Source organism: Nonomuraea sp. NPDC050394 (assembly GCF_044459065.1).
Lineage (GTDB): Bacteria > Actinomycetota > Actinomycetes > Streptosporangiales > Streptosporangiaceae > Nonomuraea.
The window spans coordinates 340,242-455,584 of the sequence record NZ_JBITIO010000007.1 but is presented as its reverse complement, the minus strand read 5'-3'; the positions used below and the strand labels follow the sequence as shown (position 1 = coordinate 455,584).

General features: G+C 71.2%; 92 protein-coding genes and 1 pseudogene (2 of these 93 cut by a window edge). 55 read left to right on the top strand and 38 right to left on the bottom strand.

Annotated elements, in window-relative coordinates; translation table 11 throughout:
• The 3 genes from ACIBKY_RS28640 to ACIBKY_RS28630 form a co-directional block, all read left to right on the top strand.
• Window positions 1-526, top strand: the 3' portion of a protein-coding gene (locus ACIBKY_RS28640; RefSeq protein ID WP_397101185.1) for an NAD(P)-dependent oxidoreductase. It extends 455 nt beyond the left edge of the window; the window shows 526 of its 981 coding nt (coding positions 456-981); the start codon falls outside the window, past its left edge; its stop codon occupies window positions 524-526.
• A gap of 130 nt (window positions 527-656) precedes the next feature.
• Window positions 657-2,006 carry an FAD-binding oxidoreductase gene (locus ACIBKY_RS28635; protein ID WP_379609741.1) on the top strand — a complete coding sequence of 450 codons (1,350 nt, stop codon included), beginning with the start codon at window positions 657-659 and terminating at the stop codon, window positions 2,004-2,006.
• Between the two features lie 3 nt (window positions 2,007-2,009).
• Window positions 2,010-3,269, top strand: a complete 1,260-nt coding sequence (locus ACIBKY_RS28630) for a class I SAM-dependent methyltransferase (protein ID WP_397101183.1) — start codon at window positions 2,010-2,012, stop codon at window positions 3,267-3,269.
• A gap of 45 nt (window positions 3,270-3,314) precedes the next feature.
• Here ACIBKY_RS28630 and ACIBKY_RS28625 read toward each other — a convergent pair whose 3' ends face one another.
• Entirely contained in the window at window positions 3,315-3,500 is a 186-nt protein-coding gene (locus ACIBKY_RS28625; protein WP_397101181.1) for a hypothetical protein, read from the bottom strand.
• Between the two features lie 48 nt (window positions 3,501-3,548).
• On the opposite strand from ACIBKY_RS28625, the gene ACIBKY_RS28620 reads away from it, so the two are divergent.
• Window positions 3,549-4,340: an LLM class flavin-dependent oxidoreductase gene (locus ACIBKY_RS28620; protein WP_397101179.1), complete on the top strand. Its 792-nt coding sequence runs from the start codon at window positions 3,549-3,551 to the stop codon at window positions 4,338-4,340.
• Between the two features lie 11 nt (window positions 4,341-4,351).
• Here the strand turns inward: ACIBKY_RS28620 and ACIBKY_RS28615 are convergent, their stop codons facing one another.
• Window positions 4,352-4,900 carry a hypothetical protein gene (locus tag ACIBKY_RS28615; protein ID WP_397101177.1) on the bottom strand — a complete coding sequence of 183 codons (549 nt, stop codon included), beginning with the start codon at window positions 4,898-4,900 and terminating at the stop codon, window positions 4,352-4,354.
• Window positions 4,901-5,005: 105 nt separating this feature from the next.
• Between ACIBKY_RS28615 and ACIBKY_RS28610 the strand changes: the two genes are divergently transcribed.
• The 8 genes and pseudogenes from ACIBKY_RS28610 (at window position 5,006) to ACIBKY_RS28575 (ending at window position 12,524) form a co-directional block, all read left to right on the top strand.
• Window positions 5,006-6,286: an FAD-binding oxidoreductase gene (locus tag ACIBKY_RS28610; RefSeq protein WP_397101175.1), complete on the top strand. Its 1,281-nt coding sequence runs from the start codon at window positions 5,006-5,008 to the stop codon at window positions 6,284-6,286.
• 468 nt (window positions 6,287-6,754) lie between these two features.
• Window positions 6,755-7,270 carry a hypothetical protein gene (locus ACIBKY_RS28605; RefSeq protein WP_397101173.1) on the top strand — a complete coding sequence of 172 codons (516 nt, stop codon included), beginning with the start codon at window positions 6,755-6,757 and terminating at the stop codon, window positions 7,268-7,270.
• A gap of 293 nt (window positions 7,271-7,563) precedes the next feature.
• Window positions 7,564-8,412, top strand: a complete 849-nt coding sequence (locus ACIBKY_RS28600) for a DUF4097 family beta strand repeat-containing protein (protein WP_397101171.1) — start codon at window positions 7,564-7,566, stop codon at window positions 8,410-8,412.
• A 235-nt stretch (window positions 8,413-8,647) separates the two neighbouring features.
• A pseudogene (locus ACIBKY_RS28595) lies at window positions 8,648-8,794 on the top strand (ABC transporter); the annotation flags it as partial.
• A gap of 695 nt (window positions 8,795-9,489) precedes the next feature.
• Entirely contained in the window at window positions 9,490-10,707 is a 1,218-nt protein-coding gene (locus ACIBKY_RS28590; RefSeq protein ID WP_397101169.1) for a helix-turn-helix domain-containing protein, read from the top strand.
• 502 nt (window positions 10,708-11,209) lie between these two features.
• Window positions 11,210-11,536: a hypothetical protein gene (locus tag ACIBKY_RS28585; protein ID WP_397101167.1), complete on the top strand. Its 327-nt coding sequence runs from the start codon at window positions 11,210-11,212 to the stop codon at window positions 11,534-11,536.
• Entirely contained in the window at window positions 11,536-12,057 is a 522-nt protein-coding gene (locus ACIBKY_RS28580) for an ATP-binding protein (protein ID WP_397101165.1), read from the top strand. Before ACIBKY_RS28585 ends, ACIBKY_RS28580 begins: the two co-directional genes overlap by 1 nt.
• Window positions 12,054-12,524, top strand: coding sequence for a hypothetical protein (locus ACIBKY_RS28575; protein WP_397101163.1), 471 nt, complete (start codon window positions 12,054-12,056; stop codon window positions 12,522-12,524). Before ACIBKY_RS28580 ends, ACIBKY_RS28575 begins: the two co-directional genes overlap by 4 nt.
• 1,699 nt (window positions 12,525-14,223) lie before the next feature.
• On the opposite strand, the gene ACIBKY_RS28570 is transcribed toward ACIBKY_RS28575, so the two are convergent.
• On the bottom strand, window positions 14,224-14,625 hold the full coding sequence (locus tag ACIBKY_RS28570; RefSeq protein WP_397101161.1) for a hypothetical protein: 402 nt from the start codon (window positions 14,623-14,625) through the stop codon (window positions 14,224-14,226).
• A gap of 1,476 nt (window positions 14,626-16,101) precedes the next feature.
• On the opposite strand from ACIBKY_RS28570, the gene ACIBKY_RS28565 reads away from it, so the two are divergent.
• The 4 genes from ACIBKY_RS28565 to ACIBKY_RS28550 all read left to right on the top strand — a co-directional run bounded on the left by ACIBKY_RS28565 (window position 16,102) and on the right by ACIBKY_RS28550 (window position 20,703).
• Window positions 16,102-16,557, top strand: a complete 456-nt coding sequence (locus ACIBKY_RS28565; protein ID WP_397101159.1) for a plasmid replication, integration and excision activator — start codon at window positions 16,102-16,104, stop codon at window positions 16,555-16,557.
• Window positions 16,558-17,093: 536 nt separating this feature from the next.
• Window positions 17,094-18,689, top strand: a complete 1,596-nt coding sequence (locus tag ACIBKY_RS28560) for an FtsK/SpoIIIE domain-containing protein (protein ID WP_397101157.1) — start codon at window positions 17,094-17,096, stop codon at window positions 18,687-18,689.
• Complete coding sequence (locus ACIBKY_RS28555) at window positions 18,689-18,880, top strand: hypothetical protein (protein ID WP_397101155.1); 192 nt, start codon at window positions 18,689-18,691, stop codon at window positions 18,878-18,880. Before ACIBKY_RS28560 ends, ACIBKY_RS28555 begins: the two co-directional genes overlap by 1 nt.
• Window positions 18,877-20,703: a replication initiator gene (locus ACIBKY_RS28550; protein WP_397101153.1), complete on the top strand. Its 1,827-nt coding sequence runs from the start codon at window positions 18,877-18,879 to the stop codon at window positions 20,701-20,703. Before ACIBKY_RS28555 ends, ACIBKY_RS28550 begins: the two co-directional genes overlap by 4 nt.
• Before the next feature lie 841 nt (window positions 20,704-21,544).
• On the opposite strand, the gene ACIBKY_RS28545 is transcribed toward ACIBKY_RS28550, so the two are convergent.
• On the bottom strand, window positions 21,545-23,101 hold the full coding sequence (locus tag ACIBKY_RS28545) for a recombinase family protein (protein ID WP_397101151.1): 1,557 nt from the start codon (window positions 23,099-23,101) through the stop codon (window positions 21,545-21,547).
• 66 nt (window positions 23,102-23,167) lie between these two features.
• Between ACIBKY_RS28545 and ACIBKY_RS28540 the strand changes: the two genes are divergently transcribed.
• The 4 genes from ACIBKY_RS28540 to ACIBKY_RS28525 all read left to right on the top strand — a co-directional run bounded on the left by ACIBKY_RS28540 (window position 23,168) and on the right by ACIBKY_RS28525 (window position 26,536).
• The gene (locus ACIBKY_RS28540) at window positions 23,168-23,986 is read left to right on the top strand and encodes an ATP-binding cassette domain-containing protein (RefSeq protein ID WP_397101149.1); all 819 of its coding nucleotides are present in this window, start codon (window positions 23,168-23,170) and stop codon (window positions 23,984-23,986) included.
• Window positions 23,983-24,759, top strand: a complete 777-nt coding sequence (locus tag ACIBKY_RS28535) for an ABC transporter permease (RefSeq protein ID WP_397101147.1) — start codon at window positions 23,983-23,985, stop codon at window positions 24,757-24,759. The genes ACIBKY_RS28540 and ACIBKY_RS28535 overlap by 4 nt, the downstream gene beginning before the upstream one ends.
• A 16-nt stretch (window positions 24,760-24,775) precedes the next feature.
• Window positions 24,776-25,240: a pyridoxamine 5'-phosphate oxidase family protein gene (locus tag ACIBKY_RS28530; protein WP_397101145.1), complete on the top strand. Its 465-nt coding sequence runs from the start codon at window positions 24,776-24,778 to the stop codon at window positions 25,238-25,240.
• Between the two features lie 69 nt (window positions 25,241-25,309).
• Window positions 25,310-26,536 (top strand): serine hydrolase domain-containing protein, encoded by a 1,227-nt coding sequence (locus ACIBKY_RS28525; RefSeq protein WP_397101143.1) that lies wholly within the window; start codon window positions 25,310-25,312, stop codon window positions 26,534-26,536.
• Between the two features lie 248 nt (window positions 26,537-26,784).
• Here ACIBKY_RS28525 and ACIBKY_RS28520 read toward each other — a convergent pair whose 3' ends face one another.
• A complete protein-coding gene (locus tag ACIBKY_RS28520) occupies window positions 26,785-27,231 on the bottom strand; it encodes a MarR family winged helix-turn-helix transcriptional regulator (protein WP_397101141.1) in 447 nt (148 codons plus the stop codon).
• A gap of 96 nt (window positions 27,232-27,327) precedes the next feature.
• On the opposite strand from ACIBKY_RS28520, the gene ACIBKY_RS28515 reads away from it, so the two are divergent.
• Window positions 27,328-28,938 (top strand): DUF885 domain-containing protein, encoded by a 1,611-nt coding sequence (locus ACIBKY_RS28515; RefSeq protein ID WP_397101137.1) that lies wholly within the window; start codon window positions 27,328-27,330, stop codon window positions 28,936-28,938.
• Between the two features lie 56 nt (window positions 28,939-28,994).
• On the opposite strand, the gene ACIBKY_RS28510 is transcribed toward ACIBKY_RS28515, so the two are convergent.
• Complete coding sequence (locus ACIBKY_RS28510; protein ID WP_397101135.1) at window positions 28,995-30,530, bottom strand: long-chain fatty acid--CoA ligase; 1,536 nt, start codon at window positions 30,528-30,530, stop codon at window positions 28,995-28,997.
• A gap of 148 nt (window positions 30,531-30,678) precedes the next feature.
• Between ACIBKY_RS28510 and ACIBKY_RS28505 the strand changes: the two genes are divergently transcribed.
• Window positions 30,679-32,238, top strand: coding sequence for a GMC family oxidoreductase (locus ACIBKY_RS28505; protein ID WP_397101133.1), 1,560 nt, complete (start codon window positions 30,679-30,681; stop codon window positions 32,236-32,238).
• Here ACIBKY_RS28505 and ACIBKY_RS28500 read toward each other — a convergent pair.
• Window positions 32,208-35,612, bottom strand: a complete 3,405-nt coding sequence (locus ACIBKY_RS28500; protein WP_397101131.1) for a helix-turn-helix domain-containing protein — start codon at window positions 35,610-35,612, stop codon at window positions 32,208-32,210. The genes ACIBKY_RS28505 and ACIBKY_RS28500 overlap by 31 nt on opposite strands.
• A gap of 100 nt (window positions 35,613-35,712) precedes the next feature.
• Here ACIBKY_RS28500 and ACIBKY_RS28495 point away from each other — a divergent pair, with 100 nt between their 5' ends.
• The 3 genes from ACIBKY_RS28495 to ACIBKY_RS28485 all read left to right on the top strand — a co-directional run bounded on the left by ACIBKY_RS28495 (window position 35,713) and on the right by ACIBKY_RS28485 (window position 38,737).
• Entirely contained in the window at window positions 35,713-36,069 is a 357-nt protein-coding gene (locus ACIBKY_RS28495; RefSeq protein ID WP_397101129.1) for a hypothetical protein, read from the top strand.
• A 75-nt stretch (window positions 36,070-36,144) separates the two neighbouring features.
• Window positions 36,145-37,398, top strand: a complete 1,254-nt coding sequence (locus ACIBKY_RS28490) for a cytochrome P450 (RefSeq protein WP_397101127.1) — start codon at window positions 36,145-36,147, stop codon at window positions 37,396-37,398.
• 502 nt (window positions 37,399-37,900) lie between these two features.
• Window positions 37,901-38,737 carry an alpha/beta fold hydrolase gene (locus tag ACIBKY_RS28485; protein ID WP_397101125.1) on the top strand — a complete coding sequence of 279 codons (837 nt, stop codon included), beginning with the start codon at window positions 37,901-37,903 and terminating at the stop codon, window positions 38,735-38,737.
• Between the two features lie 10 nt (window positions 38,738-38,747).
• Here the strand turns inward: ACIBKY_RS28485 and ACIBKY_RS28480 are convergent, their stop codons facing one another.
• A complete protein-coding gene (locus ACIBKY_RS28480; protein WP_397101123.1) occupies window positions 38,748-39,953 on the bottom strand; it encodes a beta-ketoacyl-[acyl-carrier-protein] synthase family protein in 1,206 nt (401 codons plus the stop codon).
• 60 nt (window positions 39,954-40,013) lie between these two features.
• Window positions 40,014-41,009 (bottom strand): methyltransferase domain-containing protein, encoded by a 996-nt coding sequence (locus ACIBKY_RS28475; protein WP_397101121.1) that lies wholly within the window; start codon window positions 41,007-41,009, stop codon window positions 40,014-40,016.
• Window positions 41,010-41,237: 228 nt separating this feature from the next.
• Between ACIBKY_RS28475 and ACIBKY_RS28470 the strand changes: the two genes are divergently transcribed.
• Window positions 41,238-42,479, top strand: a complete 1,242-nt coding sequence (locus ACIBKY_RS28470; protein WP_397101119.1) for a cytochrome P450 — start codon at window positions 41,238-41,240, stop codon at window positions 42,477-42,479.
• 3 nt (window positions 42,480-42,482) lie between these two features.
• Here the strand turns inward: ACIBKY_RS28470 and ACIBKY_RS28465 are convergent, their stop codons facing one another.
• Window positions 42,483-44,054 (bottom strand): hypothetical protein, encoded by a 1,572-nt coding sequence (locus tag ACIBKY_RS28465; protein WP_397101117.1) that lies wholly within the window; start codon window positions 44,052-44,054, stop codon window positions 42,483-42,485.
• Between the two features lie 693 nt (window positions 44,055-44,747).
• Here ACIBKY_RS28465 and leuS point away from each other — a divergent pair.
• Window positions 44,748-47,198 carry a leucine--tRNA ligase gene (gene leuS / locus ACIBKY_RS28460; protein WP_397101115.1) on the top strand — a complete coding sequence of 817 codons (2,451 nt, stop codon included), beginning with the start codon at window positions 44,748-44,750 and terminating at the stop codon, window positions 47,196-47,198.
• A 4-nt stretch (window positions 47,199-47,202) separates the two neighbouring features.
• Here the strand turns inward: leuS and ACIBKY_RS28455 are convergent, their stop codons facing one another.
• The gene (locus ACIBKY_RS28455) at window positions 47,203-48,381 is read right to left on the bottom strand and encodes an RNA polymerase sigma factor (RefSeq protein WP_397101113.1); all 1,179 of its coding nucleotides are present in this window, start codon (window positions 48,379-48,381) and stop codon (window positions 47,203-47,205) included.
• A complete protein-coding gene (locus ACIBKY_RS28450; protein WP_397101111.1) occupies window positions 48,374-48,712 on the bottom strand; it encodes a YciI family protein in 339 nt (112 codons plus the stop codon). The genes ACIBKY_RS28455 and ACIBKY_RS28450 overlap by 8 nt, the downstream gene beginning before the upstream one ends.
• Before the next feature lie 97 nt (window positions 48,713-48,809).
• On the opposite strand from ACIBKY_RS28450, the gene ACIBKY_RS28445 reads away from it, so the two are divergent.
• The 3 genes from ACIBKY_RS28445 (at window position 48,810) to ACIBKY_RS28435 (ending at window position 54,455) form a co-directional block, all read left to right on the top strand.
• Window positions 48,810-49,715, top strand: coding sequence for an LLM class flavin-dependent oxidoreductase (locus ACIBKY_RS28445; protein WP_397101109.1), 906 nt, complete (start codon window positions 48,810-48,812; stop codon window positions 49,713-49,715).
• 80 nt (window positions 49,716-49,795) lie between these two features.
• Window positions 49,796-53,383, top strand: a complete 3,588-nt coding sequence (locus tag ACIBKY_RS28440; RefSeq protein WP_397101107.1) for a S8 family peptidase — start codon at window positions 49,796-49,798, stop codon at window positions 53,381-53,383.
• A 109-nt stretch (window positions 53,384-53,492) separates the two neighbouring features.
• Complete coding sequence (locus ACIBKY_RS28435) at window positions 53,493-54,455, top strand: helix-turn-helix domain-containing protein (RefSeq protein WP_397101105.1); 963 nt, start codon at window positions 53,493-53,495, stop codon at window positions 54,453-54,455.
• Window positions 54,456-54,460: 5 nt separating this feature from the next.
• Here ACIBKY_RS28435 and ACIBKY_RS28430 read toward each other — a convergent pair whose 3' ends face one another.
• Window positions 54,461-56,833 carry a discoidin domain-containing protein gene (locus ACIBKY_RS28430; protein ID WP_397101103.1) on the bottom strand — a complete coding sequence of 791 codons (2,373 nt, stop codon included), beginning with the start codon at window positions 56,831-56,833 and terminating at the stop codon, window positions 54,461-54,463.
• Between the two features lie 146 nt (window positions 56,834-56,979).
• On the opposite strand from ACIBKY_RS28430, the gene ACIBKY_RS28425 reads away from it, so the two are divergent.
• Window positions 56,980-60,141, top strand: a complete 3,162-nt coding sequence (locus ACIBKY_RS28425; RefSeq protein ID WP_397101101.1) for a PDZ domain-containing protein — start codon at window positions 56,980-56,982, stop codon at window positions 60,139-60,141.
• Between the two features lie 140 nt (window positions 60,142-60,281).
• Here ACIBKY_RS28425 and ACIBKY_RS28420 read toward each other — a convergent pair whose 3' ends face one another.
• Complete coding sequence (locus ACIBKY_RS28420; protein WP_397101099.1) at window positions 60,282-61,361, bottom strand: MalY/PatB family protein; 1,080 nt, start codon at window positions 61,359-61,361, stop codon at window positions 60,282-60,284.
• A 490-nt stretch (window positions 61,362-61,851) separates the two neighbouring features.
• A complete protein-coding gene (gene lexA, locus ACIBKY_RS28415; protein WP_221341782.1) occupies window positions 61,852-62,559 on the bottom strand; it encodes a transcriptional repressor LexA in 708 nt (235 codons plus the stop codon).
• Window positions 62,560-63,636: 1,077 nt separating this feature from the next.
• Between lexA and ACIBKY_RS28410 the strand changes: the two genes are divergently transcribed.
• The 3 genes from ACIBKY_RS28410 (at window position 63,637) to ACIBKY_RS28400 (ending at window position 67,911) form a co-directional block, all read left to right on the top strand.
• The gene (locus ACIBKY_RS28410) at window positions 63,637-63,963 is read left to right on the top strand and encodes a LysM peptidoglycan-binding domain-containing protein (RefSeq protein WP_397101097.1); all 327 of its coding nucleotides are present in this window, start codon (window positions 63,637-63,639) and stop codon (window positions 63,961-63,963) included.
• A 607-nt stretch (window positions 63,964-64,570) separates the two neighbouring features.
• Window positions 64,571-65,086, top strand: a complete 516-nt coding sequence (gene nrdR / locus ACIBKY_RS28405) for a transcriptional regulator NrdR (protein ID WP_397101095.1) — start codon at window positions 64,571-64,573, stop codon at window positions 65,084-65,086.
• A complete protein-coding gene (locus ACIBKY_RS28400) occupies window positions 65,083-67,911 on the top strand; it encodes a vitamin B12-dependent ribonucleotide reductase (RefSeq protein ID WP_397101093.1) in 2,829 nt (942 codons plus the stop codon). Before nrdR ends, ACIBKY_RS28400 begins: the two co-directional genes overlap by 4 nt.
• 80 nt (window positions 67,912-67,991) lie before the next feature.
• Here ACIBKY_RS28400 and ACIBKY_RS28395 read toward each other — a convergent pair whose 3' ends face one another.
• Window positions 67,992-68,627, bottom strand: a complete 636-nt coding sequence (locus ACIBKY_RS28395; RefSeq protein WP_397101091.1) for a hypothetical protein — start codon at window positions 68,625-68,627, stop codon at window positions 67,992-67,994.
• Window positions 68,628-68,744: 117 nt separating this feature from the next.
• The gene (locus ACIBKY_RS28390) at window positions 68,745-69,287 is read right to left on the bottom strand and encodes a CGNR zinc finger domain-containing protein (RefSeq protein ID WP_397101089.1); all 543 of its coding nucleotides are present in this window, start codon (window positions 69,285-69,287) and stop codon (window positions 68,745-68,747) included.
• A gap of 87 nt (window positions 69,288-69,374) precedes the next feature.
• Between ACIBKY_RS28390 and ACIBKY_RS28385 the strand changes: the two genes are divergently transcribed.
• Window positions 69,375-70,211, top strand: coding sequence for an alpha/beta fold hydrolase (locus tag ACIBKY_RS28385; RefSeq protein ID WP_397101087.1), 837 nt, complete (start codon window positions 69,375-69,377; stop codon window positions 70,209-70,211).
• Here ACIBKY_RS28385 and ACIBKY_RS28380 read toward each other — a convergent pair.
• From ACIBKY_RS28380 to ACIBKY_RS28370, 3 genes are all read right to left on the bottom strand, one after another.
• Window positions 70,183-70,761 (bottom strand): TetR/AcrR family transcriptional regulator, encoded by a 579-nt coding sequence (locus ACIBKY_RS28380; RefSeq protein WP_397101085.1) that lies wholly within the window; start codon window positions 70,759-70,761, stop codon window positions 70,183-70,185. The two genes, ACIBKY_RS28385 and ACIBKY_RS28380, sit on opposite strands and share 29 nt — an antisense overlap.
• Window positions 70,742-71,953 carry an MFS transporter gene (locus tag ACIBKY_RS28375; RefSeq protein WP_397101083.1) on the bottom strand — a complete coding sequence of 404 codons (1,212 nt, stop codon included), beginning with the start codon at window positions 71,951-71,953 and terminating at the stop codon, window positions 70,742-70,744. Before ACIBKY_RS28375 ends, ACIBKY_RS28380 begins: the two co-directional genes overlap by 20 nt.
• Window positions 71,954-72,069: 116 nt before the next feature.
• The gene (locus ACIBKY_RS28370) at window positions 72,070-73,278 is read right to left on the bottom strand and encodes an amidohydrolase (RefSeq protein ID WP_397101081.1); all 1,209 of its coding nucleotides are present in this window, start codon (window positions 73,276-73,278) and stop codon (window positions 72,070-72,072) included.
• Between the two features lie 31 nt (window positions 73,279-73,309).
• Here ACIBKY_RS28370 and ACIBKY_RS28365 point away from each other — a divergent pair, with 31 nt between their 5' ends.
• Window positions 73,310-73,672 (top strand): ester cyclase, encoded by a 363-nt coding sequence (locus ACIBKY_RS28365; protein ID WP_397101079.1) that lies wholly within the window; start codon window positions 73,310-73,312, stop codon window positions 73,670-73,672.
• Here ACIBKY_RS28365 and ACIBKY_RS28360 read toward each other — a convergent pair.
• The 3 genes from ACIBKY_RS28360 to ACIBKY_RS28350 are packed head-to-tail and all read right to left on the bottom strand — an operon-like array spanning window position 73,632 to window position 78,306.
• Window positions 73,632-75,026: an MFS transporter gene (locus tag ACIBKY_RS28360; protein WP_397101077.1), complete on the bottom strand. Its 1,395-nt coding sequence runs from the start codon at window positions 75,024-75,026 to the stop codon at window positions 73,632-73,634. The genes ACIBKY_RS28365 and ACIBKY_RS28360 overlap by 41 nt on opposite strands.
• A gap of 24 nt (window positions 75,027-75,050) precedes the next feature.
• Window positions 75,051-77,822 (bottom strand): BTAD domain-containing putative transcriptional regulator, encoded by a 2,772-nt coding sequence (locus ACIBKY_RS28355; RefSeq protein ID WP_397101075.1) that lies wholly within the window; start codon window positions 77,820-77,822, stop codon window positions 75,051-75,053.
• Between the two features lie 19 nt (window positions 77,823-77,841).
• A complete protein-coding gene (locus tag ACIBKY_RS28350) occupies window positions 77,842-78,306 on the bottom strand; it encodes a PPOX class F420-dependent oxidoreductase (RefSeq protein WP_397101073.1) in 465 nt (154 codons plus the stop codon).
• 153 nt (window positions 78,307-78,459) lie between these two features.
• Here ACIBKY_RS28350 and ACIBKY_RS28345 point away from each other — a divergent pair, with 153 nt between their 5' ends.
• Complete coding sequence (locus ACIBKY_RS28345) at window positions 78,460-79,245, top strand: alpha/beta fold hydrolase (RefSeq protein ID WP_397101071.1); 786 nt, start codon at window positions 78,460-78,462, stop codon at window positions 79,243-79,245.
• On the opposite strand, the gene ACIBKY_RS28340 is transcribed toward ACIBKY_RS28345, so the two are convergent.
• The gene (locus ACIBKY_RS28340) at window positions 79,229-79,834 is read right to left on the bottom strand and encodes a GntR family transcriptional regulator (RefSeq protein ID WP_397101069.1); all 606 of its coding nucleotides are present in this window, start codon (window positions 79,832-79,834) and stop codon (window positions 79,229-79,231) included. The genes ACIBKY_RS28345 and ACIBKY_RS28340 overlap by 17 nt on opposite strands.
• A gap of 71 nt (window positions 79,835-79,905) precedes the next feature.
• Here ACIBKY_RS28340 and aceE point away from each other — a divergent pair, with 71 nt between their 5' ends.
• The 3 genes from aceE to ACIBKY_RS28325 are packed head-to-tail and all read left to right on the top strand — an operon-like array spanning window position 79,906 to window position 84,152.
• Complete coding sequence (gene aceE, locus ACIBKY_RS28335) at window positions 79,906-82,344, top strand: pyruvate dehydrogenase (acetyl-transferring), homodimeric type (protein ID WP_397101067.1); 2,439 nt, start codon at window positions 79,906-79,908, stop codon at window positions 82,342-82,344.
• 52 nt (window positions 82,345-82,396) lie between these two features.
• Complete coding sequence (locus ACIBKY_RS28330; RefSeq protein WP_397101065.1) at window positions 82,397-83,485, top strand: PrsW family glutamic-type intramembrane protease; 1,089 nt, start codon at window positions 82,397-82,399, stop codon at window positions 83,483-83,485.
• 43 nt (window positions 83,486-83,528) lie between these two features.
• Window positions 83,529-84,152, top strand: coding sequence for a pyridoxamine 5'-phosphate oxidase family protein (locus ACIBKY_RS28325; protein WP_397101063.1), 624 nt, complete (start codon window positions 83,529-83,531; stop codon window positions 84,150-84,152).
• Here ACIBKY_RS28325 and ACIBKY_RS28320 read toward each other — a convergent pair whose 3' ends face one another.
• Window positions 84,153-84,323, bottom strand: coding sequence for a hypothetical protein (locus ACIBKY_RS28320; RefSeq protein WP_397101061.1), 171 nt, complete (start codon window positions 84,321-84,323; stop codon window positions 84,153-84,155).
• Between the two features lie 343 nt (window positions 84,324-84,666).
• On the opposite strand from ACIBKY_RS28320, the gene ACIBKY_RS28315 reads away from it, so the two are divergent.
• The 4 genes from ACIBKY_RS28315 (at window position 84,667) to ACIBKY_RS28300 (ending at window position 89,572) form a co-directional block, all read left to right on the top strand.
• Window positions 84,667-85,110 carry a hypothetical protein gene (locus ACIBKY_RS28315; protein WP_397101059.1) on the top strand — a complete coding sequence of 148 codons (444 nt, stop codon included), beginning with the start codon at window positions 84,667-84,669 and terminating at the stop codon, window positions 85,108-85,110.
• A 295-nt stretch (window positions 85,111-85,405) separates the two neighbouring features.
• A complete protein-coding gene (locus tag ACIBKY_RS28310; protein ID WP_397101057.1) occupies window positions 85,406-88,141 on the top strand; it encodes a hypothetical protein in 2,736 nt (911 codons plus the stop codon).
• A 2-nt stretch (window positions 88,142-88,143) separates the two neighbouring features.
• Window positions 88,144-89,244, top strand: a complete 1,101-nt coding sequence (locus ACIBKY_RS28305) for an MFS transporter (RefSeq protein ID WP_397101055.1) — start codon at window positions 88,144-88,146, stop codon at window positions 89,242-89,244.
• Window positions 89,245-89,326: 82 nt separating this feature from the next.
• Entirely contained in the window at window positions 89,327-89,572 is a 246-nt protein-coding gene (locus ACIBKY_RS28300) for a hypothetical protein (protein WP_397101053.1), read from the top strand.
• An 18-nt stretch (window positions 89,573-89,590) separates the two neighbouring features.
• Here the strand turns inward: ACIBKY_RS28300 and ACIBKY_RS28295 are convergent, their stop codons facing one another.
• The 5 genes from ACIBKY_RS28295 to ACIBKY_RS28275 form a co-directional block, all read right to left on the bottom strand.
• Complete coding sequence (locus ACIBKY_RS28295) at window positions 89,591-90,229, bottom strand: response regulator (protein WP_379609464.1); 639 nt, start codon at window positions 90,227-90,229, stop codon at window positions 89,591-89,593.
• Complete coding sequence (locus tag ACIBKY_RS28290) at window positions 90,220-91,317, bottom strand: sensor histidine kinase (RefSeq protein WP_397101050.1); 1,098 nt, start codon at window positions 91,315-91,317, stop codon at window positions 90,220-90,222. The genes ACIBKY_RS28295 and ACIBKY_RS28290 overlap by 10 nt, the downstream gene beginning before the upstream one ends.
• Before the next feature lie 11 nt (window positions 91,318-91,328).
• Window positions 91,329-92,105 (bottom strand): ABC transporter permease, encoded by a 777-nt coding sequence (locus ACIBKY_RS28285; protein ID WP_397101049.1) that lies wholly within the window; start codon window positions 92,103-92,105, stop codon window positions 91,329-91,331.
• Window positions 92,102-92,998, bottom strand: a complete 897-nt coding sequence (locus ACIBKY_RS28280; RefSeq protein ID WP_397101048.1) for an ATP-binding cassette domain-containing protein — start codon at window positions 92,996-92,998, stop codon at window positions 92,102-92,104. The genes ACIBKY_RS28285 and ACIBKY_RS28280 overlap by 4 nt, the downstream gene beginning before the upstream one ends.
• A 64-nt stretch (window positions 92,999-93,062) precedes the next feature.
• A complete protein-coding gene (locus ACIBKY_RS28275; protein ID WP_397101047.1) occupies window positions 93,063-93,764 on the bottom strand; it encodes a sulfotransferase family protein in 702 nt (233 codons plus the stop codon).
• Window positions 93,765-93,945: 181 nt separating this feature from the next.
• Between ACIBKY_RS28275 and ACIBKY_RS28270 the strand changes: the two genes are divergently transcribed.
• Window positions 93,946-94,332, top strand: coding sequence for a hypothetical protein (locus tag ACIBKY_RS28270; RefSeq protein WP_397101046.1), 387 nt, complete (start codon window positions 93,946-93,948; stop codon window positions 94,330-94,332).
• Between the two features lie 288 nt (window positions 94,333-94,620).
• On the top strand, window positions 94,621-95,553 hold the full coding sequence (locus tag ACIBKY_RS28265; RefSeq protein ID WP_397101045.1) for a DMT family transporter: 933 nt from the start codon (window positions 94,621-94,623) through the stop codon (window positions 95,551-95,553).
• A gap of 4 nt (window positions 95,554-95,557) precedes the next feature.
• Here the strand turns inward: ACIBKY_RS28265 and ACIBKY_RS28260 are convergent, their stop codons facing one another.
• Both ACIBKY_RS28260 and ACIBKY_RS28255 read right to left on the bottom strand, forming a co-directional pair.
• Window positions 95,558-96,187, bottom strand: a complete 630-nt coding sequence (locus tag ACIBKY_RS28260; protein WP_397101044.1) for a DoxX family protein — start codon at window positions 96,185-96,187, stop codon at window positions 95,558-95,560.
• A 68-nt stretch (window positions 96,188-96,255) separates the two neighbouring features.
• Window positions 96,256-97,785, bottom strand: a complete 1,530-nt coding sequence (locus tag ACIBKY_RS28255; RefSeq protein ID WP_397101043.1) for an MFS transporter — start codon at window positions 97,783-97,785, stop codon at window positions 96,256-96,258.
• 183 nt (window positions 97,786-97,968) lie between these two features.
• Here ACIBKY_RS28255 and ACIBKY_RS28250 point away from each other — a divergent pair, with 183 nt between their 5' ends.
• The 7 genes from ACIBKY_RS28250 (at window position 97,969) to ACIBKY_RS28220 (ending at window position 108,708) form a co-directional block, all read left to right on the top strand.
• The gene (locus ACIBKY_RS28250) at window positions 97,969-99,681 is read left to right on the top strand and encodes a tetratricopeptide repeat protein (RefSeq protein ID WP_397101042.1); all 1,713 of its coding nucleotides are present in this window, start codon (window positions 97,969-97,971) and stop codon (window positions 99,679-99,681) included.
• Window positions 99,682-99,690: 9 nt separating this feature from the next.
• On the top strand, window positions 99,691-100,584 hold the full coding sequence (locus ACIBKY_RS28245; RefSeq protein ID WP_397101041.1) for a haloalkane dehalogenase: 894 nt from the start codon (window positions 99,691-99,693) through the stop codon (window positions 100,582-100,584).
• 64 nt (window positions 100,585-100,648) lie between these two features.
• Entirely contained in the window at window positions 100,649-102,985 is a 2,337-nt protein-coding gene (locus ACIBKY_RS28240) for an AAA family ATPase (protein WP_397101040.1), read from the top strand.
• Window positions 102,986-103,062: 77 nt separating this feature from the next.
• Window positions 103,063-104,049 carry an ABC transporter permease gene (locus tag ACIBKY_RS28235; RefSeq protein ID WP_397101039.1) on the top strand — a complete coding sequence of 329 codons (987 nt, stop codon included), beginning with the start codon at window positions 103,063-103,065 and terminating at the stop codon, window positions 104,047-104,049.
• Window positions 104,046-104,954 carry an ABC transporter permease gene (locus ACIBKY_RS28230; RefSeq protein ID WP_397101038.1) on the top strand — a complete coding sequence of 303 codons (909 nt, stop codon included), beginning with the start codon at window positions 104,046-104,048 and terminating at the stop codon, window positions 104,952-104,954. Before ACIBKY_RS28235 ends, ACIBKY_RS28230 begins: the two co-directional genes overlap by 4 nt.
• Complete coding sequence (locus ACIBKY_RS28225) at window positions 104,951-107,005, top strand: dipeptide ABC transporter ATP-binding protein (protein WP_397101037.1); 2,055 nt, start codon at window positions 104,951-104,953, stop codon at window positions 107,003-107,005. Before ACIBKY_RS28230 ends, ACIBKY_RS28225 begins: the two co-directional genes overlap by 4 nt.
• Window positions 107,002-108,708: an ABC transporter family substrate-binding protein gene (locus ACIBKY_RS28220; RefSeq protein WP_397101036.1), complete on the top strand. Its 1,707-nt coding sequence runs from the start codon at window positions 107,002-107,004 to the stop codon at window positions 108,706-108,708. The genes ACIBKY_RS28225 and ACIBKY_RS28220 overlap by 4 nt, the downstream gene beginning before the upstream one ends.
• A 3-nt stretch (window positions 108,709-108,711) precedes the next feature.
• Here the strand turns inward: ACIBKY_RS28220 and ACIBKY_RS28215 are convergent, their stop codons facing one another.
• Window positions 108,712-109,434, bottom strand: coding sequence for a hypothetical protein (locus ACIBKY_RS28215; protein WP_379609482.1), 723 nt, complete (start codon window positions 109,432-109,434; stop codon window positions 108,712-108,714).
• Window positions 109,435-109,590: 156 nt separating this feature from the next.
• On the opposite strand from ACIBKY_RS28215, the gene ACIBKY_RS28210 reads away from it, so the two are divergent.
• Both ACIBKY_RS28210 and ACIBKY_RS28205 read left to right on the top strand, forming a co-directional pair.
• A complete protein-coding gene (locus ACIBKY_RS28210; RefSeq protein ID WP_397101035.1) occupies window positions 109,591-110,679 on the top strand; it encodes a winged helix DNA-binding domain-containing protein in 1,089 nt (362 codons plus the stop codon).
• A gap of 10 nt (window positions 110,680-110,689) precedes the next feature.
• Entirely contained in the window at window positions 110,690-111,517 is an 828-nt protein-coding gene (locus ACIBKY_RS28205; RefSeq protein WP_397101034.1) for a PhzF family phenazine biosynthesis protein, read from the top strand.
• Window positions 111,518-111,806: 289 nt separating this feature from the next.
• Here ACIBKY_RS28205 and ACIBKY_RS28200 read toward each other — a convergent pair whose 3' ends face one another.
• The 5 genes in view from ACIBKY_RS28200 to ACIBKY_RS28180 are tightly spaced (at most 13 nt apart) and all read right to left on the bottom strand, a layout consistent with a single transcriptional unit that may run on beyond the window.
• Window positions 111,807-112,670, bottom strand: a complete 864-nt coding sequence (locus tag ACIBKY_RS28200) for a biotin-dependent carboxyltransferase family protein (RefSeq protein WP_397101033.1) — start codon at window positions 112,668-112,670, stop codon at window positions 111,807-111,809.
• The gene (locus tag ACIBKY_RS28195) at window positions 112,667-113,284 is read right to left on the bottom strand and encodes an allophanate hydrolase subunit 1 (protein ID WP_397101032.1); all 618 of its coding nucleotides are present in this window, start codon (window positions 113,282-113,284) and stop codon (window positions 112,667-112,669) included. The genes ACIBKY_RS28200 and ACIBKY_RS28195 overlap by 4 nt, the downstream gene beginning before the upstream one ends.
• 13 nt (window positions 113,285-113,297) lie before the next feature.
• Complete coding sequence (locus ACIBKY_RS28190; protein ID WP_397101031.1) at window positions 113,298-114,053, bottom strand: LamB/YcsF family protein; 756 nt, start codon at window positions 114,051-114,053, stop codon at window positions 113,298-113,300.
• Between the two features lie 11 nt (window positions 114,054-114,064).
• Entirely contained in the window at window positions 114,065-114,823 is a 759-nt protein-coding gene (locus ACIBKY_RS28185; RefSeq protein WP_397101030.1) for a thioesterase family protein, read from the bottom strand.
• A gap of 10 nt (window positions 114,824-114,833) precedes the next feature.
• Window positions 114,834-115,343 carry the 3' end of a hypothetical protein gene (locus tag ACIBKY_RS28180; protein WP_397101327.1) on the bottom strand. The gene runs 1,062 nt beyond the window's last position, so 510 of the gene's 1,572 nt are visible here — the last part of the coding sequence; the start codon falls outside the window, past its right edge; the stop codon is at window positions 114,834-114,836.

Below are 115,343 nucleotides of genomic sequence, written 5' to 3'. Positions count from 1 at the left end.
CGTCGGCCACGGCCCGATCGGCGCGGAGTGCGGCCGGTTGTTCCGCGCGTTCGGCTGCCAGGTGTCCTACTGGACGCGCACCCCCCGCGAGGACCCCGCCTACACGCCGCTGGAGACGGTCGTGGCCGAGTCCGACGTGCTCGTGGTGGTCATCGCGCTGTCGGAGCAGACGCGCGGGCTCATCGACGCGCGGCGGATGAAGCAGGGCGCGCTGCTGGTCAACGCGGCCCGCGGCGAGGTCGTGGACCAGGCCGCGCTGGTCGAGGCGCTCGGCGGGCACCTGGGCGGCGCGGCGCTCGACGTCTTCGCCACCGAGCCGCTGCCCGCGGACGACCCGCTGCTCGGGCTCGACCGCGTCCTGTTGTCGCCGCACATCGCGGGCGTCACGGGGCAGGCGACGGGACGCCTGCTCAAGGCCGTCATGGACAACCTTGAGGCGGCGGTCGACGGGCGGCCACTAGTCAACGTTGTCAACAGGGCCGATGCGATTGTCACCAGGAAGTTTGGTGATTCGCCCGCGGCGTAGGCCCTCGACCTGGCACTGTGAACAGTTTTCGTGTCTTTAACAGACCCCGGTCTGTTCTATGTGTTTGGAGGGAGATACGGTCTTACGGACGATCTCTACCAGCTCCAGGGGGTGTTCCGTGACGACAGACATGTCGACACACCAGAGGGCCGTAGAGCACATCCGGCAGTCGTACGCCGAGATTCCGGGGGACGCCGCGCCCCGCCTGGCCAAGGCCACGTCGAACCTGTTCAGGTTCCGCGACAACGGCAAGACGGCCAAGCTCTCCGCACGTGACCTCGACGAGGTCATCAGCGTGGATCCGGTCACGATGACGGCGGAAGTCCAGGGGATGACGACCTACGAGAACCTCGTGGACGCCACCCTTCCCCACGGGCTCATGCCGTACGTCGTGCCGCAGCTCAAGACGATCACGCTCGGGGGAGCGGTGACGGGTCTGGGCATCGAGTCGACCAGCTTCAAGGACGGTCTGCCGCACGAGTCGGTCGAGGAGCTCGAGATCCTCACCGGCGACGGGCGCATCGTCATCGCCCGCGACGACAACGAGCACCGCGACCTCTTCCGCGCCTTCCCGAACTCCTACGGCACGCTCGGCTACGCGCTGCGCATCCGGATCAAGCTCAAGGCGGTCCAGCCGTACGTGCACCTCACGCACGTGAAGTTCACCGACGCGGACAAGTGCATGCTGGCCATGCAGGAGATCTGCGACACGATGGTGCACGACGGCGAGCAGGTCGACTTCATCGACGGGGTGTTCTTCAGCCCCGACGAGATGTACATCACGCTCGGCCGCTTCGCCGAGCGCGCCCCCTACGTCTCGGACTACACGGGGATGCGCATCTACTACCAGTCCATCCGCAAGCGCAACCGCGACTGGCTGACCGTGCGCGACTACCTGTGGCGCTGGGACACCGACTGGTTCTGGTGCTCGCGCGCGTTCGGCGTGCAGCAGCCGGTCGTCCGCTCGCTCATGCCGCGCCGCTACATGCGCTCCGACGTCTACCGCAGGCTCGTCGCCCTCGATCGCAAGTACGGCTTCACCGCCCGCGTCGACCGGTGGCGCGACCAGCCGGTGCAGGAGTCGGTGATCCAGGACGTGGAGACGCCGGTCGAGCGGGGCGCGGACTTCCTCAGGTTCTTCCACGAGAAGGTCGGCATGACGCCGGTCTGGATGTGCCCGCTCAAGTCGTCGAGCGACTGGCCGCTCTATCCGCTGGAGCAGGGCAAGCTGTATGTCAATTTCGGGTTCTGGGGGCTGGTCCCGTTGCCTCGGGGGCAGTTCGACGGGTACTACAACCGGCTCATCGAGAACTCTGTGCACGAACTGGACGGGCACAAGTCGCTATATTCGACCAGTTTCTATGCCCGTGAGCAGTTCTGGCAGCTGTACAACGGCGATGCTTACTGGCCGGTCAAGCGGGAATACGATCCGAACGGTCGCCTGCTTGACCTGTACGACAAGTGTGTGCGGGGAAGGTAAGTGATGGCGCTCGCAACCATCTTTGAAAAAATCGTCGGTTCCACGTCGAACATCTCGTTCCTGGCCTATGACGGCAGCAAGGCCGGGCCGGACGGGTCGGACGTCACCATCGAGGTGAAGTCACCCATCGCGGTGGCGTACCTGGCTCAAGCTCCGGGGGAGCTGGGTCTGGCGCGTGCCTATGTCTCGGGGCACATCGATGTGCACGGTGACATCTACACCTTGCTCGACCGTATGTGGAACATCACCACCAACGACCTGACTTTTGCCGAAAAAGTGGACGCCGTCCGCTCTTTGGGCATGAAGCCGCTGATGATGCGTGTCCCGCCGCCTCCGCAGGAGATGCGGCAGAGCACGCTGGCCAAGCTCGGCTCCCGGCACGCCAAGCAGCGCGACGCCGAAGCCATCCACCACCACTACGACGTCTCCAACCGCTTCTACGAGTGGGTCCTGGGCCCGTCGATGGCGTACACGTGCGCCGTCTACCCCACCCAGGAATCCACGCTGGAAGAGGCCCAGTTCGCCAAGTTCGACCTGGTGGCCAAGAAGCTCGACCTGAAGCCCGGCATGCGCCTGCTCGACGTCGGCTGCGGCTGGGGCGGCATGGTCATGCACGCCGCCAAGAACTACGGCGTCAAGGCCCTGGGCGTCACCCTGTCGAAGCAGCAGGCCGAATGGGCCCAGGCCGCCATCAAGGAGGCGGGCCTCGAGGACCTGGCGGAAGTCCGCTTCATGGACTACCGCGACGTCCCCGAGGGCGACTTCGACGCCGTCAGCAGCATCGGCCTGACCGAGCACATCGGCGCGGCCAACGTACCGGCCTACTTCTCCTTCCTGTACGGCAAGCTCCGCCCCGGCGGCCGCATCCTGAACCACTGCATCACCCGGCCCACCGGCAAGGAGAAGACGTTCAACAAGGGCGGTTTCATCAACCGCTACGTCTTCCCCGACGGTGAGCTGGAATCGGTGGGCTACCTGGTCAGGCAGATGGAGGACCTCGGCTTCGAGATCCGCCACGAGGAGAACCTGCGCGAGCACTACGCCAAGACGCTGCGCGCCTGGTGCGACAACCTCGACGCCAACTGGGAGGACGCGGTCCAGGAAGTCGGCATGGGCACGGCCCGGGTGTGGGCCCTGTACATGGCCGGCTGCATCGTGGGCTTCGAACGCAACAAGGTCCAGCTGCACCAGGTGCTGGGCGTGAAGCTCGACAAGGAGGGCCGCTCCGGCGTCCCCCTCCGCCCCTCCGTCAACTGGCCGTAGACGTTCCACCTCCGCCGGAGCCCACCCGGGCTCCGGCGGAGCACCTCACGGCGCCACCAGATCGGCGAGCGGGACCGCGACCAGGATCGGCAACTCCAGCTCAAGCCGATCCCGATGCACCCGGTGCAGCCGATACTCCGAGACCACCGCGTCCAGGTGAAACTCCCTGACCTCCGTGATCTCGTATTTCTCGTCGAGCAGAACCGGCGAAAGCGTATTGGCCGGTCCCATCGCCAGCGACTCCGGGAAAGTGTCGGTGGCGGGTGGTTGGGTCGAGGTATGCGTTACGGCATTGACATCGCGATTCTCGGTGATCTCGCGGAGCCGGCGCGCCTGGTCACCCTGGCTCAGGAGGCCGAGGCCGCCGGGTGGGAGGCGGTGCTGGTCTGGGACCACCTGGCCTTCGCCTGGGGCACACCGTCGGCCGATCCGTGGGTGGCGCTGGCCGCCGTGGCCCAGGCGACCTCGCGCGTCAAGCTCGGCACGGCGGTGACGGCCGTGACCCGGCACCGTCCGGAGCGGCTGGCCCAGACCGTGGCGACGCTCGACCGGCTGAGCGGCGGCCGCGTGATCCTGGGCGCCGGGCTGGGCGGGGTGACGGCGGAGTTCACCGCCTTCGGCTCGGCGCGTCCCGGCGGGGCCGTGCTCGACGAGGCGCTCGACGTGCTGGACGCGCTCTGGTCCGGCGACGAGGTACGCCACCGCGGCCCTCACTACACCGTCGACGGCGTACGGCTCGCGCCGCTGCCCCTCCAGCGCCCACGGGTACCGGTGTGGGTAGGCGGCACGGCTCCCGCCGCCCTCCGGCGTGCCGCCCGCTGGGACGGCTGGATCGTCGCGGCCGACGACCAGGAGGGCCGTATGTCGCTCACGCCCGACGCCCTCGCCGCCCAGGTGGGTGAGCTGCGCGGGGGCGACCTCGACGTGGCGGTCATCGGCGTCAGCGAACCGGGCTCGTCGGTACGGGCTTACGCCGAGGCGGGCGCCACCTGGTGGCTCGAACACCTCCACGGCTACCGGGGATCGATGGAACGCCTGGTCGAGCGCGTCAAGGCGGGCCCGCCCGGGTGAACACGAACCGCCTAACCTCGGGTGGCGGGATCGACGCGCTGGAGGAGGCCGTAGATGAAGCGGGCGCGGTAGGTGGCGCCGGAATGCCGGAAGGAGACGGCCCAGTGATGGGGCGCGGCACCCTCCTCCTGGACGGCGTCAGGGAAGCTCGCGCCGACGTCGGCGACGACGCACTCCCACGGGACGAGGCCGGCGAAGCTCAGCGCCCGGTCACCGGACGGCCGGACGAACCACTGGTTCCATACCTCGCCGCCCGGCCCGATCAGCAGCTCGAACTCCAGCCCCGGCCAGTACGGCAGCGCCCACCGCACCACGTCGCAGGTCAGGCTGCCGATCGGCCGTTCGCCCTCGAACGCGGGCCGCCCCAGCGCCATCCGGAACCGGCCCGCCCCCTTCGGCGCCCGGACGGCGTAGGCGGTGCGGGTCCACAGAGTGTGGGCCTCGCGGAGTTCGGCGCGGGTGGCGCCCATGTCGGCGAGCGCGTCCTCGACCCGGGCGGGATTGAGGTCCCGCATGCGGTGCATGAGTGCCAGTTCGAACGCGCGGACTCCGAAGGCCATGCCCCGTACCCTCCCATGTCCGGAAAGAATCTTGGACGTGCGTGTAGAGCGGGCGCCACCGGCTCCGACCTGTCAGCGAGAACAGGGACAGGAAGGGCAACAACGATGACGAACGACACGCAGGCCACCGAGATCGTCCGGCCCGGTGACGAGGGGTACGAGCGGCTCAGCCGTACCTTCGCCAAGGAGGGCGCGCCCGCGCGCGTCGTCCACCCCCGCGACGCCGCGGGGGTGGCCGAGGCCGTCGCGCACGCCGTGCGCGACGGGCTGGTGCTGTCGGTGCGCAGCGGCGGGCACAGCGTGCCCGGCTACGGCACCAACGACGGCGGCGTGGTGATCGACCTGGCGCACCTCAACGGCGTCGAGGTCCTGGACGATGATCTGGTGCGGATCGGCGCCGGGGCCCGGTGGGGTGAGGTCTCGCGGGTGCTGGCGCCGCATGGGCTGGTGATCTCCTCGGGTGACACCGACTCGGTCGGGGTGGGCGGGCTGATGGTCGGGGGCGGGATCGGGTGGCTGGTCCGCAAGTACGGGCTGGCGCTGGATCACCTGGTCGAGGCCGAGGTGGTGACCGCCGCCGGGAAGGTTCTGCGGGCGGCCGCCGACGAGAACGCCGATCTCTTCTGGGCGATCAGGGGCGGTGGCGGCGAGTTCGGGGTGATCACCTCCTTCCTGGTCAGGGCTCGCCGGGAGACGAGCGTGACCTTCGCCCGCGTCGGGTACCCCGCCGACGACGCCGCCGCGGCCCTCAAGGCCTGGCGGGACGTGGTGCGCGAGGCGGGCGAGGAGCTGACGTCGTCGGCGCACCTGTACCCGGCGTTCGGGGAGGAGGCGCCGGCGTCGATCATGATCCTGGCGGCCTACGCGGGCGACGACCCCGCGGTCGTCGAGCCGCTGACCCGGCTGGGCGAGCCGACGTTCCAGGAGATCTCGACCATCCCCTACGCCGAGGTCCTGGAGAGCGCCGAAGTGCCGCCCGGCTGGCGCCCCATGGTCCGCAACCGGTTCGCCCCGGTTCTGACGGATGAGCTGATCGACGCGTGGGTGTCGGCGGACATTCCGCTGATGTTCCGGGAGATCCGGGCGATCGGGGGCGCGATGGGGCGCGGCGACGACACCGCCTTCGCGCACCGGGACAGCGAGGCGATGCTGCTGGGGGTCCTGCTCGGTGCGCCGGCCGATCACCCCGCGCGGCTGCCCGCCTACGACGCGCTGTGGGAGTCGGTGGAGCCGCACGTTTCGGGCGCGTACGCGAACTTCTTCAGTGACCCTCGCCCCGCCGACGTCGCCGCGGTCTACCCGCCCGCGACGCGCGCCCGCCTCGCCGCCATCAAGCAGGCCTATGATCCCGCGCGCGTGTTCTCGCAGAATCTCGCCCGCTTCTGACGTCTCCTCTTTCCGTCGCGGCACACCTTCCCGTTGTGGCACACCTTCCCGTTACGGGACACCTTCCCGTTGCGGCACACCTTCCCGTTACGGCACAGCCGGCAAGACCCCGCCCGCCGACCGTGGCCGGGCCCCGTCCAGGGGAACGGTCGTCCAGCGTGCGGGGCCGGTCGCCGTGACGTCCGCCCCGTGGGCCGGGCACCGCCCACTTCGGACCCGGAGCCGAAACGTAAAACGCGCGGCCGGAACGCGTCCTCGGCAGGTCGGCGCCACTCCCGCTCACCCCCGGCCGCCTGGCACCGCCGTCGCTCTGGCCCCGAGCCACGACAGGCTTCCGCCGGCTGGGCGTGCCGATCTCCTCGTACCTGGAGCCGTGGCAGGATTGCCTGACCTGGCATTTCCTTGAGTGGTGCCATTGTGGTGCCATTGGTGCTTGAACTGGTGCCATGGACATGTCATAGTGGTGTCATGGAACTCGCGCCATATGTCGATCACCTCCGCCGGGAGCTGGCGGTCGCCGCGGAGGCGGGCGGTGAGGAGACCCGGGCGCTGGCCGAGCGCCTCATCGCGTCGCTGGAGTCGGCCGCCCGGCTGGCCCTGCTTGAGGCGCTGTCGGCCGCCGCCAACGAGATCACCAGGGAGCTCGCCCCCGGCTCGGTGGACGTACGGCTGCGCGGACGCGACCCGGACTTCGTCGTGACCCCGCCGCCCATGGCACCACGTGACACGGAGGCGGGTCCAGCCGCCGCCCACGCCCGCTCGGTACGCCCGCCGGAGGCCGACGAAGGCGGCACCACCCGGGTGGCGCTGCGGGTTCCGGACCATCTCAAACCGCGCATCGACGAGGCGGCCGCCCGAGAGGGGCTGTCGGTGAACTCCTGGCTCGTCCGCGCGGTGTCGGCGGCCCTCGACCCCGACCACGGGGGCCGGGGAACGAAGGACGCCGGCACCGGTGGCCAGCGCTACACCGGCTGGGTCCGCTGACCCCGCATCCCGGCGCCACCCATGGCGCCGTCGTCATATCGGCCCGCCGTACCGGCACCTGAGGGCGGCGGTCACCACTAGCGGTCCGCCGCGCAGGGATCTGAGCGCGGCGGTCACCAGCATCGGCCCGCCGCGCAGGGATCCGAGGGCGGCGGCCACCAGCATCGGTCCGCCGCGCAGGGATCTGAGGGCGGCGGCCACCACTATCGGCCCGCCGTACGGGCGTCCGGACGCCGGCCCTCGGCCGTCGCCACGGGCAGCGGAGACGGCAGGTATCAAGAGGAGGCAGCGCCATGCCCAGGTTCGACACGAACGAACCGATCTCGGCGAACATCGAGATCGGCACCGGCCACATCCGCATCGTCGCGAGCGATCGCACCGACACGGTCGTGGACGTGCGCCCGGCCGATTCCGGCAACGAATCCGATGTCAGCGCCGCCGAGCAGACCCGGGTCGAGTACTCCGGCGGCAGGCTGACCGTGAAGACGCCCAAGGACTCCGGCCGCCGCAGTTGGTGGTGGTTGTGGGGCGGTTCGGTCGAGGTCATGGTCGAGTTGCCCTCGGGGTCCGGCGTGCAGGTGCAGGCCGACGCGGAGGTGCGCTGCCGCGGGCGGCTGGGTGACTGCCGGTTCACCACGTCGATGGGTGACGTCGACGTCGACGAAGCCGGACGAATCCAGATCCACACCGGTGACGGCGACGTCCTGGTGACGCGGGCCGGCGGGCCCGCCGAGATCACCACGGCCAACGGCGACATCCGGGTGCGGGAGATCGACGGCGCGGCGCTGGTGAAGACGTCCAACGGCAACATCACACTCGGCCAGGTATCCGGTGACGTACGGATGAACACCGCCTACGGCGACATCCAGGTCGAGCGTGCGCTGTCGGGCGTGACCGCCAAGACCGCGGCGGGCAACGTGCGCCTGGGCCAGATCGTCCGCGGCTCGACGGTGATCGACACGGCCTACGGAGAGCTGGAGGTCGGCGTCCGCAAGGGCACGGCCGCCTGGCTGAACGTCTCCTCCCAGTACGGCGACGTGCGCGTTCAGCTGGACGCCCACGACGGCCCCGCCGAGGCGGAGGACATGGTCGAGGTCCACGCCACGACCGGCTACGGCGACATCCTCGTCCGCCGCGCCTGACCGATACCACGACCATCCACGCCCGCACCCCCCACGAGGTGACCACCTGCCCCCTGCCTGACCGCCAGACCCCCGACCTCGCCTGACACCCGCCGCACGCCCGCCCGGTGACCACGCCCGGGACCGCAGGCCGCGCGCGACAGTTTCCGCACCGCCGCCACGGCGCGCCAGAGCGCGCCCGGAACCGGCCGGGCGGGACCCCCGACACCCACACGTCCGAAAGAGACGAGGCATCATGCCCACCCATGCCCAACCCGCCATCGCGGTGACCGGCCTGCGCAAGTCGTATGGCGACAAGCTGGTCCTGGACGGCATCGACCTGACCGTCCCGACCGGCACCATCTTCTCCCTGCTCGGCCCGAACGGCGCGGGCAAGCCCACAAGCAAGCTATGACCCCTAAGTGTCAAGGGCTGGATGTATGGATGACCGCGTGTCGAACCGCCGGTCAGATGGGGTATTCGGGGTTGCTAGGGCGGTGAGAGGGTGGCAGAGGTGCGGCTACGGGGCGATCTTGTTCGGGGGACGTGGAGAGCGTTGACGGATCGTTGCGGTGGTGCTGGCCGGTGGGGCCAAGATCGGAATTGCGGGGCCTTACGCTGGCTAGAAGGCAGGGAGGGGCTTGCCCCTCGGACCGGTACCTCCTCCCGGCCCCGCGATTGCGATCTTGGGAGGGGTCCCCGCCGGACGGCTCCGAAACGATCCGGCAACGCTCTCCGCTGTAGGTGCGCTACGGGTCTCCTGTTCTGTCTGTTGGGTGTCCTGTTGGTGCGGGACGGAAGCGTGCGGGCCGTCTGAATGGCCGTAGGCCACCCCGTTGGGCGAGCCTTTAGCGAGTTCAGCCGGCGCGTGCGCGACCCCTTTGACCTGGGCAGTAGCTGGCACAGGCGTGCTCTTTGGTCTGATGTGCGTGGGGAAGGAAGGAGCAACCCCACGGTAGGCATCGGGGCGAACGGCGGCATGCTTGTTTCGGCAAGGCTTCCCCTGGTTCAACGTGCGGCCAATCAGGGAAACCATCCGTAAAGGGCTAGTTCGGTTAGCCTGAAGGCGTCACGGTCCCTTTAGGAAGGCGGCGCGTCATGTCGGCTGACGAATCAATGGGTAACCGGCTAAGGGACAAGAGACGCCTAAAGGGGTGGACTCAGGAGGACCTGGCGCACGCGGCAAATCTCAGCTTGCCGGTGGTTAAGAAGATCGAACAAGGCGGAAGTGCGCGTCTCGAAACACTGCATCAGCTCGCGCGTGCTCTGGGAGTTGTGACGCTTACCTTCGTCACTCCACGTTCTCCTGAACCGCGTGACGAAGATCATGACGCGGCTGTGCTGGCAGAAATTCGAGCGGCCATCAATCCTCCGATCGGACTCCAGGGAACGCCGCTCTACGGTGGAGCTGATGACGATCTGGACTTGACGCGGCTCGATCAGGCAATAGGGGCGATGACTCGTGCCTACCATTCGGACCGGTATGACGCCCTGGCGGAGATTCTTCCGGCGCTGGTCCGTTCGGCTCATCATCACGTCAACGGGCTTCCTGATCGGGTGCGTTCGGATGCGCTGCGGACGCGAGCGAACATCGTGGGGCTTACCGGGCGCTATCTGATTCAGATTCGGGCTCATGACCTGGCGCTTACCGCACTTCACGCTTCCTTGCGCGATGCGCTGGAGATCGACGACAAGCCGCTTGCAGCGGCGGCTATCAGTGGGCAGGCCCATGCCATGCTCCGGCAAGGGCGGTTCGCAGAAGTTGAGCGCCTATGCTCGGATGCAGCGGACTCGCTCGAACCTCGGGTGTCGTCTGCGTCGGCTGATCAGCTCGCGGCTTGGGGCTGGATGCTTCTGAGGGCTAGCGCAGCGGCAGCTCGGAACAACCGCCCTCAAGAGGCGAGGGAGTATCACGGGATGGCGGCTGCGGCGGCCGGACCTCTCCAGCGGGAACACCGGACAGTGGACGCGAAGACATTCGGGCCTCTCACTGTGCAGATGAAGCAGGCGGAGAACGCACTGATCGGCGGTGACCCGGGGGCCGCGCTCGAAATGTCGGCAGGACTACGGCGAAGTAGTGACATGACTGGTGAGGAATGGGACCGCCACCAGCTAGATGTGGCACGAGCGCACAGCCAGACAAATGGCGCGGATCAGGCAGTGGGCGTGTTGCTTGATCTGCGTTCCAGAAGCCCGCATTGGCTGCGGTATCAGCAGATGGCCCGCGATACGTTCCGTGATGTCATACATTCCAGCTCGCGAGCACTCACGGACGATCAACGGGCACTAGCTGACTACCTGGGAGTTTACGAGTAAGGGCTACGTAGCATAGCCCCTTAGAAGCGCAGTACAGCGAAAGGGCTGTGCTGCGCTTCTGTTGCGCCTGGCCAATCGTTCTTACATTCACCAGTAAGCGTTCTCCGGGAGGTGAATAAGGTGCGACCGGAGCGGCAGAGAGCGGAAACGCTCCACGGTCCATGGCCAAGCACACTCGAAGAACTACAAGCAACACATGCTGGCCGGTGGGAGGTCTGGCGAGAAGTTCTCGATGATGGGAGCCACGGCGATTGGTGCGCGGAGCGGATTGGTGACGGCGCGGTCGTGAGAAGTCCCTATTGGGAGCTGCTGTCACCGTCGATTGATCAGTATGACCGGCAGCACTTGAGTCTTCGGTGCCTGCCGGAGGCAGAGAGGCTCGCCGACAGCGCGGAACCGGGCAACGGATCTGGCGAAGCAATCATGACCTAGAAGTGGGACGGCCCCGGAATCGCGGTGGTTGGACACCGGCCGGGGCCTTGATCGCATGGAGGTGCGACCCGTGAACAACTCTAAGACCTACACGACCTACCTGACCCCGTGGCAGTACGGATCTCTGGTGACGTACCGGAAGGCGGAGGATGAAGATCGGGTCATTCATCTGCTGCGTCTCGGGCTGGATCTCCAGGCGATCGGTGTCGGGTTCAGTGTGCATTCTCTGCGTGAGCATGAGGTGTACCTGACGGTTCCGGGTGCGGGCGGCAACAGGCGGATCATGGCCGCTCGGTCCGGTGATGAGTGGTGGTTCACCTGGGGTGTTGGTGCGGAATCGTGGGTGCGGGCGTTCGATGAGGACGCTGCGTGGGTCGTGCTGGGCGGGATCGCGTGATGGGCGGCGTCCGGTTCGAGTTGCGGCACGTCCGGCTGGTGAAGCTGACGTTGCCGGGGCAACTGTGGGCGGTGCCGGTGGCGCGTCGGTGCGTGGCGGATGCCATGGCGGGCCGGGGTCATGGGGCGGACGGTCGGGAGCTGGTGAAGCTGCTGACCTCGGAGCTGGTGACGAACGCGGTTGTGCATACGGCGTCGGGGGCTGGCGGGGAGTTCACGCTTGAGGCGTTTGAGGAGCGGGTGCCGGGCGGGCCGGTGTCGGTGGTCGTGGTGGTGTTCGATCAGGGGTCGGTGTCGGTGCCTCGGGCGCGTTCGGCAAGGGCGGAGGAGTCTTCGGGTCGGGGGCTTGCGTTGGTGGCGGAGTTGGCCGTGTCGTGGGGCTTCCGGCTGGATACCGATCGGATGCGGGGCTCGGTCTGGTTCGAGGTGGCGCTGTCGGCGGAGGGGTCGGGAGACGGGGCGGCGCAGGATTCGGCGGCGGTCGGGCGGGGGCGTGAGCTGGCGGCCGGGGGTGTGCGGTGAGCGGTGGCGCGGTGCAGGTGGGCGAGTGGGCGAAGATCGTGGGGGTGGAGCACTCACCGCCGGAGACGCAGCGTCATCGAGCGGAGTTGGTGGGGTGCCTGGCGTTGGTGACGGGTGCTGCGCCGGGAGACTCGTTCGCGTACGTGCGGCTGAGTGAGGCGGTGCTGGATGGGCGGGCGGGGACGCCTCGGCGGCGGTGGCTGGTGGCGTGGGAGGACCTGACGTATGAGGCGGAGCCGGTGAAGCTGGTGCCGCTGGAGCTGGGCTACCAGCTTGGTGCGCAGGGCAGCGGGCGGGGGCGGGTGAGTCACGCGGTCGAGTACGGCTCACGGGAGGGGGCGGAACGTGCGGTGGCGGTGTGCGGGAGCGGGGTGAAGCCGCTGTTTATCGACGACTGGCCGTTGCCGTTCTCGGCGGATGATCAGTATGCGTGCGCTGCCTGCGTGGCGGTGTATCGCCGGGGTTGAGCTGGGCGGCGGCGCGGCGAGTAGGGCGTTTCATTCGGAGGGGTGTGAGCGTCCGATCTCCTGTGTCGTCGTCCTGGGGGCGCGGGTGGCGGGCTGGTCGTGGCGGCTTGGCCTGTCATCCGTGTGAGACGTTCGGTGCCACGCTGTTTTCACGGACATGGGCAGTGTGGTGCCGGGCGGGTCGGAGTGGTGACGTGTGGTGTGCTCCTCTATCGCCGTAACCGGTAGGGATGACGGGCCTCGTGCGGGCTCGGCGTCATTGCTTCGATGAGGTACGGCAGCGCGGTTGGTCTCTAGGTGGCGCCCTAGGAGACCGTGGCTCTAGCCGCGCTGCCGTATCGACATTCGCTCGGACAGAAGGGAGCGTACGGTCATGGCGAAAGGTGACAAGCCTCCGCCCTGCGATGTGTGCCTCGGCGCACAAGGCGAGTGGATGGAGCAGAACGGCGAGAGGGGTAAGAATCGCGTGTGGGTGCCCTGTACTGCGTGTGGAGGCACGGGAACTAAGTGACTGATCGCATCACGTGTCCGGAGTGTGAGGGGCGAAAGGGTGACCGCATCGGGCCCTTGTTCTTCGCATGCCGTTTTTGCGGCGGTCGCGGGTGGGTCGGCGGCGACTTTGAACCAGCCGAGATGGGCGAGGAGTCGCCGCCTGAGCCTCCGGCCGCCTGGGAGCATCGCGTTTGGCTTGATCCTGTGGTCGCGGAGAGTTTCGAGTGCCGCGTCTGCCTGGATACCAAGGAAGTTGTTCAGATAGACGACGCGACCAGGCGCATGATCAAGGCGGCGTGCATCTGCGTGGCTCCGGAGTGATCAGACGTGCGTGCACGAAGAGGCGTCGTCAACGTCGTCGTCGTACGTAGCGTGCAAGGGGCCGCAACCTTTGCCCTTCGGGCCGGGTTGCGGCTCTTGTGCGTTGCGGGATGCGTGGGCGCTCTGCTGCGTTCGGCAATCGGTGCTGTGGCAGGTAGGGGCTATGGCGGGGAGCGTCGCCCGCCTGCCGTCTGAATCGCCGTAGGCGACCCGTTAGGGCAGTGGAGCGCATGCGGAGCTGGTTCGGCCGGCGGGTGGCGCGGCGCGTCCAAGACTACGTGAGCGCGTCTCGGGACTGCTTTCGTGATCTCGAATATTGGCGTTAGACAAAACCCCCTCCTATATTGAGATAGGAGGGGGTTTGGCGATCCCCGCTTGCTCGGCTAATGGCGGGTGGATTGCCTAGAAGTGTCTAGCATCCCTTCGCTGCCCCGATGACAATCGCGCCTGGACTGTCAGCCCAGTCTGGCACCTCGCCATTGCTGTAGGGATTGATGCAGTATGTCCATCCCGAACTCGCATACTGGCGGTAGTAGACTCGCCTGGAGCACTGGTTTTCGTAGAAATAGATGTTCGTGCTCCCGGCGTAGGTCCCCGCACTGCAGGTTAGGGTGATAACCGGACGAGCCAGGTGGTCCTTGGCGATGAAGTAAGACGCTGCGATCGAGTCCGGCTCTGGTGTCTGGGCGTGAGCTGAAGGCGTTGATGCGAGAGCGACGGCGCTGAATGCGCCGATGGACAGTGCGATTGCGCGGAGCTTCATTCGTGCCCTTCTCTTGCTTATGTTCGCGGGACGCAGAACTCCACGTACCGTACATCGAAGAAAAGAGGTGATCAAGATCGAATAGGTGATCGCTTCGCTACTGAATGTAGTCACCTGGGATGGTTAGCGCAGGACGTATGCGTCAACGAGACCTTCCGGCCATAGCCTCTGCAAAGGGCCTGGATCGCTCGTCAGAACGGGCGCATTATACCTTTTCCCGGCATCTCCTACAATGGCAGCAATTATCGATCTGTGCGGTGGCTTAAGGTGCCCTTTGCGGGCGAGCATAATGATGGTGTCTACGGTATCCGAGGTGTCAATTAGGCTGGTTGCCGGAAGATTCATCAACGCCTTGACCGCGCCGTATTCGCCATCTTCGATGCGCGAGAGTCCTGCGACGAGGGAAACAGCGGGAACTATGAGCTGGATATGCGAGCTCAATTGAATAACGGCCTCAACGTACTTGGCCTTACCGCTGGCCAGGTCAGAAATTGCAAAGCAGTCAAGAATTCGCGATGTGGCCATTAGAATATCCTGTTAGTGCCGGAGTGCGGCCAATTTAGCCACCTTATACCGTGTAATGTGTGGAGGTTCCCCGCACATCCTAGTACGAGCCCTGCCTGCGCCTCGGGGACGGATCCGGGTAGGGGGCGAGACGCGACCAACCGGCGCTGCGGGCCTGGATGCGATCGGGAGCGTGGGGCCTATCGGCGTTCGGCAACCGGTGCTGTGGCAGGTAGGGGCTATGGCGGGGAGCGTCGCCCGCCTGCCGTCTGAATCGCCGTAGGCGACCCGTAGGGCTGCGGAGCGCATGCGGAGCTGGTTCGGCCGGCGGGTGGCGCGGCGCAGTCCAAGATCACGTTTACCCGTCCCGCGGCTGCTTTTCGGGATCTTGGTCGGATGGTCTTGGCGGGTAAGGGTGGTGTGTAGGGCGCTGCCCGGGGCTTGGCCGCGCGCCGGAGGGCCCGCGCCGCGAACGGCCGGAGGCCGCATGCGCAAGGCGCGGGCCCTCCGGCGTGGGTGCGGCCGGTTTGCCCCGGGCGGGCGGCGCTGTGCGCCGCCCTTGACCTATATAAGAACAATTCAGCAATGAGACGCGGGCGGGTCGTGGGGCGGGGGTGGGTAGGAGGGTGTTGGGCGCGCTGCCATGAAGCAGCGCTGCTCTGGGCGGTGGATGGCCGGGGCCGGTCTGACGGTTGCGCGGCTGTGGCGGGTGCCGTCGTGGGGAGGGCCGTGGGCATGGGAGCGCGCGGCCCTCTCTCGCTGTGTGCTGACGGGTACAAGGGCGGCCGGTAGTCGGTTGACGCGGGATGTGCCGGTCGCCCTTGCCCCCACGTGAGGTCGGCTCCCCCTCCAGAAGCCGACTTCGCACCACTCATTGTTACCACGCGGGTGGTTTGGGTGACGGGCGAATCGCCGTGCTGAGTGCCCTTGGGGGGAGCATGAGCGCGAGCGTGTGTGGGTGTCGGCGCTCATGCCCCGGGGCGGTCGGCTTCTCGTCACAACGCGACCACTCCCTTCTGTGTAGCACGCCGTGACAGGCTGCGAACAGGCGCTTGCCGAATGTTGACCTGCGGCGCTGTGCCGGGGCACGAAGTGTCCCTAGCGGTGGTCGGCCCGCGCTGGGGTTCCCAAATGATTGTGATCTTTGACGTTGGTGCTGCCCGTGGCGGGGTGGTGGGCTCGCGGCGGCTGCAAGGTGCGGAGCTGAAGACAGTGTGATGCAGATCACACAGTTGTGGCAGTGATCTAACAGTGCCGCTTAAACCCCGCCTTAAGCAGGGTTGGAATGGCGTTTTCGCAGGTCAGAAAGGCGCAAACCGGGTGATCTGCACAGAATCTAGACAGGATGTAGACGTCGCGAGCTGATTTTGTGTCTCGGACCGTAGACCGAAATGAGGTAGGTGAGAGTTAACGCACAATCGCACTTTCGTTTCCCTTGTGGCGGTCTGAGCTGCGTGTTAGACAGATAGCTCGAACGTGCGCGCGAGAGGAGAAGGCGTGAGTTTACGAGATCCGATTCCGGTGGAATGCCGGGCCGTATTTCAGCACGGGGTGTATGTGGTCGGGCCGGTAACCCCGGTTGCGGACTTTGACGCGCCTGTGCGCGGCACGCAGAAGCGCGACCCGGAAACGGGTGAGCCGGTGTGGCAGGTGCCGGTCATGGACGCGGACCCGGAGACGCGGGCGGCGGACAAGACGATTGCGGTCAAGATCACGAGCGCGCTGGAGCCGGTCGTCCCTCCGGTTCCGCCGCAACTGCTGGCGCTGGGCCTGCAAATGGTTCCGATCGAGTTAGAGGGTCTAACGGTGCGGCCCTACGTGCCGGACGGTAGTTCGCGGATCGCCTGGACCGTGCGGGCGCGTGGTCTGCGGCTGGCGGGAACGCCGGTCGCGGTCAGGGAAGAACGCGCGGCGGGGACGCATTCGCGTCCGGCTGCTGGGGGCAGCGCGTAGCGCTGTCCTGCTTGTGGGCGCGGAGCGCCTGCTTGCGGGTGGGCGCGTAGCGCCTACTGCTTGTGAGCGGTGGTAAGGCAAGAGGCAAGGCAAGTCCCGGTGGTGAGGTGTCCCGGGCAGAGTGGTGACCCCGGCCGGGCCGGGTGAGGTGGGCAGGTTGGCCGCCTAGGAGATCGCGCCCTGAGGCCGCACGAACACGGCGGAGACCGGATGCAGCGACTCGGCGGAGCCCCTTGACCCCCTCTTCGTAGCAGGACGCGGCGGCGTGGGCTGCCGCGTGCCTGATCTTCATTCATCGACGTGTGGCGACGCTGCGCGCCCTGGTGCCCCTCGTGTGGGCGGCCGGTGGCGGCGGCGTGGTTGGCATCCCGTGATGTCGGATGCGTGTGCGCGCTGGGGTGGGGCTTGGCGCGGTGAAGGCTCGTGTGCGGTGTCGGGATGTCGCCTGCCCGGAGAGAGGCGACAACCCCATGATGTTACGGAGAGTTAGCGGAGAGACAGCGGAAGACTTCGCGAGCGACAGGCCGGACGGCCGGTTGCACTGGCGTCCTACGGCGATCAAGACGCCTGCGGCGTTCGTCCTGGCGATCTGGCTGTGGCGGCTGGTGGCCGGGCTGGTGAAGACGGTGTGGCGGCATCCGGTCGCCTGCGCCCTGGTGGTGGTGCTGGGTGGGTACGCCTGGCTGGTCGGCTGGCGCGGGGCGCTGGTCTGGTACGGCAGCATCACGGTGTGGCTGGGCGTGTTCGTGCTCCTGCATCGGCGCGGGTTCATGTTCCTGGTCGGCTGGCCGTTCGTGAGCTGGTGGCGCTGGCTGTGGGTGTATCGGCGGCGCTGGCACGGCACGCTGATGGTCGCCGGGCTGGCGGGCCGCGTCGGCGGACGGTCGTTCGTGCCGGATCTGGTGAAGGTGCGGGCCGATCGGTGGGCCGACACGGTGACGGTGCGGATGCTGCGCGGCCAGTCACCGGAGCTGTGGGCACAGCGCACGGTGAACCTGGCGCACGCGTTCGGCAGTGTCGCGTGCCTGGTGCGGGTCAAGCGGCCGGGCTGGCTGCTGCTGGTGCTGCAACGCGGTGACCGCCTGGCGGCGGTGATCGCCGCGCGGCCTATCCCGCTGACGGTGGGCGTGGGGCCGGTCGAGATCGGGATCGACGAGCACGGCCGGGTCTACCGGCTGGCGGTGCACGGCACCCACGTGCTGATCGTCGGCGCGACCGGTTCGGGCAAGGGCTCGTGGCTGTGGGGCATCGTGCGCGGGCTGCTGCCCGGGACTGCGGCCGGGCTGGTGGAGCTGTGGGGCGTGGACGCCAAAGGCATGGAACTCGGGTTCGCCGAAGGGCTGTTTCGCCGCTACGCGCTGCGGGGTGAGGCGGCGGTGGAGCTGCTGGAGCTGGCGGTTGCGCGGATGCAGAAGCGGGCGGAGCGCTACCGGGGCGTGACGCGTCGGCACGTGCCCACGACGGACGAACCGTTCGTCTTGGTGATCATCGATGAGGTGGCGTTCCTGACGGCCTATGAGCCGGATCGGGATCTGCGGCGACGGGCGCTGGCGGCGCTGGCCACGCTGACGTCTCAGGGCCGGGCCGTGGGGTTCGGCGTGGTGGCGGCGCTGCAGGACCCGCGCAAAGAGGTGCTCGACATCCGGCATCTGTTCCCGGACAAGATCGTGCTGCGGGTGGAGGAAGCCGATCAGGTGGATCTGGCGCTCGGCAAGGGCGCGCGGGAGCGGGGCGCGCGGGCCGATGAGATCCCCTACAACCCGGATGACCGCAGTGTCGGGTCGGGGACGGGCTATGTGCGGCTGGAGGGCAATCCGGAGCCGCTGCGGGTGCGGGCCGGGTGGGTCGGTGACGGCGACCTGAAAGAGATGGAAGCCGAGTACGGCCGGGCCGTGGAGGCGCTGGACCAGCCCACCGAGACGAAGGTCATCAACCCGGGGCCGGCCGTTACGACACCCCCTCTGAGCTGGGGAAACGGCGATGAGGGCGACGGATGCGAGGTGGAGGAGCGGGGCCGCGCGGGCGGGAAGCGGCGCAGGGTCAACGGCAGTGAGCGGCCGGGCGGTAAGCGAGGCAAGCGAGGCAAGGGCGGTAGGCGACCCAAGGACGGCGACAAGGGCGGGGAGTGGTGATGAACGTACGTGAGCAACTGCTGGGGCTGTCCTGCGGGGCGTGCGGCGGTGAGGACATGCTCTGGCTGGATCTGGGCCTGCTGGTGGTCGAGTGCGCCGCCTGCCAGGCGCGTGCCCGGGTCGAGATCGACGGCGCGGACGGTAACGGCGGGTGCCCGTTCAAGACGCGGACCAGCGGGGGGGCGCAGTGAGCGGCGAGTACGTGCGGGAGGTGCTGCGGCTGGAGACGCTGCGGACGCTCGCGGACGTCAAGGGCGTGTGCATGCGTCCGATCGCCTACCGGGTGATCGACGTGCGCAACGGCACCCACAAGATCATGAACGTGTCGTGCGGGGCGCGGCGCGAGACGGTCTGCGGGCCGTGTGCGCGGCGTATCCGTTCGGCTCGGCAGCAACAGTGCCGGGAGGGCTGGCACCTGGAAGAAGAGCCGGAGCCGCTGGCGGGGCAGGCCGGGCGGGAGCGGGAGTGTGAGCCGCAGGAGGCGGCGTGGCTGGGTGAGCATCGGGCGGAGCTGGTGGTGCTGCGGGATGCGGCGCTGGCGGCCGGGAACGCGGGTGAGGCTGCTGACTGGGCGGCGGCGCTGATCGGGCATGAGGCGGAGATGCGGTGGCTGGGCGTGCGCGTCGGTGAACGGGCGGCCAGTGACAGCGCGGAGGAGTCGGAGTCCGGGACGGCAGGGGGTCAGACGTCGGCGGCCGATGCGGGACGGGCGGGTGACCGGGTCGAAGCTGCGGTGAGCGATGCGGCGGCGGCCGGTGAGCAGGGGCCGGGACGGCGGGTGCGCTCCACCTCACGACGGCAGGACGCCCCGGACTTGCCGCGAAGGGCGGTGGAGGCGGGCACGCTGGGCCGGGCCTTCACCGGTCGCGAGGGGCGCACGTTCCGGCCGAGCATGTTCATCACGCTGACGCTCCCCTCCTACGGCCGGGTGCGGGACGGGGCGCCGGTCGATCCGGCCGGGTACGACTACCGGCAGGCCGCGCGGGATGCGATCCACTTCGGCAGGCTGATCGATCGCTTCATTCAGAACCTCCGGCGGGTGGCGGGCTATCAGGTGCAGTACTTCGCGGTGGTCGAACCACAAAGACGGCTGGCTCCGCACCTGCACCTCGCCATCCGGGGCACGATTCCCCGGGCGGCGGTCCGTCAGGTGGTGGAAGCCACCTATGCACAGGTGTGGTGGCCGCGAACCGATGAGGCGGTGTTCGACGGCGAGAACACGCCGGTGTGGATGCCGGACGCGGAGTGCTACATGGTGCCCACGACCGGGGAGGTCCTGCCCACATGGGAGGAGGCGTTAGACGCGCTGGATGACGACACGGATGGGGAGCCGCTGCATGTGGCGCGGTTCGGCAGTCAGCTCGACATTCAGGGGGTGCTGGCCGGGAGCCCGGACGCGGACATGCGGGTGCGCTACCTGACCAAGTACCTCACCAAGAGCATCCGGGATGTGGCCTACCCGGAGACGGGCGATGAGTCGAAGGAGGCGGAGGGGCAGGAGGGCCGGGGCAAGAGCGCGTCGCGGCGGCGGGCGCACGCGTGGCGGATGCTGGAGGAGCTGCGGTGGGAGCCGTGCAGTCCGGGGTGCGCGAACTGGCTGCGCTACGGGGTGGCTCCGAAGAATGCGCGGGCGGGTCTGGTGCCGGGCCAGTGCCGGGGGCGGGCTCACCTGGGCGTGCACATGGGGTATGCCGGGCGGCGGGTGCTGGTCTCGCGTCGCTGGTCCTCGCGCACGCTGGGCGGGCTGATGCGGGAGCGGCGGGCCTGGGTCGCCGAAGCGCTCGGCCTGCGTGACGAACTCGGCCGGGATGCTGATCCGGGCCGGTATGTGTGGGTGCGGCTGCAAGGGCGCGACCCTGACATGCCGTCGCTGGCTAAGCGGCTGATGACGCTGCTGTCAGAGCACGAGCGCAACCGGAAGGCGCTGGAGGCGGCGCGGGCTGCGGAACAGGATCGCGGTGATCCGGGCGGGCACGCCGGGCCGGGTGGGGACGGTGGAGAGGGGGCGTCGTGACGGCGCGTGCGGGCCGGTCGGATGCCCGTAGGGCACGCGGAGCGCGAGCTATTGGCGAGTCCAGCCGGCGCGCTGCCGGGCAGGTGAGACGCGGTTTCGAGTCACGGGTTGGGGCTCGGATCGGGCTCATCTGGGGACGGCTGACGAAGACAAGGAGCGGCCGGTGATGCGCGGCGGGCAGGACGACGCGGCGGCGGGGGTCGCAGCGGGAGGGCGCGCCGAAGGCACCGATCAATCCCTGACCGGTGGGGGCGCTGGGGTTGCTGGTCGGCGGTGGCCAGCGAGCGCGGAGCCTCGGGCGGGTGGGCGGGCCGACGACAGCGTGGGGCAGGGCCCGCCACCCGATGATGATCTTGATCGGGGGACGGAAGCCGGGGCGGACGGTGCGGGGCAGGCCGGGCAGGGCGCGCCGGTCATGCGCACGGGTGGTCCTTCGGCTGAGGTGCTAGCGCGGGTGCGTGATCAGGCTCGGCGTGATGCCCGTGCGTCGTCGGCTGCGGATCGGGAGGAACGCAACCGCGCGTTGACGGTCCTGGTAGAGAGTGTACGGCGGGCTCGATCGTCGAAGTGAGCGAGTGGTGGAGCCCTGCCCCTGGCGCGGTGGGGCAGGGCTCTTGTGGGGTGCGGGATGCGTGGGCGCTCTGCTGCGTTCGGCAACCGGTGCTATGGCAGGTAGGGGCTATGGCGGGGAGCGTCGCCCGCCTGCCGTCTGAATCGCCGTAGGCGACCCGTAGGGCTGCGGAGCGCATGCGGAGCTGGTTCGGCCGGCGGGTGGCGCGGCGCGGCCAAGATCACGTCTACCCGTCCCGGGCTGCTTTTCGTGATGCTCCGGCTCGATGGGCTAACGGCCGATGATGTCGATGCAGTCGGGCGGGTAGGAGGCGGGCGTCCAACGGCCCTTGCGCGGGAGCGGGTGCACCATGACGTGATCGACGTAGCGGCGCACGATGGCGGCCCGTGCCTCGACGGTGGCAGGGGAGGTGTCCAACCACGCGGCGATGACGTCGTCTTTGCGGGTGTTGACGTCGCGTTCCTTGGCGAACTCCTGGCCCATCTCGCCCTTGCGCGTGTCGATCTCCATGCGGAGATCACGCATGCTCTTCCCGGCGTCGGCAACGGTCCATCCGCTGTGCGGGTCCTTGGAGGCGTCGCGAATCTCGGCGATGCGCTGCTCACGCCACGTGATCTCACCGCGTAGCCGCTCGATCTCTGCTGAGTCGCTGGCCTGGGTGCGGGCGGTGGCGTACTCCTCTTCGATGCGGGCGATGACGTAGGCGGAGATCAGCTCATCCATCCAGTTCTTGTTCCGGCCGATCTTGCCGCATCCGCCGATGCCCTTCGCGCACACGTACATGTCCTGTCGGGTGCCTCCGGGCTGCTTGACGCGCATCTTGGCCGCGCACAAACCACAGATGATCACTCCGCTGTTGGGGTGCTTGCGCGGAGCGTTCGCCCGGCTGTCACCTGCGCTGCGCGCGGTGTCGCTGGTGCGTTCCGCCTGGCGTCGCTCGCTGGGGGTGGGCGGGTACTTGCCCATGAGCCGTTCCCACTTGTCTACCTCGATCACCTTGGGCCAGACACCTGCCCCGATGATCTCATTGCCATGCGCCACGAGCCCGGCCCGGGTTGGCTTGACCAAGGCTCGCCTGACCTCGTCGCGCGTGACCCACGGGGTGCCGTTCAGGCGCATGAACCCCTCGGCGTTCCAGAAGTCCATGATGGCGGTCAAGCCCGCGTCACTGAGCGCCATGTCCGCGCCCTGGTTGAGGTAGTCCACGGCTCGCTGATCAAGGTGAGTCAGGTAGCCGATACCCCGGTCGGGATCGGGTGCGAGGTAACCGAGCACATGGTTACCGCCGTGTGAAAGGCCGTTGGCGCGGCGCTCCTCATGCTTGCGGGCGACACGCTCCCCGATGCGCTCGGCTTCGCCTGCGTCGGCGGCGGCCAGGATCCGGCCTAGCATCCGGCCGTCGGCGGTCGTCAGGTCGATGCTGCCGGACTTGACCGACTCCAGCCGAACCCCGGTCGTCTCGACCAGCTTGATGATCCGCTCATACTCAGCGGGCCTGCGCGTCACTCGGGAGTTGGACACGTAGGCGATCATCTGAATCTTCCCGGCTTCGGCGTCGGCGATCATCTGCTCGAAGTCCGGCCGCCGCTTCCTGCTGCGGGTCGACGCGCCAATGTCGTTGTCGCAGTACCGGCGAACCTCGGTCGCGCCTTTGCCGATCGCGAGCTTGGTGGAGTCGTCGTCTTGACGCCTGACGCCTAACTCCAGCCCTTCGGCGTCATCGGAGATCCGGGTATACACCCCGGCCACGAGTGGCGGCCCGACCACGAGCGGGGTCTCTCCGTCGAGCGGCCAGACCTTGATACCGCCACCGACCAGCGAAGTCATCATGTGCCCCTTTCCCGTCGATTTCTCCTTAGAGGTCCTATTCTAGTCGTCGGCAAGACCACCGCCGTGGAGATCCTGGCCACCCTGAAGAAGCCCGACGCCGGTGAAGCGCGGGTCAACGGCTTCGACCTGGCCAGGCAGTCCGGCGAGATCCGCATGTCCATCGGCGTCACCGGCCAGTTCGCCGCCGTCGACGGCTATCTGACCGGCGAGGAGAACCTGCTCCTCATGGCCGACCTGAACCACCTGTCCAAGCAGGAGGGCCGCCGCAGGGCAGCCGAACTGCTGGAGCGCTTCGACCTGGTCGAGGCGGGCAAGAAGGTGTCGACCACCTACTCGGGCGGCATGCGCCGCCGCCTGGACCTGGCGATGACGCTGGTCGGGGACCCGGCGGTCATCTTCCTGGACGAGCCCACCACGGGCCTGGACCCGCGCAGCCGCCACACCATGTGGCAGATCATCCGCCGGCTGGTCGCGAACGGCACCACGATCTTCCTGACCACCCAGTACCTGGAGGAGGCCGACGAGCTGGCGGACCGCATCGCCGTACTCGATCATGGACGGATCGTGGCGGAAGGCACCGCGGAGGAGCTCAAGCGGCGCATTCCCGGCGGACACGTGAGCCTGCGCTTCGCCGACCCGCGCGCGCTGCGGGCGGGGGAGCTCGCGCTCAGGGCGGCGGGCGAGGTGAGCGCGGACGAGGACGCGCTCACGCTGCTGGTCCCGAACGACGGCAGCTTCCGCGCGCTACGCGCCCTCATCGACCGGCTGGACGGCGCGGCGGTCGAGGTGGAGGAGCTGTCGGTGCACACCCCCGACCTCGACGACGTCTTCTTCGCGCTGACCGGCCACCCCCACGACTCCCAGAAGGAAGCCCTCCGATGAGCTCGACGACCCTCGCCATGCGCGACTCGATGACGATGCTGCGACGCAACCTGCTGCACGCCAAGCGGTATCCGAACATGACGCTCTCGGTGGCGTTCCTCCCGATCTTCATGCTGCTGCTGTTCGTCTACGTCTTCGGCGGGGCGATCGGCAAGGGCCTGGCGACCGGCGACTACGTGAACTTCGTGACCCCCGGCATCCTCATGATGGCCACCATGTCCGGCTCGGTGGTCGTGGCGGTCTCGGTCTCGGTGGACAAGACCGAGGGCATCATCAACCGGTTCCGTACGATGCCGATCTCGCGGGCCTCGGTCATGACCGGGCAGGTGGTCGGCAGCGTCATCCAGACGATGATCAGCGTGGTGCTGGTCACGCTGGTGGCGTTGCTGATCGGGTTCCGGCCGGCGGCGGGGCCGCTGGGCTGGCTCGGGGTGATCGGGCTCCTGCTGCTGGTGGCGTTCGCGATCACGTGGATCTCGGCCGCGTTCGGGCTGATCGCCAAGGGCGCGGAGACGGCGAGCAATATCGGGCTGCCGTTCCAGTTCCTGCCCTTCCTGGGCAACGCGATCGTGACGCCGGAGTCGATGCCGGCGGGGCTGCGGTGGTTCGCCGAGTACCAGCCGTTCACGCCGATCATCGGCACGCTGCGCGCGCTGCTCATGGGCCAGCCCGTCGGCGGCCAGGGGCCCGTGGCGATCGCCTGGTGCCTGGCCGGGGCCTTCGCCGGATATTTCTGGGCACGTTCGGTTTTCAACCGCCGGGCGGACAGCTGACGCGCATACTCGGGCCATGGAGCCGAGGACCGAAGTACTCGACCTGCCCGACGGGTATCGCACCCATCCGCAGACCATCACCCTGACCTGGGACGAGGTGCGGGAGAAGCTCCGGGCCGCCCCCAGCTACTGGCTGGCGACGGCGCGCCCGGACGGCCGCCCGCACGTCGTCCCGGTCGACGGGCTGTGGGTGGCGGACGCCTTCTACTTCAGCGGTGGCGACCAGACCGTCCACATCCGCAATCTGCGCGCGAACGGCCATGCCTGCGTCCACCTGGAAGACGCGACCGAGGCCGTCATCGTGGAGGGCACGGCCACCTGGACCACTCCCGACGCGGACCTGGCCCGCCGCCTGGAGGCCGCCGACAAGGAGAAATACGGCTACGGCGCGTTCCTGCCCGAAGTCTGGGCCCTGCGGCCGGAACGTGTCCTCGCCTGGAACAGCCTCCCCGAGGACGCCACCCGCTTTACCTGGACATGACAGTTGTCATCCCCAGCCTGTGACGCGGCGGACTAACCGCGCGGGCGCCCAACGATCATGCTGAATCTCATGAGACGACCATTGATCGCGACCGTCGCCGCCGTCGCCGCGGCCCTGTACCTCGGCGGCGCACCGGCCGCGGCCACCACGGGCGAGCTCGACCGGCGCGAGCTGAGGCAGTCACTCAACGCCGTCCACGCCGCGGGCATGTACGGCATCTACGCTCAGGCGCGCGCCGGCCGCCAGGAATGGGCGGGCGCGTCGGGTGTGGCCGACGTGGAGACCCGTCGTCCGGTACGGCCCGGCCTGCGCCACCGGATCGGCAGCATCACCAAGACGTTCGTCGCCGTGGCCGTCCTCCAGCAGGTCGAACGCGGCCGGATCGACCTCGACGCCCCGGTGGCCCGCTACCTGCCCGGCCTCATCCCCGGCGAACGCGGCCAGAAGGTCACCATCCGGATGCTGCTCAACCACACCAGCGGCATCTCCGACCACGTCGCCGGCGCGTTCCCCTCGCTCCTGGAGGGCTCGACGAAGAGCCTGGACGACAACCGTTTCCGCACCTTCGCCTCCGAGGAACTGGTGAAGCTCGGCCTGGCCGCCCCCTCGTACGGCGAGCCGGGCGCCCAGCCGGGCTCCTACTCCAACACCAACTACGTGATCGCCGGGCTGGTGCTGCGGAAGGTCACCGGAATGAGTCCCGAGGACTACATCACCCACCACGTGATCAGGAAGGCGGGGCTGCGGGAGACGGCCTTCCCGCGCTCGCCGTACATCCGGGGGGCGCACTCCAAGGCCTACGAGAACATGTACGGCTGGATCGACCCGCCGCGCGACTACAGCGTGTACAACATGTCGTGGGCCGGAGTCGCCGGGAACCTGGTCTCGACCATGGACGACCTCAACTCCTTCTACCGGTCGCTGCTGCGGGGCGACCTGATCGGGCCGGCGTCGCTGGCCCAGATGAAGACGACGGTGAAGGTGGCGGTGGCCGGGTTCGCCATGGACTACGGGCTGGGGCTGTATCCGCTGGACCTGCCGTGCGGGCGGTTCTGGGGGCACGACGGCGGGGTGTTCGGGATGGGCACGCAGTCGCTGATCAGCGAGGACGGGCGGCGGCAGGTGTCGTTCGGGATGAACCTCATGAAGTACCAGCGCTTCGACGAGAACGGGCAGATGCTGCCCAACGACATCGACCCGGCCTTGGGCTCCTTCCTGCTGAAGGGCGCCTGTGGCACGGACACCGTCTTCAAGTCCGCCCAGCCCTCCTTCCCGCTCCTGCCCACCTCCCGCTGACACCCGCTGACGTCGGAACCCAGGCCCTCCGGGCGGGGTTCCGAGGTCCGGGAGGGGCGCAGAGGCCGGAGGCAGCGAACCCCGAGAGACCGGGCATCCCGTAGGAGCCCGGAAAGCCCGGAGGCCCGGAGGCTGGGAGCCCGAAACCCGGGGAAGCGCGGAGGCAGGGTGCCCGGTAAGGCCGGAGACCGGGGGAGCCCGGAGGCCGGCTGCCCGGGGAAGAAGGGCGTGGAAATCCCGGGAGTAGGTCAGGGGGTTCGGGGGTGGCGGAGTTCTTCGGTGGCGGCCTGGTAGGCGTCGGTGGCCTGGGCGAAGTAGCGGAACAGCACCGCCCGATCCCCCTCCGTCATCCCGTCGAACACCTCTCCGAGCCGCCGCCGGGTCCCGGCGAGCACCTGCTCCAACCCCTCCGGCCGCGTCACCGACTCCACGATGACCTTGCGCCGGTCGGTGGGGTCCGGCACGCGGCGCACGAGCCCGCCCTTCTCCAGCCGGTCGATGAGGCGTGTGGTCGCGCCCGTGGTCAGGCCGGTGCCGGCGGCCAGGTCGCCGGAGGTCAGCGGACCGGACAGGTCGAGCAGGTTCAGCGCGTAGTAGTCGGTGGCGTTGAGCCCAGCCGCCTCCGCCGTGGCCAGCGCGTTGATCACGGCGGCGCTCAGATAGCGGCGGAAGATCTTGCCGGGGTCCGATGACATGTCTGCACCGTAGCAGATAAATCATTTGTGCAACTACTGCACCAGGGAAGATATCACGACCCAGCGCAATGAAGGAAATGTGGCTATTGTGCCTGGGTGAGCGCAATCTTCCGCCTGTGTGAGCAGTACATCCTGAGGGCGGCAGCCCTGGACCCCGTCGAATCCGTCTACCTGGGCATCGTCGGCGACTTCGGCGTGGCCACCGACTACAGCCCCGACGGCCACGCGGCCAGGCAGGAGCTGGTCCGTGACACCCTGGCCGAGCTGAGCCGCTTGGCCCCGGCCTCCGACGCCGACCGCAGGGCCGCGGCGCACCTGCGCGAGCGGCTGGAGGCGCAGGCCGCCGTCTACGCGATCGGCGAGCCGTACCGGGATGTCAGCTCGCCCTTCGGGCTCGTCTCCGGGCTCAGGGACAGCATCGACCTGCTGCCGCGCAACAATGACGAGCAGTGGCGCGCCATCGCCGCGCGCCTGGCCGCCGTCCCCGGCATGCTGAACGGCTGGCGCACCACCCTCGACGCCGGCCTGGAGCGCGGGCTGCGCGCGGCGCGGCGGCAGGCGCTCGGGGCCGCCGACCAGGCGGAACGCTTCGAGGGCACCCACGACGACCTGATCGCCGGCTACGGCGACGGCCCGGTCGCGGGCGAGCTGGCCGAGGCCGCGCGCAGCGCCTACCGGGGCTACGCCGAGACCGCGCGCTACCTGCGCGAGCAGTACGCGCCGCGGGCCGACGAGCGCGACGCCGTCGGGCCAGAGCGCTACGCCGTCGCCGCCCGCATGCAGCTCGGCGACGAGATCGACCTGCGTGACGCCTACGCCTGGGGCTGGGCCGAGCTCGATCGCATCGAGGCGGAGATGGTCGCCGAGGCCCGCGCGATCCTGCCCGGCGCCACCGTGGACGAGGCCACCGCCCACCTGGACTCCACCGAGTACGTGGTCGGCCCCGACGCGTACCTGGCCTGGCTGAAGGATCAGCACGAGCGGGCGATCGCCGCGCTCAACGGCGCCCAGTTCGACATCCCCGAGCAGCTGCGCACGGTCGACGTGGTGCTCGCGCCCGGGTCCACGTCCGCCGCGCCGTACTACACGCAGCCCAGCGAGGACCTCTCACGGCCGGGACGGACGTGGTGGCCGCTCGGCGGGCGGGAGAAGTTCGCCACGTGGAGCGATCTGACGACGGTCTTCCACGAGGGCGTGCCCGGCCACCACCTGCAGCTGGGCGCGGTCGCCGTCGCCGGTGACAAGCTCTCGCGCTACGCCAAGATGTCCTGGGTGGGCGGCCATGGCGAGGGATGGGCCCTGTACGCCGAGCGGCTGGCCGACGAGCTGGGCTGGCTGACCGCCCCCGGCGCCCGGCTGGGCATGCTGGCCGCCTCCGCGCTGCGCGCCGCCCGCGTGGTCATCGACATCGGCGTCCACCTGGAGCTGCCGCTGCCCGACGGCTCGCGCTGGACGTTCGAGAAGGCCTGCGAGGTGCTGCGCGAGCGCGGCAGGGCCGAGGCGCACAAGGTCCACCCCGAGGTGCTGCGCTACTTCGGCTGGGCCGGCCAGGCCATCTGCTACAAGCTGGGTGAGCGCGCCTGGCTGGAGGCGCGGGCCGAGGCGCAGGCCAGGCCCGGCTTCGACCTCAAGGCCTGGCACACCGCCGCGCTGGACCTCGGCCCGATGGGCCTCGGCACCATGCGCGAGGAACTGGCGAGGATCTAGACACGAGTACGGCTCGCGCCTCAGGGGGGAGGGCGCGAGCCGTACGGGCCGGTGGGTCAGCGCAGTTCGCGCTTGAGGATCTTTCCGGAGGCGGTCATGGGCAGCTCGTCGCGGAACTCGACACTGCGCGGGTACTTGTAGGCCGCCATGTTCTCCTTCGACCAGGAGATCAGCTCGTCCTCGGTGATGGTCGAGCCGGCCGAGCGGATGACGTACGCCTTGATCTCCTCGCCGTGCGACTCGTGCGGCACGCCGAGAACGGCCACCAGCGAGACGTCCGGGTGGGACATGAGGACCTCTTCGACCTCGCGCGGGTAGACGTTGAAGCCACCCCGGATGATCATGTCCTTGGCCCGGTCGAAGATGGAGTAGTAGCCGTCGGCGTCGCGGGTGGCGATGTCGCCGGTGCGGAACCAGCCGTCGTTCATCACCTCGGCCGTGGCCTCGGGCCGGTTGTAGTAGCCCTTCATGATGTTGTGGCCGCGGATGGCGATCTCGCCGGGGCCCTCGCCCCCGACCGTGTTCCAGTCGGCGTCGATGAGCTTCATCTCCACGCCCCAGATGGGCGTGCCGATCGTGCCCGGCTTGGTGGGCCGTCCGAGCTGGTTGAAGCTGGCCACGGGAGAGGTCTCCGACAGGCCGTAGCCCTCAAGGATGCCGATGCCGAACGTCTTCTCGAAGTCGTTGAGCACCTCAAGGGGCGAGGCGGCGCCGCCGGCGACCGCCACGTTCAGCGTGGTCGGCACCTCGGCGCCGTCGGCGTGGATCTTCGTGAGCATGGCCCAGTACATGGTCGGCACGCCGGCGAAGAACGTCACGCCTTCCTTGCGCATGATCGCCAGCGCGTCGCCCGGATCGAAGCGGGGGAGCAGCACCATCGTGGCGCCGCGCAGGAAGCCGGTGTTCTGGATGACGGTCTGGCCGAAGGAGTGGAACAGCGGCAGCACGCCCAGGTAGACGTCGCCCCCGTCGCTCCTGGGGAACATCTTGTCGCAGACCATAGTGTTGAGCAGCATGTTCTGGTGGCTCAGCTCGGCGCCCTTGGGCTGGCCGGTGGTGCCGGAGGTGTAGAGGATCACCGCGGTGTCGTCCGGCGCCGTCTGCACGGTGGCGAACTCGCTGGACATGCCGCCCAGCGCCGCCCAGATCGACTCGCCGTGCTCCGACTCGGTCGCCAGCGCCGTGGCGGGCAGCACGAAGAAGTGCTCGCAGCCCTCGGTGGCCTCGAACCCGGCCTTGCCCCGCGCGCCCAGCGGCAGCTCGGGCGTCCCCTCGAAGCAGAACAGCGCCTTGGCGTCGCTGTCGGCGAGGTGGTAGGCGATCTCCCTGCCCTGGAGCAGCACGCTCAGCGGCACCACGGTGGCGCCGGCCTTGAGGATGCCGAAGTAGATGAAGGAGAAATAGGGCAGGTTCGGACAGGCCAGCGCGACCTTGTCCCCCTTGCCGATGCCCCGTGAAACCAGCAGATTGGCCACTTGGTTGGCCACGTTGTCGACCATCGAGTACGGCAGTCGCATGTCGCCGAAGACGATGGCCGTCTTGTCTGGCGCGTTCCTCGCGCTGTCCTCCAGGACGATCGACAAGTTGAGCATGGAAGAGCTTCCTCCCTCGGGCCGGCTTGCCGCCATCTAAGCAGGCGATGCATACCGACCGGTAGGTAACTGAGGTCACAACTGCATATGGACGGGATCTGTCCCCTGGGGTAGGCAAGTACCAGGTTACTTACCGTTCGGAGGGGTCATGGAGTACGACTACGTGGTCGTCGGAGCGGGCTCGGCCGGGTGCGTCCTGGCCAACAGGCTGTCGGCCGATCCGGGCGTGACCGTGGCGCTGGTCGAGGCCGGCGGCCAGGACGACAAGCTCGAGATCCGGATGCCGGCCGGGTTCAAGGCGCTGTTCAAGACCGAGTACGACTGGAACTACACCACCACCAAACAGGCCGAGATGGCCGGGCGCGAGCTCTACTGGCCGCGCGGGCGGGTCATCGGCGGCTCCTCCTCGCTCAACGCCCAGATGTGGGTACGCGGCTGCGCGGCCGACTACGACCAGTGGGGCGTCCCCGGCTGGGGCTTCAACGACGTCCTGCCGTACTTCAAGAAGGCCGAGCACCGCGTCGGCAGCAACAACGGCGGCGTGTACGGCACCGCGGGACCGCTCCACATCTCCGAGCTGCGCAGCCCCAACGTCACCACCGCCGCCTTCCTCAAGGCCTGCCAGGAGCTCGGCATGCGCCGCCTCGGCGAGCTGAACGAGCGTGTCAACGAGGGCTACAGCCCCACCCCGGTCACCCAGGACCGCGGCCGCCGCTGGAGCTCGGCCGACGCCTACCTGCGCCCGGCGCTCAAGCGGCCCAACCTCACCGTGCTCACCGGCGCGACCGTGGACCGCGTGGTGTTCGACGGCAACCGGGCCGTCGGGGTCGAGCACGGCGGGGTGCGGGTGTCGGCCAGGCGGGAGGTCGTCCTGTCGGCGGGGGCGATCGGCTCGCCGTACCTGCTGCTGCGCTCGGGCGTGGGCACGGCGGAGGACCTGCGCGAGGCCGGGGTGGAGCTCGTCCACGACCTGCCCGAGGTCGGCAGAAACCTTCAGGACCACCTGTCCAGCGGTGTCTACGTCGAGTCCAAACAGCCCGTCACGCTGGTCAAGGCCGAGTCGCTGGTGCAGCTGGTCCGCTACATCGTGCTGCGCTCCGGCATGCTCACCACGAACGTGGGGGAGGCGGTCGCCTTCATCAAGACCTCGCCGGAGGAGCCGGCGCCGGACATCGAGCTGATCTTCGCGCCCGGCCCGTTCATCGACCACGGCCTCACCCCGCCGGCCGGCCACGGGCTGACCGTCGGCGTCGTGCTGCTGCAGCCCGAAAGCCGGGGGCGGGTCTCGCTGAGCGGGCGCGAGGTGGCCATCGACCCCGGGTACCTCACCCAGGAGGCCGACGTGAAGCGCCTGGTCGCCGGGCTGAAGGCGGCCAAGCAGGTGTTCACCACCGCGGCGATGCGCCCCTACGCGGGCGGGCCCATGGCGCCCTACTGGGCGCCGGAGAGCGACGAAGAACTGGCCCAGTGGGTACGCGAGCGCGGCGAGACGCTCTACCACCCGGTCGGCACCTGCCGGATGGGAACCGACGCCGAATCCGTCGTCGACCCCGCGCTCAGGGTGCGCGGGCTGGAAGGGCTGCGCGTCGTGGACGTCTCGATCATGCCGACGCTCAACCGGGGCCACACCCACGCTCCCGCCGTCATGATCGGCGAGAAGGGCGCCGACCTGATCCTTCAGTCGCGCGCGGGGCACACCGGGGCGTAGGAGCCGTCGGAGACGTACCGGCTCCACTCCCTCGCGCTGACGGGAGTGGAGTCGAGCGCGCAGATGCGCGCGGCCACCGGCTCCGGAGCCAGCGTCCACCGGTGGAGCAGGCCGTCGTGGTCACCGGAGACCAGCCGCCCGCCGGGCAGGAAGCGCAGCGCGGCGCCCGCGGTCGGCCAGACCGCCCGGAGCCGGTGCCGCTCCCACAGGCGCAACGTCCCGTCGGTGCCGATCGTGGCCAGGCGTTCGCCCGCGGCGTCGAACGAGACGCTCCTGACGATCCCGGTGTGGCCGGTCAGCCGGGCCACGGGCGTGTCCTCGGCACGCGACAGGTCCCACACCAGCGCGGCGCCGTCGTGCCCGGCGCTGGCCAGGTACCGGCCGCCCGGATGCCAGTCGAGGTCGTCGGAGTAGCCGGTGTGGCCCTTGAGCACCCTGACCCGCTTGGGCGCGTCGGGGTGGCCGACGTCCCAGATCTGCACGTTGTTCTCCGCGTCGCCGACGGCCAGCAGGTCCTCCCTGAGGATCACGTCGGTGACGCCGTCGACGCCGGGCAGCTCGCCCAGCCGCTTCCCGGTGGCCGGGTCCCACAGGAGCACGTGCCCGTTCTCGCAGACGCTCGCGCCGATCCGGCCGTCCTGGCTCAGGGCGGCGCCGACCACGTCGGTGTCGTGCCCGGTGAACCGGCCGAGCAGGCGCGGGCCACCCGGCCGGGTGACGTCCCAGACGCCGACCGTGTCGTCGTCGCTCGCCGAGGCCATCAGCCCGCCGGCCAGGACGAGGTTGTTGACCTGGCGATCATGCTCCTTGGCCCGGCCGAGCGGGGCGCCGTCGAGTGTCCACAGGCCGACGTCGCCGTCCTCGCCGCCGGTCGCCATGATCCGCTCGTCCGAGGTAACCGCCGCGACCTCGCCGGGGTGGGCGCGCGGGGCGGGCAGGGGCATCGCCCAGCGGAAGACCTCCCCGTCGGCCACCCCGGCCAGCAGGTCCCGGCCGCCGTAGGCCAGCGCCCGTACCTCTGCCGGGTGGGGGAGGTCGGTGAGGAGCGCGCCGTCGGCGGTGTTCCACAGGCGCACCCCGGGCGCGCTCGTGCCCGCGGCGACCTGCCTGCCGTCGGGGCTGAAGGCCAGCGAGTAGATGAAGCCGCCGGTGGTCGGCAGCTCCCGGGCCCGGCCGGACTCGCGTTCGACCAGCCACAGCCGGTCGCCGTCCGCGGCGGCGAGGGTGGCGTGGTCGGGGCTGAGGGCGAAGAGCGTTCCTCGCCTGCCGGTGCCGATCGGGCCGTCCGGCGTCAGGCCGACGAGCCGGTCCGTGCGCTTGGAGCGCTCCGGTGTGGCGCTCTTCCAGGTCAGCGTCTCCTCGCCGGAACTCGCCACCACGGCCTCTCCGTCGAAGCCCACGAAGGTGACGCCGGCAGCCGCGTGGGTGGCGATCGGCGCGGGACCATCGACCCGCCAGACCCGCACGCCCTTCTCGCCGCCGACCGCCACGACCCGCCCGTCCCGGCGGAAGGCCGCCGCGGTGATCCGGCCGAGGTTCCAGGCCAGCCGTACCGCGGAGTCTCCGGTACGGCGCAGCCACACCTCACCCGCCGAGTCGCCCGTCACCACGGCGGCGCCGTCCGCGCCGGCGGCCATGACCGTCACCCGCCCCGCGCCCGCGCGCGACCGGCTTCCGGCGGGGAAGCCGCTGGAGCCGAGCAGCGCGCCCAGCGACTCGGGGGTCTCGGCCCGCCGCCACGCCGCCAGCGCCAGGCCCGCCGCCAGCGGCGCGTTTCCCGGGCGCACGGAACCGGCGACCGCGGCCACCTGCCGCGAGAGCGTCTCGTCGCGTTCGGCCCTGGCATCGCCGACCTGCCAGACCACCACGCCGGCCGTCATGGCCGTGACGACCACCAGCGCGGTGCGCGCCGCGACCAGGCGGCGCAGCCTCCTCGCGGCACGCCGCTCCTCGTGCTCGCCCGCGCGCACGAACTCCGCCTCCAGCGGGCCGAGCTCGTCGGGACGCGCGGCCGCCCACTCGCGCGCCACCGCCAGCGAGGCGCCCCGGTAGGTGAACGAGGCGTCGTCGCCCGCCTGCCGCCACGCCAGGGCCGCCTCGCCCAGCCTGCGCCGGGTCTGCAGGCCCGCGCGGTCGGTCTCGATCCAGTCGCGCAGCCTCGGCCAGGCGCCCAGCAGCGCCTCGTGGGCGATCGACACCTCGCTCTCGTCGGCCGTCAGCAGGCGGGCGCCGACCAGCGCGTCCAGGACCGGCCGCCAGGCGGGTGAGATCAGGCCGAGCGGGACCCGGCGGCGGGTCTGGCCGCCGTCGGGGTCGAGCTGCACCAGCCGAAGCAGCAGGCGTCTGGCCACCTCGCGCGCGTCGTCGTCGAAGCCGGCGTAGAGGTCCTCGGCGGTGGTGGCGACCGCGCCGTGGATGCCGCCGGCGCGGTGGTAGCCGGCCACGGTGAGCATGTCGCCCTCGCGCTGCTGCCACAGCGCGCGCAGGGCGTGGGCCAGCAGCGGCAGCGTGCCGGGCTCGCCGCCGTCGCGCAGAAGCAGGTCGGCGAGCCCGGGTTCGAGGCTCAGGCCCACGGCCTTGGCGGGTTCGGTGATGGCGGCGCGCAACTGCCGCTCGGTCAGCGGCGCGAGCGCGAGCTGGCCGCCGCGCAGCGCCGCCACCAGCTCGGGGTGGGTGAGCAGGTGACCGTAGTAGTCGGCGCGCAGGCCCAGCACGACGAGCGCCCGGCCGGAGACGGCCAGCTCGTTGAGCGTGCGGACGAACAGGTCGCGTTCGGCGTCGTCGCGGCAGAGCGTGAACGCCTCCTCGAACTGGTCGGCCACCAGGACGAGCGGGCCGTCCGTGCCGAGGATCTCCGCCAGGCGGGCCATGGGCCGGGCGGTCGGGGTGAACAGAACGACCGGCCACTCGCTGGAACCCGCACGGGGCAGCGCGCCGCGGGCCAGCGCGGGCACCAGGCCGGCGCCGAGCAGCGAGGACTTGCCCGCTCCCGACGGCGCCACCACCACGAGCGGGCCGCCGCCGTCCATCCTGGCGGCCAGCCGCATGGTCAGCTCGGCGGTCGCCTCCTCCCGGCCGAAGAACCAGTGGGCGCTGCCGGGGCCGAAGGCGTCGAGACCCGGGTAGGGGCATTCGTCGCCGCCGGCGGTTCTGGGCGGGGCCAGCCGTACCAGGGCGCCGTCGGCTTCGAGTGCGCGGTCGCAGGCGCGCGCCAGCTCGGGCGTGGGCCGCTTGCCGCCGTTCTCGATCTTGCTCAGGTAGCCCTTGCTGTAGTGCACCCGCTCGGCCAGCGTGGTCAGCGAGAGCCCGCGAAGCGTGCGCCACCTGCGTAGTTCCGCGCCGAACGCGGTCGTTTCCTGGCGTCGCCCATCCATCGGGAAACGGTCAACCCCTCCCCATCGCCGCACCGCCCCGCCGACAGTGGAGGCATCGCACAGCGTAGCCATCTCGCTACGCAACGAGAGGAGAAACCTCATGATCAAGAACGCTCTGCTGGTCCTGACCGCGGCCCTCGCGGTGGGCGGGGCGCCGGCCCTGGCGTCGGACGACAAGGCGTTCCGCTGCAAGGCGCCCGCCATGGGCTGGAACAACGGCTGCCAGGTCCGCACGGTCCCCGCCGGGGCGTGTGTGTGGGTCTACAACCGCACCTCGCAGAACACCGACATCACCTTCCGGATCCAGGGCTCGCAGCTGCGGCTCAAGGAGCGTCAGTCGGGCCGGCTCTGGAGGAACGCGAGCAATCACCCCGTTGACGCCACCCTGGGCGTGTACGCGCACGACTTCGACGACTCCGTGTGGACCGAGGGCAAGACGTACCTCGACGGCTGCTGACGCGCGTTCCGGCCGGCGTCGCGGGGGCGGCGCCGGTCTTGACGTAAGTGATTGCTTGCGCAACTCTTGGGAGACATGACGGCGACATCCGACATCGACCTGTCGCAGATACCGTTCTGGGCCTTACCGCAAGCCGAGCGCATGGACGCCTTCCGTCAGCTGCGCGGGCTTGAGCGCCCGGTGTTCGTCCGCGAGAACCACGTGCCCTTCATCGGCGGCGGCCCCGGCTACTACGCCCTGGTACGCCACGCCGACGTCACCGAGGCCAGCCGCAACGCGGCCGTGTTCAGCAGCGAGCCCTGCTCCAACAGCATCCCGGACATGCCGCGCTGGCTGGCCGTGTACTTCGGCTCGATGATCAACATGGACGACCCCAGGCACGCCAGGTTACGCAGGGTCGTCTCGCGCGCCTTCACTCCGCGCATCCTCTCCAAGATGGAGGAGGACCTGGCCAGGGCGGCCGCCGAGATCGTGGACGACGCCATCGCGAAGGGCCCGGGTGACTTCGTCGAGCAGATCGCCGCCAGGCTCCCCGTACGCGTCATCTGCGACATGATGGGCATCCCCGCGAAATTTCATGACATGGTGCTGCGGCGGACCAACATCATCCTCGGCAACACCGACGCCGAGTACACGGGCATCGAGCCCGACTTCAAGCGCATGAACGTCGCCCGCGGCCTCGGCAAGCTCCTCCACGCCGGTTACAGCCTGAACCGCCTCGCCGCCCGCCTCGGCGACCAGCGCCGCGAACACCCCACGGGCGACCTGGTGAGCCTCCTGGTCAACGGCGAAGAACGCCTCACCTCCCAGGAACTCGGCTCCTTCTTCATCCTCCTGGTGGTGGCCGGCAGCGAGACCACCCGTAACGCCATCGCGTACGGGCTGAAGCTCTTCACCGACCATCCCGGCCAGCGCGAACACCTCATGGCCGACTTCGACGGCCGCATCGCCAGGGCCTGTGACGAGATCGTCCGGTACTCGACGCCGGTCATCCAGTTCCGCCGCACGCTGACACGGGACGTCGAGATGAACGGCATGCGGTACAACCAGGGCGACAAGGTGTTGCTGTTCTACAACTCCGCCAACCGGGACGAGGCGGTCTTCACCGACCCGGACACCTTCGACATCACCCGCGACCCCAACCCGCACGTCGGCTTCGGCGGCCCCGGCCCCCACTACTGCCTGGGCGCCCACCTGGCCAAGCGCGAGATGACCGTGATGTTCCGCGAACTCCTCACCCGCCTGCCCGCCATCAAGTCCGAGGGCGAACCCGACTTCCTCCTGTCCAACTTCATCAACGGCATAAAACACCTCCGCTACACCACCTGACACAATCCCCGATCACCCGGGCACACACCCGCCCAACGAGCCGCGGCGCTCACACGCCCCATGGCAGGCGGCGCACACCCTCTTGGCAGGCGGCGCTCACACACCCCATGGCGGACGGCGCGCCCACCCTCTTCGCAGGCGGCCTTGGGTCTCACGGCGGTGCGCTCGACCCGCTGAGCCGCGCCCCTCTGCCGCGCGAGCCCGGAACCGGCCGTGGCACACCCGCTTGGCCGGTGCCCGTCCCTGAACGGCAACCGCCGTGGCCGGCCCGCTCCGCCGGTGATCCCTCCGGAAGCCCACGGCGGTCCGCGCCCAAAAGCTCGCGCGCCTGTGTGACGCCGCTCCGGTGCCGTGCCGTGCCGTGCCGGGTCGGGCCGGGCTGTGCCGGGCTGTGCCGGGCTGTGCCGGGCTGTGCCGGGTCGGGCTGTGCCGGGCGGGGTCGGGCGGGGTCGGGTGGGGTGGTTGATGGACGGGGGGCGGAGAGGGCACTAGGTTTCCGCGCATGGAGATCAGGAATATCCACGCCAACGGTGTGGAGTTCGCTTACCTCGCATTGGGTGACGGGCCTCTGGCCCTGTGCATGCACGGCTTCCCCGACACCGCGCACACCTGGCGGCACCTGATGCCCGAGCTGGCCGAGCGCGGCTACCGCGCCGTCGCCCCCTTCATGCGCGGCTACGCCCCCACCGAGGTCACGGAAGGCTACGAGCTGGGCGCCCTGGTGGCCGACGCCAACGCCCTGCACGAGGAGCTGGGCGGCGACGAGAACGCGGTCATCATCGGCCACGACTGGGGCACCTACCCGGTCTACGGCACCACCGAGCGCTTCCGCAGGTCGGTGGCGCTCGCCGTACCTCCGACGAAGTGGCTGCTCGGCACGTTCTTCACCTACGAGCAGCTCAAGCGGTCCTTCTACATCTTCCTGTTCCAGACGGCGCTGGCCGAGACCGCGGCGTCGGCGCCCGGGTTCCTCGACGGGCTGTGGAAGGACTGGTCGCCCGGCCACGACGCCACCGAGGACCTCGCCTTCCTGAAGCAGAGCCTGGGCGAGCCGGCCAACCTGGCCGCCGCCATCGGCTACTACCGGGCCATGCTCGGCACCACCCCGCCCTCCGGCCGGTACGCCGCCGAGCAGGCCGCCGCGACAGAAGGCCCGGTACGCCCCGTGCTGTACCTGCACGGCGCCCAGGACGGCTGCCTCGGCGCCGACCTGGTGGCGGACGTGGCGAGCGTCCTGCCGGAGGGGTCGCGGGCGGAGATCGTCGAGGGCGCCGGGCACTTCCTGCACCTGGAGAAGCCTCGCGAGGTCAACGCGCGGATCCTCGACTGGCTGGGGTGAGCAGCAGGGCTCACGTTGTGGCCGGGGTGAGCAGCAGGCTCACGTTGTGGCCGCCGAAGCCGAACGCGTTCACCATCGAGGGTCCGGGCAGCCAGTGGCGGGGTGTGCCGGTGACCACGTCCAGGCCGACGCGGGAGTCCAGGTGGTCCAGGTTGCGGGTGGCGGGGATGCGGCCGTCGCGCATGGCCAGCACCGCCGCCACGGTCGCGAACGCGCCTGAGGCCCCGCACAGGTGTCCCGTCATCGACTTGATCGCGGTCACCGCCGGATGCCCGCCCACGGCCCGGACGATCGCGGCGGCCTCGACCACGTCGCCGTCGGGGGTCGAGGTGGCGTGCGCCTGGACGTGCGTCACGTCCCCGCCCGGCAGCCCCGCCTCGCGCAGCGCGATGCGCATCGCCCGTGCCTGGCCGTCGAGCTGGGAGGCGGTGATGTGCTCGGCGTTGGCGGTGATCCCGTACCCGGCCAGGCGGGCCAGCGCCGCGCCGTCGCGCCACCCGGCCCGTTCCAGGACCACGACCGCGGCTCCCTCGGCCAGCACGAACCCGTCGCGGTCCGCGTCGAAGGGCCGCGAGGCCCGCTCGGGCCGGTCGTTGCGGGTCGAGACCGCCTTGGCCTGGGCGAAGGCGGCGAGCGTCAGCGGGTGCACGCAGGCCTCAGTGCCGCCGGCGACGACGACGTCCGCGCGTCCCAGCCGGATCAGGTCGGCTCCGGCGGCGATCGCCTCCGCTCCGGCCGCGCAGGCACTCACCGGGGCGTGGGCGCCGGCCCGCGCGCCGAGTTCGATGCTCACCCAGCCGGCCGGGCCGTTCGGCATGAGCATGGGCAGGGTGTGCGGCGACACACGGCGCACACCCTCCTTCTCCAGCACGTCGTCCTGGTCCAGGAGGGTCGTGACGCCGCCGGTGCCGGTGCCGATCACGACCGCCAGCCGTTCGGGATCGACCTCGGGACGCCCCGCGTCCGCCCAGGCCTGACGGGCGGCGAGCAGCGCGATCTGCTCGCAGCGGTCGAGGCGGCGGGCCTGCTGCCGCCCCAGGAGCGCGGCCGGATCCACGGTCAGCCGGCCCGCGATCCGCGCGGGCAACGGCTCCGCCCAGGTCTCCCGCAGCGCCACCACCCCCGACCGGCCGGCCAGCAGCCCCGCCCACGTCGAGGGAACATCGCCACCCAGCGGCGTCACCGCCCCGAGCCCAGTGATCACGACCTCGCTCATGTGTCCACGCTGCCAGCCGCCGGACCCGGCCCGGATGTCCCCCGCCCACCAAAACCGTGATCAGGATTTGTCCGGAGTCATGATGGCCAGGATGGGATGCCGCCCAAAAAGCGAAATATCCACTCTTGTCAGTACGGCCCAGCCGCGCGGCACCTCAGGCACCAGCGCCACCACCCGCCCTCCGTCGGCCAGCACCCGGCGCAGCTCCGCCCAGAGCCGGTGACCGGACCCGGCCAGCCGTACCTGCCGCTGCCAGGGCGGGTTGACCAGCACGCGGTCCACGCTCCCCGAGTGCAGCGGGACGCGCCCCGCGTCGGCGCGCGCCCACGCCAGGCACGGACCGTTGGCGGCGGCCGCCGCGATCGCCTCACCACAACGGTCGAACCCGAGCGTGCGGGCCTCCGGCGCGAGGGCGGCGGCCTCGATGAGCGTGGTGCCCGCGCCACAGCACGGATCGATCACCAGCCCCTTCGGCTCGGCCAGGTACGCCATGGCGGCGGCCAGCGGCGGATGCAGCGTCCCCGGCACCGAGCGCACCTTGTACGCACGGCGGTGCAGCGGACGGGCGCCCGCCCGCAGGGCGATCACGGCCCGCTCGCCCTCGACCGTCACCCGCCACGACGCGGCGCCGGCCGGAGGCACCCGGCCGTCGCGCCGCGAGTGATAGGGGCGGCCGAGCATGGGCCCGACCGCGTCCTCGATGTCGTAGCGGTTGTAGGCGCGCCGCCCCAGGAACGAGGCCGACACCTCCACACCGCGAGAACGCTCGCCGGGTTCGGGCGGGCCCCCGGCGGCGACGGCGCGGACGTCGACGCCCGCGGCGGCCGAGGCCAGGCGGCGCAACGCGTCACGGCGGGGCCCGACGCCGTCGACCACGGCTCCCACGAGCAGTACGTCGTCGGCCAGGCGGAGCTCCAGCGCCCCCGGCCCCGTGACCTCGAACCAGACCTCCCGGTGCCGCACCTCGCGCACGACGCCCAGCCCGGCATGACGGATCTCCGCGGCGACCAGGTGTTCGATGCCGTGCACCGACCTGGCCACGGCAAGGGTATGCACGTGTCCTTCTCCCACGTCGCGAATCGGGAGGGCGTGGAGCCGTCCCGCATCGCCGGCGGTGGGTCACGAGCCGCGTGCCCGCCGACGGGTCGCTAACGCAGGAAGAAGAAGTTCATACGCCCGACGCTATCGGGCCCGCGGACGGCCGGCCATCGATTTTCCAGGGCATACGTACGGTGTACGTCCAAAGTATTGACGTAAGTAGGCGCTTTCTCGAATTATGGGCGTATGAGCGCCCTCGACTTCGATCTGTCGGACCAGCACTTCTGGGCCAGGCCCATGGCCGAGCGGGAAGCGGCCTTCGACACGCTGCGCGCACGGGACACCCCCGCCTTCTTCGAGGAGATGGAGGTGTCCTTCGCCCCCAAGGGCATCGGCTACCACGCGCTCGTCAGGCACGCCGACATCCTGGAGGCCAGCCGTAACCCGGAGGTGTTCAGCTCGGGCAGGGGCGGGGCCACGAACATCCCCGACATGCCCCCGGAGTTCGCCGAGTACTTCGGCTCGATGATCAACATGGACGACCCGCGCCACGCCCGCCTGCGCCGCATCGTCTCCCGGGCCTTCACGCCCAAGATGATCAAGCAGTTCGAGGCCGACGTGGAGACCGCCGCCGCCCAGATCGTCGACGACCTCCTCGTCACCGGCTCCGGCTGCGACTTCGTCACCGAGGTCGCCGCCCGCCTACCGCTGAAGATCATCTGCGACATGATGGGCATCCCGGAGAAGGACTACCAGTTCATCTTCGAGCGCTCGAACCAGATCCTCGGCGGCTTCGATCCCGAGTACGCGGGAGACGACCTGACCAAGGTCGCCGAACGCCTGCTCAACGCCGGCATGGAACTCCAGCAGCTCGTCCAGGACCTCGCCGCCCACCGCACGGACAACCCCACGGGCGACCTCATCTCCGCCCTGGTCAACGCCAACCTCGACGGCGAGCGGCTGACGCTGCAGGAGCTCGGCTCCTTCTTCATCCTCCTGGTCGTGGCCGGCAACGAGACCACCCGCAACGCCATCTCGTACGGCATGCGCCTGCTCTCCAACCACCCCGCCCAGCGCGCCCTCCTCCTGGAGGACACCGAGGCCCGCCTGCCCGGCGCCGTCGAGGAGATCGTCCGCCTGGCCTCACCGGTGAACTTCATGCGCCGCAAGGTCACCCGCGACCACGAGATGAACGGCAACCTGTACCGCGAGGGCGAGAAGGTCGTCCTGTTCTACTGGGCCGCCAACCGCGACGAGCGCGTCTTCGCCGACCCGTACGCCTTCGACATCACCCGCGACCCCAACCCCCACGTCGGGTACGGCGGGCCCGGCCCCCACTTCTGCCTGGGCGCCCACCTGGCCCGCCGGGAGATCACCGTGATGCTGCGCGAACTGCTGCGCCGCGTCCCCCAGCTGGAGGCCGGTCACCCGGACCGGCTGCACTCCAGCTTCATCAACGGCATCAAGCACATGGAGTGCACGTTCTGAGGGTCAGGGGGCCGGGTTGGTCACCTTGATCTGCTTGACGACGGTGTTGATGTCGGGCAGGAGCCGCCTGGCGTCGCCGGGGATGGACATGTAGACGATGGCCGGCAGCTCGTTGGCCGTGTTGATCGCCGCGGTCACGATCGTGGCCTTGCCGGTGCCGGAGGTCAGCTCGTAGGCGATCAGGCGGCCGGTCGAGCCGTTGATCTTGAGCGGCTGCTGGGCGATCTTCCTGACCTTGTTGTCCTCGGGGAAGAAGCGCTTGCGGGCGCTCAGCACGACCTGCTTGATCACCGGCTCCAGGTCGTCCTTGGAGGTGTAGGAGGCGGCCAGGCGCTGGGGGAGCGGGCCGGTCATCAGGTTGGCGTAGGTGTCGGTGCCGACCTGGACGTACTGGCGGGTGTCGTAGCCGTAGGTGGTCTTCACCAGGGGCCGCTGGTCGAGCAGCCAGGTGCCGCCCAGGCGGGGCACCGAGATGCCGGCCTGCTGGTCGGGGACCACGCCCATGACCGGGGCCGCCTTGCCGGGGAAGCGCTTCAGCGGGCCGATCGTGGTGGACGGCTTGGTGGGCGTGGGCTTGCCGCTGGCCTGGGGCTTGGCGGCGGGCGGATCCGTGGGCTCGCTCTCGCTGGCCAGCGGTCCCGCGACGAACGCCCACACCAGCGCGATCACCAGGGCCACCGCGACCGAGGCGGCCAGCGCGAACAGCCACACCGGCTTGCCCGGCTCGTCGAGCGACTCCTTGCCGTCGTCGCCGATCTCCTGGTAGTTGTCGCCGAAGACGGTGTTCCAGAGCTCCTGCTGGCGCTCGGGCGGAGGGGTGCGCGAGCCGCTGATCTGGCCGGCGGTGACGAACGGGCGGTCGGGGTCGGACGGGTCGCGGCTCAGGTTGGAGCCCGGCCGGGCGTGCTGCCCCTGCCGGCCGTGCTCATCCGGCCCTTGCCGCTCATCATCCGGCCCTTGTCGCTCATCCGGCTGCTGCCGTGCATCCGGCTGCTGTGGCGGGGCGGCCGGAGTGGGGTAGGCCTCGTTGTAGGTGATCGTCCGGTCCATGGGGTCGCCCTTGGGCGCGGACCGCTGATCCTGCTGCCCCTCGGGCTGCCATCCCGGAGTCTCCCCGCCACGCCCGTCCGGCTGCCACCCCGGGGCGTCCGTGCGTGCGTCCGGCTGCCAGGCCGCTGCCTCGGGGCGGCCGTCCTGCTGCCAGGCGCGCGGGTCGGGCTGGGCGTCCACCGGCGGCGGCGCGGCCGGGGGCCACGGGTCCTTCTGCGGCGGTCCGGCCGGGGGCCACGGGGCGGGACTGGACAGGTTCGACCACGCCCCGTCGGCGGGCGGCGGCATCTCCGGCCACACCTGCTGCCCCGGGCTCTGCTGCGCCGAAAAGCCCTGCGCCGAAGGGCCCTGCGCGGACGGGCTCTGCGCGGACGGGCTCTGCCGCGCCGGAGGGTTCTGCGGGGCGGAGTGGGCGCCGCCGGGCTGCGCGGTCTCCGGCCAAGGAGCGGGGGCGGGGGCGTCGGACCAGGCGGGCAGCGGATCCCGGACGGGAGGCTGCTCACGCATACCCTGCTGATCACGCATGCTCTGCTGGTCTCTCATTCCCTGTGCGTCCCGGCCCCGTCTGCCACCCGACAGATCACCCAAGGGGTCACGAGGATCCACCAGGGGATCCCTGCCGCCGAGCGGGTCACGCTGCGGTGGTTCCGGCCAGGTGGGCTGCGGCGGTGGTCCCGCCTCCGGCCATGAGGTCGGCACCTCGTCGCGAGCCTCCGGCCAGGACGTGGGCACCTCGGGCCAGGATGGCGGCAAGTGTGGTGCTCCGGAATTCTCCGTTGCCATTGCTGCCGTACCTCCCGAGGTTATGTCCGGATTAGACGCATCCGGCATGATCTCATGTGGCCCGTGGTGTTCCGCAGGGAAACGTGCGAAGCCGTGCGGATCCGTCGGCGGATCCTGCATCGGCAGGTCGGCCGCTGATCGATCAGGCTCAGCAGGGTTGGCCACGGCGACGAGAGTATTCTAATGGGACATATGAGGTCACAACGGATGGATCTCAACGAGGTCTCATAGGACCTGAAGGGCCCATTCTGCCGGGTGCCCCAGGCGTAGTCCCCTCATTCTTCCGAAGACGTGCGCTAGGCTTGACCTATGCGTTCCGCGACCCTGCTTCTTAGCGGGCCGCGACGGCCCTGAGATCTCGCCGTCGCGGCTACCCCTCGTTGTCATACGAGGGGTTTTCTTATGGGGTCAGAATCAAACCAGAAGGACACCGCCGTGAGTGAGTACGACCCGCAGGCGCTGCAGGCCAAGTGGCAGCAGCGATGGGAGGAGCAGGACCCGTTCCGGGCCAGCGAGGACGCCGCCGACCCCCGCGAGCGCCGCTACATGCTCGACATGTTCCCTTACCCCTCCGGTGACCTTCACATGGGCCACGGCGAGGTCTTCGCCATCGGCGACGTCGTCGCCCGCTACTGGTTCCAGCAGGGCTACAACGTCCTGCACCCCATCGGCTGGGACTCCTTCGGCCTGCCCGCCGAGAACGCCGCGATCAAGCGGAACGCCCACCCGGCCGAGTGGACCTACGCCAACATCGACGTCCAGGCCAACTCCTTCAAGCGCTACGCGATCTCCTTCGACTGGTCGCGCCGCCTGCACACCAGCGACCCCGAGTACTACCGCTGGAACCAGTGGCTGTTCAACCGCTTCTTCGAGCGCGGCCTGGCCTACCGCAAGGGCGGACTGGTCAACTGGTGTCCCAACGACCAGACCGTGCTGGCCAACGAGCAGGTCGTGGCCGGCAAGTGCGAGCGCTGCGGCGCCGAGGTCGTGCGCCGCGAGCTGACGCAGTGGTACTTCAAGATCACTGACTACGCCCAGCGCCTGCTGGACGACATGAGCCAGCTGGAGGGCGGCTGGCCGGAGCGCGTGCTGACGATGCAGCGCAACTGGATCGGCCGCTCCGAGGGCGCCGACGTGCTGTTCGAGATCGAGGGCCGCGAGGAGCCGGTCCACGTCTTCACCACGCGTCCCGACACCCTGTTCGGCGCCACGTTCTTCGTGGTCGCCGTCGACGCCGCGCTGGCCGACGAGATCGTCACCGACGAGCACCGCGCCGAGTTCGAGGCCTACCGCGCCGAGGTCGCCAAGCTCAGCGACATCGAGCGCATGTCCACCGACAAGGACAAGAGCGGCGTCTTCCTGGGCCGCCACGCGATCAACCCGGTCAACGGCGAGCGCATCCCGGTCTGGGCGGCCGACTACGTCCTGGCCGACTACGGCCACGGCGCGATCATGGCGGTGCCCGCGCACGACCAGCGCGACCTGGACTTCGCGCTGAAGTTCGGCCTGCCGGTGCAGGTCGTCGTGCACACCGGGCTGGCCGACCCCGGCGAGACCGGCGAGGCCACCCCCGGCGAGGGCACGCTGGTCAACTCCGGCGCGCTGGACGGCCTGAGCAAGACCGAGGCCATCGCCACGATCATCCGGAGCCTGGAGACCGACGGCCGGGGCAAGGGCGCGATCAACTTCCGCCTGCGCGACTGGCTGCTGTCGCGTCAGCGCTTCTGGGGCACGCCGATCCCGATCATCCACTGCCCCGACTGCGGCGAGGTGCCGGTCCCCGACGACCAGCTTCCGGTCACGCTGCCCGACCTGCGCGGCGAGGCGCTGGCCCCCAAGGGCATCTCCCCGCTGGCCGGAGCCACCGAGTGGGTCAACGTCGCCTGTCCGAAGTGCGGCGGCGCCGCCAAGCGTGACACCGACACCATGGACACCTTCGTCGACTCCGCCTGGTACTTCCTGCGCTACACCGACCCCACCTACACCGACGGCCCGTTCGACGTGGAGAAGATCCGCGAGTGGGGCCCGATCGACATGTACGTCGGCGGCGTGGAGCACGCGGTCCTCCACCTGCTGTACTCGCGCTTCTTCGTCAAGGTGCTGCACGACATGGGCATGGTCGACTTCACCGAGCCGTTCATGCGCCAGCTGGGCCAGGGCCAGGTGATCAACGGCGGCAAGGCCATGTCGAAGTCCCTGGGCAACGGCGTCGACCTGGGCAAGCAGATCGACGACTTCGGCGTCGACGCGGTCCGGCTGACGATGCTGTTCGCCAGCCCGCCCGAGGACGACATCGACTGGGCCGACGTCTCGCCGCAGGCCTCGCAGAAGTACCTGGCCCGCGCCTTCCGCGTGATGGACGAGGTCACCAGTGAGCCCGGCGCCGACTTCGCGCAGGGCGACCCGGCGCTGCGCAAGGTCACCCACAAGACCATCGACGAGGTCACCAAGCTGATCGAGTCCTACCGGTTCAACGTGGCGATCGCCCGCCTGATGGAACTGACCTCCGCCGCCCGCAAGGCCATCGACTCCGGTCCCGGCGCCGGCGACCCCGCGGTGCGTGAGGCGGCCGAGTCGCTGGCGGTCATGCTGTCGCTGGTCGCGCCCTACACCACCGAGGAGGGCTGGGAGCGGCTGGGCCGTACCGGCTCGGTGGCGCTGGCCGGCTGGCCGGTGGCCGACCCCGCGCTGCTGGTCGAGGACTCGGTGACCGCCGTCGTGCAGGTGGCGGGCAAGGTCCGCGACCGGCTGGAGGTGGCTCCCGACATCTCCGAGGGCGACCTGCGCGCGCTGGCGCTGGCCTCGGAGAAGGTGCGGGCCCACCTGCCGGGCGAGCCCCGCAAGGTGATCGTCCGCGCGCCGAAGCTGGTCAACATCGTCCCCTGACCCGTCACGGCAGGGCCGCCAGCCGGCCCCGCAGGAACATGCGCTCCGCCGGGTTGCCGGTGAGCGCGATCGCCCGTTCGTAGGCCTGCGCCGCCTCGGCATTCCTGCCCAGGCGGCGCAGCAGGTCGGCGCGGACGGCGTGGCAGACGTGATAGCCGTCCAGCGGGAGCTCCTCGACCAGGGGCAGCGCCGCGGCGGGTCCCCGGACCTCGGCGAGCGCGACCGCCCGGTTCAGCGCCACGACGGGGGTCGGGGTCAGCGCGATCAGCTGGTCGTACAGGGCCAGGATCTGTGCCCAGTCCGTCGGCGGCGGGTCGCTGTGGACCGCGTTGATCGCCGCCTGGATCTGGTAGGGGCCCGGGCGGCCGCGGCGCAGGCACCGCCGTACCAGCTCGCGGCCTTCTGTCATGAGCGCGCGGTCCCACCGCGCGCGGTCCTGCGCGGCGAGCGGGACCAGCTCACCCGACTCCCCGGTACGGCCCGCCCGCCGCGCCTCGATCAGCAGCATGAGCGCCAGCAGCCCGATCACCTCGGGTTCGTCCGGCATCAGCGCGGCCAGCAGCCGTCCGAGCCGGATCGCCTCGGCGCAGAGGTCGTCCCTGGTCAGGTGGCCCTCGTTGAAGATGAGGTAGACGACGGCCAGCACCGAACGCAGCCGGTCGGGCAGGTCGGACTCCTTCGGCACCCGGTAGGGGATCTTCGCGTCGCGGATCTTGCCCTTCGCGCGGACCAGGCGCTGGGCCATCGTCGGCTCCGGCACCAGGAACGCCCGCGCGATCTCGGCTGTGGTGAGCCCGCCGAGCAGCCGCAGCGTGAGCGCGACCTGGACGTTCGTGGCCAGGGCCGGATGGCAGCAGGTGAAGATCAGGCGCAGCCGTTCGTCGCGCACGGGCCCCTCCTCGGCGGGCGGCTCCTCGCGGGCGTGCAGGAGCGCGGCCTGCGCGTGCCGGTCCTGGCGGGAGGACTCCTTGCGCAGCCGGTCGATGGCCCGGTTGCGGGCGGTGGTGATGATCCACCCGGACGGGCTGGGCGGCGGCCCCTCCTCCGGCCAGCGGCGCAGCGCGGTCGCGAAGGCGTCCTGGACCGCCTCCTCGGCGAGGTCGATGTCGCCGAAGGCACGCACCAGGACCGCGACCGCGCGGCCGTACTCCTCGCGGAAGACGCGTTCGACCTGGTCAGTCACCGTGGATCGGGCGCACCTCGATCGGCAGGCCGACGGCCTCCGCCAGCTTGCGCGCCCACTCCAGGGCGTCGTCGAGGTCGGGGGCGCTGATCACGGTGAAGCCGCCGAGATGTTCCTTGCCCTCGGTGAACGGCCCGTCGGTCATGAGCACGTCGCCGTCCTTGACGCGTACGACGGTCGCGGTCGAGGCCAGGTGCAGCCCGGCGGCGAACACCCATTGCCCGGCCGCCTTGACCTCCTCGTCCCAGGCCATGACGCGCGGCAGCACCTCGTCCAGCAGTCCCTCCGGCGGCTCGCCGTCGGGCTGGTAGATCGCGAGCAGGTAGTTCATTCCCCTGTCCTTCCCTCGGTCACCTTCTACACGAACGGCCCGGCCCCTTCTCGACAGGAATTGACCTCAAGCCGAGTTGAGGTTGCACAGTGGACCCATGGTGAAGATCGGCGTCGGGCTTCCGACGATGCAGGAGATAGAAACGCTCGGCCCGGACGGCGTGGCGCGCGCGGCGCGGCTGGCCGAGGAGGCCGGTCTCGACTCCCTGGGCGCCGCCGACGTGCTCATCGGGGACGGGACGCTCGCGCTGGAGAGCGTGGTCACGCTGGCGACGGCCGCCGCCGTCACCGATCGGATCACGCTGGACTTCGGGGTGCTGTCCGCGCCCACCCGGCCGGTGGCGATGATGGCGGCGCAGGTACAAACCCTGCAGTACCTCTCGCGGGGCAGGGTCCGGCTGGGCGTGGGGATCGGGGGCTTTCCCGGCTCGCCGTTCTGGACCGCGATCGGCGCCACCGGCACCAACCGCGGCCGCGCGGCCGACGAGGCCCTGCGCGCGCTGCCCGGCCTGATCGCCGGGCGGCCCACCCCGGTGGGTGACGGCCCGGAGGTGACGCTGGCTCCGGGTACGGCGGTGCCGCCCCTGCTGGTCGGCTCCGGCACCGGCGAGGCCGCCCTGCGGCGGGTGGCACGTTACGCCGACGGCTGGCTGCCCTCGGGGCTGACACCGGCCCAGCTCCGGGCGGCCGTGGCCAGGCTGAAAGAGCTCGCCGGCGAGTACGGCAGGCCCGCCCCCTTCGTCCACGTGGGCGTGCACGCCGTCCTGGGCGACGACCCGGAGGCGAAGCGGGCGATGGAGGCCCAGCTCGCCGGCTTCTTCCAGCTCTCGCCCGAGGAGATCCGCGAGGCCACGGTCAGCGGATCCCCGCAGGAGGCGGCGGAACGGGTGGCGGCCTTCGCCGAGGCGGGCGCGGCCGAGGTCGGCTTCGGCATCGACGGCAGCGACTTCCTCCACCAGGTGGAGCTGGCCGGGGAGGTCAACGCCCACGTGACCAGGGGTTAGGTGGCGGGTCGCCGCCAAGGCGGGTTTCCGCCAGGCCGCAGTCTGGGCCGGGCCGATCGGGGCGGCGTTAGATCGGTCGCATGCCCCTCATCGCTTCTTCCCGACGGCTGGCCGGGGCGGTGGCCGCCACCGCGCTCGCGGCCACCGCGCTGGCCCCCTTACCGGCCCTCGCGTCCCCGGCGACGACCTCCCGAGACGTCACCGTCACGCTGATCACCGGGCACCAGGTCCGCCTCAAGGCTGACGTGGTCTCCGTCGAGCGTCCCAAGGGCGTCACCAGTGGCGTCCAGACGTACTCCACCGGCGGCGACGTCCACGTCGTCCCCGACGAGGCGGCCCCGCTGCTGGCGGCCGGCAAGCTCGACCCTCGCCTGTTCAACGTCACCGACCTGGTGGAGATGGGCTACGACGACGCGCGCGGCGGCGTGCCCATGATCGCCACCTACCAGGGGGCCGCCCCGCGCTCGGCCCCGCGCGGGGCCTCGATCGTGCGGGCGCTGCCGAGCGTCAGGGGCGCCGCCCTGCGGGCGCGGAAGCAGGACGTCCGCGAGTTCTGGAACGGCCTCGCCACCTCCGGGGCCGCCAAGATCTGGCTCGACGGCAAGGCCGGGGCGAACCTCAAGGAGAGCGTCCCGCAGGTCCAGGCTCCGGCGGCCTGGGCGCGGGGCCTGGACGGCACCGGCGTCAAGGTGGCCGTGCTCGACAGCGGCGTCGACGCCACCCACCCCGACCTCCAGGGCCAGATCGCCGAGCAGGCCAGCTTCGTGCCCGGCCAGGAGGTCAAGGACGCCAACGGCCACGGCACCCACGTCGCCTCCACGATCGCCGGCACCGGCGCCGCCTCCTCCGGTGCCAACAAGGGCGTGGCCCCCGGCGCCGACCTGCTGATCGGCAAGGTCCTCGACGACGAGGGCAGCGGACAGGACTCGTGGATCATCGCGGGCATGGAGTGGGCGGCCGCCAGGGCGGGTGTGGTCAGCATGAGCCTCGGCTCGCCGCTGCCCGACTCCGGCTCCGACCCGATGTCGCTGGCCGTGGACGAACTGTCCAAGAAGCACAACACGCTCTTCGTGATCGCCGCGGGCAACTCCTACAACCCCGGCTCGATCGGCTCGCCGGGCTCGGCGGCCAGCGCGCTGACCGTGGCGGCCGTGGACAAGGCCGACCAGCGTGCCCCCTTCTCCAGCCAGGGCCCGCTGACCCTCACCTACGGCCTCAAGCCGGACATCTCCGCCCCCGGCGTAAAGATCAACGCGGCGCGGTCGTCGTTCGCCGGCGGCAGCGGTCCGTACGTGGCCATGGACGGCACCTCCATGGCCACCCCGCACGTGGCGGGAGCGGCGGCGATACTCCGGCAACACCACCCGGACTGGACCTGGCAGCAGCTCAAGGACACGCTCATGAGCAGCGCCAAGAGCCTGGACAACACCCCGTACGAGCAGGGCACCGGCCGGCTGGACGTGGCCGCCGCCGTCGGCGCGAAGGTCAGCGCGACCGGCTCGGTGCCGGTGGCGCTGTTCGACTGGCCGCACGAGCCGGGCGAGGCGCCGGTCAAGCGGGCCATCACCTACCGCAACGACGGCGACGCCCCCGCCACCCTGAACCTCACCGCCCAGGCACCGGCCAAGCTGTCCGCGCCGTCCGTCACCGTCCCCGCCAAGGGGAGCGCCACGGTGGAGATGAGCGTCGACCCGGCCGGGCTGGAGGCCGACCAGACCCTGTCGGGCCTGGTCACCGCGACCGACGGCACGGTCACGCTCCGCACCGCCTTCGCCGCGGTCAAGGAACGCGAGCTCTACGACCTCACGCTCGAACTGCGCGACCGCTCCGGCGAGCCCGCCGCGGGCTACGTGGTGCTCTCGCAGCTCGGCGACCGCCATCCGTGGCAGTACGCCGTGGACGGCAAGCGCACGCTGCGCCTGCCGCCCGGCTCGTACATGGCCACCAGCTACCTGCCGGTGACGGGCGAGCGGGCCGACGCGCTCGGCACCGCCGTACTCGTGGACCCCGAGATCACGCTGAACAAGGACACCAAGGTCGTCCTCGACGCCGCCCGCGCCCGGCGGGTCAGCGCGAAGGTCCCGCAGCGCACCGAGGACCGCCAGGTCAAGGTGGACTTCTACCGCTCACCGCCGGAAGGCGAGGGCGCGCGCGGCGCCTACCAGGTGCCCGTCGCGATCGAGGACGTCTACGTCAGCCCCACCGAGAAGGTCACCCGGGGCTCGTTCGGCCTGCTCACCCGCTGGCGCAAGGGCCAGCCCATGCTCGGCGTGAGCGCCCCCGGCCTGCCGCCGATCGACGCGCTGGTCCAGATCGACGCCACGATCACCGACGGCCGAGCCCTGCTCAAGGGCGTCTTCGCGGGCAAGGGCGACGACTACACCGGCATCGACGCCCGCGGCAAGGCCGTGATCGTCGAGCGCTCCGACGCCGTCACCCCGCAGGTGCGGGCCGCGAAGGCGATCGCCGCGGGGGCGAAGCTCCTGCTCGTCGTCAACGACCGCCCCGGCCGCCTCATGGAGGTGTACGGCGAAGCCGTCACGATCCCCGTCGCCTCCCTCACCCGCGACGCCGGAGCGAAGGCGGCCGAGCTGGCCAGAAAGGGCCGCCTGCTCCTGGCCACCGAGCAGTCCCGGTACGCCGGCTACCTGTACGACCTGGTCGACGTGCACCCGGAGGCGGTCCCCGACCGCGACCTGACCTACCGCCCGCGCGGCCTGGCCCGGATCGATTCCACCTACTACGGCAGCGGCGCCAAGGTCGGCAGCGGCTACCGCTACGACATGCGCGAGGGCTGGGGCCCGGCGATCGGCTTCGAGGAGTACGAGACGTTCCCCAAGCGGCGCACCGAATGGGTCTCCACCCAGCCGGGCTCCATCTGGTACGAGAACCACGGCGTCGGCCTGAACTACTTCGCCGCCTGGGAGATGCGGCAGTCGCCGCGCACGTACCGGCCGGGCGAGCGGCTGGAGCAGGAGTGGTTCCACCCGATCGCCAGGCCCAGGCTGGGCGACACCTACTGGGGCCCGTTCCGGCAGACGAACGGCTACGTCCAGTTCAACGTCACGCCGTGGACGGACGGCGGGCCGAGCCGGGCGGGGTCGATGCCGGACGACGAGTACGACACCACCTCGATCGCGCTCTACCAGGGCGACAAGCTGATCCAGCAGGCCAAGGGGCGGGCGTTCTCGCCGCGTGACCCGCTGCCGGAGGCGGCGCTGCCGTACCGGCTGGTGCTGGACAGCGCCAGGGACGGCGGGACGTGGCGGACCTCGACCCGCACGCGCACCGAGTGGGGGTTCACCTCCGGCGCCAACGACCCGGACGGGCCGTTCAACGTGGACATCCCGCTGCTGCAACTCGATTTCGACGTGCGTACCGACCTGGCGGGCGACGTGCGCGGGCCGGTGGCGCGCATCGGGCTGTCGGGCACGACGCAGGAGTGGCTGGCCAAGCCGGTCAAGGCGACGGAGGCGACGCTGCAGGCCTCCTTCGACGACGGCGCGACGTGGCGGCCGGTACGGCTGCGCCCGACCGGGGCGGGCGCGTGGCGCGCGGACCTGGTCACGGCGGGCAAGAAGGGGTTCGTCTCGCTGAAGGCGACCGCCAAGGACGCGCAGGGCGGGACGGTCTCCCAGGAGATCATCCGCGCGTTCGGTGTGCGCTGACATAACCGTGAAATCACGATCCGGGGCCGAAGGCGGGAATTCCGGCTTCGGCCCCGGGCCCGCCCCCATACTGATCCGCGTCCCGACACGGCGGGGAAGGGCGGGGAACGTGCTGGAGGCGCTCGGCCTCACCGACGAGGAGGAGGCGGTCTACCGCCACCTGGTCGCCCGGCCGTCCGCCTCCGCCGGGGAGATCGGCGCCGCGCTCACCCTCCCCGGCCCGCGCGCGGACGAGATGGCGCGCAGCCTCGCCGCCCGCGGCCTGGTCAGCACCCTGCCCGGCGAGCGTTTCTGCGCCGTGCCGCCCGCGGTCGCGCTCGGCTCGCTGCTCACCGTCCGCCGCGACGAACTGCGCACGGCGGAGCTGGCCCTCATCGCCCTGGCCGAGGAGCATCGCTCGGCCGCCGCGGGTCGCGCCATCGGCGACCTGATCGAGGTCGTGTCCGGGGTCGACGCGCTGCGCCAGCGCTTCGCCCAGGTGCAGCACGCCGCCAAGGAGCAGGTCCGCAGCTTCTCCACCGCGCCGTTCGTCGCGGTGCCGATCGGCGAGAACGCCGCCGAGGAGCAGGGTGTCAAACGCGGGGTGAGCTACCGCGTCGTGGTCGAGCGTGACCTGCTCACCGCGCCCGGCGCCGCGCAGGAGGCCGTCACCTCGCTCCGGCAGGGCGTGCGGGTACGCGTCGCCGACCGGCTCCCGATCAAGCTGATCATGGCTGACTCGGCGCTCGCCCTCGTGCCCCTGAGCACCTCCGCCGGTGACCGGCCCGGCGCGGTGCTCCTGCACGGCAGCGGCCTGCTGGCCGCCGTCGAGGCGCTGTTCGAGGCGGTGTGGGAGCGTGCCTACCCGCTGCGCATGGACGCCTCGGCGGCCGGCGCGGAGCCGGACATCTCCGAGCTGGACGCCAAGATCCTCAGCCTGCTGCTGGCCGGGCTGACCGACGAGGCGGTCGCCGGTCAGCTCGGTCTGTCCCTGCGCACGCTGCAGCGGCGGATCAGGCAGCTCATGGACCTGGCGGGCGTGCGTACCCGCGTCCAGCTCGGCTGGCAGGCCGCGCAGCGCGGCTGGGCCTAGGGCCTCTAGCCTCCCCAGGCCTCGAACTCGTAGATCCGGGCCGCCGGGTCGCCGTTCTGGGTGGGCGTGGTGACGTTCAGGCGTACGTGGCGGGCGGTGAGCGCCACCGGGTGGTCGGAGACGGCGGCCGTGTTGGCCGCGACCGTGACCGCGGTGGTCCAGGCGTCCGACGCGGAGGCGCGGACCTGGATGGTGAAGGCCCGGGTGTTCCAGGAGGCGGACTCGCCACCGGCCTGCGCGTGCCTGACGGTGAACCTGGTCAGGGCCTTGGGCGCGCCGAGATCCACCTCCATCCACTTGGCCGGGGTCAGAACGCACCACTTGTCGGTGTTGCCGCCGCCCACGCTGCCGTTGACCGCCTTGGCCGGGCCCTCGTTCGCGTTGCACTGGCCCGAGGCGGTGGCCGGGCGGTTCAGCGCCAGGTTCGTCTCGCCGGTGCCGGACCAGGAGACCGTGGTGCTGGCGGGGGCCGATCGGCCGTACTCGGCGCTCACCGCCTCCACGTCGAGAGTGGTGCTCGCCTCGGATCCGGCGCGGTCGAGCCGCGGCACGAAGTAGGCCTCGCCCGGGGTGGCGCCCAGGTAGGCGCGGGTGCCGTCGGGATTGCGGCGGTAGAGGTCGTAGTGGTGGGGGCGGCCCGAGCCGGTCCAGCTCAGGCGGAGCGACTTGCGGCCGGGGGAGACGTCGGTGGCGCCGAGCACGGTGAGCCCGGAGGGGGTGCCGGGCACGTCGACCGCGCCGTCATAGACGGCGAGCTGGCCGACCCTGACGTCGTAGGCGCCCGCCGTACCTTCGGCGCGCAGGCCGATCTGGGCGATGGTACGGCCCGCGTGGGCGGACAGGTCGAGCGTCCTGCGTTCCCAGCCGGTGCCGGCGGTCGAGCCGAGGTCCAGCGGCACGAAGGCGGAGGGGGCGTCGGTGAAGGTCACTGCGGCCTTGAGCCTGGTCGGTCCCGCGGCGGGCGTCTTCACCACGACCGACAGCTTGGTGTCGGCCGTCACCGGCAGGCGCGTCTGGTACAGGCGCAGGGTGTTGGCGGCGTCGAGGGTGCCGGTCAGGCGGAGCGAGGAGCCGCCCTCGTAGGCGTCGCCGTAGTCGATCGACGGGGTGAGCCTGGTCCCGGACGAGGTGATGACCCAGCGGTAGGTGGGCGGCACGTCCTGGACGGACAGGTTGTTCCAGCCCCCGGTACGCACCCGGACCCCGCCGACGTTGTAGAAGTCGCCGTGACCGGTGTTGAACCCGGTGACGAACGGCTTGCCGGTGACCGGGCTCGACTCGGCCACGTAGTGGGCCAGGCCCTTCCAGGCCGAGGTGGTGCCGGTGTCCGACGGGTCGGCGTTGGCGCCCACCCAGTAGCGGGAGTCGCGGGTGCGGAAGTCGGCGGGCCCGCTCGCGGACTTCCACGTCCACTCGGGGCGGTAGATGCCCAGCGAGGTCACGTGCGGCCGCCCGCCGGGGAAGACCGCGTTCCAGTTGACGCCGGTGTTGTAGCCGTTGGCCTCGGTGTCGATGCCGCTGTACAGGTCGAACTCGCTGCGCCCCATCGTGCGGGCCAGGTCGCGGGAGGAGGTCAGGTCCGACCAGCCGAAGTCGATGAACATGTTGTCCGAGGCCTGGAAGAAGCTGTCGTTGGCGCTGGTCAGCGCGTCCTGCCAGGAGATGGCGCCGGACTCGGTCATGGCGTCGTACCACATGACCTGCATGCCCTTGGCGCGCAGATAGGAGATCACGTTGCGCATCTCGGTGGCCAGCGCGGCGTCGCCGCCTGCGGTCTCCTGGTTGATGAACCAGCCGTCGAAGCCGTAGTGCCGGGCCACCTGGGCGAGCTTGTCGGCGACGGGGTAGGCGGAGCCCTGCTTCTGGACGAAGTCGCGTACCCACTGGATCTGGCCGCCGTAGGCGGTGGGCGGGAAGAAGACGGTCCCGTAGACCCTGACGCCGTTGCGGTGGGCGGCGTCGATCACGGGGCCGTTGGGGGCGAGGATCAGGCCCTCACTGGCCGAGCCGCCCCAGAAGACCAGGGTGTCGATGTACTGCCAGTAGGTGAAGGCGTAATAGTTCGGGTCGGGCCCGCCCTGGGAGGGATTGCCGGATGTGGGGGCGAAGGCGGCCAGCGAGGCGACGCGGCCCTCACCGGCGCGGGCGTTGGCGTTGGCCTTCAGCGCCGGGTCCGAGACGCGGGGGTGCAGCGGAACGCTCGACCGGTTGAACCGGGCGTCGGGATCGCTCGCCGGGTTCCAGGACAGGATCGTGCCGGGATGCCAGTACGAGGCGTACGGCTGGTCGCCGGGGGCGGCGGCGGCCCGTGCGGGGAGGGCGACGAGGGCGGTCGCGACCAGGACCCCGCACAGCAGGGGTAACAGACGACGGGTCATGAAGCTCTCCTCGATGCTAAATCGCTTTAGCTGTCTGCGGTGGAGACGCTACTTCATCCTCTGTTCTTGTACTAGACCGCTTTAGCGAGCTGTTCGCTGGGAGCGAGCACGAGCCGTCGCCGCGGACCGAGCACTAGGGTTCAGATGTGACAAATGGCGCATACCTGAGATACCCGCATCTGCACGGTGACCTGGTCACCTTCGTCGCCGACGACGATGTCTGGCTCGCTCCGCTGGGCGGTGGCCGCGCATGGCGGTTCACCGCCGACCGTGTCCCGGTCAGCTTCCCCCGCTTCTCCCCCGACGGCACCCGCCTCGCCTGGACCGGCGCCCGCGAAGGCGCGCCGGAAGCCTTCGCCGCCGAGATCGACGGCGCGGCGGGCGACCGGCTGACGTTCTGGGGCAACGGCACGACCGGCGTACGCGGCTGGACCGCCGAGGGGAACGTGCTGGCCGTGAGCGCCGCGGGCCAAGGCGGGCGGAGCCGGACCTGGGCCTACTCCGTGCCACTCGACGGAGGCCCCGCCACGCGGCTGCCGTACGGGTGGGTCAGCGAGGCGGCCGTCGACGGTGAGCGGGTCGCGGTGGTCTCCGCGGTGTGGCGCGAGCCGTCGCAGTGGAAGCGCTACCGCGGCGGGACCGCGGGCAAGATCTGGGTGGACGCCGACGGCGACGGCGAGTTCGAGCGGCTGTTCGCCGACCGGCTCTCGCCGTACTGGTCGGTCATGTGGGTGGGGGAGCGGCTGGCGTTCCTCAACGACGAGGACGGGACCGGCAACCTCTACTCCGCCCTGGCCGACGGTTCCGACGTGCGCCGGCACACCACGCACGACGGCTTCTACGCCCGGCACGCGGCCACCGACGGGCAGCGCGTGGTCTACAGCCATGCGGGGGACCTCTGGCTGCTGGACGGTCTGGACGCGGAGCCGTACAAGCTGGACATCACGCTCGGCGGGCCGCGCTCGGCGCGCGCCAAGCGCCCGGCGCCCAGCCGCGTCGGCGGCTTCTCGCCCGACGCGACCGGACGTGCCAGCGCGATCGAGATCCGCGGCACCGCGCACTGGGTGACCCACCGCGACGGTCCCGCCGGCGCGCTACGCGCCGAAGCAGGCGTGCGGGTACGGCTGCCGCGCACCCTCGACGCCGACGGCCGCGCCATCTGGGTCTCCGACGCCACCGGCGAGGACGCGCTGGAGACCGGCGTGCCCGGCGGCGAGATCCGCACCCTGGCAGCGGGGGAGCTCGGACGGGTACTCGAACTGGTCGCCGCGCCCGACGGCAAGCACGCCGCCGTCGCCACCCACGACGGCCGCCTGCTCGCCGTCGACCTCGACAGCGGCACCCTGCGCGAACTCGACAGGACCCTCCACGGCGACATCGGCGACCTGGCCTTCTCGCCCGACTCCGCCTGGCTCGCCTGGGTCCACCCGCACCCGGAGCCGCTGTCGCAGATCAAGGTCGGGCGGATCGACGGGACCGCCACGCTGGAGGTGACGCAGCCGCGCTTCTCCGACTACTCGCCGGTCTTCACCAAGGACGGCAAGCACCTGGCGTTCCTGTCCATGCGGACCTTCGATCCGGTCTACGACTCGCACGTCTTCGACCTGTCCTTTCCCAATGCGTGCCGGCCGTACATCGTGCCGCTGCAGGCCACCACGCCCAGCCCCTTCGACCCGAGCCTCCAGGGGCGCGGCTTCAACGGCGAGGACGACGACAAGGGCTCCAAGGACTCCAAGGACAAGAAGAACGGCGACACGCCGCCGCGCACCGAGGTCGACGCCGAAGGTCTCGCCGCCCGCGTCGTGCCCGTCCCGGTGCCCGCCGGCCGCTACGGCAACCTGCGCACCGCCAAGGACGCCCTGCTGTGGCTGCGCCACCCGCTGACCGGCCAGCTCGGCGACGGCAGCGACGTCACCCCCGAGGTCGTGCTGGAGCGCTACGACCTCAAGAAGCGCGCCAAGGCCGAGCTCGGCAAGGAGTACCGCGCGTTCGAGGTCAGCGCCGACGGCGGCCGCCTGGTCACCAACGGCAAGAACGGCCTGCAGACCCGCGCCGCCGGCGAGGGCGACGAGGTCGTCACCATCGACCTTGACCGCGTCGGCGTCACCGTCGACCCCGTCGCGGAATGGCGCCAGAGCTACCACGAGGCCGGCCGCCTCATGCGCGACCACTTCTGGCGCGCGGACATGAACGGCGTCGACTGGCAGGGCATGCTCGACCGCTACGCCCCGCTCGTCGAACGCATCGGCTCCTACTCCGAGCTGATCGACCTGCTCTGGGAGGTACAGGGCGAACTCGGCACCTCCCACGCCTACGCCCGCCCCAACGGCACCGGCGTCGACCACCGGCGCCGCCAGGGCCTGCTCGGCGCCGACCTGGCCCGCGACGAGGAGGGCACCTGGCGCGTCACGCGCATCCTGCCCGGCGAGAGCTCCGACCACGACGCGCGCTCGCCGCTGCTCGCGCCCGGCGTCGCCGTCCGCGAGGGCGACGCGATCCTCGCCGTCGGCGGCCGTCCCATCGACCCCGTGCGCGGCCCCCTCGCCTCCCTCGCCGGCACCGCGGGCCAGCCCACCGAGCTCACGGTACGGCCGGCCTCGGGCGGCGACCCGCGCCGCGTCGTCGTCACCCCGATCACCGACGAGACCCAGCTCCGCTACCACGAGTGGGTCGAGAGCCGACGGGCCCGCGTCCACGAACTGTCCGGCGGCCGGCTCGGTTACCTGCACGTTCCCGACATGGTCGCCGCCGGGTGGGCGCAGTTCCACCGCGACCTGCGTACCGAGATGGACCACGACGGCCTCGTCGTGGACGTACGGGAGAACGGCGGCGGGCACACCTCCGAGCTGGTGCTGGAGAAGTTGTCACGGCGGGTGTCCGGCTGGGAGCGCGCCCGCGGCTACGAACCCCACCGCTACCCCCGTGACTCCCCGCGCGGGCCGATCGTCGCCGTCGCCGACGAGTTCGCCGGTTCCGACGGCGACATCGTCAGCGCCGGAATCAAGATCCGCGGCATCGGCCCGCTGGTCGGGACCCGGACGTGGGGCGGCGTGATCGGGATCGACTCCCGGTACTCGCTGGTCGACGGCACCGTGGTCACCCAGCCCCGGTACTCGTTCTGGCTGGAGGGAGGACATGGCTGGGGGGTCGAGAACTACGGCGTCGAGCCGGACGTGGAGGTGGTCATGACTCCGCAGGACCGGGTGGCGGGGCGGGATCCGCAGCTGGAGAAGGCGGTGGAGCTGGCCTTGGCCGCGCTGGAGGAACACCCGCCGGCGACGCCGCCCGACCTTCCGCCTCTCACCTGACCTTCGCCCGGATGAGGACCGGCTTCTCGGGTGAGGGCCGGCTTCTTGTTCGGGGGCCGGCTGCTCACGCGAGGAGCGGTTTCTTGTTCGGGGGCCGGCTGCTCACGCGAGGATCGGCTTCTTGTTCGAGGGCTGGCTGCTCAGGCGAGGACCGGCACGATGCGGTCCAGGATCTGGGCCACGGTGTCCTCGGTGGTGGCGAAGTTGAGCCGCACGTAGTCGTCACCACCGGGGCCGAAGGCGGCCCCGTCGTTCAGCAGGACCTTGGCCTCGCGCTCCAGGACGTCGGCCACGCCCGGACGGCCGACGTCCAGCCAGGCCAGGTACGTGGCCTCGGGCACCCGGTAGCTCACCGTGCCCGGGAGACGGGCGGCGAGGGTGTGACGGTTGCGGTCCAGGAGGGCGAGCGTGTCCGCCAGCCACGTGTCGCCGTGCCGCCAGGCCGCCACCGTGGCCTCGACGCCGAACAGGTGGGCGGAGCCGTACACGAAGGGGGGCTGCTCTTCGAGAGCCTTGCGGACCTCGGGCATGCCGACGTGGGCGATCGAGCAGCGGATGCCGCCCAGGTTGAACGCCTTGGTGGCCGAGGTGAGGGTGACGGTGCGTTCCGGCAGGATGGTGGCGAAGGGGATGTGCCGGTGGGGGGCGTACACGAGATCGGCGTGGATCTCGTCGGAGATCACCAGAAGGTCGTGGCGGACCGCGTGCTCGGCCAGGAGTTCCAGCTCGGCGCGGGTGAAGACACGTCCGGTGGGGTTGTGCGGGTTGACCAGCAGCAGCACCCGGCACCCGCGCAGGTCCGGCACCTCGAACCGCCACGACTCGCCGTCGGGCTCCAGCTGGATCGGGCGCATCGGACGGTCCATTCCGGCAAGTGTGCCCAGGAACGGATGGTAGGCCGGTGTATGAAGGGCCACCCCGTCGCCGGGGCGCGTCCAGACCTGCAGGAACACCTGGAGCGCCTGATTGAGGTCACTGTAGGTCCGGCAGTGACCGATGTCGGGAGCCCAGCCGAACTTGGCGGCCATACGCTCGCCGAACGCCTCGGACATGGGCCCGGCCTGGTGGTTGTCCAGCCACGTCGGATAGCCGAGATCGCCCTCCGCCCGCGCCTTGAGCGACTCGACGACGGCCGGTGCGGTGGGCAGATCCATGTCCGCCACCCAGGCCGGGATCACACTCGGCGCGACCTTGCTCCACTTCAAACCATCACGTTTCACCCGAGCATTGTATTTTTCCCGACATTTCACGACAGGGCCAAACCCCACCCACCTCCCGGGACCTCGCCCACCTCCCGGGACCTCGCCCACCTCCCAGGACCTCGCCCCACCCTCCCAGCGGGCCTCACCCCACCCCCGTCACCGCCCACAAGCGGCACCCACCGCACCTACCCGGCTCGACCCACGAACCGCACCCACTACATGGCGCGACTCACAGAAGCCTTCGGCGGCGTGGCTCACGGAAGCCTCCGGTCAGGACCACCCATGCGGCGCAGACCGCCGCACGCTCACCTGAACCGGGGACACGGCCAACGGAAAGCGTCCGGCCAGGGACCATCTATGCCGCGCGGACCACCAACGCCCTCAACCGGGGCGGTGCGGTCAAAGGGAGGAGTCCGCACCCGGCACCGGCGCGCGTCAAGGAGGGGCCGCGCGCCTCAAGGAGGGGCAGGGAGGGAGAGGGGCCCGGCGTGGTGCCGGGCCCTGAGGGTCAGAGGCGGCGGAGGACGGCCACCACCTTGCCCAGGACGCTGGCCTCGTCGCCTGGGATGGGGTCGTAGTTGGGGTTGTGGGGGACCAGCCAGACGTGGCCGTCCTTGCGCTTGAAGGTCTTCACCGTGGCCTCGCCGTCGATCATGGCGGCCACGATGTCTCCGCTCTCCGCCACCGGCTGCTGGCGGACCACGACCCAGTCGCCGTCGGCGATCGCGGCCTCGATCATCGAGTCACCGGATACCTGGAGGAGGAACAGGGTGCCCTCGCCGACGAGCTGCTTGGGGAGGGCGAAGACGTCTTCGACGCTCTCCTCGGCCAGGATCGGGCCACCGGCGGCGATGCGGCCGACCAGCGGGACGTACGCCGCGGTCGGGCGGCTGACCGCGGGCTCGTCGTCGTTGGCGTCGGGATCGACCCACAGGACCGGCTCGCCGGGCAGGCGGACCTCCAGCGCGCGCGGACGGTGGGGGTCGCGGCGCAGGTAACCCTTGCGCTGCAACGCCGTCAGCTGGTGCGACACGCTGGACGTGCTCGTCAGCTGGACGGCCTCGCCGATCTCCCGCATGGACGGGGGATAACCGCGCTGCTGGACGGAATCGCGGATCACCTCGAGGATCTTGCGCTGCCGTGGGGTCAGGCCCAGGGAGTCACGCCGGCGCACCGCGAGGTCGCTGACCCCGTTTGCGTCATCCCGCTCGCTCATGCTCTCCTCCTCGCCCGGTGGGCGGCCTCTTCGGCGCGCCTGCCGGTCTGTGGTCTTCATGTCGCACACAGCGACGATATCGCCGTCGAAGATCATCCTCAAACAATTGTTCGAGTCTTCCTCGAAAATGTCGCCAGCGTGGTGTACAACATCGTACGGGAGTTCGATCGACACCGTGTTCGATTTGCCGATCTTTATTGGGCCTTTTGCTAAGGCCACAGGGGCGGGAGGCCAATCGTGCGAGCGACCACAACCACATCATCGACCAGCGACGACGTCCAGGGGCTCACGCTGATCGCCGACATCGTCCTGGCCGACGCCCGGCGCTCCGCCGAGAGCGCCGAGCGCCGCCGTTCGAACAATCGGTCCACCGGGCGTTCGAACAACGGCGGCCCGGGAGATCCCGCGGAGCGCGCGGCCGGGCAGGGCTCGCGTCCCGGCCGCGTGCGCCGCGGCCGTCCGGGCGGCCCGACCCTGTGGCTGGTCCCACCACCACGCACGGAGTCCACGGCCCCCGGCCCACGACCCGACGAACGCGCGCGGCCTGACGGTCCCGCGCGGCCTGACGGTCCCGGGCGGCCTGACGGTCCCGGGCAGTCTGACGGTCCCGGGCGGTCTGACGGTCCCGGGCGGTCTGACGGTCCCGGGCGGTCTGACGGTCGCGCGCGGGGCGGGCGGCCGGCACCGCCTGACGGGTCTGCGCCGCGTGACCCGTCTGTGCCGGGCGACGGGTCCGCGGACGGTCACGGGAGTCCGGGTGAACGGCCGCGCCGTGGCCAGGAGCGTGCCCGGGGCGGTTCGAGGAACGGCGGGCGGTCCCGGGGCCGTCAGGAGCGTGCGCGAAGCAGGGTCGCCGGGGCCACGGGGGCTCCCGGCGACACCCGAACGCACGACACCCAGCCGATCCCGCGCAAAGGCGTGTCCAGAGGGCGCGGGACTGGTGAGACTGGCGTCGCCGGACGTGGGACTACCGGAAGTGGCGTCGCCGGACGTGGGAGTGCCGGGCGTGGCGGTGCCGCGCGTGGTGAGGTCGGGCGGGGGAGGGCCGGGCGTGGTGGTGGGTCGCGTGGGGGTGGGGTGCGGGTCAATCGGCCCAAGCCTCCCGTACGGCTGACGCGGCGCGGCAGGGCGGCGCTGGTGGTGGTCGTGGCCGCGCTCTCCCTGGCCGGCCTGTGGCTGGGCACCCGGGCGGTGAGCCTCGCCTCGGCGGGCCAGGCCCTCCTGAGTCACGCGGGCCTGCCGTGGGTCGTGGTCGAGGACGGCGACACCCTCTGGACCATCGCCGGAACCGTCTCCCCCGAGGGCGACGCCGACGCCGTGGCCCGGGACATCATGCGGCTGAACGGGCTGAAGAGCTCCCTGATCCGTCCCGGCGCCCGCCTGTACATCCCCGCGGGCCGCTGAGGACGCGTCGCCGTACACCCGAAGACGGAAGCGCGCGCCCGGCGACGGGCGTGCGCTTCCGCGCTCACCGGCAAGGACGCGCCCGGCTACGGGCGCGCGCCTCCGAGCTCACCGGCAGGGAGCGCCAGTCTCCCGCGCCCAGGCGCCGGGCGCGCGCTTCCGCGCTCACCCGGCGGGGAGCATCAGTCTCACCGGCGCACCGGCGCACCACCCCTCACACCGGCCTCAGAAACCTCCAGAACCCCGGCGCGCAAGGGCTTCCCGCCCTCCGCCCAAGATCAGCGAGGCCTCCGTGGCCAAGACCGCCCACACCCCGGCCGACCTGCGAAAACAGGTCCGGGAACACCCGGCTCGCCCCGCTTGTTGACGCCGACACGCCCGGCCGGAGCGCCCATCACCCCGCTGATCAGCGACTTCGATGGGAAGGGCCGCGCCAACTTGCGTTCATGGTCGCGCGCTTCTACGTTAGGACCACAACATCTAGTAGTTACACCGATGTAGTTCACCACAACTTGTGTTTCCGTGACCGCTCCATGGCTCGCCGTGGGGTGTGCGCGAGCGTACGGGGACAACCGCTTTACGCGGCCGTTCGAGGAGGCGAAGCAGCGTGCACTGTCCGTTCTGCCGCCACCCCGACACGAGGGTCATCGACAGCCGCTCCACGGACGACGGCGCGGCCATCAGGCGACGCCGGACGTGTCCGGAGTGCGGGCGTAGGTTCACCACCCAGGAGACGGTCCTGCTGATGGTGAGCAAGCGTAGCGGGGTGACCGAGCCCTTCTCGCGGGACAAGGTCGTCGCGGGCGTACGGCGGGCCTGTCAGGGCAGGCCGGTGACGGAGGACTCGCTGGCCCAGCTGGGGCAGAGGGTCGAGGAGGCCATCCGGGCCAGAGGCGCGGCGGAAATCCCCTCCAACGAGGTGGGGCTGGCGATCCTGGGCCCGCTGCGGGAGCTGGACGAGGTGGCGTACCTGCGGTTCGCATCGGTATATCGCGGTTTCGAGAGCCTGGCGGACTTCGAGGCCGAGATCAAACAGTTGAAGACGGAGAGGGAGTCGAGCCGCACCGGCAAGGTGGAGGGCGAGACGAGCTCGGCCGTCAAGGGCCTGAAGGGGGAGTCATGACGGAGACGGCAAGCGGGTCAGTGGCGCGCGGGGGCAAGAGGCCCCGCAAGGGTCTGAAGATGAAGCGGATCTTCACCAAGCCGGGCGTGCATCCCTACGACGAGATCACCTGGGAGCGCCGTGACGTCGTCATGACCAACTGGCGCGACGGGTCGGTCAACTTTGAGCAGCGGGGTGTCGAGTTCCCCGAGTTCTGGTCCGTCAACGCGGCCAACATCGTGACCACCAAGTACTTCCGGGGCGCCGTGGGCACCCCGCAGCGTGAGTGGAGCCTGAAGCAGCTGGTCGACCGCGTGGTCGGCATGTACACCAAGACCGCGGTCGAGCACGGTTACTTCGCCACCGACGAGGACGCCGAGATCTTCGACCACGAGCTCAAGTACGCGCTCTCGCACCAGGTCTTCGCCTTCAACTCGCCGGTCTGGTTCAACGTGGGCACGCAGTCCCCGCAGCAGGTCAGCGCGTGTTTCATCCTTGCCGTGGACGACCAGATGGAGTCGATCCTGGAGTGGTACAAGGAAGAGGGCGTGATCTTCAAGGGCGGTTCCGGCTCGGGCATCAACCTGTCCCGCATCCGCTCCTCCAAGGAACTTCTCTCCAGCGGCGGTACGGCCAGCGGCCCCGTCAGCTTCATGCGCGGCGCCGACGCCTCGGCCGGGACCATCAAGTCGGGCGGTGCCACGCGGCGCGCGGCCAAGATGGTCGTGCTCGACGTCGACCACCCCGACATCGAGGAGTTCATCGAGACCAAGGCCCGCGAAGAGGACAAGATCCGCGCCCTCCGCGACGCCGGCTACGACATGGACCTGGGCGGCAAGGACATCGTGTCCGTGCAGTACCAGAACGCCAACAACTCCGTGCGCGTCTCCGACGAGTTCATGCACGCGGTGGAGAAGGGCGAGAAGTTCGGCCTGCGCGCCCGCCTGACCGGCGAGGTCATCGAGGAGGTCGACGCCCAGGACCTGTTCCGCAAGATGGCCAAGGCGGCGTGGGAGTGCGCCGACCCGGGCATCCAGTACGACGGCACGATCAACGACTGGCACACCAGCCCGGAGACCGGCCGCATCACCGCGTCCAACCCGTGCAGCGAGTACGTCCACCTGGACAACTCCTCCTGCAACCTGGCCAGCATCAACCTGCTGAAGTTCCTGAAGGACGACAACTCCTTCGACATCGCGAACTTCGTGAAGCTCACCGAGCTGATCATCACGGCGATGGACGTCTCGATCACCTTCGCGGACTTCCCGACGGAGAAGATCGGCGAGACCACCCGCGCCTACCGCCAGCTCGGCATCGGCTACGCCAACCTGGGCGCGCTGCTCATGGCCACCGGCCACGCCTACGACTCCGACGGCGGCCGCGCGGTGGCCGGCACCATCACGAGCCTGATGACCGGCGTCTCCTACCGCCGCAGCGCGGAACTGGCCGCGGCCGTCGGCGCGTACGACGGCTATGCCCGCAACGCCGAGCCGCACAAGCGCGTCATGCGCAAGCACGCCGCCGCCAACGACAACCTGCGCACGGTCGGCATCATGGACTCCAAGATCCACACTGAGGCGTCCAAGCAGTGGTCGGAGTGCCTCAAGCTCGGCGAGAAGAACGGCTACCGCAACGCCCAGGCGTCGCTGCTGGCCCCGACCGGCACCATTGGCCTGATGATGGACTGCGACACCACCGGCATCGAGCCGGACCTGGCGCTGGTCAAGTTCAAGAAGCTCGTCGGCGGCGGCTCGATGCAGATCGTCAACCAGACGATCCCGCGCGCGCTCAAGCAGCTGCGCTACCAGCAGGAGCAGATCGAGGCGATCGTCGAGTACATCGCCGAGCACGGCCACGTCGTCGACGCGCCCGGCCTCAAGCAGGAGCACTACGAGGTGTTCGACTGCGCGATGGGCGAGCGCGCGATCGCGCCGATGGGCCACGTGCGGATGATGGCCGCCACGCAGCCGTTCCTGTCGGGCGCCATCTCCAAGACGGTCAACCTGCCCGAGTCGGCCACGATCGACGACATCGAGCAGGTCTACCTGGAGGGCTGGAAGCTCGGCCTGAAGGCGCTGGCCGTCTACCGCGACAACTGCAAGGTCGGCCAGCCGCTGTCGGCCGGGGGCAAGAAGGAGGAGGCCAAGACCACCGAGGCCGCCGCCGGTGAGCCCGAGGTCAAGGTCATCGAGGTCAACCGGCCGACCCGCCGCCGCATGCCCAACCAGCGCCCCAGCACGACGACCCGCTTCACGGTCGGCGGCGCCAAGGGCTACATGACCGCCTCGTCCTACCCGGACGACGGTCTGGGCGAGGTCTTCCTCAAGATGTCCAAGCAGGGCTCGACGCTGGCGGGCGTCATGGACGCCTTCTCCGTGGCGATCTCGATCGGGCTGCAGTACGGCGTGCCGCTCGAGACGTACATGAGCAAGTTCGTCAACATGCGCTTCGAGCCCGCCGGGATGACGGACGACCCGGACATCCGGATGGCCACGTCGGTGATGGACTACATCTTCCGCCGCCTGGCCCTGGACCACCTGCCCTACGACGAGCGGGCCGCCCTCGGCATCTTCTCGGCCGCCGAGCGGGCCGCGCAGCAGCGCGGTGAGGACCCGGCGCCGCTGCACGAGTCGGTGGACCGGGAGATCCTGGCCCAGTCCGCGCCGATAGAGGCCGCCAAGCCGGAGCCGGCCGCCGAGCCCGCGCCGGGCCGCGAGCTGACGCTGGAGAGCCACCAGCGCTTCACGGCGGACGCGCCGCTCTGCATGACCTGCGGCACCAAGATGCGCCCCGCGGGCAGCTGCTACGTCTGCGAGGGCTGCGGCTCGACCAGCGGCTGCAGCTGACGGCCATCCGATCGCACGCCCGGCTCCGCACAGGGGCCGGGCGTGCGGCGTCTCAGTAGGGAGCGTCGCCGAAGCCGATTTCAGGCATCGGGGTCATCCGCCGGGGCGATCTGCCGCTGCGTGGTGGTCCCGCCGGAGAGCTCCCGCCCGTGATGGAGCGTGTAGTCGAGCTGCATGGCCAGGCGCGGGAGGTTCGCCGGGGGCAGATACGCTTCGGCCCCGGCGTCGAGCAGCCGCCTGACCGGACCGTGGTACTGGACCCCGAGCTCGTCGTCCTCGATCTCGGTGACGATGATGCGAGCCTTCGTGAACATCCCCCGCAGCGCCCCGATCAGCTGCGGGCTGCCCGGTGGCACCAGAAGCACGTCGGCCGTCAAAGGTGCCGCCTTCATGTCGAGTACGACGTAGTCCGCGCCGAGCTGGTTGGACAGCGCCACCCGGGCCGCGGTCGACAGCTCCATCGCGGTGGCTACGACGGTCACGCCGTCGTAGTCGGCCGGTGCCTGCTCGGTGACCTCGTCGGGCGCGTCCGGATCGACGATGGCGCCCTCGACCACGTCGATCATGCTGGCAATGGTCGCGATCGGCACGCCGTCGCGCGTGACGACCAGGTTCTCGCCGGGCGGGAGGTCGTCGAGGAGCGTCACGATGTCCTCGGGGAGACGGGTCACGTCGATGCGCCGCCGGGAGCGTGCCGCGCGCTTACGGCTCACCATGCCGGGGGCACGCCTGCGGCGGCGGGGCTCGGCCAGATCATCACATGAACCACTCCAGATGCTTGTGAACTCGTTTGACGCCCGAATCTGATCAATGGTTCGAGGATCCGGGAGAGTTCAAGCGGGCTTGTGGCGCTGGTAGTGGCGGGCGACACGGGCACGGTTGCCGCAGCGGGCCGTCGAGCACCAGCGGCGGCGCGGGTGCGCGGGGACGAACAACATCACGCAGTCATGTCCTTCGCACTGCCGGATACGGCCGGCGTCCGGGCCGGCGAGCAGGTCCGCGGCGGCTTCGGCGAGCTGGGCGACCAGGCGTTCGCCCGGCGTGCCGGAGCGCCGGGGGAGCGCGGTGACGGCCCCGTCCCGCCAGGAGAGCTCGCGGTAGGCGGGCGCCATCCGCTGCGCCTGGGTGAGGGCGCGCAGGACCTCCTCGGGCGGGGCGGTGCCGGTGCGCAGGTGCGAGACGGCGACGGCCACCAGTTCGCGCAGCTCGCGTACCTGGGCGACGTCGCGCTCCGCGACCGGCTCGTCCCGCAGTCTGCCCCGCTGGAGGACCAGCCAGTGGCGCAGGTCGGCGGGGGTGGCGAGGAGATCCCCGACGCTCGGCCTGGTGTTGACGAGGTCGAGGGCCAGATGTTCGCCGGTCAGCGGATCCGTCATGTCCTAATTCTACATCCATGGGTTGACGCATTAGATCGCGACACGCTAAGACTAATGCATCTTCTCTTTGGAAAGGCGTTAGTAACCATGTATGCCGACGTCGAAGGCGTGCGCGTCTTCTACCGCGAGTCCGTCCCCGCCAAGCCCGACGCGCCCGTGCTCCTGCTCCTGCACGGCTTCCCGTCCGGCTCGCACCAGTTCCGGCAGCTGATCGCCGAACTCGGCGACCGGTACCGGCTGATCGCCCCCGACTATCCGGGTTTCGGCCATACCCAGGCACCCGAGGACTTCACCTACTCCTTCGACCGGCTCGCCGACATCACCGAGGGGTTCGTGCGCGAGCTCGGCCTCACCCGCTTCACCATGTACGTCTTCGACTTCGGCGCCCCGATCGGCTTCCGCCTCGCGCTGTGGCACCCCGAGTGGATCGCCGGTCTCGTGATCCAGAACGGCAACGCCTACGAGGAGGGCCTGTCGGCGGGAGCCCGCGACTTCGTCGCCCTGCGTCCGGAGACGCCCGGCGCCGAGGAGACGATCCGCGGCCTGCTCACCCTGTCCGGCACCCGCGGCCAGTACGAGTCGGGCACCCGCCACCCCGAGCGTCTCTCACCCGACGGCTGGACCCTCGACCAGCACTTCCTGGACCTGCCCGGCCGCAAGGAGGCCCAGATCGCGCTGGCCTTCGACTACCACTCCAACGTCGAGCAGTACGACAGGTGGCAGGCGTGGCTGCGCGAGCACACCCCGCCCGCCCTGATCGTGTGGGGCCGCAACGACCCGTTCTTCCCCGAGCCGGGCGCCCGCGCCTACCTGCGCGACCTGCCCGGCGCCGAGCTCCACGTCTTCGACACCGGCCACTTCGCCCTGGAGGAGGACCTGCCGGAGATCGCCCCGCTCATCGCCCGGTTTCTGGACCGGGTGTGATCAGCACGGCCCGCAGGATGTCCTCCCAGTCCTCCCGGCCGGGCGGCGTGTCGGTCAGCAGCGCCTGCATCAGCACGCCGTCGATCGTGCCGGCGAGGACGCGCAGCCGTACCGGATCGTCGGTGTGGCGGCGGCCGAAGCGCTCGACGGCGGCCAGCCAGCGCCGGGTGGGCTCGCGCAGCTCGGGGCGGCGGGCGGCCAGGAGATAGAGCTCGTATTCGGCGAGCAGGTGGGCGGGGGCGGCCACGACCTGGCACATCAGCGCCGCCAGGGCCCGCAGGCCCTCCTCGGGGTCGTCCACGTCGGCCAGGCGGCGCATGCGCTCGGCGTCCTCGTCCATGCAGGAGGTCAGCGCGGCGGTGAGCAGGTCGTCGATGGCCTTGAAGTAGTAGGCGGCGGCGGTGGCCGGCTGGCCGGCCTCCTTGGCGACGGTGCGGTGGCTGACCCCGGCCACGCCGTCGCGGGCGACCACCCGGATCGTCGCCTCGATCAGTTCCCGCCTGCGTTGTTCGCCCTTGATGCGGCGCCCGTCAGTGAGCGGCTCGTTCACCTTCCGCCTCCTTTCCCGCCGGGGCGCGGGCGGCCCCGACGGCCAGCGCCAGCGCGACCGCTCCCGCCGCGACGGCGACGCCGAACCCGCTCGTCGGGCCGTAGTGGTCGACCAGCGCGCCCGCGAGCGCCGCGCCCAGCGCGATGCCCGCGCTCAGCCCGGTGATCGCCCAGGTCATCCCCTCGGTGAGCGACGAGGCGGGAACCGCGCGCTCCACGAGTCTCATCACCACGATCATCGTAGGGGCGAAGAACAGCCCGGCGGCGAACACCGCCGCGGCCAGCGCCGCCACCCCGCCGGCGAACAGCAGCGGCACCGTGGTCAGCGCGGTCCCGGTGACGCTGACGACCAGCAGCCGGGGCAGCGGCACCGTGAGCCGCAGCGCCCCGAACACCAGCCCGGACAGCGCCGACCCGCCGGCGTAGGCCGCCAGGACGAACCCGGCGCTCGCCGGTGCGCCCGCCTGGGCGGCGAAGGCCACGCTGACCACGTCGACCGTGCCCGCGATCACGCCGCCCGCCGCCAGAAGCAGCGCCAGCAGCCGCACCGCCGGGATCCGGATGGCCGAGCGGCTCGGGCCGGTGGCGGCGTCGTACCTCTGGACGGGCGGCTCGGTACGCCGCTGCGGCACCAGCAGCAGGACCCCGGCCACCAGCAGCACACCCGCCACCAGGGGGCCCGCCTCGGGGAACAACGCCGTGGACAGCGCCACCGACAGCGCCGGGCCGATGACGAAGGTCAGCTCGTCCACCACCGACTCCAGAGAGAAGGCCGCGTGCAGGTGGGGGGAGCCACGGTGCGCGTGGGTCCAGCGGGCGCGGACCATCGCGGCCAGGTTGGGCAGCGTGCCCGCCAGCGCGGCGCAGACGAACAACGTCCAGGCGGGCGCGCCGGAGCGGGCGCACAGCAGCAGGGCGGCGAGCCCGGCGACGCTGAGCCCGGCGGCGGGCAGCAGCACCCGCCCCTGCCCCAGCCGGTCCACCAGCCGCGACACCTGCGGCCCCGCGAGGGCGGTGGACAGCGTGAAGGTCGCGGCCACGGCTCCGGCGAGCGCGTAGCCACCCCGCATCTGGGACAACATCGTCAGCACTCCGATCCCGGTCATCGAGATGGGCATGCGCCCCACGAATCCGGCGAGGGAGAAGGCCACGGCGCCGGGCGTCCTGAACAACGCCGCATAGGGGTTGGCCATGGGAGAAGCCTCCGCAAACAAATTGAACGAGTGTTAGACTTTCTCACTGTACGGCATGCCGCAAAACCAACGCGCCGCGCCCCCAACCAGGACGCGGCGCGTTAAGAAGTGAAAAATCAGGACTCGCGGTAGTAGGGGTTGGCCACCACGCCTTCGCCCAGCTCATCGGAGAACGTGTACACCTCACGCCCGGACACGAACACCCGCAGCGCCCTGCTCATGACGTCCAGCGGATCGCCCGACCAGATCACCACGTCGCCGTCGAGCCCAGGAGCCAGCGCCCCGACCCGGTCGTCCAGCCCCATGATCTTGGCCGGGTTCACCGTGATGGAGCGCAGCGCCGTCTCCCGGTCAAGCCCTTCCTTCACGGCCAGCGTCGCCTGGTGCACCAGGAAGTGGATCGGCACCACGGGATGGTCGGTCGTGATGGCCAGCTCCACGCCCGCCCTGGCCAGGATGCCGGGGTTGCGCAACGACCGCTGCCGCAGCTCCACCTTCGTCCGGCTGGTGAACAGCGGCCCGATGATCACCGGAATCCGCCGCTCGGCGAGCACGTCGGCCAGCAGATGCCCCTCGGTGGCATGGTTGACGATCACCCGGTAGCCGAACTCGTCGGCCAGGCGCAGCGCGGTCGCGATGTCGTCGGCCCGGTGGGTGTGCTGGCACCAGGGCAGTTCCCCATCCAGCACCCTGACCAGCACCTCCATCGTGCCGTCCCGGTCGAACGGCTTGCCCTCGTCGGCCGCCGCCGCCCGCTTGGCCCGGTAGTCCTGGGCCTTCATGAACGCGTCGCGGATCACCGCGGCCACGCCCTGGCGGGTCGAGGGCAGCTTCTTCTGGTCGCCGTACACCCGCTTGGGGTTCTCGCCGAGCGCGCTCTTCACGCTGACCGGCTCGCGCAGGAGCATCTCCTCCACGCTCCTGCCCCAGCACTTGAGCGCCACGGTCTGCCCGCCGATGGGGTTGGCGGAGCCCGGCTTGATCACCGCCGTGGTGACGCCGCCGGACAGCGCGTCACCGAAGCCGAGGTCGGCCGGGTTGATCGCGTCGAGCGCGCGCAGGCGGGCGCCGTTCGGGTCGGTCATCTCGTTGGTGTCCTGGCCGGCCCAGCCGTCGGCCTCCTCGTGGACGCCCATGTGCCCGTGGGCCTCGACGAAGCCGGGCAGCACCCAGGCGCCGCCCGCGTCCACGATCTCGACGCCGTCGGGCACGGCCACGTCCGCGCCGACGGCGGTGATCTTCCCGTCCTGGATGAGAATGGTGCCGTTCTCGACGGGCGCGCCCGTCACGGGCACGACATAACCCCCGGTAATCGCAACGTTCATGAAGGGCAACCTAGTGGGTACGTCGCTGAATATGCTCATCAACCTGTACGAACGCTGGCTCCTGGAGATGTGGAACGGCGACTTCGAACTCGCCCGGGAACTCGTCACGGACGACTTCGCCGGCCACTGGCCCGGCATGGACGTACGGGGCCCCGACGAGCTGATCGAGGTACTGAAGCAGGGCCACGAGCCCTTCACCGGGGTGAAGGTCACCCTCGACGTGGGCCCGATCGTCACCGGCGACCTCGTGGCCGCCCGCTGGACGTTCAGCGGCGAGCATCAGGGCAGGCCGGTCGCCTTCAGCGGCCATGACATCCTGCGGGCCGAAGGCGGCCGCTTCACCGAGTACTGGGTCATGTCCGACGTGAAGGGACTGGAAGCTCAGCTCGGGTGAGCGCCCGGCGGCCGTTGTAGGCCACCACGGCGACCACGACCAGGATCAGCGCGAGATCGATCGCGGCCGACCAGCGCATGCCGGCGGCGTAGCCGCCCGGTCCCGCGGCCGCCGCGAAGAACACCGCCCCGATCACCGCCACCCCGCCGGCACCGGCGAACTGCTGGGCCGTCGTCAGGAAGCCCGAGGCGATGCCCGCCTGACCCGGCTCCACCTCGACCAGCGCGGTGCCGATCAACTGCGGCAGCACCAGCCCGTTGCCGGTGCCGACCACCATGAGCGCCGCGATGGTCCAGGGCAACCCTTCCACGAAGAGCATCGCGGTCAGCCCGGCCGCGGTGACGCAGCCGCCGAGCATGACGACCCGCGGGCCGTACCGGCGGACCAGGCGGCTGCCGAGCAGCGAGGTGATCGAGAACATCAGCCCCATCGGCGCGAACGCCAGCCCCGCATGGAACGCGTCCAGCCCGAACCCGCCCTGCAGCAGCAGCGTCAGCGTGAACATGAACGACACGAAGTAGGCGGTGAAGGCGGTGACCGCGCCGACCCCGGCGACGTAGGAGCGCACCTTCAGCAACGCCAGGTCCAGCACGGGCTGACCGCCGCGCGCGGCCAGCACGCGCTGCCACCGCCCGGTCAGCGCCAGCACCGGTACGGCGGAAGCCATGCACACCCACGCCCACACCGGCCAGCCCAGGCCGTGCCCGAGCCCGAGCGGCACCAGCAGCAACGCCAGCCCGATCGCCAGCCCGGCGGCGCCACGCAGGTCCAGCCGCGCGTACCTGCCCGTCTCGGCCTTCGGCAGCAGGCGGGCCGCCAGAATGACCGTGACCACGCCGATCGGCAGGTTGAGCAGGAAGACGATCCGCCATCCCAGTCCCAGGACGTCGACGGTGAGCAGCAGCCCGCCGAGGACCTGCCCGGCGATCGCGCCGACGCCGCCCGCGAGGCCGTACCAGCCGACGGCCTTGGGACGCTCGCGCGGCTCGAAGATCACCGGGATCATCGCCAGCACCTGCGGCACCATGATCGCGCCGGCCAGCCCTTGCAGGAGCCGGGCGGCGATGAGCTGGGCCGGGCCGAGCGCCAGCCCGCACAGGACCGAGGCGAGCGTGAACGCGGTCATCCCGGCGACGAACATCCTGCGGTAGCCGTAGCGGTCGCCCAGCCGGCCGCCGGTGATCATCCCGGCGGCGAACGTGAACGCGTAGCCGCCCACGATCAGCTCCAGCTGCGCCTGGCTCGCGCCCAGTTCCCGCTCGAAGGCCGGCGCGGCCACGTTGACCACGAAGAAGTCGAACTGCGCCATGAACCAGGCCAAGAGCAGCACGGCGAGCATCCGTCCACGTCTCACGATCCCCACGGTAGAACCTCAACCTCAGCTGAGATCAAGGCGGACCGCCCGTTGCTCCCGGTGGAGGCGTTCGAGGTGGTAGGTGTCGCCGGTCTCCTCGATGAGGGCGGCGGCCTCGGTGAGGTGGTCGTGGGCCCTGGACGGGTCGCCGAGCCGCCGGTAGGCCGTGGCCAGGGCCATCAGGCAGGCGATCGTGCAGTTCTTGCTGTTGAGCGCGACGGCCAGCGCGTGGGTGCGCGTCAGCCGTTCCAGAGCCTCCTCGAAGTCGTACAGGTCCAGGTAGAGCTCGGCCAGCTCGCGGCCCGTGGACAGGACCTGGAAGTCGTCGCCCGCCTCGACGGCCAGGTCGAACGCCCGCGTCAGCAGGTCCCGCGCCTCGGCCGACCGGCCCAGGCCGCGGTAGGCGGAGCCGGCGATGAACAGCGCGTAGCGCTCTCCGACGGCGAACCCCTCCCTGCGGGCGAGGGCCAGCTGGGCCAGGGCGGAGTCGAGTGCCTGCGCGAACAGGCCGCCGGTGTGCTGGGTGGAGGCCATGTTGCCCAGGGCGCGCTGCTCGCAGAACGGGTCGGCCAGCCGCCGGGCCAGGTCGAGCTGCCGCTCATAGTGCCAGATGGCCTCAGGGGTCCGGTGGTGGCAGTTGGCCGCGTGTCCCAGGTGGTTGTGGCACTCCAGGATCAGCCGGTCCTGGCCCAGCCGCCGGGACACATCCAGGGCCCGTTCGTTGAGCCGCCGCATGTCGGCCATGGCGCACGCGTCGACCTGGTGCCACAGGAGCGCGAACGTCACCGCGACGCCCAGCGCGGCGATCTCGTCGTCGGGCTCGCCCATCGCCTGCCACGCCGCCGCGACCAGGTTGGGATCCTCGGCGACGAGCCACGCGCAGGCCTCGTCCCGGCCGGCGAAGGACTGCGGCTCGGCGGTGACCGGCGGGCCCGCGGGCTGCACCCGGTGCGGGTCGCGCAGGACCGTGGCCGCGCGGGCCGTGGCGGCGTAGAAGCCCAGGGCTCTGAGCAGCGGTTCGCGGCGCCGTGGCGGGGCTATCTCGCGGGCGAACAGCCGTACCAGGTCGTGCAGGTGGTAGCGGCCGGACCCCACGCGGTCGATCAGATGCGCCGCGGCCAGCCGGTTCAGCGCCCGCTCCGCGACCGCGACGTCGGCTCCCATGAGCGCCGCCACCACCCGCGGCGACAACTCGGCCACGTCGAGCAGTCCCAGGGCGGCGAGGGCGGCGGCGGCCTGCCGGTCGCGCTCGTGCTCGCTGCCGGCCAGCGCGCTCCAGCTGCCCATCAGGCTGGAGCGCACCGCGATGTCGCCCGCCTGCAGCTCCTCCAGCCGGGAGTGCTCGTCCTCCAGCAGGGCCACGTGCCGGGCCAGGCCCGCGTGCGGGTCGTCCAGCAGCCGCGCCGCCGCGACCCGGATCGCCAGCGGCAGCCCGCCGCACAGCTCGACCAGCCGCCGGCCCGCCCGCGGCTCGGCCCGCACCCGCTCGCCGCCCACCAGCTCGGCCAGCATGGCCGCACCCTCCGCCCCCGGCAGCGTCGCCAGGCCGACCTGCGCGCAGTCGTCGACGCAGGAGAAGGACTCTCTGCTGGTCAGCAGTACGGCGTTGCCCTCCGGCACCGACAGCAGCGGCCGTACCTGGGCCGGGTCCTTGGCGTCGTCGAGCACGATGAGCAGGCGCCGGCCGTCCAGGCGGCTGTGCCACAGGGCGATGGCCTCGTCCAGATCGACCGGCACGTCCTCGGCCGGCACACCCAGCGCGCGTAAGAACCGGCCCAGCGCCTCCAGCGGGCTCACCGCCTGAACTCCGGGCGTGGCGCCGCGCAGGTTGGTGAACAGCCGGCCGTCGGGGAAGCGGGTGTGCAGCAGGTGGGCCACGTGGACGGCGAGCGCGGACTTGCCCGCCCCCGCCACCCCGGTGACGGCCACCACGGACGACCGCGACGTGCCGGAGGGCGGCGCCAGCAGCGAGCACAGCTCCGCCGTCTCGGCCTCGCGGCCCACGAAGGCGCGCAGGTCGCGTGGCAGTTGCTGCGGCGCGCGGCGGTCACGTACCTGCCCCAGCCCCTCCAGAGCCTCGCGCAACCCCTGCCCGGGACGCACGCCCAGCTCCTCGGCCAGGTTGTGGCGCGCCTGCTCGAAGGATCTGGCCGCCTCCGCCCGGCGCCCGCTGCCCGCCTGGGCCCGTATCAGCAGCTCCCACAGCCGCTCGCGCAGCGGATGGGCGCGCGCCACGCGCTCAAGACCGTCCAGCGCGTCGGCGTCGCGGCCCGCGCCGAGCAGCAGCGCGGCCCTTTCCTCGACGGCCGTCAGCCGGAGCTCCTCAAGCCGCTGCCCCTCGGTCTCCGCGAACGGTCCCGGCAGGCCGAACAACGCGGGGCCCCGCCACAGCCCGAGCGCCTCGTCCAGGTGGGCCAGCGCCCGGTCCGCCGGTAAGGCGCGGGCCCGCTCAAGGCGGCCGGCGAAGATCAGGGAGTCGACGCACGAGGGGTCCAGGGCCAGGAGGTACCCGCCGCGCACGCCTCTCAGCAGTCCGGCCGGGGCACGCGGCGACCGTCCGGGCTCCAGCGCCCGCCGTAATCCCGCGATGTAGGTGTGGACGTTCTGTACGGCGCTGCGCGGGGCACTCTCGCCCCACACCCCGTCAACCAGCCCTTCCACGGTGACCGGCGCCCCCGCGTGCGCGGCCAGCATCGCCAGCACGGCCTGCCTGCGCGGCGGCCCGAGCTCGACGGCGCGCGAGCCGTCCCGCGCGTCCACCGATCCGAGCAGCCGGATGAAGATGCCTTCCGCCACCCCTCCAGCATCCCCGATGTCAGTCCGCCAGTCGCGCGGGAAACCCGCCGGTGGCGATCGGGCCCCAGGAGTCGATGGTGATCCGGATCAGCGACTTGTCCTGGTGGCGCATGGCCTCGCGGTACTCCTGCCAGTCCGGGTGCTCGCCGGCGACGCACCGGAAGTACTCCACCAGCGCGTCCTCGGCCGCCGGCATGTCCAGCACCTCGGCGCGGCCGTCGACCTGCACGTACGGGCCGTTCCAGTCGTCGGACAGCACGCAGATCGACACCTGCTCCTCGCGCCGGGCGTTGTGCGCCTTGGCGCGGTCCGGGTAGGTGGACACGACGATCCGCCCGGACTCGTCCACGCCGCAGGCGACCGGTGAGAGCTGGGGGCGGCCTGACACGCGGGTCGTGGACAGCAGCCCGTGGTGGCGCGGGCGCAGAAACTCCAGCAGCTCGGGCAGGTCGACGCGGGTCGCGGTGGCGATCGTACGGGGCATGGGGCGACCCTAGCGCGCATGCCGTTGACAGCGAATGCCTCTCAGCGGCAGGTTCCCCAGGAGATCGCAAGCGTGGCGGGTGCTGTTGTGGGCGATCGCGGTGATCTGTACGGTCGCCGCCGTGGGCATCCCCACCATGCCGAGGAGGAAGTGATGACAACCGTCGCCCGAGAGGGAGCCGATCTGGCCTGCGCGGTGAGCGGAAGGGAGGGCGGGCCACTCGCGGTCCACGTCCACGGCGCCATGTCCAGCCGGGCCGGTGAACGGCGGCACGGGCTGTTCGTGTGGGAGCCGGTGGAGGAGGTGGCCAGGCTGGTCCGCTATGACGCCCGTGGCCACGGCGAGTCGACCGGCCGGGCCGTACCCGGGGACTACGTCTTCACGAACCTGGCCGACGACCTGCTCGCGGTGATCGACCACGTGGACGCCGGCCCGGTGACCGGGATGGGCGCCTCCATGGGCACGGCCACCGTGCTGCACGCCGCGCTGAAGCGGCCGGAGGCCTTCGAACGGCTCGTGCTGATCATCCCGCCGACCGCGTGGGAGACCAGGAAGGCGATGGCCGCCCACTACCTGGAGGCGGCCGAGGCGCTGGAGAGCCGGGGGCCGAAGGGGTTCGCCGAGCTGATGGCCGGCGAGGAGCCGCCCGCGATCTTCGCCCAGGGGCCCGCGTTCCCGCTGCCGGACGTCTCCTGGGATCTGCTGCCCTCGGTCATGCGCGGTCTGGCCGCCTCCGACCTGCCCGCGCCGGCGGAGCTGTCCGCGCTGACGCACCCGGCGCTGATCCTGGCCTGGGACACCGACGACGGCCATCCGCTGTCCACGGCCGAGGCGCTCGCCGGCCTGCTCCCGGCCGCCACCCTGCACGTCTCGGACACCGTGGCCGGCATCCGCACCTGGTCCGCGCGCATCGCGGCCTTCCTCACGGCGCGTAGCTGAGGATGTGCTCGCGCAGGAGCTCCGGGGCCCGGGGGTCGCCCGCGCGGAAGGCGTCCACGAGCGGCTGGTGGTCGGCGGCGTTCTCGTGGAGTTCGGCGCGGAACACCCGGATCGACAGGTGCGTCCACACCTCCAGGCCCAGGCCGTCCCACACCGACAGCAACAGCGCGTTGCCCGAGGCGGCGACGATCTCCCGGTGGAAGGCGATCCCGGCCGACACCTGACCGGTCAGTGAGCCGGTGGCCGCGGCCGCTTCGAGCCGGGCCGTGTGGGCCTCCAGCGCCTCCACCGCGGGGGCGCCCAGGCGGGCCGCGGTCTCCTCAAGCCCGGCCCGCACCTGGTAGACCTCGCGCAGGTCGGCCCGGGTGACGGGGCGTACGCGCGCGCCCTTGTTGGGCGAGGACTCGATCAGGCGCAGCGACTCCAGCTCGCGCAGCGCCTCGCGGACCGGAGCCTGGCTGACGCCGAGGTCGGCGGCCACGCGGCGCTCGACGATGCGCTCGCCCGGGGCCCAGCGGCCGGTGATCAGGCCGTCCAGCAGTTGCCGGCGGATGTCGTCGCGGAGCGGGGATCGCACTACGGGTTTCACACACAAGATTAAATCGCGAATCCAGTCACCCTAACACCCAATGATCGATCATTGGGTGTTTAATGGGAGGTATGGAGAAAGATCTGGATCCTCAGGAGACCGCCGAGTGGCTGGAGTCCCTCGACGCGGTCAGGCGGGCTGCCGGTCCCGAACGGGCCGACTACCTGCTGCGGAGGCTGGCCACGTCCTCCCGTTACGTGAACACCGTGCCCACGGCCGAGGAACCGCCCTACCCGGGTGACCTGGAGCTGGAGGAGCGCATCGCGGCCTACGACCGCTGGAACGCCGCGGCCATGGTCAGCAGGGGCAGCAAACTGGGCCTGGGCGGGCACATGGCCACGTACGCCTCGGCGGCCTGGCTGTACGAGATCGGGTTCAACCATTTCTTCCACGGCACCGACGACCAGGTGTACTTCCAGGGCCACGCCTCTCCGGGCATCTACGCCCGCGCCTTCCTCGAAGGCCGCCTGAGCGAGAAGCAGCTGGACGCCTTCCGGCGCGAGACCCGCGGCGGGCTGCCCTCCTACCCGCACCCGCGCGCCCTGCCGGACTTCTGGCAGTTCCCGACCGTCTCCATGGGGCTGGGCCCGCTCAACGCGGTCTACCAGGCCAGGTTCAACCGCTATCTCCATAACCGGGGCATCAAGGACACGAGCAACAGCCACGTCTGGGCCTTCCTCGGCGACGGCGAGATGGACGAGCCCGAGTCCACGGCGGCGCTCACCCTGGCCGCCCGCGAGGGGCTCGACAACCTCACCTTCGTGATCAACTGCAACCTGCAGCGCCTCGACGGCCCGGTACGTGGCAACACCCGCATCGTCCAGGAGCTGGAGAGCGTCTTCCGCGGCGCCGGCTGGCACGTGGTCAAGGCACTGTGGGGCCAGGAGTGGGACGGCCTGCTCCACGACGACGAACTGGTCGCCCGGCTGGGGGAGATCCCCGACGGCCAGTTCCAGACGTTCGCCGCCTCCGACGGCGCCTACATCCGCGAGCACCTGTTCCACGGGCTGCGCACGAGCGCGAGCGACGAGGAACTGCGGCGCGTCGTCGGCGGTTCGCGCGCCGGGCACGAGCCGCGCAAGGTGTACGCCGCCTACCACCGGGCCACGTCCGTCAAGGGCGCGCCGACCGTCGTCCTGGTGCAGACGGTCAAGGGCTGGACGCTCGGCGCCGGGGTCGAGGCCCGCAACGCCAACCACCAGATGAAGAAGCTCACCCTGGCGGAGTTCCGGGAGATGGGCGAGCGGCTGGGCTTGCCGGTGCCGCCGCTGGAGGGCGAGTTCCCGCCGTTCCTCCACCCCGGCCCCGGCTCACCCGAGGTCAGGTACGCGCTGGAGCGCCGGGCGGCCCTCGGCGGCCCCACCCCCAAGCGCGCATATGTCCAGAAGAATCTGGAACTGCCGGGTGACAAGCCGTTCCACTCCCTGGCCAAGGGGTCCACGCAGCCGGTGGCCACCACGATGGCCTTCGTCCGCCTCGTCAAGGACCTGATGAAGGAACCGGAGACCGGCCGCCGCTGGGTGCCCATCGTGCCCGACGAGGCCAGGACGTTCGGCATGGAGTCGCTCTTCCCCACCGCGAAGATCTACTCGCCGCTCGGCCAGCGCTACGACTCCGTCGACCGGGAGCTCCTGCTGGCCTACAAGGAGTCGGAGCAGGGCCAGATCCTCATCGAGGGCATCACCGAGGCCGGCTCGATGGCCTCCCTGACCGCCGCCGCCACCAGCTACGCCACCCACGGCGAGCCGATGATCCCGTTCTACATCTTCTACTCGATGTTCGGCTGGCAGCGGACCGGCGACCAGATGTGGGCGCTGGCCGACCAGCTCGGCCGCGGCTTCCTGGTCGGGGCCACGGCGGGCCGTACCACCATGACCGGCGAGGGACTGCAGCACGCCGACGGGCACTCGCACCTGCTGGCCTCGGCCAACCCCGCCGCGCTGTCCTACGACCCGGCCTTCGCCTACGAGGTGGGCGTGATCGTGCGCGACGGCCTGCGCCGCATGTACGGCCCCGCCCCCGAGAACGTCTTCTACTACCTCACCGTCTACAACGAGCCGCTGCCGCAGCCCGCCATGCCGGAGGGAGTCGAGGAAGGCATCGTCAAGGGCATCTACCGGTACTCCGCCGGCGGCGGGCAGGCGCACATCCTGGCCAGCGGCACCGCCGTGCACTGGGCGCTGGCCGCGCAGAAGATGCTCGACGAGGAGTACGGCGTGGGCGCCGACGTCTGGTCGGTCACCTCCTGGAGCGAGCTGCGCAGGGAGGCGATGGCCACGGACGGCGTGCCGTACCTGAAGCAGGCACTTGCCGGGACGGACGGGCCGGTGATCGCGGTGAGCGACTGGATGCGGGCGGTGCCCGACCAGATCGCGCCGTGGATCGAGCGCCCCTGGACCTCGCTGGGCACCGACGGCTTCGGCCTGTCCGACACCCGCGAGGCGGTGCGCGAGCACTTCGGCGTGGACCCGCGCTCCATCGCCGACGCCGTGCTCAAAGCGATCGAGTAAAGATTCAAGCGGCTGTCAAGCGGACGTTGACAGGACGGGGGCACAGTGAGGCATGGCTGTCGACCTCCGTCCCCCCGCCCTGGCGCCGCGGCCGAGCCTGCGGCTGCTGCTCGGCCTGGGGGTGTCCAGCGCGCTGGCCGCGCTCGTGCTCACCGTCCTGCTGCTCAGCGGCGGCCCCGTCGGCTGGGGACTGTCGATGCTGCTCGCGCTTGCGCCGCTGCCGATCCTGCTGTCCGCGGTCCTCGGCCTGGACCGGCTGGAGCCCGAACCCCGGCTGTACCTGGGCTTCGCCTTCGCGTGGGGCGCGGGGGTGGCGATCGTGCTCGGGATCGCGCTCACGATGGCGGGCGAGGCGGTCGTCGCCGGGCTCGGCTACAGCGCGGGCGTCACCGACGACGTGGGCACGGTCGTGCTCGCGCCGGTGATCGAGGAGGCGCTGAAGGGCGCGGCGCTGCTGGCGCTGCTGCGCAGGCGGCGGGAGATCGACGGGCTGACCGACGGCATCATCTACGCCGGGATGGCCGGGCTCGGCTTCGCCGCGGTGGAGAACGTCGGCTACTACCTGGGCTCGTTCGGGCAGGGCGGGGTCGACGGGGCCGTGGCGACGTTCGTGCTGCGCGGGGTGATCTCACCTCTGGGGCATCCGGTCTACACCTCGCTGATCGGCATCGGGGTGGCGTACGCGGCGGTACGCCGCCGGTACTGGGCGATCCCGCTGGGGTACCTGGGCGCGGTGTCGTTGCACATGCTCTGGAACGGCAGCGCCACCACCGGCTCCCTGCCCTTCTTCGGCCTCGCCTACCTCGTGATCATGGCGGTGCTCGTCGTGCTGATCCTGGTCACGGTACGCGAGCGGCGGGCACTGGTGGCCAGAATGGGCGACGTGCTGCCCCGCTACCAGGGCACCGGCCTGCTCAGCCCGCAGGATCTCGGCATGCTGACCACGCTGAAGGCGCGCAAGCACGCGCGGGCATGGGCGAAGAAGGCGGGGCTGGGCCGGGCGATGTCCGACTACCAGCAGGCCGCCACCGAACTGGCCATGCTGCACGTGCGCGCCGAACGCGAGCGCATGGACCTGGAGTCCTTCGCCGCCGAGCGCGACGCCCTCCTGGAGGTGATGGCGCGGGCCCGCCGATGGTAGACCCCGTTGCCCGCTTCGCCGGCGGATGGTCAAGAATGGGCCAATGACCTGGATGGAGATCGAATCAGCCGAAGAACTCCGCGAACTGCTGGGCGAGGTTATGCCGCGAGCGGCGACCAAGGACCGCCCCAAACTCCACGAGCTCGACCGGGCATGGCTGGCGGCCTCGCCGTTCTGCCTGATCGCGACCTCTGGCGACGACGGCACCTGCGACGTGTCCCCGAAGGGCGACCCGGCGGGCTTCACCCATGTGATCGACGATTCCACGATCGCCATTCCCGACCGGCCCGGCAACCGCCGCGCCGACGGCTTCCTCAACATCCTGCGCAACCCGCACGTCGGGCTGATCTACATGATCCCGGGCAGAAACGAGACCCTGCGCATCAACGGCAGGGCGCGCCTGATCCGCGAGGCGCCGTTCTTCGACGAGATGATCGTCAAGGGCCACCGGCCCCACCTGGCCCTCGTGGTCGAGATCGAGCAGATCTTCCACCACTGCGCGAAGGCGTTCATGCGCTCGTCGCTGTGGAAGCCGGAGTCGTGGAGCGCCGACGAGCTGCCCTCGCACGCTCGGATCGTCAAGGACGTCCAGACGGTGACCGAGAGCGTCGAGCAGCTGGAGGCCTACTACAGCAAGGGATACGCCGACAAGCTCTACAAGGTGTGATCACGCGGCGGGCGTCGGCCCGCCGGGGAAAAGGATCACATTACGGCCGCTGTAGGCACGAAGGTCGACGACCTTGGGGTCGGCGACCACGGGCCCGCGGCGGCTGCCCGAACGGATGTCGCGGACCTTGTGCCTGGCGATACGCGGCGGCACCACCATTAGCCTCTTCATCCTCAGCCCCCCGGCGTGATGTTTCTGTTACCTATGTTATCTACAGAACCACCCGTAAGTTGGTCGTAAGGACCACAATCAGTAAGGAAGTCGTCGCCCCGACGGGGTGCGCAGGTCCAGCTCAGGGCGTTTCTTGGTCGATGGCTTGATCTTCCTGACGCGTCGCATGGTCTGCCCCCTCTCGCTTCCACGGTCACCCGGCCCGGTTGCCGCCGGGTTGGCAGGCAGTTGCAACCTAACCGCCACCTGCTGCCGGTCACAACGCATTTCTCCTGGACTTCCGTTACGCAACCGGGTGGTGACCGGGAACCGGCCTTGGAACTGGGCGGGCATCTTCATCTGCATGAACACCAGAACGATCATCACGGCCGCCCTCGCCGCCGGTACGCTCGGCGCCCTCACCCTCTTCCCCGGTACGGCTTCCGCCGCCAAGGAGAAGTGCGCCTTCGACCCGAACCGGGTCGAGTACTCCGACAATTCCAAGGCCGCCAAGCGGCAGCACCGTACCTACTGCAAGCACGACCTCATCGGCCGCGACGGGGCCCTGACCGCCAAGGGCCGCGCCTGGAACGACCTCAGGACCGGCGCCACACCGCCGGCCAGGACCGAGGAGCAGGCCGGCACGCAGCTCTACCGCTACCACAAGCTCGGCCTCTGGAACCCGGACAAGGTCGAATACGCCGGTGGCGCGGCCCGCGCGCTCAAGCAGTTCAAGAACTGGCACTCCAGGGAGTACCTCGACGTCAACGGCGGCTGGAACAAGCGGGGGAAGGCCAGGTTCCGCTGATCCACCCGGCGATCACGCGCAGGGCCTCCACCGGCGCACGCCGGTAGATCTCCACGCCGTCAACGGCCACATCCGGAAGACCGGCACCGACCGCGGCACGCGCCGGTAGATCTCCTCTGCCGGCGCGTGCGCGGTCACCCCGGCGCGAACGGCCGACCGGTGCCGCGCCCACCCGGCCGGTGCCGCGCCCACCCGGCCGGCACCGGCGCCGCGGCGCAGGAGAGTCCCGGGGTGGCGCCGAAAAGCAGGTGTTTTCCGGATATGTGATCCCTACCGTGGAAGCGGAGGGAGGATCATGACACGGCTGGCCTTTGGCGTGGTGACCCACCCGGGCCTGCTGGTCCGGGTGCTCGACCCCGCGCGCCCACGGCAGGGCGCGGCGGTCGTCGTGGGGCCCGAGGGGCATGACCCGGCACCCGCATTGGCGCGACTGCGGCGGCTGGTGGCCCTCGGGGGCGAGGACGCCGCCGGGGCGGGGGTGGACCTGGGCGACGGGTTCCGCTCCGCGCGGCTGGCCGGGGCCGCCGGTGACCGGCGGGACGCCGTCCTCGCCGCCCTGCGCGCGCTCGGGCCCGAGCGCGCGCACCTGCTCGGGGAGCGCGCGGGGGTGCTGGTGGCGCTGTTCGGGCCCGCCGCCACCAAGCCGGTCGGCGCCGCGGCCGCCGCGGCCGTCGCCGAAGGCCGCTGGGACACGCTCACCCTGGCCTCGGCGGCCAGCGACATCCTGGGGCCCGAGCAACTGGAAACCCTGCTGGGCGCGTGCTCCGGGCCCGAGGGGATCGCGGGGCGGGAACGGGCGTCGCGGCTGGCCGTACATCTGGGACAGATCTTCGCGGACGTGCCGCGGCCCCGCAGGACGGCGCCGCTCCTGGACCTGTGGGAGCGGGTCGCCGCGCACCACGCGGCCGGCAGGCGGCGGGCGGCCAGGCTGGCGGTGCGCGGGAAGGTCGACCGGGAGGACGAGCTGCGCGAGCTCTACCGGCGCGGCGCCGACGAGCTGATTCTGCGCCGACTCGGGATGACCGTCGGCCGGACGCCGTCGCTGGCCGACGCCGCACGCTGGACGCCGGGCCCCACCGACTGGGCGGTCATGCTGCAGACGGCGATGGAGGACGCGATGGCCGCGACGGTCCTGCTGCGTACCGCGGTGGCCGTGGCCGACCTCGGGACCCGGGCGGGCCTGGCGAGCATGACCGCTCAGCTGAACGCGGCGGCCGGAACGGCGAAGGGCTCGCGCCGCCTGTCCGGGCAGGCGGGGCTGCCGCCACGGCCCGGCTTCTACGTCCGCGACCTGGCCGGGCGGCCGGACCGCCCCGACCTGGCCCACCAGCGGCTGGCCAGGGCCCGCGACTACGGCGTCGTCGTGCTGGACGCGGCCGAGGACCTGCTGATCGACATCCCCGAGCACGTCCACCAGGACCTGCTGCAGTGGACCGGCCGCGGTATGAGCGCCTGGCGCGCCGCGGTGCCCCTGAGCCGGGCCCGCTCTCCCCGCACCTGGACCCAGCCGGTCCTGTGCGGCGGTGCCGAGCCGCTGTCCACCCGGTCCGCGCGGGAAGGCGGGTCCGAGGTGGTGGGCGACCTGCTCTGGCTCGCCGATCTGGCCGACGCCCTCGCCGCCGCGCACGGCCACGACGCCGCCGAGATCGCGCACGGGCCGATCATCCCCCACATCGACTGGGAGCCCCGGCCCGCCGAGCCCGCGCCGCTGGTGCCCCGGGTGGAGTCCGTCGCGCTGGCCCTGGCGGGCGCGGCGCGGCTCGTGTCGCTGGGCGGGCGGGTCTCGCGCTGCCGTACCTGGGCGGAGCTGGCCGACGGCCTGCTCACCGGTACGGCTGTCGCCGAGGCCCTGACCGGCGCGTTCCCGCTGCCCGAGGAACTGGCCCGGCTGGACGGCGCCCGGGTGCCCGGCACCACGGTCACGGTCCGCTGGGCGCGCGACCCGCGGGCCACCGCCGAGTGGGCCGCCTACATGGGCAACTGCATCGGCGGGTCGTACTACATCGAAGAGGCGTCGGCGGGACGCGGCGTGCTGGCCGCGCTCATCGGCGGCGACGGAGAGATCACCGCCAACCTGGAGATCAAGCCCGAACGGTACGGGTGGCGCGTGGGGGAGATCCGGGCCAGGTTCAACGCCGACCCGGAGGTGGAGCTGGAGCGCCGGGTACGGGCCTGGGCAGGGCGGCTGCCGGTGCCGTCGGCACGGCCGGCGGAGCGCGCGCCCCGGCCGGTCAAAGGCCCCGGACGGCGGCCAGGACGGTTGTTCCGCGAGGCCGGCGAGCCGCTGACGGCCTTGGCCGAGCGGGCTCTCGCCGATGCGCTGCCCGGGTTGTCGGCGCTCGTGAAGGGTTGCGCGCGCAGTGGGGACACCGAGGCCGGGCTGGTGGCTCTGCGACGGACCGGCCGGGATGAGATGGCGCGGGCGTGCGGCGGCGCGCTGGACACGTTCGGCGCCGCCGGGCTCTGGGCGCTGACCGGCGTCCGGCCGATGAGCACCGCGATCGGCGGGCTGGAGCCCGCGCTGGCCGCCCGGGTGGCGCCGCTGGCCAGGGACGAGCCGGTGCCTGGTTCGCTACGGAAGCTGGCAGGGCACGAGGCGATCGCCCAGGCCAGGACGGCCGAGCTGGTGGCGGTCCGGCTGCGGCGGGCGCTGGGCGAACTCGCCGGCGCCGGTGACGCGCAGCTGGCTCGCGCGATGGCCCGCCGTCCCGGCACCGGGGTTCTGTGCGCGCTGACCGTGGCCGTCACCTCCTGGGGGCCGTCAGACGGCCTGGCAGCGGTGGCGCGCCCGGCGGCCGTGGAGATCCCCGGATACCCCGCCTCCAGCCTGGCCGACGAGGACGGCCCCTGGCACGTCGCCCGTCCCGGCGCCCTGGAACTCGGCGCCGACCTCGACGCCTTCTGGGACATGATCGCCACCCACGGCCTGCTCGCCCCGGCCGCCTGGCTGGGAAGGGGCGGCTGGCCCGTCCTGTGGCGACGCGCGTGCGACGGCGAAAGCGGCCGGGCCGCGGTGTGGCAGCATCCGTAGGCGTGCCGCTCATCCTGGTCTGCGCTGCGTGGGGGGTGTTCTGGGGCTCGTGGGCGGCGCTGCTGCCGGCGATCAAGGAACAGCTCGCGATCTCCACGGCCGACCTCGGGCTCGTGCTGAGCGGGGTTCCGGTGGGCGCGATCCCCGCGATGGCCCTGGCCGGACGCCTGGCCAGAGGCAGGGAGCGCGCCGGGCTCACCACCGCCACGGCACTGTTCGGCCTGAGCATCCTGGCGGTCGCCGGGGCAGTCGGCGGCTCGTCGTACCTGCTGGCGGGGGCGTTGCTGGTGCTCGGGGCGGCCAGTGGCGCGCTGGACGTCACCCTGAACCTCGCCACCGGGCGGGCGGAGCGCCAGAGCGGGCGCAGGCTGTTCCAGCCGGTGTACGCCGCCTTCCCGCCGGCCGTCATCGTGGCCGCCCCCGCCACCGGCCTGGCCAGGGAGCTCGGCGCCGGCCCGGGACCCGCGCTGGCCGCCGTCGCGGTGGTGGTGCTCGGCGCGGCGTTCGCGCCGTTCTCCCTCCTCCAAGAGCCCCACCCTCCGGGCCCATCCGCCGGTACGGCGAGCCGCACCACGACCCCATGGCGCCGGGCGGCACTCCTGGGCGCCTTGGCCGCCTGCGTGCTGATCATCGAGAACGCGGTCGAGCAGTGGTCCGCCCTGCACCTGGAGCAGCATCTGGGCGCCACCGCCCTGCTGTCCGGCTCCGCCCCGGCCGTCTACATGGCCGCCCTGACCGTGGGACGCCTGCTGGCCCAGGCCTGGCCGAGGCTCGGCACCCGCGCTCTGCTGGCCGTCGCCGGTCTGGGCGGCGGCGCGGGCATCATCCTGGCCGCGCTCGCGACCTCGCCCGCCTGGGCGCTGGCCGGCTTCGCGCTGAGCGGCCTGGCGCTCGGCCCGCCGGTCCCGGCCCTGCTGAGCCGCGCGGCGGCCGACGACCCGGGCGGCTCACTGGTGGCGGCGATCTCCACGATTTCCTACGCGGGCTTCGTCGCCAGCCCGCTCCTGGTCGGCGCCCTGTCCGCGGCCGTAGGCCTGCCGGTGGCCCTGGCGTCGCTGGCCTTGCTCGCCGTTCCTCTGCTGGTGGCCGCCGCCCGGCGGTGAAGAATATGGGGCGCCGTTGGGGAAGAGGCGAGGGAGAAGGGGGTATTTCCGCCACGCATCGATCAACGAGAGGAGCACGGCCATGGCTGCCTGCGAGACCTGCGGCAACGACTACGACATGAGCTTCGAGGTGCACGCGCAGGGCGCGGTGCACACGTTCGACTCCTTCCAGTGCGCGATCCAGGCGATGGCGCCCATCTGCGAGCACTGCGGCGCGCGGGTGATCGGCCACGGCGTCCAGGTGAACCGCGCCTGGTACTGCTGCGCCCACTGCGCCCGCCAGGAAGGCGCCACCGGCATCGTCGACCGCGCCGACGCCTACGCCTAGACCCCTCTGCCCGGGCGGTTAGTCGTCCAGGTAGCGCAGGATGGCCAGCACGCGGCGGTTGTAGTCGGCGTGCTGCGGCAGCTCCAGCTTGTCGAAGATCGCGTTGACGTGCTTCTCCACCGTGCTGAGCGAGACGTGCAGCCGCTCGGCGACCGCCGTGTTGGCCAGGCCCTGCGCCAGGTGCTCCAGGACCTGGCGCTCGCGCGCGCTCAGCCGGGCCAGCGGGTCGGCGTGGGAGGTACGGGCCAGCAACTGCCTGACCACCTCGGGATCCAGGACGGTCCCGCCCGCCCGCACCCGCTCCAGCGCGTCCAGGAACTCCCCGACCTCCGAGACCCGGTCCTTCAGCAGGTAGCCGACACCGGTGCCGGACAGCAGCCGGGCCGCGTAGGTCTTCTCCACGTACTGCGACAGGACCAGCACGCCGACCTCGGGCCGGCGCGAACGGATCTCCAGCGCCGCCCGCAGGCCCTCGTCGGTGTGGGTGGGCGGCATCCGCACGTCCACCACCGCCACCTCCGGCCGATGCTCCTCGACCGCCGCCAGCAGGGCCCCGGCGTCGCCGACGGCCGCCGCCACCTCGTGACCGGCGTCCTCCAGCAGCCTGATCAGTCCCTCGCGCAGCAGGACCGCGTCGTCGGCCAGGATCAGCCGCACGGCAGCACCGCCCGCACGGTGGTCCCGTCCGCGCCGCTGACCACCTCGAAGCAGCCGTCGAGCGCGCGCACCCGTCTGGCCAGGCCGGACAGGCCGCCGCCCGCCGGGTCGGCGCCCCCCGCGCCGTCGTCGGAGACCGTCATCGCCACCATCGCCTCACCTTCCTCGCGCAGATCGACCAGGATGTCACGGGCGTGCGCGTGCTTGACGGCGTTGGTGATGGCTTCGCGGGCCACGAAGTACAGGGCGGTCTCCACCTCGGAGACGGGGCGGGCGCGCAGGCCGTACCGGACGGTGACGGGGACGCCCGCGCGCTCGGCGACTCCGTCGAGCGCGGCCCTCAGCCCGAGCTCGTCGAGCGCGGTGGGGTAGACGCGCCAGGCGACGCTGCGCAGCTCGTCGAGGAGCCTGCGCGACTCGGCGTAGGCCTGGTCGACGAGTTCCGGCGCGGCGGCGGGGCTGTGGCGGGCGCGGCCGAGCAGCATGGCCAGCGCCACGCCGTGCTGCTGCACGCCGTCGTGCAGGTCCCGCTCGATCCTGCGCCGCTCGTCGTCGACGGCGCGCACGATGCCGAGCCTGGTGTCGGTGAGCTCGGCGATGCGCCGCCGCATCAACTCCGCCGGTCCGGGCCCGAGGAAGAGTACGGCCAGCCGCCGCTCCGCCCACGCGACCAGCTCCACCGCGCCGGCGGTCAGCCCGAGCACGACCAGGCCACCGCTCAGCCCGATCGTCCAGCTCAGCGTCTCCAGGTGCAGGCCGGGGAAGGACAGCGAGACGACGTCGGAGCTGCCGGTGATCAGCGACCACGCCGAGCCGGCCAGGAACAGCCCGGTGACGAAGACCAGCGAGAACACCGCGTATCCGCCGGTGACGCCGAGCAGCGACCGCAACGCGAGGTAGGGGTAGGAGGGCGGCCGCGGGCCGCCGTCCAGGCCGAGCCAGGTCAGCCGGCGGTGTTCCAGCCGCATCACCGCCGGGCCCCACCGCCGCCGGGCGGGCCAGGCGACGGCCAGCAAAGCGAGTTCGAGCAGGCCGGACAGCAGCCCGGCGAGCACGCCGGCCAGCCTCTTACCGATGAGTCCCGCCACGGCTGCGCAGTCTAGGCGTCACGCCGGCGTAGGACGACGTACCCGGCGGCCAGGGCCGCCGCCGTCCACACGAGCAGCCACGCCAGCCCCTCACCCGGCGCGTACGGCATCGGCCCGCCCGTCATGTTCTCCACGCTCTCCATGAACGCCAGCCCCGCGAACATCGGCAGCCGCATCGAGGCGTCGATCAGCGCCGGCGCGCCGGTCATCATGATCAGCAACGGCAGCCCCATCATCAGCAGGAACACCACGGTCAGCGTCCCCGCCGCGCTGCGCAGCGCCGCACCGGCGCCGACGGTCAGCACGCCCGTCAGCGCGCAGAACACCCCCAGCCTGACCAGGTCACCCGCCGTCTCACCGGCCGCCAGCGTGACCGGCACCCCGAACGGCTCCATCCGCAGCAGCGCGTACGTCAGCAGCGCCCCCACGGCCCCGCTCACCACCCCGGTGACGAACATGACCGGCGCCACCACCAGCGCCTTCGCCGCCAGCAACCGCCCCCTGACCGGCGTCGCCTGCAACGCCACCCGGATCCCGCCGGAGGAGTACTCCGAGGTCACCACCAGCATCGCCAGCGCCACCAGCGCGAACTGGGCGAAGATCGCCGCCGACACGACCGGCTCCGTGGCGGCCAGCCGTTCCGTGCGCGGCTGCCCGTTGTGCGAGCCCAGCGCCGCGGCCACCGTGACCGAGGCCAGCACCATCAGCGCCGCCGCGCCCATCAGGCACCACCAGGTCGAACGGACCGACCACAACTTGACCCACTCGGCGGAGATCGCCCGTCTCATACCCGGCTCCCGTACTCGGTGCTGTCCGCGGTCAGATCGTGGAAGGCCTGCTCCAGCGAGGCCTCCTGGGCGCTCAGCTCGTGCAGCCTGATGCCGGCCTCGTGGGCCAGATCGCCGATCCGCTCGGTCGTCGCGCCGGTGGCCACGAGCCGGCTCTCGCCCGTCCTGGACACCTCGACGCCGGCGGCGCGCAGCCGTACCGCGAGATCTCCGGCGTGCGGGGAGCGGATCCGCACCGCGCCCGCCGTCACCACCTCGCCCAGCGGCGCGTCCACGATCAGCTTCCCGCGCCCGATCACCACCAGGTGGTCGGCGGTCAGCTGCATCTCGCTCATCAGGTGGCTGGAGACGAAGACCGTCCTGCCCTCGTCGGCCAGCCCGCGCATCAGCCGCCTGATCCAGCGCACGCCGTCCGGGTCGAGCCCGTTGACCGGCTCGTCGAACATCAGCACCGCCGGGTCGCCCAGCAATGCGGCCGCTATCCCGAGGCGCTGGCTCATCCCCAGTGACAGCGCGCCCGCGCGCCGCCCCGCCGCGCGCTCCATCCCGACGGTCTCCAGCACCTCGCCGACCCGGGCCCGGCCGATGCCGTTGCTGCGGGCCAGCGCCAGCAGATGCGCCCGCGCCGAGCGCCCCGGATGCACCGCGCGCGCGTCGAGCAGCGCGCCGACCGTCCGCAGCGGGTTCTCGATCCTGTGGTACGGCCGGCCGCCCACGAGCGCCGTGCCCGCGTCCGGCCGGTCGAGTCCGAGGATCATGCGCATCGTGGTCGACTTCCCGGCGCCGTTCGGGCCCAGGAACCCGGTCACGGCGCCGGGCCGTACCTCCAGGGTGAGGTCGTCGACCGCGGTGCGCGCGCCGTGGCGCTTGGTCAGCCCGCGTAGTGTGATCATGGCTCAACGCTAGGGAAAGCCCAGGTGAGAGGCCATGGGGGCGGACCGTCGAGTCCGATGGCGGTTAACCGCCAGTGAACGGCGAGTTCACCACTCCCTCCGTCGTCAGCCGCGTCAGCATGCTCTTCATCGCGTCGGCGTCGTTGAGATGCGGGAACGGCTCTTCCGGCACCTCGGCCCCCAGGAACGCGCACAGCGGCTCCCAGCCCTCGCGCACGTCGAAGACCAGCAACCGCTCCGGCGCGATCGTGCGCCTGACGGTCTCGGTGTGCAGCTCGAAGAACTCCGTGGCCACCTCGACCGGCGGCAGGTCCCTGGCCATCGCGAACTCCGGCCCGAACGCCTCCCGCCCGATCATGTCCAGGAGGGGGCTCAGGCGGCGCATCGAGCCGAGAACCTCCTCGGCCGCCGGGGGCAGGCCGGTGGTGGCCAGCATCCTGGGGCCGTTGGAGATCAGCGCCTGCATGCTGGTGCGCCAGCGCGCCGGGTCGCGTACGGTCAGCACGACCTTGGCCTCCGGGTAGGCCTCGGCCTGTTCGCGCCAGAAGTGGCTGGCCGGCCAGTCCATGGCCGAGCGGTAGCCCTCGAGGACGTGGTCCCAGTCGAGCGCGCGTCCCTCGGCCGCGGGCAGCCAGCGGTCCACGTGGTCCGGGCGGGTGAGGATCTCGAACATGTGGTAGCAGGGACCGAAGCCCAGCCGTTCCAGTGCGGCCTTCATCGAAGAGGTTCCCGTGCGCGGGAAGCCCGCGCCGATCACTTTCAGCATGTCGCCGTCTCCTCTGCCGGAAGATGTGCCTCTGGTCATCGATACGTGCCGGACGAATAGCTGTCTACGAGTACATGACTAACTGGAGAATTCTCCCGTTAGGACCTTTTGTCACGGACGAGCCGTTGGCCAAGATCGCTGCGAGGGCGGTGGAACCCGCACCGCTCCCGATCGAAGGGCAATGATGAAGAACCTCCTCAAGACCGCCGTGGTGGGCGTCACCGTTGCTGCGGCCAGCTTCGCTCTCGCCCAGCCCGCGCTGGCCAACTCCTTCTCCAGGAACGTGGGCGACGGCACCGTCAGCTACAACGACGGCACCGACAGCCTCTGCGTCGCGGCGTTCAACTCCGAGGGCGCCCGCTGGGTGAAGGTCAAGCTCGTCCCGCTCTCCCGCCCCGGGCCCTCGCCGACGATCACCGACAAGAACAACTACTACGGCCACCCGGGCAGCACCTGCGGCAGCCTTGCCACGGCCTACGAGGACACGCGCTACCGCGCCGACATCACCTCCTACTGGGGCGAGCGCGGCACCACCGTCACCCACAGCTCCACCACCTTCTACAGCTGATCGCCGCCGGTTCCCGGCCCGTGCCGCCGCGCGGGCCGGGAACCGCGGACCCGGGGCTGGTGACCGGCGCGGAGGGGAACCGTACTGTGGGTCGTGTGACCGACTTTGACGGGCTTGTCATAGGTTCCGGGCCTGGCGGGCGTGCACGTCTTCGGCACCGGCGCCACCGAGCTGCCGCACATCAGAAGGGTCGCCAAGTTCGAGCTCTGAGATAGGGAGATATCCCTACATACTCCGAGAACAAATGCGGCTACGCTCCTGCCCGATCCATCAGACCGGGAGGGACCGATGCGGCGCTGGCTGCCCGCCTACCTCATGCTGGCGCTCGTCTGGGGCAACAGCTTCTTCTTCATCAAAGTCGCCGTCGGCGAGCTGCATCCGCTGCAGGTGTCGTTCACCCGCATGGTGATCGGCGCGGCCACGCTGCTGGCCGCCCTGGCGATCAGCCGCAAGGCGCTGCCGCGCGACCCGCGGCTCTGGGGGCACTTCCAAGTGGCCTCGGTCGTGCTGACGACGTTGCCGTTCACGCTGTTCGCCTGGGGCGAGCAGTACGTCTCCTCCGTCGTCGCCGCCATCTGGAACGCCACCACGCCCCTGTGCACGCTCGCCTTCACGCTGATGCTGCGCGCGGAGAAGCCGACCGCGAGCCGGGTGGCGGGGCTCGGGCTCGGGTTCGCCGGGGTCATGGTGGTCCTCGGCGTCTGGCAGCCGATGGCCGGTGGGCAGCTCGGGGGCAGCCTCGCCTGCTTCGCCGCCGCGCTCTGCTACGGCGTCGGCGGCGCGTACATGGGCCGGTTCATCACCGGGCGGCGCACCGAGGCGCCCGTGGTGCTGGCCACGGGACAACTGCTCAGCGGAGCCGTGCAGCTCGGCGTGATCACCCTCGTCGCCGGGGTGCCGCTGGTGGACACCACGGTCTCGGCCGGGGTGTGGTGGAGCATGCTCGCGCTCGGCGGGCTCGGGACCGGCGTGGCCTACCTGCTGTTGTACTGGGTGCAGGGGCAGGCGGGCGTCACGACCACCTCGACGGTGACCTATCTGCTGCCGGTCGTCGCGGCCCTGTCCGGGGTGGTGATCCTGGGCGAGGCGCTGACCTGGAACCAGCCGGTCGGCGCCGTGGTCATCCTGGTGGCCATCGCGCTCACCCAGGGAGCGATCCGGCTGGGGCGACGCGCCGCCGTACCCCTGGACGGGCCGGTGAAGACCCGCGCGGACGTCTGAGCGGTCACTCCTCCGACGGCTTGCGCCCGCGCGCTGCGGGCGGCTTCTTGCGCCCGGCCACGAGCGTGTCGCCGGGCGCCGTCTCGTCCGGGCCTCCGTTACGGCGGCGCGGACGGGGATGCGGCGCGGTGTCCTCGGTGGCGCCGGGTGTTTCCGGGGCCTTCTGCGGCTCCTCCCCGGCCGGGGAGGAGATCTCCGGCGCTGACGGCTCCCGCAGCGAGGCGATGACCCGGTCGGCCTCGTTGTCGGCGGCGAACTCCGAGGCCGCCTCCGACTCCCTGCGCCTGATGACCACCATGTGGTCCACGGAGATGCGCCCGGCGCCCACCACGGCCAGCAGGATCGCGGCGGCGCCCAGGGCGATGAGCTCGTTGGTCGTGATGGGGTTGAGCGGTGGCGCGATCAGGAAGACGGCCAGCGCCTCGACGAAGAGGATCAGCCCGGTGACCGGCACGGCCAGCCCGGCGATGAGCAGGGCGCCGCCGATGAGCTCGGTGAGCATGGTGACGGTGGCCCAGGCTCCGGGCGCGGGCGCGCCCTGCCGGGAGAAAGCCTCGCCCGTGGCCAGCAGCCCGACCTGCAGCTTGCTCCAGCCGTTGGCGAAGAAGAGGCCGCCCACGCCGACGCGGGCCACTAAAGCGGCTATATCTCGCATTGCCTGTCTCACGGTAGATGCCTGCCCTGAACGGGACATCACACACCTCAATCGCGGCGGAGCAGCGTGGCCACCGCGAGGGCGGTCAGGCTGAGGAGGACCACGCTGACCACGACCGTCGTGTGCAGCGCGTTGACGAAGGCCCAGCGCGCGGCGCCGAGCAACTCGCGTCCGGCGTCGCCGCCGACCTGGTCGGCGACGTGGGCCGCGCCCGCCAGCGACTGCCTGGCCTGGTCCATGCCGCCTTCCGGCACACCGGGTACGGCCGGCAGCGCGGGAGAGTAGGCGAGGGTGGTGATGGTGCCCAGCACGGCCACGCCGAGGCCCGCGCCGAGCTCGTAGGCGGTCTCCTCGATGGCCGCCGCCCCGCCCGCCCGCGACTCGGGGCAGGCGGACATGATCGTGTCGGAGGCCGCGAGCAGCGCCACCTGCACGCCGAACCCGATGCCGACGAAGCAGAGCGCGAGCATCACGGGATGCCCCTCGACGCCCCAGGTCAGCGTGGGCGACAGGGAGAGCGCCACCAGCGCGAGGCCGCCGCTCATGGTCGCCCGCATGCCGATCCTCGGCAGGATGTGCGCGGCGGCCAGCCCGCCGGAGATCGCGGAGACGACCAGCGGCAGCATGCGCACGGCGGCCTGCAACGGGCTGTCGCCGAGCACGAGCTGCAGGTACTGGGCCAGCATCAGCTGCAGCCCGACCAGCGCGAAGACGCCGAGCAGCACCCCGGCGACCCCGGTGGTGAACTCCCGGCGGCGAAACAGCCCGACGTCCAGCAGCGGCGCGGCCAGCTTGCCCTGCCGCCTGACGAACCACACCAGCAGCGCCACGCCCGCCGAGAAGACCAGCAGGGCGGCGCCGAACGGCATCAGGCCGCCAGAACCCGCCTCCTTGAGCCCGAAGGCCAGCGCCAGGATGCCGAACACGGACAGGGCGGCACTGAGCGCGTCCCAGCGGCGCCCGCCGCGCTCACGCGACTCCGGCAGCAGGCGGGTCGCGGCGGGCAGCAGCACGAGCAGGATGGGCACGTTGACCAGGAAGACCGCGCCCCACCACCAGCCGACCAGCACGCCGCCGACGAGCGGGCCGACCGCGGCGCCTCCCGCGGCCACCGCGCTCCAGACGCCCAGCGCGACGGCGCGCTCGCGCCGGTCGGTGAAGACCTGGCGGATGATCGAGAGCGTGGCCGGCATGATCATGGCCCCGCCGACGCCGAGCAGCGCGCGGGCCGCGATGAGCATGGCGGGGGTGGTCGCGGCCGAGGCCAGCGCGGAGGCCACGCCGAAGATCACGAACCCGGTCAGCACCAGCCGCTTGCGGCCGTAGCGGTCGCCGAGCGTGCCGAACAGGATGAGCAGCGGGGCCACGATCAAGGAGTAGACGTCGATGATCCACAGCAGCTGCACGGCCGAGGGCTCCAGCGCGGCCGTCAGCGCGGGCACCGCGATGTGGAGCACCGTGGCGTCCACGGTGATCAGCAACAGGCTCAGGCACAGCAGCACCAGCACGGCCCAGCGGTTGTCGTTTCCGACCCGCTGGGCCCGTTTGATGAGGGGCGCGGCCTGGGTGACGGTCATGGAACTCCCTGCGGGCCGCCTCGGTCGCAACGGGCCCGCGTCAGCATGCGTGGCAGCTTAGGCGATGTGCGGCACTTGGCATAGCGGTATCGGATGATCCGCATCTCGCCCCGACCTCTCTAGAGAGATACAGGCATATGTCCGGATCTATGAAAGTTCTACCAACCCACCGATCATGACCATGTGGGGAAAGACGAAACGGGCGACGACCCTGATCGATCCCCGCGCGAATGGAGCGCCCTGTCCGCGGCCCGGCTGCGCGACGGCCGCCCGGAGTCCGCCCTCGAAGCCGCCAGGAAGGCCGCCAGACTCGACCCCGACGCCGAATGGGCCCACCGCCTGATCAGCCTCGCCGAGGAACGGCTCGGCCGCGACGCCGAGGCCCTCGCGCACGCCGAGCACGCCGTACGGCTGGCTCCCGGATCCTGGCCGGCCCGCCTGCGCCTGTCCGCCGCCCAGCGCCGCGCCCCCGGCGGCTGGGAGCAGGCGGTCCGCCAGGCGGAACTGGCCCGCGCCTTCGCCCCGGAAGAGCTGACCCCGCACCTCCAGCTCGGCGACCTGGCCCTGATCCGCGGCGAGCACCGCCGGGCCAGGACCGCCTACGCCGCCGCTCTGGAGCGTGACATCGCCCACCCGCAGACCCGCGTCAACCTCGGCCTCGCCTGGCTGCGCTGGGACAGCCCCCGCGCCCACCACGACCCCGCCTGGCCGCTCGACCCGCGCGAGAGCGGCCGCGCCCGGCGGGCCCTGGAGGTGTGGTCACGCCAGACCCGCCTTCTCCTCGCCGTGGCCACGCTGGCCATCGGCTTCGCCGCCCTGGGCCTCGACCTGGGGCCGCAGGCCCGGCTGGGCGGCGCCGCCGTCCTGGTGGCCGTGGCCGGGCTGACGGTGCGGCAGGCGCGCAGGATCGGCGTGTGGCCCTACGTGCCGGCCATGTTCGGCCGCGCGCCCTGGCTGGGCACGTCGGTGGTGTCGGCGCTGATCGCGGTGGCCGCGTTCGCCGCCTGGCTGGTGCTGCCCGCTTTCACTTCCGCGCTCGACCCGGTCTGGGCGGGACTGACCGGCATCCTCGTGCTCGGCTGGCCCGCCCTGGCCGTCCTGCACGGGCTCGGTGGCGTCTGGCGGGGGCGGCCGCTGCGGGCGCTGGAGGAGTTCGCGCTGGCCCGCGGGGAGCGCGAGGGGCGGCGGAACACGGGGGTCGTGCTGTGGATCGTTCTCGGCCGGGTCTGGTCGGTCCTGGTGCCGCTGGTCCTCGGGGCGCTCGTGCTGGAGCCACGGGCGGCGGTGGTGGCGCTGGCGGTGCCGTACCCGCTGATGGAGGCCTATCGCAAGGCCCGCCACGGCGAGGACCGGTGGCTGCTGACGGCGGCGCTGCTGGTCGTGGTGGCGGCGCCGGCGTGCGCGGCCGGGGGAGTGTTCGCGCTGGCCTGGGCGTGGTGGGCGGGCCTGGGCGCGCTCGGCGCGGTCGTGGCGCTCTTCGCGCTGCGCGGCGCGCGCGCCTGGTGGCGCGGCGCTCCGGGCCCGTGGCGGGCCTCCCTGATCATGTGCGAGCCGCTGCTCGGCGACGCCCCGCCGGTGACCCTTTCTCCCGAGGTACGGCAGGCCTTCGCCTATGCCAGATCCGTGGTGCTCTCCTACGCCGACCCGGCGGGCCCCCGCGTCGTGGGCGCGGTCGCCTCCCTGACCAGGGCCGGAGAGCTGCGCCTGATCGCCGAGCCGCAGGCCTGGGCCGCGGTCGAGGCCGACCCGAGGGTGGCGGTGTTCGCCGCCGACCCGCTGCAGCGCCGGTTCTGGGTGGAGGTGCGCGGCATCGCCCTGGCCGGGTCCGACGTGCTGCGGGTGACACCGAGCCATGTTCTGGTCGGGGAGTTCCCAGGGCGGCACCAGCGCCGCTAACGTCGGGAGATGGATCTGCTGCGCACCCCCGAAGCGCGCTTCGCGAACGTGCCGGAGTTCCCCTACGAACCGCGCTACGCCGAGGTGGACGGCATCCGCATGGCCTGGTACGAGGCGGGTCCGCCCGACGCGGAACCGGTCGTGCTGCTGCACGGCGAGCCGAGCTGGTCCTTCCTCTACCGGCACGTCATGCGCGAACTGGCCGCGGCCGGGCTGCGCGCCATCGCCGCCGACCTGGTCGGCTTCGGCCGCTCCGACAAGCCGGCTCACCCCGCCGACCACTCCTACGCCCGCCACGTCGAGTGGACCCGCCGCCTCCTGCTGGACGAGCTCGGCCTGACCGGCATCACCCTGGTCGGCCAGGACTGGGGCGGGCTGATCGGGCTGCGCGTCGTCGCCGGGCACCCGGAGCGCTTCGCCAGGATCGTCGCCGCCAACACGGGCTTGCCGACCGGTGACATTCCCATGCCCGAGGTCTGGCACCGTTTCAAGGACGCCATGACGACCGCGCCCGTGATCGACATCGCCAGATTCGTCCAGTCCGGGTGCGCGAGCGAGCTTTCGCCCGCCGTCCGCGACGCCTACGACGCGCCCTTCCCCGACGAGAGCTACAAGTCCGGTCCGCGCGCGCTGCCCGGATTGGTCCCCGACACGCCCGAAGATCCGGCCGCGCCCGCCAACCGCGCTGCCTGGCAGATCCTCACCACGCTCGGCCTGCCGTTCCTCGTCGCCTTCTCCGACGGCGACCCCATCACCGGCGGCATGGCGCCCATCCTGAAGAGGACCATGGCCGGGGCCGCCGGGCTGGAGCATCCCGTGATCGCCGGGGCCGGCCACTTCCTCCAGGAGGACGCGGGGGCGGAGCTGGGCCGGCGCATCGCCGCATTCGTCACCGCCACCTAGCGTGTCAGGTGCGCCCAATCGTCGGTCCGGTGCGGTATAACCGGGGTCGGACCGGGGAGGCGTGATGCGGGAGTCCGACAGGACCCGGCCGGCGGGCAGAGCCGCCGCACGGGATCTGTTCGAGCAGGTGAGGTTGCGGTATTTCCAGCTTCCCCCGGCCGTGCGCCGGGTGCTCTACATCGGCGTGCTCGTCGCCGCCGTGGGCATCGCCGCGGCGCTGGGCTGGGATCTGTTCCAGACCTTCCTGGTGACGGTGGCGCTGCTGGCGTTCACGGCTCTGACGTTGCGTTTCCCACGCGCCGCGGCCACCGCGCTGGTGGCGGTGGGCTGGCTGGCGTTGCTGCCGGTCTACTCGACGATGGTGTTCGAGCCCCGCTCGGCCGCGCCCATGCTCCTCATGGTGCTGGTGGTGCCGGTGGTGGGCGTCGCCCATCTCATCCGCTGGGTGCCGCCGTGGCTCACCACGCTCATGGCGCTCGTCCCCGCGGGTTCTCTGGCCGCCGCGCTCGCCCCGGTCTCCGAGAGCGTGGCCCTGTGGGCGGCCTACGGCGCCGCCGGCGCCGTCCTGCTCTACCGCTTCGTCGCGGCCCGCCAGGCCAAGGCCCAGCTGACCTCCGAGGAACAGGTACGCGTCCGTGGCCGCGACGGCAGGCAGGAGGCGCAGCCGGAGCGCGGCGCCCCGCAGAAGCCGATCTCGGTCGAGGAGGCGCTCGCCGAGCTGGAAAGCATGATCGGACTGTCACCGGTCAAGGACCAGGTCCGCTCGATCGCCGCCTCCATCGAGGCCTCCAGGCTGCGCGCGGAGGCGGGCTACTCGGCCGAGCGGCCCACCCGCCACTTCGTCTTCGTCGGCCCGCCCGGCACCGGCAAGACCAGCGTCGCCCGCACCCTCGCCAAGATCTTCTACGCGTTCGGCCTGCTGGAGACTCCGCAGGTGGTCGAGGCGCAACGGGCCGACCTGGTCGGCGAGTTCCTGGGCGCGACCGCGATCAAGACCAACGAGCTGGTCGACCGGGCGCTCGGCGGGGTGCTGTTCATCGACGAGGCCTACAGCCTGATCAACTCCTCCGACGGCCAGCCCGACCGCTTCGGCGCGGAGGCGGTGCAGACACTGCTGAAGCGGGCCGAGGACGACCGGGAACGGCTGATCATCATCCTGGCCGGCTACGAGCAGGAGATGACCGGCTTCCTGGCCTCCAATCCGGGCCTGGCCAGCCGCTTCGCCACCCGCGTGCGCTTCCCCAGCTACTCGCCGGCCGAGCTGGCCGAGATCACCGAGCTGCTCCAGGGCCGCCGCGGTGACCGCATGGGGCTGGGGGCGCCCGCCGCGCTGCTCGGCCTGTTCGAGGACGTCCAGCGCCGCGGACTGGTCGACGAACTGGGCAACGCGCGCTTCGTGCGCAGCCTGGTCGAGGCGGCCGCGCAGGCCCGCGACGTGCGCGTGGTCGGCGCCGGGGGCACCCCCACGACCGAGGACCTCGTCACCACCACCACGGCCGACCTCACCAAGGCCTTCGACGAGCTGACGGCCCGCTTCCGCGGCTACGAGGCCACGCCCACGCTGGAGGAGGCGCTCGGCGACCTCGACCGCATGGCGGGCCTGGAGCCGGTCAAGCGCCAGGTCCACGCGATCGCCGCCCAGCTCCAGGTGGCCAGGATGCGCCAGGAGCGCGGGCTGCCCACGCCGCCGCAGACCCGGCACTTCGTCTTCGCGGGCCCGCCCGGCACCGGCAAGACCACCGTGGCCCGCGTCATCGGCCGCATCTTCGCCGCGCTCGGCCTGCTGGCCAGGCCCGACGTCGTCGAAGCCCACCGCGCAGACCTGGTCGGCCAGCACCTCGGCGCGACCGCGATCAAGACCAACGAGCTGGTCGACCGGGCGCTCGGCGGGGTGCTGTTCATCGACGAGGCCTACAGCCTGGTCAACCCCGGCTACTCCGGCGGCGACGCGTTCGGCAACGAGGCCGTGCAGACGCTGCTCAAGCGGGCAGAAGACGACCGCGACCGGATCGTCATCGTGCTGGCCGGCTACCAGCGCGAGATGGACGCCTTCCTCGCCACCAACCCCGGCCTGGCCAGCCGCTTCAACCAGCGCGTGGCCTTCCCCAGCTACAGCCCCGGTGAACTGTCGGAGATCGCCGCCCTGCTGGCCGACAAGGCCGGCGACCGCTTCGACGAGGCGGCCCTGCGCGACCTCGACGAGGTGTTCGGCTGGGTGTGCGGCGAGAAGCTCATCGACGGCCTCGGCAACGGCCGCTTCGCCCGCTCGCTGTTCGAGCGGGCCGCGCTCCGGCGCGACGTGCGCCTGGCCGCGCTGGGCGTCGACGCCAGCTCCGCCGAGCTGACCACTATCACCAGCGAAGATGTCCGGGCAGCGGTGGACGAACTATCCGGACGCTAACGTAACTCCTCTTTGACACTTGGCTGCGGCCTCTCCGTTACATGGTGTAGCACTATGACTACGGAGGGGAGGTGTGGATGGCGGGGTTCCTGGCTCGCAGGCTGCTCAACTATCTGGTGCTGGTCGCGGTGGCGTCGAGTCTCGCGTACATGCTGGCGGCCGGCGCGCTCGACCCGCGTTCCAACTACGCCGACCGCACTCCCAAGCCGCCGCCCGCGGTCGTCGACGCCCAGCTGACCGCGCTCAACCTCAACGACAAGACGCCGCTCATCCAGCGCTACGCGACCTGGGCGGCCGGGGTGCTCCACGGCGACTTCGGCAGGACCGTCACCGGCACCTCCGTCAACGAGGACCTGGCCCGGCGGGCGGGCGTCACCTTCCGGCTGGTCATGCTCGGGCTGATCTGCGGCAGCCTGGTCGGCGTGCTGGTGGGCGCCTATGCGGCGGTCAAGCAGTACGGATGGTTCGACCGGCTCTCGACGGGGATGTCGTTCCTCGTCCTCGCGATCCCCGTGGTCGTCCTGGCCACCATGCTCATCCTCGCCGGCACCTGGCTCAACGAGAACGTCTTCGGCGCCAAGGTCTTCCTGGTCAGCGGCGAGTACTCCGACGGCCTCGACACCGGGTTCTGGGGCGGCGTGCTCGACCGGCTGCAGCACCTCATCCTGCCGACGGTCTCACTGTCGCTCGGCCTGATCGCCACCTTCAGCCGCTACCAGCGCAACATGATGCTCGACGTGCTCGGCGCCGACTTCATCCGCACCGCGGTGGCCAAGGGGCTGAGCAGACGCAAGGCGCTGACCAGGCACGCGCTGCGCACCGCGCTGATCCCCGTCGTCACCTACTTCGCCTTCACCTTCGGCACGCTGCTGACCGGGGCCACGTTCACCGAGAAGATCTTCGGCTGGCACGGGCTCGGCGAGCAGCTGATCAACTCGATCTTCACCAACGACGTCAACACCGTGGCCGCCATCGCCTTCCTCGCCGCCATCGCGGTCCTGGCCGCCTCGCTCGCGGCCGACGTGCTCCACGCCGCCCTCGACCCGCGGGTGAGAACCGCATGAGCCTTCAGGAGGAGGAGCTCGCCGAAGAGCTCCGGCAGCCGCCGCGCGCGCCCTCGCGGCTGAGGATGGTGGGCGGCCGCTTCTTCGGTTCGACGCAGGGGCGGATCGGCTTCGCCGTACTGGCGGCGATGTTCCTGCTGGCCTTCGTGGGGCCGCTGTTCAGCCCGTGGACCTACACCGACAAGGACTTCACCGCCTTCCTGCAGCCGCCGTCGGCGCGGCACTGGTTCGGAACGCTCCAGACCGGCGCCGACGTCTACGCGGTCACGCTGCGCGGCATGCAGAAGTCGCTGATCGTGGGCCTGCTGGCGGCGCTGCTGTCCACGGCGCTGGCCGCGACCGTCGGCGCCTTCGCCGGCTACTTCGCCGGCTGGACCGACCGCACGCTGAGCTGGATCACCGAGTTGCTGCTCGTGCTGCCCGCCTTCCTCATCCTGGCGATCATGTCGCCGCTGTTCGGCGACGGGCAGTGGGTGCTGTTCGTGGTCATGCTGGCGTTGTTCCTGTGGATGGTCACCTCGAAGATCGTCAGAGGGATGACGATCTCGCTGAAGCACCGCGAGTACATCCAGGCCGCCCGGTTCATGGGCGTCCCGCCCGTGACGATCATCTTCCGGCACGTGATCCCCAACCTGTCGTCGCTGCTCATCGTCGACGCCACGCTCAACGTCAGCGCCGCCATCCTCACCGAGACCTCGCTGTCGTACTTCGGCTTCGGCATCCAGCCGCCCGACGTCTCCTTCGGCACGCTCATCGCCGACGGCGCCAAGACCGCCGTCTACGCGCCGTGGACGTTCTGGTTCGTGGCCGCGCTGCTGGTGGTCACCGTGCTGGCCGTCAACCTCATCGGCGACGCCCTGCGCGACGCGTTCGACCCGTCCGCCGCGCGGAAGGGGCGGCGATGAGCGCGGGGGAGCCGGTGCTGGAGGTGCGCGACCTGCACGTCACCTTCGGCGACGTGCGCGCCGTGCGCGGCGTCAGCTACGCCGTACGGCCCGGCGAGGTCCTCGGCATCGTCGGCGAGTCCGGCTCCGGCAAGTCCGTCACCGCCGCCGCGGTCATGGGACTGCTGCCCCCGAGCGCCACCGTCACCGGCTCGGTACGGCTCAGCGGCCAGGAGCTCATCGGCGCGCCGGAGAAGCGGCTGACCGCCCTGCGCGGCAAGACGATCTCCATGGTCTTCCAGGACCCGCTGTCGGCCCTGACCCCCGTCTACCGCGTCGGCGACCAGATCGCCGAGGCGGTGCGCGTCCACCAGAAGGTCACCAAGGAGCAGGCCATGGTCCGGGCGGTGGAACTGCTCGACCTGGTCGGCATCCCCAACCCGGGGCAGCGGGCGCTGGGCTTTCCCCACGAGTTCTCCGGCGGCATGCGCCAGCGGGCGGTCATCGCCATGGCGATCGCCAACGATCCCGACGTGATCATCTGCGACGAGCCGACCACCGCGCTCGACGTCACCATCCAGGCGCAGGTGCTGGAGGTGCTGAAGACGGCCCAACGGGAGACCGGCGCCGCGATCGTCATGATCACCCACGACCTCGGGGTCGTGGCCGGGTTCGCCGACCGGGTGCTGGTGATGTACGCGGGGCGGCCGGTCGAGGTGGGGGCGGTGGACGACATCTACTACCGGATGCGCATGCCGTACACGGTGGGGCTGCTCGGCTCGATCCCGCGCGTCGACCGGGGCGGGCGCCAGCCGCTGGTGCCCATCGAGGGCGCGCCGCCCTCGCCCGCCGCGCTGCCGCCCGGCTGCCCGTTCGAGCCGCGCTGCCCGATGGCGGTCGAGGAGTGCTCGGTCGCCGAGCCGGCGCTGCTCCAGGTCGGGCACGGCCACGAGGCGGCCTGCATCCGCTGGGCCGACGTCGGGGTCAGGCCGCCGGGCCGGCACGCCGTGCGGGCCGCGGCGGCCGTCCACGGAGGGCGGGGCGCACAGGAGGTGGTCCTGCACGTGGATGGGCTGGTCAAGCAGTATCCGCTGATGAAGGGCTCGTTGTTCAAGCGCAGGGTCGGCACCGTGCAGGCGGTGGCCGGGATCAGCTTCGACATCCGCCAGGGCGAGACGCTCGGGCTGGTGGGGGAGTCCGGCTGCGGCAAGACCACGACGCTGATGGAGATCCTGGAGCTGGTCAAGCCGCAGGACGGCCGGATCGTCGTCCTCGGGCGGGACACCGCGCGCATGGCCGCCGGCGACCGGATGGCGATCAGGCGCGACATGCAGGTCGTCTTCCAGGACCCGCTGGCCTCGCTCGACCCGCGGATGACCGTGCACGACATTCTGGCCGAGCCGCTGCGCACCCACCGGCGCGGCGACACCGGCTCGCGGGTGCGTGAACTGCTGCGGCTGGTCGGCCTGGACGAGTCGCACGCAGCCCGCTACCCGCAGGACTTCTCCGGCGGTCAGCGCCAGCGCATCGGCATCGCCCGCGCGCTGGCGCTCGAACCGAAGCTGGTCGTCCTGGACGAGCCGGTCTCCGCGCTCGACGTCTCGATCCAGGCCGGCGTGATCAACCTGCTCGACGCGCTGAAGTCCAGGCTCGGCCTGTCCTATCTGTTCGTCGCGCACGACCTGGCCGTCGTGCGCTACATCGCCGACCGGGTGGCCGTCATGTACCTGGGCCGGATCGCCGAGATCGGCCAGGTGGACACCGTCTACGACGGGCCCATGCACCCCTACACGCAGGCGCTGCTGTCGGCGATCCCGCTGCCCGACCCGCGGCGCGAGCGCACCCGGCGCCGGATCCTGCTCGACGGCGACCTGCCCAGCCCCGCCGACCCTCCCTCCGGGTGCCGCTTCCGTACCCGCTGCCCCAAGTTCAGGACGCTCGCGGACAACGAGCGGTCCCGGTGCGTGGAAAGCGAGCCCGAGGTACGCGCCCTGGCCCACGACCACGGCGTGGCCTGCCACTACGCCGAGAAGCTAGAAGTCGTACAGAACCACGAGGAGTCACATCCATGAAGGCATCACGTCTCGCCCTCGCCGCCGTGCTGACCGGCTCGCTGGCTCTGGCGGGCTGCGGTGGCGGCGGCAGCGGCGGATCGGCGGGCGGCAGCGGCGCCGGACCGTCCGGCGACGGCGCCGCGATCAAGGCGTTCGACATCAACCTTCAGCCGCGCGAGCAGGTCCGCGACGGCGGCACACTGCGCTGGGGGCTCAACGAGTTCCCCTCGCAGTGGAACCGCAACCACGTCGACGGCAACCTCCTCATGGCCTCCGTGGTCAGCAACGCCCTGCTCCCGTGGCCCTTCCGCTCGAACGAGAAGGCCGAGATCTCCGTCAACCCCGACTACCTGGTCGACGCGAAGATCACCGGGAGCGACCCCAAGCAGGTGGTCACCTACACGCTCAACCCGAAGGCCAAGTGGTCCACCGGCGACCCGATCACGTGGGAGGACTACGCGGCCCAGTGGAAGGCGCTCAACGGCCGCGACACCGCCTTCCGGATCGTCTCGCCGACCGGCTACCAGGACATCGAGAGCGTCACGAAGGGCAAGGACGACTACGAGGTGGTCGTCACGTTCGCCCGGCCCTTCGCCGACTGGCAGTCGCTGTTCGGGCCGCTGCTGCCGAAGTCCGCCAACGGCTCGCCCGAGGCGTTCAACACCGGCTGGCTCAACAAGATCCCGGTGACGGCGGGGCCGTTCGCGTTCAAGGCCTTCGACCAGACCGCCAAGACGATCACGATCGTCCGCGACGACACGTGGTGGGGCGACCGGGCCAAGCTCGACCAGATCATCTACCGCGCCTCCGAGCAGGACTCGCTGATCGGCGCGTTCGGCAACGGCGAGCTCGACATCACCGACGTCGGCCCCTCCGCCCCCGACTACGCCCGCGCCAGGTCCACCTCCGGCGCCGAGGTACGCCAGGCCGCCGGCCCCGACTTCCGCCACTTCACCTTCAACGGCTCCAGCGAACCGCTCAAGGACGTCAACGTCCGCCAGGCGATCCAGCTCGGCATCAACCGGCAGGCCATCGCCCAGTCCGACCTGCAGGGCCTGGACTGGCCGATCACGCTGCTGAACAACCACTTCTTCATGAACACCCAGGAGGGCTACCAGGACAACGCGGGCGAGCTCGGCGTCTACAACCCGGAGAAGGCCAAGCAGATGCTGGACGCCGCCGGGTGGAAACTCGTCGGCGGTGTCAGGCAGAAGGACGGCAAGCCGCTTGAGCTGCGGTTCGTCGTGCCGACCGGGGTGCAGCTGAGCAAGTCGGAGGGTGAGCTGGCCCAGAACATGCTCGCCCAGATCGGCGTCAAGCTCACGCTGAAGGCGGTGCCGAGCGACGACTTCTTCACCAAGTACGTCATCCCCGGCAACTTCGACATCACGCCGTTCGCCTACATCGGCACGCCGTACCCGGTGTCGAGCAGCTATGGCATCTACGTGAACTCGCCCGACGGCGGCAAGACCTGGAACGCCAACTTTGGCAGGACCGGTTCCGCGGCCATCGACGCCGCCATGCAGAAGGCCGGGTCCGCGCTCGACCCCGCGCGGGCGCGGACCGAGACGAACCAGGCCGACAAGCTGATCTGGCAGGAGGTCAACGTGCTGCCGCTGTACCAGCGCCCGCAGAACGTGGCGACCAAGGCCAACCTCGCCAACGCGGGCGCCCGCGGCTTCTACGACCTGCGCTACCAGGACATCGGTTTCACCAAGTGACGGCTAGCCGTAGTTGATGACGGAGGAGATGCGGTCGTTCCAGCCGAGGCTGTCGAGCTCCCGCATCTCCTGGTACGGCTGGACGTGCAGCGAGGCGCCGCCCAGATCGATGTGGTCGTAGTAGGCCACGTGGCAGTCGTTGGTGCTCATGGAGCTGATCGTGTCGTTCCAGGACGGCGAGGTGGGCCAGCCGCCGCGCCGCTTGATGGCGAGGTTGGGCCAGTAGTAGCCGGCCTGCAGCCAGAACCAGTCGCCGCCGTAGTGGTGGTGCTCGAACATCTGCACCTCCCTCGCCGCCGCCTGGACGCGCGGGCGTGTCTGCGCGGCGGCCCAGGCGGCGGCGCGCAGGTGCCGGCCGTCGGTGAAGGCGTGCAGGGTGGGGCCGGTGTCGTCGAGGGCGAAGGTGAGCGGCTGGCCGTTGAAGCGCGTGATGTCGGCCGGGTCGTACGCCACGCCGTCCACCACCAGGGCCATCCGCGGCGGCCGGTGCACGATGGCGGGGTCGCTCGCCGGTCCGTGCAGCGTGCTCAGGCCGCTGACCCGGCTGGGCTGGGCGGGCGGAGGCTGGGTGAGCGCGTGGCCGACGAACTCCGGCAGCGTGGTGATGCCGCGTTCGCTCAGCACCTCCAGGACGTCCTCTTCGCTGATGCCGCCGACATGTGCGGAAAAATCCAGCAATCGCTCCACCTCGCGCCGCGTCTCCGTGGTGATCGGTTCTCTACTCACGTCGCTCTCCTTTCGGCCGCACCGTCGCGGCCAGGGACGCCATGTTCTCCGCGGCCCGCGGGGGCGGGACAGTAGCCGGACTGTGACACCTTGACTACTTCTCGCGACTTTCAGTCAAGATGAGCGTTCATGCGGGTCAGGTGTAGAAAGGGGCACGTGAACGTTGCGGTGACCTGGTCACAGGTACTGGCATGGCGGCTGCGGCGCCAGCACGTGAGCGGCCCCGGCGCCGACGGGCCCGTGGCGGTGGCCAGGCGGCTGTGCGGGATACAGACCCAGGTGGCCTCCTCGGCCCAGCAGGCGGTCGCGGTACGCAGCGCGCGCCCCGACCCCGGCGCCGTCGACCGGGCCCTGTGGCAGGAGCGCACGCTGGCCAAGACCTGGGTGATGCGCGGCACCCTGCACCTGGTGCCGGCCGATCTGCTGCCCGACTACTGCGCCGCGCTGGCCACGCTGCGCTTCTGGGAGAAGGGCGTGTGGCAGCGCGGCCACGGCGTGAGCGCGGCCGAGATCGAGGCGATCGTCGAGGCCGTCCCGAAGGCGCTGGGCCCGACCCCGCTGACTCGCGAGGAACTGGTCGACGCCGTCGTGGCCGGCACCGGCGACGCCCACCTGCGCGAGGCGCTCACCTCGGGATGGGGCGCCCTGCTGAAGCCCCTGAGCAGGCTGGGCGAGCTGTGCTACGGCCCGCCGCGCGACGGCAAGGTCACCTTCACCGCGCCGCGCGGCTGGCTGCCGTCCTGGCCCGCCGAGCTGCCGCCCCAGGAGGAGGCCGGCGTCCGCGTCCTGCGCGACTACCTGGGCGCCCACGGACCGGCCTCGCCGGAGACGTTCGACAGGTGGCTGTTCGGCGGCGTCGCGAAGAAGTCGGTGCTGAAGGGCTGGTTCCGCGACCTGGCGCCCGAGCTGACCGAGATCGACGTGGACGGCGAACCCCTGCTGGCCCTCACCGAGCACCTCGGCGAACTGGCCGCCACCCGGCCGTCGGAGGAGGTCCACCTGCTGCCCGGCTTCGACCAGTACATCCTCGCCGCACCCCGGAACCTGGCGGCGCTCATCCCGCCCGCGGTGAAGCCCAAGGTCAGCCGTGCGGCGGGCTGGATCTCACCCGTGGTGGTCCACCGGGGCCGGGTGGCAGGGGTGTGGGAGCCCAAGGACATGAAGGTGGAGCTGTTCGAGGACGTCCCCGCCGGCCCGCTCGCCGAAGCGGTGACCGGGATGCGGGCGCTGCTCGCCGAGCTGTGACACTGGAACCATGACCCGAGACTTCGCGCAGGTCGACGTTTTCACCGACACCCCCTACCGAGGCAACCCGCTGGCCGTGGTCCTCGACGGCGACGGGCTGAGCACCGAGGACATGCGGCGCTTCGCCCACTGGACGAACCTGTCAGAGACCACGTTCGTCCTGCCGCCCACCACCCCCGAGGCCGACTACCGGGTCCGGATCTTCACCCCCACCACAGAACTGCCGTTCGCCGGCCACCCCACGCTCGGCACCTGCCACGCCTGGCTGGAGGCCGGGGGCAAGCCGGCCGGCGGAGACACGATCGTCCAGGAGTGCGGCGCGGGCCTGGTCGACGTGCGGCGCACCGCCGGCGGGCTCGCCTTCGCCGCGCCGCCGCTGCTGCGCGAGGGGCCGGTGGAGGACGAACTGGTCGAACGCCTGGCCGAGACGCTGCGCATCGACCGCACCGCGATCGTGGACGCGCAGTGGGCCGACAACGGGCCGGGGTGGGTGGCGGTGCTGCTGGGCAGCGCGCAGGAGGTGCTGGAGGTGCGGCCCGGCGTCGTGGACCTGGACATCGGGGTGGCGGGGCCGTACCCGGAGGGGTCGCCGCAGGCGTTCGAGGTGCGCGCGTTCTTCCCCCTGCACGGCGCCACGGCGGAGGACCCGGTCACGGGCAGCCTGAACGCGTCCCTGGCCCGCTGGCTCCTGCGCACCGGGCGCGCCACCGCCCCCTACACGGCCTCCCAAGGCACCGCCCTCGGCCGCGCCGGCCGCGTCCACATCTCCACCGAGGCGGACGTCATCTGGGTCGGCGGCTCTTCCGTCACCTGCGTTCGCGGCGCGGTGTTTCTCTAGCCCTCCTTTCCGTCACGGCTCTCTTTCCGTTACGGCGCAGCCGCCCCCACGCCACCCGCCGTCGTGGGCGGGCGCCGATCGTGGGGGTCGCTTCTCACGTCGGACGTGGTCCCCGCCGTCACGGCCCACGCCGACCGGCGACCAGGACCCACGCCGGCCAGGTCGGCCCGGTCTACGCCGGCCAGGTCGGCCCGGTCTACGCCGGCCAGGTCGGCCCGGCCCACGCCGGCCGGGTCGGTTCGGTTCAGGGTGGCCGGGTCGGTTTGGTTCAGGGTGGTCGGGTCGGTGGTCAGGGGCGGGGGGTGTGGAGGGTGAAGCGGGCCGTGGCGCCTGGGCGGAGCTGGGCGGCGATCGAGAGGGCGGCGGCGGACAGGACGGCGATCACCGGGTAGCCGCCCGTCGGCGGGTGGTCGGCCAGGAAGATGATCGGCTGACCGCTCGGCGGCACCTGGACCGCCCCCGCCACCATGCCCTCGCTGGGCAGTTCCCCCTGCCGGGCACGCTCCAGGACGGGCCCGCTGAGCCGTACGCCGACCCGGTTGCTGTCCTGGCTCACCTGGTAGGGCCGTCCGCACAGTTCCTTCAGCGCCCCCGGCACGAACCAGTCGTCCCGCGGCCCCGGCACCACCCGCAGTACGGCCGCCCCCTGCTCGCGCAGGGGGGCCACGTCGACCGAGATCTCCGCCAGCCCGTCCACCGGGCCGACGGGCAGGATGGTCCCGGCCCGGAGCACGGCGGGCCCGAGGCCGGACAGTGAGTCGGTGGAGCGGCTGCCGAGCACCGGCTCGACCGCGATCCCGCCCCGGACGGCCACATAGGTGCGCAGACCCCTGACGGGCGCCCCGAAACGCAGTTCGCCCCCGGCCGGAACCCAGAACGGCGCCCCCATCCCCGCACCGGCCCGTGGTGGGGCCGTCAGGGGGCAGGGGGCGCCGGTTACGGAGATCCACGCGCCCGCCGGGAACGCCAGCCGTGCGCCCCCGAACGTCAGTTCGATGCCCGCGTGCCCCTCCGGGTTGCCCACCAGCCGGTTGGCCAGCCGCAGCGCGGCGGCGTCGGCGGCGCCCGAGTGCGGAACGCCCAGGTGGGCGTAGCCGGGGCGGCCGAGGTCCTGGACGGTCGCGTAGGGACCGGGCTTGATCACTTCGATCATGCCGGCTCGAACCGCACACGCGTGCCGGGGCTGAACAGCGACGGCGGCTCGGCCCGCACGTCCCACACCCGGAGATCGGTACGCCCCAGCAACCGCCACCCACCGGGCGAGGCACTCGGGTACACCGCCGAGTGCGGCCCGGCGATCGCCACCGAGCCCACCGGAACCGACGTGCGGGGCGTGGCCAGCCTGGACACGTGGAGCACCGGATCGAGCCCGGTCAGATAGGCGAACCCGGGCGCGAACCCCAGCCACCCCACCACCAGCTCCCGCCCGCTGTGCCGCGCCACGACCTCGGCCGGTGTCAGCCCGGTCTCCCCGGCCACGTCGGCCAGGTCGGCGCCGTCGTAGACGACGGGCACCACGACGACCGGGGTCCCGTCCGCCCGCTCGCCCGACGGCGGTCGCGCCGCGGCCCGTGCCAGGTCCGCGAGCCGTTCGCGCAGCCGTGGCCGGTCGGCGCCCGGCGCGACGACGAGCACGGTCTCCGGCCCCGGCACGATCTCCACGACGGAGCCCGGCCGCTCTGCCCGCAGCAGCGCGTCCAGCCGGTGGGACACCTCCAGCGACCCGGTCTCCACGAGGAGTCCGTGCTCACCGGCCGCCCTGATCACCGCGCCGCCGCGGTCATGCGAACGCCTGCAGGACCACACCGGCCTCAAGCAGCCGATCGCGTACGGCCTGCGCGAGCCGTACCGCGTCGGGGGTGTCGCCGTGGACGCAGATGGAGCGGGCGCTGACCGCGACCGGGGTGCCGTCGGCGGCCTGCACGCTCTGGCCGACGGCCATGCGCACGGCGCGCGCGGAGACCGCGGCCGGTTCGTGGATCACGGCGCCGGGCTCGCGCCGGGGAACCAGCGTGCCCTCCGGTGTGTAGGCGCGGTCGGCGAAGGCCTCGTTGATCGTGGGTACGCCCTCGGCGGCGGCGAGGTCGTGGACGACGGAGCCGGGCAGCGTGAGGATCGGCAGCGTGGGGTCGTAGTCGGCCACCGCGTCGACGACCGCGGCGGCCTGGCCGGGGTCGCGGCAGATGCGGTTGTACAGGGCGCCGTGGGGCTTGACGTAGGAGACGCGGCCGCCCATCGCGCGGGCGATGCCGTCGACGGCGGCGAGCTGGTAGAGCACCTCGGCGCACAGTTCTTCGGGCTCGACCTCCATCTCCCTGCGCCCGAAGTGGGCCAGGTCGCGATAGGAGACCTGCGCGCCGATCGACACGCCCCGGTCGACGGCGGCGGCGCAGGTACGCCTGATGGTCACGGGGTCGCCGGCGTGGAAGCCGCAGGCCACGTTGGCGCTGGTCACGATGTCGAGAAGCGCCAGGTCGTCGCCGAGCCGCCAGATGCCGAATCCCTCGCCGAGATCCGCGTTGAGGTCGATCACCATGGCCCTATCTTCTACCGTGGCGCGACGAAGAGCGTCTGGGTGGCCGCGCCGACCTCGCCGAGTTCGTCGAACAGGGTCGATCGGGTGAGGCCGCGCCCGGACGGGCCGACGACGGTCTCGGCGTCCATGCAGATCCATTCGGTGGCCGGCGTGCGGAACAACGCGACCGTGAGATCCAGGTTGACGAACATGTGCGTCTCGAACGGCAGCGCGTGGCTGATCCCGTTGCCGCTGTCCGCCACGGCCAGGAGGCGTTCGAGCGGGGTCGTGGGCTCGTCTTCCACCAGGGGGACGCGCATGCGCATCCACGCCGTCGCGGGCCCGGTCTCCATGGGGGTGCCCTTGACGAAGCGCCAGTCCATGGCTCTGCCGTACCCGAAACCCGTCGACAGCCACGACGGCGGGCCCGGCTCGTCCGGGACGGGAGCCGGCGGCGGCGAGGTGGCGATCTCGGGGCTTTCGCTCTCGCGGATGCGCCAGGCGGTGGCCCTGACGTACTCGCGCCCGTCCGCCCGCACGGTGGCGGCCAGGCACTGCACCCGCCTGCCGTCGCGGATGACCTCCGCGCTGACCTCCAGCTCACCGACCGGGACGGGGCCGAAGACGTCGGCGGCCAGCCGGGACAGCTCCAGCCCCGGCACCGGCGCGGTGCGGCCCAGCTCGTAGGCGATCAGGGCGGTGACCGGGCCCATGTGCTGGAAGCCCGGGTGCCAGGGACCTTGGGTGTGCTCGGTGGCGAGGTAGCGGCCGGGGCCCAGCCAGGAGTACATCGGCATGGTGCTAGATCTCGTCGGGGATGTCGGCGATGTCGTCGAGGGCGGCGGCGAGTTCCTCGGGGTCGCCGCCGATGCGCTCGGCGATCTCGATCAGCACGTGCAGCACGTCGTGGCGGTCGTGCCCCAGGTCCAGCAGGCGCTGGGCGGCCTCCCACAGTTGCGGCGGGTCGCCGTCCCACAGCCTGGTCGCGATCTCCTCGTGCCAGGCCAGGTGCTCCTCGTCGATCTCGCCCACGTGGTCGAAGCGCAGCAGCGTGCGCCGGTCGGCCTGGTCGGCCGGATCCAGCTTGTCGAGGTCGATGTCGCCGTGCATGCCCTGCAGGTACGGGAAGGCGAAGACCCGCCTGGCCAGCGCCGACAGGTCGCCGTCCGGCAGCAGCCGCTCCAGCAGCGGCAGGTCCAGGCCGAAGGAGGTCGGGTCGCGGTAGGCCTCGGGGAACTTCGCGGTCGCCTCCCACACCGCGTCCTGCGTCGCGCGCAGTCCACGCTCCGGCAGTCCGGTACGGCCCGCCGC

What these genes read in the sequence shown, in the direction of transcription:
- ACIBKY_RS28570 (WP_397101161.1), bottom strand. Translation starts at nt 14,625, where the DNA reads ATGGCCACATCGCGAATTCTTGACTGCTTTGCAATTTCTGACCTGGCC.
- ACIBKY_RS28275 (WP_397101047.1), bottom strand. Translation starts at nt 93,764, where the DNA reads ATGCTGAAAGTGATCGGCGCGGGCTTCCCGCGCACGGGAACCTCTTCG.
- ACIBKY_RS28510 (WP_397101135.1), bottom strand. Translation starts at nt 30,530, where the DNA reads ATGCTCAACTTGTCGATCGTCCTGGAGGACAGCGCGAGGAACGCGCCA.
- ACIBKY_RS28330 (WP_397101065.1), top strand. Translation starts at nt 82,397, where the DNA reads ATGGCTGTCGACCTCCGTCCCCCCGCCCTGGCGCCGCGGCCGAGCCTG.
- ACIBKY_RS28205 (WP_397101034.1), top strand. Translation starts at nt 110,690, where the DNA reads ATGACCCGAGACTTCGCGCAGGTCGACGTTTTCACCGACACCCCCTAC.
- ACIBKY_RS28390 (WP_397101089.1), bottom strand. Translation starts at nt 69,287, where the DNA reads ATGACGGATCCGCTGACCGGCGAACATCTGGCCCTCGACCTCGTCAAC.
- ACIBKY_RS28285 (WP_397101049.1), bottom strand. Translation starts at nt 92,105, where the DNA reads ATGAGACGGGCGATCTCCGCCGAGTGGGTCAAGTTGTGGTCGGTCCGT.
- ACIBKY_RS28520 (WP_397101141.1), bottom strand. Translation starts at nt 27,231, where the DNA reads ATGTCATCGGACCCCGGCAAGATCTTCCGCCGCTATCTGAGCGCCGCC.
- ACIBKY_RS28530 (WP_397101145.1), top strand. Translation starts at nt 24,776, where the DNA reads ATGGAGCCGAGGACCGAAGTACTCGACCTGCCCGACGGGTATCGCACC.
- ACIBKY_RS28450 (WP_397101111.1), bottom strand. Translation starts at nt 48,712, where the DNA reads ATGAACTACCTGCTCGCGATCTACCAGCCCGACGGCGAGCCGCCGGAG.
- ACIBKY_RS28345 (WP_397101071.1), top strand. Translation starts at nt 78,460, where the DNA reads ATGACAACCGTCGCCCGAGAGGGAGCCGATCTGGCCTGCGCGGTGAGC.
- ACIBKY_RS28370 (WP_397101081.1), bottom strand. Translation starts at nt 73,278, where the DNA reads ATGAACGTTGCGATTACCGGGGGTTATGTCGTGCCCGTGACGGGCGCG.
- ACIBKY_RS28235 (WP_397101039.1), top strand. Translation starts at nt 103,063, where the DNA reads ATGGCGGGGTTCCTGGCTCGCAGGCTGCTCAACTATCTGGTGCTGGTC.
- ACIBKY_RS28620 (WP_397101179.1), top strand. Translation starts at nt 3,549, where the DNA reads ATGCGTTACGGCATTGACATCGCGATTCTCGGTGATCTCGCGGAGCCG.
- ACIBKY_RS28590 (WP_397101169.1), top strand. Translation starts at nt 9,490, where the DNA reads ATGTCGGCTGACGAATCAATGGGTAACCGGCTAAGGGACAAGAGACGC.
- ACIBKY_RS28395 (WP_397101091.1), bottom strand. Translation starts at nt 68,627, where the DNA reads ATGGTGAGCCGTAAGCGCGCGGCACGCTCCCGGCGGCGCATCGACGTG.
- ACIBKY_RS28190 (WP_397101031.1), bottom strand. Translation starts at nt 114,053, where the DNA reads ATGGTGATCGACCTCAACGCGGATCTCGGCGAGGGATTCGGCATCTGG.
- lexA (WP_221341782.1), bottom strand. Translation starts at nt 62,559, where the DNA reads ATGAGCGAGCGGGATGACGCAAACGGGGTCAGCGACCTCGCGGTGCGC.
- ACIBKY_RS28240 (WP_397101040.1), top strand. Translation starts at nt 100,649, where the DNA reads ATGCGGGAGTCCGACAGGACCCGGCCGGCGGGCAGAGCCGCCGCACGG.
- ACIBKY_RS28505 (WP_397101133.1), top strand. Translation starts at nt 30,679, where the DNA reads ATGGAGTACGACTACGTGGTCGTCGGAGCGGGCTCGGCCGGGTGCGTC.
- ACIBKY_RS28300 (WP_397101053.1), top strand. Translation starts at nt 89,327, where the DNA reads ATGGCTGCCTGCGAGACCTGCGGCAACGACTACGACATGAGCTTCGAG.
- ACIBKY_RS28580 (WP_397101165.1), top strand. Translation starts at nt 11,536, where the DNA reads ATGGGCGGCGTCCGGTTCGAGTTGCGGCACGTCCGGCTGGTGAAGCTG.
- ACIBKY_RS28495 (WP_397101129.1), top strand. Translation starts at nt 35,713, where the DNA reads ATGATCAAGAACGCTCTGCTGGTCCTGACCGCGGCCCTCGCGGTGGGC.
- ACIBKY_RS28325 (WP_397101063.1), top strand. Translation starts at nt 83,529, where the DNA reads ATGACCTGGATGGAGATCGAATCAGCCGAAGAACTCCGCGAACTGCTG.
- ACIBKY_RS28310 (WP_397101057.1), top strand. Translation starts at nt 85,406, where the DNA reads ATGACACGGCTGGCCTTTGGCGTGGTGACCCACCCGGGCCTGCTGGTC.
- ACIBKY_RS28535 (WP_397101147.1), top strand. Translation starts at nt 23,983, where the DNA reads ATGAGCTCGACGACCCTCGCCATGCGCGACTCGATGACGATGCTGCGA.
- ACIBKY_RS28255 (WP_397101043.1), bottom strand. Translation starts at nt 97,785, where the DNA reads ATGACCGTCACCCAGGCCGCGCCCCTCATCAAACGGGCCCAGCGGGTC.
- ACIBKY_RS28230 (WP_397101038.1), top strand. Translation starts at nt 104,046, where the DNA reads ATGAGCCTTCAGGAGGAGGAGCTCGCCGAAGAGCTCCGGCAGCCGCCG.
- ACIBKY_RS28365 (WP_397101079.1), top strand. Translation starts at nt 73,310, where the DNA reads ATGCTCATCAACCTGTACGAACGCTGGCTCCTGGAGATGTGGAACGGC.
- ACIBKY_RS28440 (WP_397101107.1), top strand. Translation starts at nt 49,796, where the DNA reads ATGCCCCTCATCGCTTCTTCCCGACGGCTGGCCGGGGCGGTGGCCGCC.
- ACIBKY_RS28200 (WP_397101033.1), bottom strand. Translation starts at nt 112,670, where the DNA reads ATGATCGAAGTGATCAAGCCCGGTCCCTACGCGACCGTCCAGGACCTC.
- ACIBKY_RS28400 (WP_397101093.1), top strand. Translation starts at nt 65,083, where the DNA reads ATGACGGAGACGGCAAGCGGGTCAGTGGCGCGCGGGGGCAAGAGGCCC.
- ACIBKY_RS28350 (WP_397101073.1), bottom strand. Translation starts at nt 78,306, where the DNA reads ATGCCCCGTACGATCGCCACCGCGACCCGCGTCGACCTGCCCGAGCTG.
- ACIBKY_RS28320 (WP_397101061.1), bottom strand. Translation starts at nt 84,323, where the DNA reads ATGAAGAGGCTAATGGTGGTGCCGCCGCGTATCGCCAGGCACAAGGTC.
- ACIBKY_RS28470 (WP_397101119.1), top strand. Translation starts at nt 41,238, where the DNA reads ATGAGCGCCCTCGACTTCGATCTGTCGGACCAGCACTTCTGGGCCAGG.
- ACIBKY_RS28625 (WP_397101181.1), bottom strand. Translation starts at nt 3,500, where the DNA reads ATGGGACCGGCCAATACGCTTTCGCCGGTTCTGCTCGACGAGAAATAC.
- ACIBKY_RS28500 (WP_397101131.1), bottom strand. Translation starts at nt 35,612, where the DNA reads ATGGATGGGCGACGCCAGGAAACGACCGCGTTCGGCGCGGAACTACGC.
- ACIBKY_RS28555 (WP_397101155.1), top strand. Translation starts at nt 18,689, where the DNA reads ATGAACGTACGTGAGCAACTGCTGGGGCTGTCCTGCGGGGCGTGCGGC.
- ACIBKY_RS28315 (WP_397101059.1), top strand. Translation starts at nt 84,667, where the DNA reads ATGAACACCAGAACGATCATCACGGCCGCCCTCGCCGCCGGTACGCTC.
- ACIBKY_RS28245 (WP_397101041.1), top strand. Translation starts at nt 99,691, where the DNA reads ATGGATCTGCTGCGCACCCCCGAAGCGCGCTTCGCGAACGTGCCGGAG.
- ACIBKY_RS28545 (WP_397101151.1), bottom strand. Translation starts at nt 23,101, where the DNA reads ATGACTTCGCTGGTCGGTGGCGGTATCAAGGTCTGGCCGCTCGACGGA.
- ACIBKY_RS28635 (WP_379609741.1), top strand. Translation starts at nt 657, where the DNA reads ATGTCGACACACCAGAGGGCCGTAGAGCACATCCGGCAGTCGTACGCC.
- ACIBKY_RS28185 (WP_397101030.1), bottom strand. Translation starts at nt 114,823, where the DNA reads ATGTACTCCTGGCTGGGCCCCGGCCGCTACCTCGCCACCGAGCACACC.
- ACIBKY_RS28600 (WP_397101171.1), top strand. Translation starts at nt 7,564, where the DNA reads ATGCCCAGGTTCGACACGAACGAACCGATCTCGGCGAACATCGAGATC.
- ACIBKY_RS28265 (WP_397101045.1), top strand. Translation starts at nt 94,621, where the DNA reads ATGCGGCGCTGGCTGCCCGCCTACCTCATGCTGGCGCTCGTCTGGGGC.
- ACIBKY_RS28490 (WP_397101127.1), top strand. Translation starts at nt 36,145, where the DNA reads ATGACGGCGACATCCGACATCGACCTGTCGCAGATACCGTTCTGGGCC.
- ACIBKY_RS28385 (WP_397101087.1), top strand. Translation starts at nt 69,375, where the DNA reads ATGTATGCCGACGTCGAAGGCGTGCGCGTCTTCTACCGCGAGTCCGTC.
- ACIBKY_RS28465 (WP_397101117.1), bottom strand. Translation starts at nt 44,054, where the DNA reads ATGCGTGATCAGCAGGGTATGCGTGAGCAGCCTCCCGTCCGGGATCCG.
- ACIBKY_RS28280 (WP_397101048.1), bottom strand. Translation starts at nt 92,998, where the DNA reads ATGATCACACTACGCGGGCTGACCAAGCGCCACGGCGCGCGCACCGCG.
- ACIBKY_RS28225 (WP_397101037.1), top strand. Translation starts at nt 104,951, where the DNA reads ATGAGCGCGGGGGAGCCGGTGCTGGAGGTGCGCGACCTGCACGTCACC.
- ACIBKY_RS28375 (WP_397101083.1), bottom strand. Translation starts at nt 71,953, where the DNA reads ATGGCCAACCCCTATGCGGCGTTGTTCAGGACGCCCGGCGCCGTGGCC.
- ACIBKY_RS28270 (WP_397101046.1), top strand. Translation starts at nt 93,946, where the DNA reads ATGATGAAGAACCTCCTCAAGACCGCCGTGGTGGGCGTCACCGTTGCT.
- ACIBKY_RS28485 (WP_397101125.1), top strand. Translation starts at nt 37,901, where the DNA reads ATGGAGATCAGGAATATCCACGCCAACGGTGTGGAGTTCGCTTACCTC.
- ACIBKY_RS28610 (WP_397101175.1), top strand. Translation starts at nt 5,006, where the DNA reads ATGACGAACGACACGCAGGCCACCGAGATCGTCCGGCCCGGTGACGAG.
- ACIBKY_RS28430 (WP_397101103.1), bottom strand. Translation starts at nt 56,833, where the DNA reads ATGACCCGTCGTCTGTTACCCCTGCTGTGCGGGGTCCTGGTCGCGACC.
- aceE (WP_397101067.1), top strand. Translation starts at nt 79,906, where the DNA reads ATGGAGAAAGATCTGGATCCTCAGGAGACCGCCGAGTGGCTGGAGTCC.
- ACIBKY_RS28445 (WP_397101109.1), top strand. Translation starts at nt 48,810, where the DNA reads ATGGTGAAGATCGGCGTCGGGCTTCCGACGATGCAGGAGATAGAAACG.
- ACIBKY_RS28525 (WP_397101143.1), top strand. Translation starts at nt 25,310, where the DNA reads ATGAGACGACCATTGATCGCGACCGTCGCCGCCGTCGCCGCGGCCCTG.
- ACIBKY_RS28480 (WP_397101123.1), bottom strand. Translation starts at nt 39,953, where the DNA reads ATGAGCGAGGTCGTGATCACTGGGCTCGGGGCGGTGACGCCGCTGGGT.
- ACIBKY_RS28615 (WP_397101177.1), bottom strand. Translation starts at nt 4,900, where the DNA reads ATGGCCTTCGGAGTCCGCGCGTTCGAACTGGCACTCATGCACCGCATG.
- ACIBKY_RS28605 (WP_397101173.1), top strand. Translation starts at nt 6,755, where the DNA reads ATGGAACTCGCGCCATATGTCGATCACCTCCGCCGGGAGCTGGCGGTC.
- ACIBKY_RS28220 (WP_397101036.1), top strand. Translation starts at nt 107,002, where the DNA reads ATGAAGGCATCACGTCTCGCCCTCGCCGCCGTGCTGACCGGCTCGCTG.
- ACIBKY_RS28630 (WP_397101183.1), top strand. Translation starts at nt 2,010, where the DNA reads ATGGCGCTCGCAACCATCTTTGAAAAAATCGTCGGTTCCACGTCGAAC.